This is a genomic window from Affinirhizobium straminoryzae (assembly GCF_007004135.1).
GTDB lineage: Bacteria > Pseudomonadota > Alphaproteobacteria > Rhizobiales > Rhizobiaceae > Neorhizobium > Neorhizobium straminoryzae.
The window spans coordinates 1-115343 of record NZ_VJMG01000010.1 but is presented as its reverse complement, the minus strand read 5'-3'; the positions used below and the strand labels follow the sequence as shown (position 1 = coordinate 115343).

The window sequence follows — 115343 nt, the reverse complement described above, 5'->3', positions numbered from 1 at the left end:
CCCGTCGCTGCGGTAAGAAACGGTGGCAGCCCGTAGGTCAGTTCCGGATCGCAAAGCGCAATCGACGGCAGCATGTGAGCGCTGAGGATGCCGAGCTTGCGCCCCTCCGCCGTGATGATGACGGCGGCGCGGCCGACTTCGGACCCCGTGCCCGAGGTGGTGGGCACGGCAATCATCGGGCATATCCTGCCATGGATCTTCGCGGCGCCGCCTTCCACGGCCGTATATTGCGCAAGCGGCGCAGCATGGCCGGTCAGCAGCCGTACGGCCTTGGCGAGGTCGAGAGACGATCCGCCGCCCAGACCGACGATGCCGTCGCACTTCTCCGCATCATAAAGGGCGTAAGCGGCCATGACGGCATCCTCAGTCGGATTGGCCGGTGTCGCGTCGAACACGACCGGTCTCCGGTCGAAGAGCGCAAGGACCTGGTCGACGAGGCCTGCCGAAACCAGCCCCTTGTCCGTCGCGATCAGAGGCTGACGCACACCAAGTTCGGCCAGCAGGCCCGGAAGCCTTGAGATGGAGCCCGCATCGAATTCGATGCGCGTGAGATAATTGATGGTCGCCATGTGCTGCCTGTCTTTCGGCCATCGGCTCTGCGCGCGAGCCGATATGGCTGCGCCTTGCCGGTGCGATGTCACTGTCTTTTATGCTGATGATGGCCCGGGCCGGCCTCCTCGCCAGCCCGGGCGTTCGCTCCCTTGAGGCCTGCAAATTTCCTCTTGCGCCCCAAACTAATATATGAGTTATATAAATGCAGATCGAAAAGCAGCTGTCAACATGGTTCTGAAACTTCCTGTGAACCTCCTAAAATGTTGATTTTCGTGAGATTGATATGGATACAGACAAAACAAGACCTGTCCCGAAGGCCGAACAAATATATTGGTTGTTGAGGCAGGCGATTGTCCATCTAGAGATGCAGCCAGGGGCGGTGATCTCCGAGAAGGAGCTTTGCGCCGAGTTCGGCGTATCCCGCACGCCGGTCCGTGAGGCCTTGCAGCGGCTTGCGGACGAGGGGCTCGTCGACATCTTTCCGCACTCCGGCACCTATGTCAGCCGCATCTCGTTCAAGGTGGCAGAGGAAGGTTTCGTCATTCGGCGCGCGCTCGAGATCGAAAGCGTGCGCAAGGCCGTGGCCAATGTCACCGACGCCGAGATCGACCGTCTGAAGACGCTGATCGCCCAGATGGAAGGCATTCTCGCGAGCAATGAGCTCGAGAAGTATCTCGACTGCGACGACATGTTCCACAGCGCGATTGCCGGCATCAGCGGCTATCCGCGGATCTGGAAATTCATCACCCTTGCGAAGGTGCATCTCGATCGCATGCGCCAACTGAGCGCACCGGTTCCCGGCCATCTGGCGATGGTGACAGAGCAGCACGACACCATCGTGCGGGCATTGGCAAGCCGCAGTGCCGATCAGGCGGAGCTGGCCATGCGCATCCATCTCGACACGTCCTTCGCGGTCATGGCGCGAATGTATGAAGAGCAGGGCGCCCTCTTTGACGGAAAGGAATGAGAATGACGATCTATTCGGCTTCGTCGCCTCTGTTGCGGCTGAATGCGCTCGATAACGTGGCGGTTGCCCGCATAACGCTTGAGCCGGCCGCACTTCCGGAGCTTGGTGGTGCAAGCCCGAGCAGCAGGATTACGCAGGGCCACAAGGTTGCAATCGTGTCCCTGGCACCTGGCGATGCCATCGTCAAATACGGACAGGTCATTGGTTTCGCGACTCGCGAAATCCGCGTTGGCGACCATGTTCATACCCACAACATGGCCATGCGGGACGTGGAGCTTGCCCATGAATTCTGTGTGGATGCCAGAGAGGTGGCGCTTGTCCCCGCCCCGGCGACATTTCTGGGGTTCGAACGGCCGAACGGCGAGGCGGGAACGCGCAACTACATTGCCATCGTTTCCTCGGTGAACTGTTCGGCCACGGTCGCCAAGGCCGTTGCGCAGCATTATGCCCTGCCGGGGCGGCTTGAGGCCTATCCCAATGTCGATGGCGTCATTGCGCTCACCCATGCGGGCGGCTGCGCCATCAACACGGCGGCGGAAGGCTATCGCTATCTCACCCGCACGCTGGCCGGCTATGCCACCCATGCCAATGTTGGCGGCGTGGTCATGATCGGTCTTGGCTGCGAAACCAACCAGATCCCCGCCCTGCTTGCCGCGCATGGCCTCAAGGAGGGAGAACGGTTCCATACACTCACCATCCAGGCAACCGGCGGCACGCGTAAATCGATCGAGGCGACCATCGCCGCAATCGACGCGATGCTGCCTGCGGTCAATGCGCTGGAGCGCACGCCGCAGCCGGTATCGAAGCTGAAGCTGGCGCTGGAATGTGGCGGATCGGACGGCTATTCCGGCATCTCGGCCAATCCTGCGCTCGGCCATGCGGCCGATCTTCTGGTGAGCCATGGCGGCACGGCCTGTCTGGCGGAGACGCCGGAAATCTACGGTGCCGAACATCTGCTGACACGCCGCGCCAGGAACCCGGAGGTGGCGCAGAAGCTTCTGCAGCGCATCGAGTGGTGGCGCGATTACGCCGAACGCGGGCAGGCAGAGCTCAACAACAATCCCTCGCATGGCAACAAGGCGGGCGGGCTGACCACCATTCTTGAAAAATCGCTGGGTGCTGTCGCCAAGGGCGGCACGACACGGCTCAACGCCGTCTACGAATATGCCGAGCGGATTACCGAAAGCGGGTTCGTGTTCATGGATACGCCCGGCTACGACCCGATCGCGGTGACCGGGCAGGTGGCGGGCGGCTGCACGGTCATCTGCTTCACCACCGGGCGTGGCTCGGTCTCGGGCTTCAAGCCCGCGCCATCGCTGAAGCTTGCCACGAACACCCCGATGTATGAGCGGATGCAGGAGGACATGGACCTGAATTGCGGCACCATCGTCACCGGTGACGAGACGGTGGAGGAGGTCGGCCGGCGCATCTTCGAGGCGGTGATCGCCACAGCGTCCGGCGCGCGAACGCTGAGTGAAACCTACAATTATGGCGATAACGAATTCGTGCCCTGGCAGGTGGGCGCAATCATGTGAGGAGCGCCCTTCGGAGGAAGGACACGCAGGCACGGGAGAGAGACATGAGTGAGTTGAAGACATTTTACGATGTGATCATCGTGGGAGCGGGCGTTGGTGGTGGTGCCCTTGCCAATCGCCTGGCCGATAGCGGTCGCAGCATCCTGATGATCGAACGCGGGCCGCGCCTGGTCCGCGAGGACGACAACTGGAGCGTCGACGCCGTTTTTCACAAGAAGAAATATGCCACAAAGGAGGAGTGGCGCGACAGGCATGGCCAGCTCTTCAATCCCAGCACCTATTACTATGTGGGGGGTAACAGCAAGTTCTTCGGCGCGGCGACACTGCGCTTTCGCCGGGAGGATTTCGAGGACCTGCAGCACGAGGCGGGCGTGGCGCCGGCCTGGCCGGTTTCCTATGACGAGTTCGAGCCCTATTACGCCATCGCCGAGCGTCTGATGGGAACCCATGGCACGGCGGGGCTTGATCCGACCGAGCCGCCGCGCTCCGGTCCGATGCCGCACCCGGCCATCGGCCATGAACCCGAAATCGCCTTCTTCGAGAAGAAGCTGAAGGCGCGTGGACTTAATCCGTTTCCGCTGCCGATCGCCATCGATTACCATCAGGGTGGCAGCTGTATCCGCTGTCGCACCTGCGACGGTTTCGCCTGCAAACTGGGCGCCAAGGGCGATGCGGAAGTGCGCCTGGTCAATCCGGCGCTGGCTAAGGCCAGGGGCAAGATCGAACTGATCACCGAAACCTTCGTGCATCGCCTGCTGACCGATCCGGGCGGCAAGCGCGTCACCGGCGTGGAACTGACCCACAGGGGGGAGCGGCAGGTGGTCGAGGCCGATCTTTTCGTCTCCAGTGCCGGCGCCATCAATTCGGCAGCACTTTTGCTGCGCTCGGCCAATGATGCCCACAAGCGCGGTCTCGGCAACAACATGTCCGATCAGCTTGGCCGCAATTACATGGCCCATAACAACACGGCGATGATGGCGATCTCGCCGTTCAAGAAAAATCGCGTGGTCTTCCAGAAGTCGATGGCCATCAATGATTTCTACCTCGCCAACAGCGAGAAGCCCTATCCGCTCGGCAATGTGCAGGGGCTTGGCAAGTTGCAGGGCGGCATGCTGACGGCGAGTGCCGCCTGGGCGCCGGAATGGCTGATGTCGGCCTTTGCCGATCGCAGCGTGGACTGGTGGCTGATGTCGGAGGACCTGCCCGACCCGGACAACCGCGTGACCGTAGATCCCGATGGTCGCATCCGCCTCAGCTATACCGCCAACAACCTGAAATCCCACAATGAGCTGGTGAAGGTCTGGTCGCGTATCATGCGGTCGCTCGGCTATCCGCTGATCATCACCAACAAGATGGATATCAAGGTCTCCATGCATCAGTGCGGCACCGCGCGCTTCGGAAAGGCGCCGGAAAGCTCGGTGCTGGACCCGCATTGCAAGGTCTGGGATATCGACAATCTCTATGTCGTCGATGCCTCCTTCCTGCCGTCCTCGACGGCGGTTAACCCGTCGCTCACCATCGTCGCACAGGCGCAGCGCACCGCCGAACATATTCTCGCCCGCTGGGGCGAAACCGTGACCGCCACGCCCGAAGCATCGCCGACGGCTGCCTGAAACGTCCAATTTTCTGGGAGGAAAGACAATGTCCAACACGGCAACAGACTATCGCCGCCTGTTCGATCTCACGGGCCGCAGGGCCGTCGTCACCGGCGGGTCGCGCGGTATCGGCAAGGCCCTGGCCGAGGCACTGGCCGCCCATGGCGCGGATGTCGCCATCGTTGTCCGCTCCTCGATGGAGCGTGCCGAGGACGTGGCTGCCGGTCTGAGGGCGCAGGGGCGCGACAGCTTTGCTGTTCAGGCCGACGTGTCTGATGAAGGCGATGTCGAACGCATGACGCAGGCCGTGGTCGATCGCTTCGGCCGAATCGACATCCTCATCAACAATGCCGGTATTGTGCTCCCGACGCCCGCCGAAGACTGCAGCCTCGACCAATGGCGGCAGACCATGGCCGTCAATCTCGATGGTGTCTTCCTGGTCTCCAAGCATGTCGGGCGGCAGATGATCGCGCAGAAGAGCGGTTCGATCATCAATATCGGCTCCATGTCGGGGCGGATCGTCAACTGGCCCTTCCGTCATGCCGCCTATAACGTGTCCAAGGCCGGCGTGCATATGCTCACAAAGGCGCTTGCAACCGAATGGGCCGAGCACAACATTCGCGTCAACGCGCTTGCGCCCGGTTATATCCGCACGGAACTGACCGACGAAGTTCTGCGCGAGCATCCGGATGTGGTTGCCAATCATTGGGCAAAGGGCGCGGTGCAGAACCGGATCGGCACCGTGGAGGAGCTTGCCGGATCCGTTGTCTACCTTGCCAGCGATGCAGGGTCGTTTACCACTGGCGAGGTGATCACCGTCGATGGTGGCCTGACGCTACGATAGAGGCCGCCTTCTGTCGGGAAGCGGGCCATCGCCGCAAACGCAGGGGGACAAGCCCGCGACGCAACATCCTGGGTCCGGCGTTCCCGTCGGACCCTCAACACCGGCCGCAATGCTCCGATCGCGTCCTATCCTTCATGCCACGAGAGCGTCAATCCGGCTGATGCGGCCGGGGCTGCCATCCAGGCCGCCGCGTCGCCTCAGAAGCTTGCGATGAAACGCATGTTGAAACGGTTTTCCGTGTCGAGGTCCGTTGCAGTTCCGTGCGCATATTCAAGGGTCAGCGTTGCCGCATGCGGACTTGCAATTTGCGACAGCCCGAAACGGGCGCCGATGCCGACGGACGTGGCGCGCGTGATGCCATCTTCGACGGACGTTGGCTGTTCGAGCTTCGCAATGCCGGCCGCGGCGAAAAGATAGGGGGCAAATGCGCCGCCAAACGGATCGGCAAGGGCGAGTTGCATGGGGAAGGAGATTTCCGCGCGCAATGCGGCACCTGCGTCCCCCTGCAGCTTGCCGCTGTCGAAGGCGGACAGCCAGTCGAAACCGCCCAATCCAAACTGCTCGGAGGATGCCAGGGCGTCGCCGAACGAAGTCTGTGCCTTGGTCGAGACGGACAGATGGACCTGTTCGTTCAGGAAGGACTGGCCATAGCCGAGCGAGAGTTCAAGCTTGCGGAAATCCGGCTCCGCGCCGTCGCGTGATAGAGGCAGCATAAAAGTCCCGGAACGGGCGCCAAGGGCATCGAGGCCAAACGACGCGGTGAGGCTGCCGGATATAGAGCCGCCCCATGGCAGGATGGCATCCGCCGTCTGGGTCAGGCGGAAGATCCGCAATTGATCCTCGGTAAAAGGCGTCGTGATGCCGCCGAGATCCAGTCGCTGCTGTTCCTGCGTCACATCCAGGGAAACGGCAGAACTCGCATTGATGTCCCGGCTGCGCAGCCAGCTGTAGCCAAGCTTGGTGGAAAGCCGCTGATAGTGATCCTCGAGTGTGTAGGCCAGCGCGGAGGTGGGGTGCGTGCGGCTATCCACGGCTTCCATGTTCAGCCATGCCCCATCGGTTCCCAGCGGAAGGGTGAAGCCGGCGATGATCTGGCGGTTGCGCGGATCGTCGCTGAAGATCCCCTGATTGAGGCCGGGATAGCCGTTGATGCGGAGATAGCCGACGTCGCCAAGCCCTAGCGGGTTGTTGAAGTCCAGACCGAGCCCAAGGCTATAGTGGCCCAGATTGGGGGCCAGGCTGTTATCCAGCGTCATGGTTGCGGTCACGGCGTCGTACCGGCCATCGATGACGAGGATGGTGCCCCCTGGGCTCGTCCCGGCCTTCAGCGTTGATCGCAGCATGACGCCGGGAATGTCTCCCGCGAGAAGCAGACGGCGCTCCAGTTCGGCCTTCGTCAGGCCCGACCTGCCGACAAGCGGAGCAAGCATGGCATCGACCCGCGCGCGTACTGCCTGCGGCAGCGCGGAGCTGTCGACGGATTCCACCTGTCCGTCCGTGACGACGAGGCGCAGCGGCCTGCCGTTTTTCACCGTCTGGGGCGGCAGGCTGACGCGCACCAGGATATAGCCAGCCTTCGCATAGGCCTCTTCCAGCTTGCGTGCGGCGGCAAACAGATCCGCGCCCGTCACCTGCCGGTCCTTGAGCCAGGCTTCCACGGCTGCGGTTTCTGCGGCAAGCTCGGGACGTCCGCCTTCGACGACCAGACCCGAGGGCGTTACCGTGAGCTTTTCGGCCCCTTGCGGTGCGTCCTGCCCGGTGGAGCCATCCAGCGACAAGCCGCCCTCGACGGGGCGCACCACCGGCGGCGCATAGCTCGGCGCAACCAGCTGGCCTGCCGTCTGGGCCTTTGCAATGTTTGCAGGTGTGGCCAGCGCGGCCGCAAGGACCACCGAACCCATACCCGCCGTCATAATCGACTTCATCATGTGCAGTGCTACTGTCATTGACCGGATGAGGGCGCCCGGCGGGGTGCCTGTCCTGTGGGTTGGAGGCGGGCTGTCGAAGGCGTTGGCCTGGAAACAGGGGCTTGACGTCTTGCGGAACGGTTCGGTGTCGGCCGCGGTTCGCCCGATCCCGCGAAGAGGGCATGCCAAAAGGTCATCAGTTCAAGCCGCATGTTCCCCCCTGCTGATCCTGCAATGCACAGACGAAGCCCCGAAGCTGGCGATGTTCCACGCTCATGAGGACATTCTCCTCAAGGCTCGCCGTTCCTGCGGACTCCCAGGTATAGAGAACACCCTGGAGAGTGTTGATTGACGCAGGCGCGACGATCGGCGGATCCGGAAGATGGCCCGCCGTTGCAAAGCCGGTGGGGGTCACGCGCCCATCCACCTGGAAGGTTCCGTCGACGTAGTTCAGCAGATAATTGCCGACAGCTGTTCCGCTGAGGATGCCACCCGCGGCGAAGGTCAGATACCCTCCGCCTGCAGGTGAGGTGGCGGTCGCGTCTGTCGATACCGTAACGCCGGACAGCATGGTGGCATTGTCGCTGTTCTTCCAGCCCGTGACGCCGTAGCTCAGCGAAGGCACCGGTCCGCCATAGGGCATGCGGCCGTTCTGCGCGGTAATCGTCAGGGTCGCTGGATTGATGGTCACATCCGCACCGACATAGGTGATGTCGTAGTTGGCATTGGACAGGGAGCCCTGCGCGATCCCGTAGGTTCCGACATCGGAGAGGGAGGTTGCGGTGGTGCTGAGGGTGCCCGAGAGACTGTCGCCGATCACAAGGCTGCCACTGGTCACCCGATATGTCAGGCCGGGCACCGCATCCCCATAGACCATGACGCCGGCATCTGCCGCAACGGTGATGGCGCGCCGGTCAATGGTGAGGGAGCCGGCCACGAAATCGATATCGTAGCCGAGTTGACCGGAATAGAGCCCGGAGAGCTTGAGGTTGCTGCCGGAATAAGTGCCGGCATCATCGCTCGATGCGGTGTAGATGGCTGTTCCCGAGACCAGGCCCGCGGTGTAGCCGGATGGGCTGTAGGTCACCGTGCCCAGGCTGGAGGACGTCGTGGTGCCGTCATAGGTCTTGCTGCCATTGCCGCCCGTCACCGTGAGGCCGGTCATGAAGCTGCGCAGCAAGGGGGCGGTATAGCCATCATAGATGCGCCAGATGGAGGATGTTCCGCCATCGTCATCAATGTTCCAGCCGGCGCCGGTGAAGGTGGAAAGAGCAGTCATCTGCGGGGTTGCAAGTCCGACCACGCCTGTGGAGGATCCCGCTCCGATGCCGAGCGCGCTTCCAGATGTTGACGTGTTCCAGAAACTTGCCGTGACGGGCCCCGAATTGAGATAGCCGATGAACCCACCGCCGTAGGTGGCGCCGCTGGCTGAGCCGGTTGAATAGCTGTTCGAAACCGCGCCGTCATTGTATCCGACGAAGCCCCCGGCATAGCTTCCGGCAGACACATTGCCGGTCCCGTAGGACTCTGAAATGTCTGCGTTATTGCGACCGACAAGGCCACCGGCATAGGTGGTGCCGTTCACCGCGCCCGTGGCGAAGGTGTTGGAGATGTCACCGGAGTTCACGGCAACAAGGCCGCCGGAATACAGGCCGCCCGATGCATTGCCTGTGGCGTAGGAGCCGGTGATGGTGCCCGAATTCACCGCCACGAGGCCCGCCGTTGTCGTGTTGGTCGCAGTGCTGCTTGTCACCGTGCCGGTGGCAAAGGAATTGCTGATCGAGGCGCTGGCATTTTGGCTCGCGCCGGCAAGACCACCCGCACTCACGTTGGCCTGGGAATTGGTCACGGTCGCCGAGGAGGACGAGTTGATGATCTCCCCGTTGCCCTGATTGTTGCCGACGAGGCCCCCGAGATAACCGGAGCCAGCGTTCGGATTTCCGGTGTTGAGGACGGTGCCTGAGGTTTTGACATTGTTAATGGTGCCCAGGTTGGAGGCCGCCAGCACGCCGGCGACGACGCCGTTCACGCTCGCGTCGACCGTGAGATTGCTGACGGTTGCGCCGGCACCGATCACGCCGAACAGACCGGCCCGACCGGAGTTATCCGCGAAAAGACCGCTGATCGTGTGGTTGGCGCCATCGAAATTGCCAAGGAAATTTGAAAGATTGGTGCCGATGGGGTTGAAGCCCATACCTGAATTCCAGTTCGCCGAGCCCGATGCGTCGATGTCGCCAGCAAGTGCGAAGTTCTGCGACAGCAGGCTGCTGGAGCCGATCCCCTGAAGGCCATAGAGGTCGGCAATCTGATAAGGCGTTGCCGCCGACCCGTCGCCGCTTGTTGCGCGCAGGAAGGTGGTTCCGCTGCCGAGCGTGAAATGGGTGGCGGCAAACGAAGGAAGTGTCGCCGCGGTCTGGCTCCAGGTGCCGCCGGAGAGGTTGAACGTGCCTACATCGACGGCGCTGGAGGTGGTGGCCGTGCCGCTGGCATTCACGATCAGCGTGCCGTTGCTGCCTGTGACTGCGCCGCCGAGGCTGATGTTTCCCCCGGAGGTGGTGGAAAGAGCCAGGCTCGAAGCCGTCGTCCACGATAGCGCATCCGCGATGGTGAGGGCCCCGGCCGCCGAGAGCGTGACCGCGCCGTTCACGCCCAGGGTGCCGCCACTGTCTATGTTCAGGAGACCGGAAGAGCCGATATTGGCATTGAGCGTGTAACTGCCCGTAGTGTTCAGATAGACTCCGTAGCCCGCCGAGGTGGTGAGGGGTGCGAAAGAGCTGGACGAGAGGAAGGACAGATCGGCATCTGAATAGCTGCCACGCGCTGCGAGATAATTGGTGCGCGTCGCGGACAGCGTCGACTGGCCTGTGATGACGTGAGCGGCGGTGCCATAGATCGCAACGTTCTGAACGCCGTTCGAGCCTGGCACATCCGAGAAGGCCGCACCCTGGGTGCTGCCGTTGTCGAGATAGGTGATGACGCCGGTGGCGGCCAGCGAAGAGGCGGGTGTCAGGATGTAATAATAGCCATTGTTCCCGGTGACTGCGCTGCCAATGCTGTTGCCGCCGGAAACCGCCGTCACGATCTGTCCGGGAAGCTGCGTTAAGCCTGCATCGCTGTAGGCGACTCCTGAAATGGCAACCGGGGTCGTGGGATAGCGCCAGCCGAAGTAGGGGTAAAGGCTTGTGCCCGTGCTCCAGATGGAAGAGGAAAACCCGGGGGGAAGGCTGCCTTGCAACTGCGCGGTGGTGCGTGCGGTGATCCCGCCGCTGCCGCCGAAGATACCGCTCGACTGGCCGCTGGTCTCGCTGTTCCAATAGGCCGAGGTGATGGCCGAACTGATGTTGTTGTTGTAACCGGCGAAGCCGCCGACTAGCGAACTGCCGGTCACATATCCCGTCGAATAGGCGTTGGTGATCGTGCCATGGACATAGTTCACGCCGACAAAGCCGCCGATATTGCTCGCGCCGGAAAGACCGATCACCCGGCCGGAAGCATAAGCATCGGTGATCGTGCCCTCGTTATGTCCGACAAGGCCGCCGACCGGCCCCATCGTGCCCGTGACTGTGCCGGTGGCATAGGACTGGGAAATGGTGCCGCCATCGTTCGAGATATAGCCGTTCGACCCCACAAGGCCGCCCACGTAGCCAACGGTGGCGCTGGTCCCGGTGCCGGTGACGTTTCCGGTGGCATAGGACTGCGTGATGGTGCCGCCGTTGATGAGATAGCCGACCAGCCCGCCAACATCCCAGCCCACGCCGGTCACGTCGCCGGACGCAGACGAGCCGCTGACACTGCCGCCGTCGACCGTGCCGATGAGCCCGCCCGTATTGACCTCGTTCGTGCTCAGGCCCGACACGGTCGTGCTGGCGGACCCGGAGGAGACGGAACCGCCGGACATGTAGCCGATCAGCGGTCCCACGTTGTCATTGCCGTCAATGCTGCCGCCAGAGAGCGTCACGTTGCTGATAGTCGCGCCGTTGGTATAGCCGAACAGACCGACATAATTGGTCGAAGCGCGGCTGATGGTCAGGCCCGTGATGGTATGGCCCTGGCCATCGAAGCTGCCGGTGAAGCCGGAGCTAGTGGTGCCGACTGGCGAAAAGCCGGAGGCACCCCACAGGCCACCATAATTGCCGTTGCCATCGACGGCCTGCGCGCTCGCCATGTCGATACTGGCACCCAGCTCATAGCTGGCGGACAAGTCCAGCGACATCAGTTGCAATGCCGTGGGGGTCGCGATCACTGTGGAATATTCGCTGCGCAGCATGGGCCGCGTCTCGCCCGCGATCATCACCCAAGTATTGGTGAAATCAAAACCGCTGTAAATTGATTGAGTGCGCGGAGCGCTGGAAATATCGGTCGCTGTTCCAGTGATGGTCGCGCCGGAGGCACTGCCAACGGCGGACGCCTGCCCCGTCGAATTGGCATCCCAATAGGCATTGTTGAGCGTAAAGGAACTGGGAGACGCAGGATCGTCGAAGCCGATCAGGCCGCCCGCGCTCGTTCCTGTCACTTTGCCGCTGGCATAGACATTGGTGAGCGTCAGGGGGGTGACGCTGAAGGTCTGCCCTATGAGCCCGCCGACATATGTCGCCCCCGTCACCGATCCGGTGGCGTAGGAATCGGAAATGTCGCTGCTGTAGAGTATGTAGCCTGCAAGTCCGCCGGCGCCGTTTGCCGAGACCGTCACCGATGCGGCGGAAGAGGCGTTGGATAAGGTTGAATCCACGAACCAGCCGGCAACGCCGCCGGCCTCCTGGAACGCTCCGATGGCGCCGGTCACATGAATGTTGGAGAAGATGGACGTGTCGGCCCAGCCCACCAGGCCACCCACGCGGGAGGAGCCGTTCATCGAGACATTGGACAGCGTGAGGTCCCGGACCGTGGCGGACGTCGTGTAGCCGAACAGTCCGATTTGGGATGTGCCGGGGCGGTTGACCGTCAGGCCGTCGACGAAGTGCCCGAGCCCTGTCAAGGTACCCGAGAAGCCCGCGCCGAAAACACCCACCGGAGCAAAGCCCGCACCACTGTTCCAGCTGGATGTGGCCGAGGCGTCGATGTCGTTGCCGAGGGCATAGTTTCCGGCGCCGCTCATGGCCTGAAGGCCGGTGACGTCATGGATCAGCGTATAGGAAGTGCCGTTGATGGAGAGCGAAGCTCCGCCATCCGGCAGGGAAACGCGGGCGCCATTGGTGAGTCTGTAGCTGCCGCCAGAGGAGAGACTGACAGATGCGTTGGAGCCGCTTTGGGTAATGTCCTTCGCGATGATCAGATTGCCCGCGGCGGAAAGGGTCAAGCTGGAGTTCGCGTGGGTGTCGATCAGCGCACCGTTTATGGTGAGATCGCCGGAGGTGGTGACCAGCGATAGCCCACCATTGCTCGTGACACTGCCGGAAACCGTCAGGGCCTGACCGTTTGTGAGGGCAAAGGATCCGGCCGCGCTCGATGTCCCCAGCGCGCCCACGAGATTGCCGGTGTTCGTGAGCGTGATGGCGCCACCATTGGCCGCCGCTGCTGTCAGCGTTCCGGCCCGGATCGCTGTGCCACCGGCCTGGCTGATGCCGCCTGAACCGGCGCTCAGCACCAGTCCGCTGCCGGCATTGCTTCCCGAGATATCGGCGTTGATGAAGACGCCACCGGTGCTGGCATCCGCAAGCAGGGACAAGGTGGTGGCGGCGCTCCACGACACGGCGGCAGCCACCGTGATGTTGCCCGCCTCGGCTCCACCGCCGTTCGTGGTGATTGCAACGTTGCTGGACGCAAGATAGGCATTCAGCGTGCTGCTGTTGATATTGGCGCCGCTGGCCGTTGGCGCAATGTTCCACGGGTTGCCCGATACCGCGATCGAGACATTGCCGCTGCCCGAAGATGAAACGGTGACGTTGTAGGGGTCAATCAGCCAGAGGCCGGCTTTTCCGCTCTGGGCAAGGGTTGAAACGGAGAGGTTGTCTCCAAGAAGCAGATTGTGCCCGGATGTCTCGATCGTGCCGCCGGCCGCGTCACCCGTCGCAGTCGCCGAGATGGCACCGGCAAAGATGGTCGTATCATCGGACCAGAGGACGACCTTGCCCCCCGCGCCCGCGGTCCCGTCGGCCCGGATCACGGCACCTTCGGCCATGAAGGTCTTGTCGGCATTGGGCAGGGCTTCCGGTGCGAATGTGGTGGCAGCGTTATGCCCGCCCTGATAATCGCCACCCAGAAGCACGATGCCCCCCGTCTGGCCGCTCGCATCGATCAGGGATCCGCTTTCCGCCGACACGCGATTGCCGGTGACGAGCACCGTGCCGCCCGATCCCGTTCCGGTGGAACTTGCATCGATTGTCGTATGTGAACCGATCACGGTGGCGCCATCCGCCGTGTCCGTCGCAGCCGCGATCCTGACTGTTCCGCCGCCTTTTGCGCCGGAGGCCGTCACGCGTGCCCCGTTGAGCGCCACCGACTTTCCGGTGACGGCAATCTTGCCGCTGCGGGCTGCCTGGGACTTCGCGGAGACCTTTCCGGAGATGGCGACATGCCCGCCGTCGCCGCCGCCGATCACGATCTCGCCGTTTCGACCTGACACGCTGTCTGCTTCGATCGAGCCGGAGATGTTGACCGCGTGGCGTGCCGCATTGCGGGCCGTAGCGGCCTTCATCACGACGGTCCCGCCTTCCGCCGCGATGGCGCCAGCATTTTCAACGAGGGCGCCATCGCGCTCCGCGCCGTTCTTGGTCGGCAGCGCAACCTGCAGGAAACCATCGCCGGACAGGTCAAGCGTTGCCTGCTCGCCGGAGCCAAGGCCGGCCTTGCCCAGCGGTACCGCAATCATGCCGTCATTCTTCACGGTGCCGCCGATCAGCGCTGCGTAACCACCGCGTCCGACAGTGATGATGCCCTCGTTCGACACACCTGCTGAGGCGCCATTGCCCTTGAAGCTGTACTGGCCGTTCAGGAAATCCTCGTTGGACACATCGAGCGTGGAGGCAACGAAGCCACCGCCGACATTGACGGCGCCTGTTGACGTGATGGCAATGCCGTTCGGGTTTATGAGGTACACCTGACCGTTGCCGGTCACTGTCCCGGCAATCGTCGATGTGGTGTTGCCGGTGACCCGGTTGAGGATGGCGGACGAAGAGCTTGGCTGGACAAAGGTAACCGAATGTCCCTGTCCGACGGAAAATCCATTCCAGTTGACAATTGCCTTGTCGGAACCCTGGGTGAGCGTCATTGCTGAGCCGGATGTCCCGATCGCAACGGAGCCGGACACCACCTGGCCGCCGTTTGGCAATGGCTCTCCCGCCTGCGCTGACCGGCCCGGCAGATAGGGTGCAACCAGCGCCGTCGAGGCAAGAAGTGCGATCGGGAGAGAAGGACGTGACCTTCGGGCGCTGACGGAGCCGCTCACAATCGAAACACAGTGTTCGCGTTGGCTCATCGTAGACAATCCCGATGTTGGGCCGGTTATCCCAGAACTGGGATATAATGGCGTAAAATCGATGCAGCCTTGGCTTATCAAGACAGCGTTGTTGTAGCCAAATCTTTTTCACTCATGGGTTTTATTAGGGTTGGAACGCCGAGTGGTCAATCGTGGGGCGGCGAAATATTTCGTCGACGACTTACATTGTGTCCCTGGTGCGTTACATTCCGTACCGAGCCCGCGACGAAGCGTTTTCCTGCCTGGTGTCTTTGGCCCGTCTTCAGCAGGTCACGTATTGCAACCTCTATCATGCCTGTTCGTCTCCGGCGCGCCGTACCTGTCCGTCGTCTCGGACAAGACGGATTGCAAGGTACTGCAATCGGCCCCGCTCCTGGAACTTCGCCGCCGCCTGCGGGTTGATTTGTCGATCCTCCTGCGGGACCTCTTCCAGCAAGCGGTAGCGGTCCGTGTTTGAAAGACAAACCCATGAACAGATCTTCCGCATGGTTGCTCGCGGCGACGACAATGTGCGTGTTCGCCTCGGGACAGACAGTCTATGCCGACGAGGCCGCATTTCTCAGATCCATGGCCGGTACCTGGAGTGGCAAGGGAATTGTGAAGGTTCGCACCACATCGCCAACAGTCAGTGTAACCTGCCGTTTCCAGGCAAACACGACGCCGCAATCCCTGTCGTTGAACGGAAAATGCACAAGTCTTGCCATCTTCTCGCGGTCCATCAGCGCAAGCCTGAAGGCGACCGGCTCGAAGTATGCCGGCTCCTATATCGGCGCGGGAACGGGGCCTGCCGGCCTCGGTGGGCAGCGTGCCGGCAATACCATCAATCTTGGCGTCACCTGGGCGAAGGAGGTCAATGGCGATCGCCGGGCCGTGATGACGATCGAGAGGATCGGTAATTCCGCCCTGCGTCTCACCACGATCGATACCGATCCCGGAACCGGCAGATCGGTTGTCACGAGCCGCATCGATCTGCGTCGCGGTTAAGGGCTGGCATTGCTGTGGCGCCGCAAGCGGTCACGGATCCCTCCGCGGATCAGAAGCGGGTGGAACTGCCCCGGATCAAGAGGCGCGGTGACGGAAGGCGAAGAGCAGACATCGGGCATTCGCTACGGGCAGCCAGAAACGCGCGATAGCTCGTCTCCTGCCTTTATCCGCCACAGGTCTGTCCTGGAGGTGATAAGTCACGAGTGCGACTGACACGTCGCATGCCCGCAGCGGTCGTCTTCGCCGGCCTTTCACGTTCAGAAAAATTGTAACGGAACATGTCTTGGCCGGTTTTGGAAACATGACGTTACAAAAATGCCGACGCGCGAGACGTTCGGACACGACCAGCCCAAACCCGGAAACGGGCGGCCTGTAAGCAAGGGAATATCACCGGCTGAGATGAAGGCTGCCGTCCTCTCTTCCCAGCTCCCTTCGCGTCGGGCGTGACGTGGACTGGAGACCGGTTGCTCCCGTTCCACACCGCCCTTGTTGGTTGGATCGGTTTATCGTGTCGATGTTTACCAGTCTCCCGCTCCGTTCCCGGTCCTTGGCGATGATGATGCGCCTGCCGGGCGCTCTTGCCGTTGTGTCGCTGATCGCCCTTGCCGGCTGCAGCGATGGCGGGCAGCAAAGCGGGCCGCCCACGGCGAATGTTCGCCCGCAGGTGAGCGTGGTGACCCTGCATCCGCAAGCGGTTGTCCTGACGGCGGATGTGCCGGGCCGGACAGCGGCTTCGCTGGTTGCAGAGGTCCGTCCACAGGTGACGGGCATCATCCGCGCACGAAACTTCCGGGAGGGCAGCGAGGTGAAGGCGGGGGATGTTCTCTACGAGATCGATCCCGCAGTCTATCAGGCGACCTATGACAGTGCTGTGGCGGCCCTGAAGAAGGCGGAGGCCGCAGTGCCGAGCGCGCAGGCCAAGGTTGATCGCTATCGCAGCCTCACCTCTCAGGACGCCGTCAGCAGGCAGGATCTCGACGATGCGGCCTCCACGCTGGCGCAGGCGCAGGCCGAGGTTGCTGCGGAAAAGGCCGCAGTCGATTCCGCTCGTATCAATCTGGACTACACGAAGATCCGCGCACCCATTTCCGGCCGCATCGACGCTTCCTCCGTCACGGTCGGCGCGCTGGTGACCGAGGCGCAGACGACGGCGCTGGCCACGATCAACCAGCTCGATCCGATCAACGTGGACGTCACACAGTCGAGCACCGATCTGCTGGAACTGCGACGTGCCATCGCGAGCGGCCAGATCAAGTCTTCCGGCACCAATGTATCGGTCGCCCTGCGGCTGGAGGATGGTTCGCGCTACGATGAGGCTGGCGCCTTCCAGTTTGCCGAAGCCTCGGTCGCAGCGACCGTCGGTACGGTAACCGCGCGTGCCACATTCCCCAATCCCGACCGGCTGCTGCTGCCCGGCATGTATGTCCGCGCCACGATTGAGGAGGGGGTGGCCCCCAACAGTTTCCTCGTGCCGCAGCGCGCCGTGACGCGTAACCTGAAGGGTGCCCCCGTCGCCTTCTTCGTTGATGCTGATGGGACGGTGCACCAGCGCGAGATCTCTGTCCGTCGCAGTGTCGGCAACAGCTGGCTGGTGGCCGGCGGTGTGACGGATGGCGACCGCGTCGTTGTCGAGGGGGGCCAGCGTATCCGCGACGGCCAGGCCGTGACAGCCGCCGAGGTGCAGATCGACGAGGCGACGGGCGATATCCGCCAGGTTGCCTCGGCCGCGCCGGCCAAGGATGCCGCCGCTCCGCATTCCATCGATTGAGGTGCAGCTTGTCCCGCTTCTTCATTGCAAGACCCATCTTCGCCTGGGTCATCGCCATCATCATCATGATGGCCGGCCTGCTGTCGATCCGCACGCTGTCGGTGTCGCAATATCCGCAGATCGCCCCCACCACCGTGCGCATTTCCGGAACCTATTCCGGCGCCGATGCCCAGACCGTTGAGAACTCGGTGACGAAAATCATCGAGCAGGGCATGACCGGAATCGACAATCTCGACTACATGACCTCGACCTCCCAGTCGAATGGGCAGGCCTCGATCTCGCTGACCTTCACCAATGCTGCCGATCCGGATGTGGCGCAGATGCAGGTGCAGAACAAGTTGCAGCTGGTGGAATCGCAGCTGCCGCAGAGTGTGCAGAGCACCGGTCTGACGGTCAGCAAGTCCAGTTCGAACTTCCTGATGGTCATCGGCTTCGTCTCGAGCGATGGCAAGCTGACCACGACCGACCTGGCCGACTACGTCAACAGCACGTTGAACGACACGATCAAGCGCGTCGCTGGCGTAGGTGACACCCAGCTGTTCGGCTCCGGCTATGCCATGCGCATCTGGGTCGATCCGGACAAGCTGCAGAAATATGATCTGATGATCAGCAATGTCACCTCGGCCATCGAGGCGCAGAACACGCAGGTTGCTGCGGGACAGCTCGGTGCGCTGCCGCAGCGCAAGGGCCAGCAGCTGAATGCGACGGTGACCGCCAAGAGTCGCCTCCAGACGCCGGAGCAGTTCGAAAACATCATCCTGAAGAGCAACAGCGACGGTTCGCTGGTCCGGCTGAACGATGTTGCGAGTGTTGAACTCGGGGCAGAGAGCTACAACACCGCCAGCATCTACAACGGCAAGCCGACGGCGGGTCTCGCCATCATGCTTGCCTCAGGGGCGAATGCGATCGACACAGCAGAAGCCGTGCGTGCCACCATTAACGGGCTCAAGGAAACGCTGCCCCCCAATGTCGAGGTCGTCTATCCCTACGACACGACGCCTTTCGTGCAGCTATCGATCGAGGAGGTCGTGAAGACTCTGTTCGAGGCGATTGTTCTCGTCTTTGTCGTCATGTTCGTCTTCCTGCAGAACCTGCGGGCCACGCTGATCCCGACGCTCGCCGTGCCCGTGGTGCTGCTCGGCACCTTTGCCGTGCTCTCTGCGCTTGGCTACTCGATCAACACGCTCACCATGTTCGGCATGGTGCTGGCCATCGGCCTGCTCGTGGATGATGCCATCGTCGTGGTGGAAAATGTCGAGCGCGTGATGGAGGAGGAGGGGCTGTCGCCACGTCTTGCAACGATCCGGTCGATGCAGGAAATCACCGGCGCGCTGATCGGGATCGCCACAGTGCTGTCGGCGGTCTTCATTCCGATGGCCTTCTTCTCCGGCTCCGTCGGCGTCATCTACCGGCAGTTCTCGGTCACCATTGTATCCGCCATGCTGCTGTCCGTGCTGGTCGCCCTGGTGCTGACGCCGGCCCTGTGCGCCACGATCCTGAAGGCGCCCCGCCACGATGCCAGGTCCAAAGGTGTCTTTGGCCTGTTCAACCGCTTGTTCGACCGCGGCACCCGTGCCTATCGGCAGGGTGTTGGCGGTATCCTGAAACGACGCTTCGTCTTTTTGATCGTGTTTGTGCTGATCGCCGCGGGCGTCGGCTACCTGTTCAATCGCCTTCCCAGTTCCTTCCTGCCGGAAGAGGACCAGGGAACGCTGATCACCAGTGTCCAGCTTCCCGTGGGGGCAACCGCCGATCGCACCATGAAGGTGCTGCAGCAGGTGACGGATCACTATCTGAAAGACGAAAAGGACTATGTGTCCGGTGTGCTGGGCGTTGTCGGCTTCGGCTTTAGCGGACAAGGGCAGAATGTCGGCATCGCCTTCATCCGGCTCAAGGACTTTGCCGAGCGAAAGGCGCCAGAGGCCAAGGCGCAGGCCATCGCGCAACGCGCCCGGATGGCCTTCGCGAGGATCACCGATGCCAATGTCTTTGCGCTCGCCCCGCCGGCCATTCCCGGTTTTGGCAACAATGCGGGCTTCGATTTTTACCTGAAGGACGTGACCGGTGCGGGCCACCAGAAACTCATCGAGGCACGCAACCAGCTGCTTGGTGCCGCCGGGCAGAGCAGCAAGCTTGTCGGCACCCGACCGAACGGGCAGGACGACACGCCGCAATACTCGATCAGGATTGACCAGGACAAGGCAAGCGCCCTCAATCTCGACCTTGCCGATATCGACAGCACCCTGTCGGCGGCCTGGGGCGGAGACTACGTCAACGACTTCATCGATCGTGGCCGCGTCAAGAAGGTCTATGTGCAGGGCAATGTCGATTCCCGCATGCAGCCGGAGGATCTGAAGCGCTGGTACGTAAAGAATTCCGATGGTGACATGGTGCCCTTCGCCGCCTTTGCGAGCGGCCAGTGGACCTTCGGTTCTCCGCGCCTGGAACGCTACAATGGCTCCTCTGCCGTTGAAATCCAGGGCTCGCCGGCGCCGGGCGTGTCCTCTGGCGATGCGATGAACGAGATCGATGCGCTGGTTGCCAAGCTGCCGCAGGGCTTCTCGCACGAATGGACGGGCCTGTCGGCGCAGGAACGCCTGTCCGGCAGTCAGGCGCTACAGCTCTATGCGATCTCCATCCTCGTGGTGTTCCTCGCGCTGGCGGCGCTTTACGAAAGCTGGTCCATCCCGTTCGCCGTGATGTTGTCGGTGCCGATCGGGGTGTTTGGTGCGCTGCTCGCGGCGAAAATCTTCGGTCAGTCGAACGACGTCTATTTCAAGGTCGGGCTTCTCACCACGATCGGCCTTGCGGCAAAGAACGCGATCCTGATCGTCGAGTTTGCCATCGAGCAGCAGCGTCGTGGCCTCGATATCATCGAGGCCACGCTGGAGGCGGCGCGCCAGCGCCTGCGCCCGATCCTGATGACCTCGCTTGCCTTTATTCTTGGCGTTCTGCCGCTTGCGACGGCCAATGGAGCGGGCTCCGGCAGCCAGAATTCCATCGGCATCGGCGTGATGGGCGGCATGCTGGCCGCAACCGTGCTCGGCATCTTCCTGATCCCGCTGCTGTTTGTCGCCGTGCGTCAGGTCTTCAGGGGACACGTCGGGCCGGTCGAGGATGAGGTGGATGCACCTCCTTTATCTGCCGAAGCTGCACAAACCCCTTCCGCATCCAGCCATTGAAGGTGCGCCATGACGTTGATTGATGCCGAGCTCCGCCCTTCCGATCGTCACCCTGTCCGCCGCAGCCTGCTTGTCGTGGTGCTGATGGCGACCTCGATGCTGGGCGGTTGCGTCGTGGGGCCCGATTACAAGATGCCGGACCTGCCGATCCTCAAGAACTGGCCGGCTGCAGCCGGCAAGCAGGCGCTCAAGCCGACGCAGCTTGCGGGCTGGTGGAAGGGGCTCGATGATCCGCTGCTGAACGAACTTGTCGAGGAGGCGGTCCGGGGCAATCTCGATGTGGCGACCGCCAAGGCGAACCTGCGGCTGGCGCGCGCCACCACCCGCAGTGCCGAAGGTGCCCTTCTGCCAAGCCTCAGCCAGTCGGACAGTGCAACGCGAACCCGCAACGCCAGCGGGGATGTGTCCTACAGCACCCAGTACAAGGCGGGCTTCGATGCCAGCTGGGAGATCGATCTCTTCGGCGGCAACCGCCGTTCGGTGGAAGCTGCACGCGCCAGCGAACAGGCAGAAGAGGAAACGCTGCGCCAGACGCTGGTGACACTCGTCGGCGACGTCGCTTCCTATTACGTGGAGGCGCGGGAGTATCAGGCGCTGATCGATCTTGCCGAACGATCCGCAAAATCACAGCTGCAGGTGCTGGCGCTGACCCGCCGCCAGTTCGAGGCGGGCGAGGCGACGGGCATGGATGTGGCCAAGGCCGCCGCAACCGCGGCCTCGACGCAGGCCGATATCCCGTCCTATCGCATTTCTTATGCGCAGGCGGTCCATCGTCTCGGCATCCTCCTTGGCCGGACGCCTGACGCGGTCGAGGCCCGGTTGACGAAACCGGCGCCGATCCCCGTGCCACGGCGCGCCATGCCCTCGACCATTCCGGCCGGGATCCTGCTCAACCGGCCGGATGTCAGGGCGGCGGAGCGTGATCTTGCGGCCTATACGGCAAAGATTGGCGTGGCGGAGGCCGCGCGCTATCCCTCGATCAGTCTGAGCGGTGCCGTGACCACATCCGCCGCCAGCGTTTCCGATCTTGCGCGCAAATCCACCATCGGCTGGACGCTGGGTCCGAGCGTGTCCATTCCGCTGTTCCAGGGCGGTCAGTTGAAGGCTGCCGTCGATGAGGCCAAGGCCACGCGCGACAAGTATTTCGTGGCCTATCAGTCGGCCGTGATGACGGCAATGGAGGATACTGAAAACGCCGTGATCGGCCTGACCCAGTCCCGTCTGAGGCAGGACAAACTGCGGCAGTCGGTGGCGGGCTACCGACAGGCGGCTGAGCTTTCGCGCACGCTTTTCCAGTCCGGTGCCTCGGGTTTCCTCGACGTGCTCGACGCGGAGACGTCTCTCTATTCTTCCCAGGAAAACTATATCCAGAGCACCGCCAATACGGCCACCTATTTCATTTCGCTCAACAAGGCGCTCGGTGGTGGCTGGTCCGGAACGATCGATGCCGACCAGCCGCTGGTCGTGGATCGCAACGAAGGGCCTCATCCGCAGCCGTGAGGACGGACGCCGTCATCGCAAGAGCCTCCGATCGCTCGACGCCCCCGATATGCCGGGCGATCACAGATGTCAGCCCAGCCATGCAGTCGCAGGTGGTGTAGGCGCCTTACCGGTATGGCGGCTCTTCGCGTGCCGTCTTCATCCTTCATCCGGGGCTGCGCTTCCGGACGGTGCGCCTGTTTTGTCCAGAGCGCGCTTCAACGCATCGAGACAGGCCGGATCGATCGCGGTCCCCCGCATGTCTTCCAGGATGGACATGGCCTTGTCGACGGACATGGCGGCACGATAGGGCCGGTCCGCCGTCAGCGCATCGAAGACATCGGCTGCGGTCACGATCCGCGTTGCAAGCGAGATCTCGTCTCCGGCGATGCCGCGCGGATAGCCCTTGCCGTCGAGCCGTTCATGGTGGTCGGCCCCGATGCGGGCAACCTCGCCGAAGGCGGATATCCGGGACAGGATTTCCGCGCTGTAGAGCGGGTGGCGGCGCATTTCGGTCCATTCGGCGTCGTCCAGCTTGCCGGGCTTGTCCAGCACGCTGTTGCTCACCCCAAGCTTGCCGATATCGTGCAGCAGGGCCGCACGGTTCAGCCATCGGCGATCGGCAAGCGGCAATGCAAGCTCCTCGGCAATCATGTCCGTGAACAGGGCGACGCGGCTGCAATGGCCTGCCGTGTAGGGGCTCTTGGAATCGACGACCTCGCCAAAGGCCGCCGCGATATCATCGAGATAATCGTCATCGAGCGGTGCCGCATGAAGGGCGGGTGGAAGCGTCAGGATGAAGCGGGGAAGGTCTTCGTTCTGCAGGAAGGTCCAGAAGTCGGGGCTTTCCGCAATCTGCCGGAATATCCTTACAAGGTCGGGGTCGAACCAGGTGCCGGAGCGTCGTTCGACTTCGGCAATCGCGGCCTTCGCGCCACCGGAACGCTGGAATACATCGACCACCTGCGCCATCAGCGCGATGCGCGAGTACAGCGGGATGTCGGTCTGCTTGAGGCCAAGCGGCTTTCCGCCGCCGTTCCAGTGCTCGTCCAGGCTCTGGATGCTGTCGGCAACAGCATCGGAGAAACGCAGGCGTCGCGCGATCGCAGCGCCGCGGTGACAGCGGGTCTCGATGAGTTCCCGCGCAATGGTGCCGCCGTTCTGGAGAATGTTGACGATTGCACGGAAACGCTGTGCCATGCCGGCCTTCATCCCGGTATGGCGCAGCACGAAGCGCAGCACCTGTGGCACGCTGTCCCCCAGCGTCTTGAAATCGCTTTTGAAGGAGAGGTCATCCGTCAGATAGAGTTCGCAGAGACGTGCGGCATTGCTGGAGCAGCCGAGATCCTTCAGCAGCAGGGTGAAATAGAGATCCCGCATCTCCGCGGCGGGCAATTCCAGCTGCTCGCCGATCCGGGTTCCGATGAAGCAGCAGCGCGAACAATGGCCTGCCGGCTGGCCTTCCGTGATGTCGAGCGCCTGGCTCAGGGCCGCAAGCAGTTCGGCAAGGCTGAGGGAGGAGATCTCCGGCCAGACGACAATTGGTGCATTCATCCATCATTCCCATGCTGGTATTGGCGTCTGACATGGCCGGTCCGACTGTTCCGCAACTGGTTCGCCTTCGTGCAAAGCCGATACGCCGGTGTCCGGTCGGTTCCTGAGCGGGCTTATAGGACATCTTCGTGTCCGCGAGTATAACGGTTTTCACAAGGATTTGCGGGGAGGGACACAACAGGACCTCCCTATCAACCCTCATTGCGCTCGCCGGGCATTTGAATACAATCATACATGATGCTAAGCGCTGCGGTAAAAGCCAACACATGCATCATTGGGGGAAACACCATGAATCAGGACGGACCGGATACCGGACCCGTGGAAACCCTGAGGCAGCCCAAACGGATCTCCTTGTCCGAGGGTGTCGCCGATTCCATTGCCGAAGCCATTTCCACGCGCGTCATCCAGCCGGGTGAGCGGGTGGTCGAAACGACGCTTGCGGAAAAGCTCGGCGTCAGCCGCGTTCCGATCCGCGAGGCCCTGAAGGTGCTGCATGCGCAGGGCATCCTGAGCGGTGGCGGCCACAAGGGCTATCGCATCGCGGCCTTCGATCCGCAAGTGACCCAGCAGGTTATGGAAGCGCGGCTTGCACTGGAATCCATCCTCCTGCGCGACGCGATCGAAAACTGGCGCAGCGGCGTTGAAGACGTCGGCGTGCTGCAGAAGGCTATCGACGAGATGCGCACCTCCGCCAGAGCCGGCAACGTGCGTGCCTCGCTGCTGGCGGATCTGGAGTTTCACAGAAGCATCCGCCTTGCCGCCCGCAACACGATTGTCGGCACGCTGTGGGATACGATTGCCCGGCACGTGATGATCGTCTTCAATCTCGACCGCTACCGCGATAACGATCTCGAGGCGATCCCGAAGCAGCACGAGGAATTTCGCCAGTTCATCCTGGCGGAGGTCGCCAAGCCGTCCTCGCGCTTCGGCGACATTGCCAAGGCGCTCGAGGATCACATGCTGCTGATCGAGCGGACCAAGCGCCGCAACGGTCAATATTCATGACCGGTAGCACGGGCGGCACCAGTCCCGCCCGTGCCGTCACGCTGTCGCGGGCGTCCCGACATAGACCGTGATCTCCACCTCGACCTTGACATGGGCGGAGCCGAGGCCGGCCACGATCATGCCGGTGTGCGGCGGGCGATGATCCCCGAAGAAGGCCAACCGCTCGCGCGTCACCGCCGGCGCATCCTCCCGGTTGACCAGCAGGGTGCTGATCCGGACAACCTCTTCGCGGCGGGCGCCGATATGGGCGAGGATCCGGTCGATGTTGCGATAGATCTGTGCCGCCTGGGCGCCCGCATCCTCGCCGCCGACCCAGTTGCCATCGACATCCCGTGCCACCTGTCCCGCCACGAAGGCAAACCCTCCGGCCAGCGCCACATGTTCGTATCCTGCCACGCGGTTCACATCCGCCGGACTGGTCAGGGTCACTCCCTCATGCATTCCATGCTCCTCCCCCGTCTCTATCGTGACAGAAAGCTTACGAAAAATAGATTGTAATACAAGTATACAAAAATTATGGTGGCTGCATCACAAAACACGAGGAGCAGACCGGTGAGACTGGAAGGAATGGTGGCCGTCATTACGGGTGGCGCCGGCGGCATGGGGCGCGATACGGCACTGCTGTTTGCCCGCGAAGGTGCCGCGGTGGTGGTGGGCGATGTCAATGACGCGGCGGGTCATGCGCTTGCCGGCGAGGTGGCGGCGGCGGGTGGACGGCTTGCCTATGTTCACTGCGATGTGTCGACGGAAAAGGATGTCGTCGATCTGATTGCCACAGCCGAAACCCGGTTCGGCAAGCTGGACACCATCTTCAACAATGCCGGTGTGGAGCAGCCGGTCACGCCCTCCACGGAGGTGTCGGAAGACCTCTTCGACCGGGTCACCTCGATCAACCTAAAGGGGACCTTCTTCGGCTGCAAGCATGCGCTGCCGGCGCTTTTGCGCAATGGCGGCGGCACCATCGTCAACAATTCCTCCGTCAGCGCCTTTGCCAATGTGGGCGGCAACCTCTCCTATGCCGCATCGAAGGGCGGCATCATGTCGATGACGCGGGTGATCGCCATCGAATATGCCGCGCGCAACATCCGCTGCAACGCAATCAATCCCGGCGTCATCGATACCGACATGAACCGTCGCAACAAGGCGCTTGCCAGTGACCCGGATGCCGTCGAGCAGACGTGGCGTAGCATCACGCCGATGGGCCGCATGGGCACGGGCAACGAGATCGGCGAGGCCGTGCTGTTTCTTGCCTCTCCCCAGTCCTCCTTCGTCACGGGGATCGGTCTCGTCATCGATGGCGGGAGGATTGCAACATGAGCGGGGTTCTTCAGGGAAAGGTGACGGTCGTCACCGGTGCTGCCCGCGGCCTCGGCCGCGCAATCGCCAGGGCCTATGCGGCGGAGGGGGCGGTCGTCTACGCCCTCGATGTGCTGGAGGACGAAGTGGCGACGCTGAGGGCCGAGCCGGGGGATCTGCGTCCCGGTCGTCTCGATCTGGCCGATCCTGCCGACATCGAGCAGGTGATGACGGCGATCGAGGCGGAGGCGGGGCGGGTCGACGTGCTCGTCAACAATGCCGGCATCATCTTCTTCAAGCCGGTGGAAGAGGTGTCGCTCGCCGATTGGGACCTGTTGATGAACATCAACCTGCGCGGGGCCTTTCTCTGCTGCCGGGCGGTGGCGCCGGGCATGAAGGCGCGGCGCAGCGGCGCCATCATCAACGTTTCCAGCAATGCCGGCATCAAGGGGGACACGGACGAAAGCACCTATTGTGCCTCGAAATTCGGGCTGGAAGGTCTCTCCCGGGCGCTGGCCGTGGAGTTTGCCCCTTACAATATCTCCGTCAATTCGATCACGCCCGGCCATCCCATGCACACGGCGATGAGCGAGATCACCTACAGCGCCGAGCTTCGCAAGATCTGGAAAGACCCGATCGAACTGACGCCGGCCTTCGTTCATCTGGCGCTGCAGGATGCTTCCGGCATCACCGACCAGCGCATCCGCGCCTGGGACATGGTGGTGGAGCTCGGCAAGGGCGGGTGATCCGCCCGCCTGTCTTTTGTCTTCGGCAATGGGCAGGGCGGTGGGTATCGACCCACCGCCCTCAAGCCTATCCGATGCTCGTTTCGACGCGGTGCGTGCCGCCTTTTTCCGATTGGGCGATCACGGTGACGCGGCCCTTGCCTTCGATGCGCACCAGCCATTCCACGGGCTTTGCCGTGGCAGACCACTGCTGCCCCCAGGGCGACCATGGATAAAGCCGCTCGTTGCGGCCGGCGAGGTGGCCGAGATCGGCGCGAAGCGGGTTCATCACCAGTTCGCCGCCCTCGATTTCAACGGTGGCGATGACAGGTTTTGCCACGTTGTTGGCAATGGCGACGCTGGAGAGGTTGGTCGGCAGATAGCCGTGATTGCTGATCTCGGCGCGGATCTTGTAGAGGCCTGCGCCCAGCGGCTCCACCGCAACGTGATCGATCTTCACGCGGGGGGCTGCGGCCGCATGCTTCAGGTTGAACAGCACGTTGGTGCGGCAGATCTCTTCCAAGAGGAAACCCGGCGGGTTGCGGTAGGTCCAGATATTGACCATGCCGCCGATTTCGATAAGGCCGAGCTGCGGATGGTCGAAGGGTTTCCAGTCCCGCCAGCCCTTGTCCGCCATGTGGGTCTTCACATAGTCATAGACCTTCTGCTGCACGGCCTCGTTGCGGGGATAGAGATTGTAATAGCCTTCCTTCGGCACCCCGGCCGTCCGTTCGAGATCCCAGAGTTCCGTACCGAAGCTGATGATCCCCATCTCCTCGTAGGTCCAATCCATCAGCCCGCCGCGCCTAACCTTGGTCTTGTCGGGGGTAAAATCCTCGTAGATCGAAACGGTCGGATAACCGGTGAGTTCGGTGCCCACCTTGCCGATTTCCTTGTAGAGGTTGATGTCTGCCGCGCTCATGGCGCTGTCCGGCTTGGTCATCGAGGGGCGCATGATGATGCCGCCATGGGTGTGATAGGCGCACATGCCGCAGATATTGGGATGGTCGAGGATCAGCTTCGCCATGGCCGCCGCCTCCGGTTCGGAGAGCGGATGCGTACCGGCGCCATATTCCTGCGGTGACCAGTTGGTGGGGAAGTTGCGGTTCATGTTGCCGTCGAAGGGTTTTTCGATCGGCACGTTCACGCCATCGAAATTGCGGATCGTGCCTTCCGGGTAGAGACGGTAATACTGGCCGCCTTCCTCGCCGGGGCGACGCTGCACCATGATGTCGGGATTGTTTTCGCTCTTCTTCCATTCACCCCGGCTGTCGGGGACGCGCATCCAGACCAGAAAGCCGTCGCCGTCGATATCGTCGGGGATCAGGCCCTCGATCCGGTCAAAGCCGGGCAGGAAGCGCCCGTTGCCGCACCAGTTGTAATAGGGCGGTTGCAGCGACAGTTCCGCCCCATCCGGATTGATGCGCGGCAGAATGTAGAAGGCCTGGCTATCGACCAGCCTTGTCACCTCCTCGTCGCGACCATACTGCGTCAGCAGGTGCCAGATGGCGTAAAGTGCTGTGGCGCTGGTTGCGTGTTCTTCCGCGTGGATCTGGGCATCGATGTAATAGCCCGGCTTTTCGAGCGCCGGTCCCGTCTTTGGATTGCCGATCTCCATCAGCCAGACATCGCGGCCCTGCAGGCTCTTTCCGATGGAGGAGAGGGTTGCAAGCTCGGGATAGGCAGCGGCGAGCGCCTTCAGGCGCTCCGTCATCTCGTCATAGGTATAGTAGCGGTCAAAGGCGATGTCAGGCAGGCTCATGATGTCGTGTCCATCCGGAAACTTGTGTTGCAGGGCGTCAGGGGGCGGTGCGGATGCAGGCGCTGAAATGGCCGGGGCCGATCTCGTTGAGGGCCGGCACGACGCTCGCGCAATCCGCAATCGCCATGGGGCAGCGAGTGCGGAAGACGCAGCCGCTCGGCGGGTTCAGCGGGCTCGGAATATCGCCCTTCAGGATGATGCGGTTCTTGGGCGCGTCCGGATCCGGCTTCGGAACGGCCGATAGCAGCGCCTGGGTATAGGGATTGTTCGGACGGCTGTAGAGCGCCCTGGTCGGTGCCACCTCCATGATCCGCCCGAGATACATCACGATCACCCGGTCGCAGATGTGCTCCACGACCGCCAGATCATGCGCAATGAACAGCATGGTCAGGTTGAACTGTTCCTTGAGGTCATCGAGAAGGTTGATCACCTGGGCCTGGATCGACACGTCGAGTGCCGAAACCGGTTCGTCCGCGACGATGAAATCGGGCTCGACGGCAAGCGCGCGTGCAATGCCGATGCGCTGCCTCTGGCCGCCGGAGAATTCGTGCGGGAAGCGGTCCTGATAGTCCGCCGAAAGGCCCACCTGTTCGAGAAGCGCCACGACGCGGTCCTGCCGCTCGCTGGGGTCACCGATCCCGTGCACGGAAAGGGCGTGCGAGAGGATGGTGCGGACCTTCTCGCGCGGATTGAGGCTGGCATAAGGGTCCTGGAAGACGATCTGCATCCTCTTGCGGAAGCGTCGCATCTCCGGCCGCGACAGGAGGTTGAGATTGGCGCCGTCGAAGTCCACCGTCCCGGAGGTCGGTTCGAGAAGCCGGAGGATGGTGCGGCCGACCGTGCTCTTGCCGGAACCGGATTCGCCGACAAGACCGACCACTTCTCCACGGTCCACGCGAAAGCTGACATCGTTGACGGCGTGCACCGAACGGACGACGCGGTTGAGGATGCCGCCCCGCAGCGGGAAGACCTTTCTCAGGTTTTGGACGATCAACAGGGCTTCGGATCGATCCGGCACGTTTGCAGCCTGCATCACGAAACCTTCCTTGTCATGAGTTGGAGTTCCCGCCAGCGCACGCAGCGCACGGCGCGGCCGGGTTCCGGCATGTCCAGTTCCGGTTCGGCGGCGGCGCAGAGGTCCGTGGCGAAGCTGCAGCGGGTGCGGAAGCGACAGCCGCTCGGCAGCCGCGTTAGCGGCGGCACGTAACCGGGAATGGTCTGCAGCTTTTCGCGACGGTCCGTCGAGCCAAGCCTCGGGATCGACTGCATCAGGCCCGCCGTATAGGGCATCAGGGGGCCGGCGAAGATGTCGCGCACGCTGCCGGTCTCGACCACCTGGCCGGCATACATCACCACCACCCGGTCCGCCATTTCGGCGACCACGCCGAGATCGTGGGTGATGAACACGATCGCCATGCCGAGTTTTTGCTGCAGGTTGCGCATGATGTCGAGGATCTGCGCCTGGATGGTCACGTCGAGCGCCGTCGTCGGCTCGTCGGCAATCAGCACGGAGGGCTCGCAGGAGAGCGCCATGGCAATCATCGCCCGCTGCCGCATGCCGCCCGACATTTCATGCGGATAGCTGTCGGCGCGGCGCTGCGGTTCTGGGATGCCGACGAGTTCCAGCATCTCGACGGCACGGGCGCGGGCCTGTGCCTTGCTGAGCTTCTGGTGCTGGATGACGACTTCGGCGATCTGCCGGCCGATGGTGTGGACAGGATTGAGGCTCGTCATTGGCTCCTGAAAAATCATGCCGATGTCGTTGCCGCGGACGTCCCGCATCTGCCGCTCCGAAAGGTCAAGCAGGCTCTTGCCGCGCAGACGGATGTCGCCGCCCGACACGAAGCCCGTCTTCTTCGGCAGGAGCCGCATGATGGAGAGGCTCGTGACCGACTTGCCCGAACCGCTTTCGCCGACGATGGCCAGCGTTTCGCCGCCGTTGACGCTGAAGCTCACGCCGTCGACCGCACGGATGATCTGCCCTTCGCCTGCCAGAAAGCTGGTCTGCAGGCCCGTCACCTCCAGAAGCGGTGGCGCGGATGCGAGAGGGGGGGCTGCGGTCTCGCTCATCGTCGCGTCTCCTGTCTGCCTGTCATGCCACGGCCCTCGCCGCCATCGCGCCCGTCGGGACCGTGTAGCGGCCCCAGCCGGGGTCTGTGCTGATCTTTCCGTCCTCGAACACGGTGCGTCCGCGCACCAGGGTGCGACGGATGGCGCCTTCGAATTCGGCGTTCTGGTAGAGGTGCGAAATGTCGCGTGCGTGGGTGAAGAGCGTCTGCGGCGTAATGCGCGTGCGGCCCTTCAGATCAACGAGCACCAGATCGGCATCGGCGCCGACCCGGATTGCACCCTTGTCCGGCAGCTTGAAGCGGCGGGCGGCATTGCCTGACAGCAGTGCCACCATGCGCGGCAGATCCAGCCTTTTCCTGCAGACCGCATCCAGCATGGCCGGCAGCATGGTTTCGAGCCCGGGCGAGCCGGGAGGGGCCTTCAGGAAATTGCCGAGATGGGCCTGCTTTTCCGCAAAGGCGAAGGCGGCATGGTCCGTCGTTACGTGATCGATGGTGCCATCGGCAAGCGCTTCCCACAGCGCATCCTGATCGATCTTGCTGCGCACCGGCGGATTGATTTTTGCAAACACGCCCGCCGCCTGCACGTCTTCCACGGTTCGCACGAGATAGTGCGGGCAGGTTTCCGCTGAAAAGTCGGAGGTTCCCTTGAAGCGGCGCAGCACGTCGACGGTGAGTGCGCTGGTGACGTGCGCGATATGCAGGCGGGCCCCGGCCTGCATGTTCATCAAAAGCAGCTTCGCAACGGCGACAGCCTCGCAGATCTCGGGCCGAAGCGCACAATGGGTGGTGGCAAGCGACGGATCGAGACCGGCCGCCTCCGCGGCGTAATGGGCCAGCAGCTGTTCGCTTTCGGCATGCACCACCACCGGCAGGCCGGTGCGTGCCAGCGCCTCAAGCGTTGCAAGCTGGCTTCCCTCGTCTGGAAAGGACAGGCCGGCGAACTCGTCATCGCGTCCGGGCGGGGCGGCGGTCGTGAAGATCTTGAAGGCGATGGCGCCGGCGCTCGCGCTCGCTTCCAGCGCCTTCGCCGAGAGATCTCCCGGCGCGGCATAGAGCGCAAAATCCACCAGCGCCCGGTCGGCGAAATGATCGCGCCGGATCATCACGCGCTCGGCGCTGTTGCAGCAGGGTTTCGAGATCGGCATCTCGAACAGCGTGGTGATGCCACCGGCGGCTGCTGCCCGGGTTTCGCTTTCCACGCTGCCGCGCTCGGGAAAGGCGGGTGCGCGCACATGGCAGTGAATGTCGATCACACCCGGCAGGAGATGCAGTCCGGTGGCATCGATCACGTGGTCGGCCGCAACCGGGGTACCGGGTGCCACCATGGCTGCGATCTTGCCATGCGCCAATGCGACGTCGGCGGCTGCGATGCCATCGGAAGACACGATTTGGGCATTGCGGATCAGGGTCTCGTATGCAGCCGTCATTTCAGACCCAGTTCAGTCAGTGCCTTGGCCACGCCATCCAGGTTGGTCAGCTTCATGCTGGCATAATTGGGAGCAAGAACGATGCCATCTCCGCCGGCCCGGTAGGTTGCCATCACGCTGCGATAGGCAATGTCGGGCGTGCATTGTGCCTGATCGGCGCGGGTGCGGGGGGCATCCACGCCGATCCCCATGAACACCTTCGCCTTGCCGTTCACCCCGCGCACCGCATCGGCGCACTGGCCCTCCACATAGGTATCGGGATCCATGCCCGTCTGGATGACGCTCGCATAGGGCGCCTCCTTGAGGCCGAGCAGCCGGTAGAGCACGGCGGTTGCCTCGTCTGGCGAAAAATCGCGCAGGATGGTCTTCTGGAAGAAGCCGAGTTCCTTGGCGAACACCTCGCCGGCCTGATGCTGGTAGGTGATGGGTTTCACCCAGTCCGCATAGAGCGTCTGTTCTTCCCAGGGCCACTGCGCCTTGCGGAAGATGTTGAAATGGTTGCGGTTCCAGACATTGAGGCCGAAGGGGAGGGAGGGCTTGCACCATTTGACGAGGCCATAAAGCTCGCGATCCAGATCCTTGTTGCGCTCCAGCCAGAAGCGCTCCCAGATCAGGGCCTCGGGATTGGCAAGCAGGGTGCGCAGGAAGGTGATGAAGGCGCCGTCCGCAAAACTCTTGCCGGCCTTCGCCTCCTGCATGAAATCGTAGAGGTTGAGGAGAGCCTTGCGGCAGGCCTCCACGTCGATGCCGCGTTCCATCGCCTCGCGTCGGGCATGGCTGGAAAAATCGCCGGGCGCGCCGCCCTGGATCAGCGTGTCGAGCGGCGAATTGCGCTCGTTGCACCACATCACGCCGTCGATGTCGTGGTTGCGGACCTGATCCTCGATCATCGAGAGGATCCAGTTGCGATAGCCGGGATGGCTGGTCGAGGGATCGGAGCCGATGCGACCGAAGATATCGATTTCCATCGCCTGCGCGAGGTTCGGAATATCGACGGTGTTGACGGAGCCGTGGCCGGTATATTTGAAGAAGGGCTCCATCAGTTCGATATAGACCGTCATGCCGCGCGCATGGGCCGCCGGCAGGACCATCTTCAGGATGTCCTTGCCGTCGAATTGCGGGTCGCGGGTGCGATAATCCTTCATGAAGGTGCCGCCGTAATAGGCCGGGTCCGGGTCGAAATAGGCACCGCCCGTCATCGCGAAGGGTTCGGGCACGCCATGGTCCGGCCAGCCGTCGAGCTGCCAGGAAATCGAGCGGCCGGTCTTCAGACCGAGCCACGAGACGGTGCCGAGCATCAGCACGTTGACGCCCACCCGGTTCTGCAGCGTGTCGAGAACGGCCTCGACGCCCTCGTCGAGAAAGCTGATCGGGCTGATCTGGATGCCGACGAATTTTTGGCTCGGATCGGGTTTTCCGGTCATGCCGCGGCCTTTCCATGGCTGGCGATGAAGGTCTTCATGCGGGAGACGGCTTCCTTGATGCGCGGCAGCGGCTGCAGGAAGGAAATGCGGATGTAGTCCGGGTTCGCATCGCCGAACATGGTGCCCGGAAACAGCATCACGCCCGTTTCGCGCAGCAGCCTCTCGCAGAATTCCGGGGTCGGCATGCCGGTGGAGGAGACGTTGGTATAGACATAGAAGGCGCCGCCCGGATCGCCATAGGTCAGGCCCATCTCATCGAGCGCCGGCAGCAGATAGGCGCGGCGCGCCGCATATTCGGCAATCATCGCCTCGATCGGTTCCTGTGGTCCGGTCAGCGCGGCAAGTGCTGCATGCTGGGAGATGGTGCAGGTGTTGATCGACAGCGTGTGGCGCACTTCCACGATCTTCGCGACATAATCGGATGGAGCCGCCAGATAGCCGACCCGCCAGCCGGTCATGGCATAGGTCTTGGAGAAGCCGTTCAGCGTGATCGTCCGCTCCTTCATGCCGGGCAGGCTGGCGATCGCCAGATGCTCGTGGCCCTCGTAGATGATGCGGGCATAGATCTCGTCGGAAACGATGAGGAGATTGTGCCGAACCGCGAGATCGGCGATCTGCCGGATCACGGCGGGCGGCGTCACCGCACCTGTCGGGTTGTTGGGGGAGACCAGCACGAACATTTTCGTGCGCGGCGTGATGCGCTTTTCGATCTCGGCAACGTCGAGCGCAAAATCATTGGCCTCGTAGGTCGGAACCGGAACTGGCACGCCACCCGCCAGCCGCACCGCCGTGTCATAGGTGGTGAAGCGCGGCGAGGTGATGAGAACCTCGTCGCCGGCGCCGATCAGCGTCAGCATGATCAGCGTGATCGATTCCTGCACGCCGGCGGTGACGACGATGTCATCGGCTCCGTAGGCGAGCCCGTATTGGCGGTTGAGATCGGCAGCGATTGCCTCGCGCAGCGCCGCAATTCCGGTCGGGCCGGTATAATGGTGCTGGTTGTCGTGGATCGCGCGGATCGCGGCCTCGGCAATATGGGCGGGGGTGTGAAAATCCGGGTCGCCGCGACCCATGGCAATCACATCCGGCAGGCCGGCGGCGATGGCGAGCATCTTGCTGCGAAAGGCACCATCTTCCTCGGTGATGCGGTCGGTGAGGCAGTCTGTAACGAAACTCATGGGCTCAGTGCATCCGTTTTCCGGCGATGAAGGTCATGGCGATCTTTTCAAGCGCGAACAGGTCCTCGTCCGGCTTGCCGTCGACGACGATCAGGTCCGCCTCCTTGCCCGTCTCCACGGTGCCGATCAGGTGGTCCATCTTCGACAGTTTTGCGCCGCGGATGGTGATGGCGCGCAAAGCATCCAGACGGTCGGGGCAGACGCCGACTTCGACCATGAAATCGAGTTCAGGCGCGATCGAGCTGTGTTCCACCGCAGGGCTTCCCGCATCGGTGCCGAAGACGATCGGCACGCCGGCCTTCGCCGCCCGCACCAGCCCGCCGAAGCGGGACTTGTCGGCAACCGCCTTCTGCCGCTCGAGGATCTTCCATTCCGGGATGCCGAATTTCCGGGCGATTTCCGGCTTCGACTGCATGACCAGGGCCGAGAAGGTGGTGACGATCGGGATTTGTCTGTCGAGGAGGATCTGGATCGTCTCGTCGCTCATCGAGCCGCCATGCTCGACGCAGTCCACGCCGAATTCGGCCACGCGGCGGATGCAGGCGTCATAGGTCGCATGCGCGGTGACCGGCAGACGGTGCTGGTGCGCCTCGTCGATCAGCGCTTCCAGCTCCGCATCGGTGAATTCCAGCGTGTCGTGGCAGGCCATGATCTTGATGAGGTCGGCGCCACCTTTCAGCTGGTCACGCACGGCACGGCGCATCTCGTCGGCGCCGCTCGCTTCCCGGCAGACCCAATAGGTGTGGCCGCCGGTCTGGATGATGGCTTCGCCGCACACTTTTAGGCGCGGTCCGGGGCAAATGCCCTGTTCCACCGCCTGCTTGGTGAAGAGATTGGCATTGTGGACGCCGAGATCGCGCACCAGCGTGATGCCGGATTGCAGGCAGCGCAGCATGTTGCCGGCCGCCTTGTAGGCGCGGATTTCCGGGCTGTCATACATGGACTGGAAGGACAGTTCGTGGATGCCGTCCCAGGAGAGATGCGCATGGGAATTGATCATGCCGGGCATGATCGTCTTCGCCCCGGTGTCGATCACCTCGGCGCCCTCGGGCATCGCCGCCAGATCGGCGCGACGTCCGACCGCCGTGATGCGGCCGCCCTGCACCTCGACGAAACCGTCCTCGATGATCTCGTCACCGACGGCGGTGATGATGCGCCCCAGGAGCAGGCGGTGCGGGGCAGGGATGTCGAACATCGGCTTGATGATCTTGGTGTAACGCCAGGCTGCGGGTTCGGGCATGATCAAAACCTCCGGAAGGATGGGAATGCGCGGTCGCGCGTGTTTCGTTGAAGCGCCGCTGGGGGCGCCGCAGGGGCGGGCGCGCTCACAGCACGTCCTCGCGATAGGGGCCGAGAACATCGATGGCGGCCGAGATGCCGAGTTCGCGGCCAAGCGCCAGTAGGTCGGCCAGAACCTCGTCGTCCAGCGGCACGCCTTGCTCGGATTTGCGGGCGACGCGGCGTGCCTCCTGCTCGCCGGGCAGCAGGATTTCGGAAAAACCGGGACGCGTCTTGCGGCTCTTCACCATGCCGGCGAACTCGTCCATGCGCGCCCGAAAAGTGCCGAGCGGCATGAACCATTCGATGTCGATGGCGGTGAGGGCATGGGAAACATCGAGCCGTGCCGGATCGGCATAGGGGGTGAGCCCGAAGCCGCCGCCGCCGATCACGCCTGTCAAAACGTCGGTCATAAAGGCAAGGCCGTAGCCCTTGTATTCGCCGATGGCGAGCAGCGCGCCCTTCATGGCGGCATCGGGATCGTCGGTCACCTCGCCGTCCGGGGTCAGCGCCCAGTCGAGCGGCATCTTGCGGCCTTCGCGCGAGCGCCACAGCATCATGCCCTTGCCGGCGGTCGTCAGGGCAAAGTCCATCACGACGGGAAAGCCAAGGCCGGTCGGTGCGGCAATCCCCCAGGGATTGGTGCCGACGGCGCCCTCGCGGGCACCCCAGGGGGCCATTTCCGGTCCGGCGTTCGTATAGGCGATCCCGATACAGCCGGCTTCCTCCGCCTGACAGGCGTGCACGGCAGACGATCCGTAATGCGTGGAATTGCGCACGATCACCTGGCCGATGCCGCAGGTCTTCGATTTCTCGATGGCAAGTTTCATGGCGCGCGCCGCCGCAACGGTGCCGATGCCGTTATGCGCATCCACCAAAGCAAGCGCCGGACTTTCCTTGACGACTTCGAAGGGCGCGCGCGGATCGACCAGCTTCTGGCTGATGCGTTCCTGATAGCGGCGCAACCGCCGCACGCCCTGGCCATGGCCGGGGTGAAAGCGCAGTTCGGAAAAGATCAGGGCATCGGCAAAGATCCGTGCGTCCTCAGCGCTCAGCCCGAGAGCCTCGAACCCCTCGGTCATGAAGGCGGACAGGCTTTGTCTGTCGACGCTGGTCATGGAAATCGGCATGGCTCAGGGCTCCAGCGCAAGAAGCGTTGCGATATTGGTGCCGGGCGCCGCAAATGACCCCAGCTCGCCCTTCGGGGCCGTCATGATGACGGTGAGCCCCGGGCCGTAGCCGGCGCGCGGACCGTCGGTCTGGCCAACGATGCCGATGCCGAGCGCGCCGCGCAGATAGCCGTGATTGTAGCGGCTGTCGGTGTTTTCGATCGCCACCACATCGCCGAGCCGCAGCGAAGAAAGCCCGGCCTTTTCCACTTCGGCGCGATCCGTGGTCTGGATGTGCAGGCTGCCGCCTTCACTGGTGAGACCGGCGCCAGCGCCAACGAGATGGGCCGGAACGGTCGCGACGACGCCGATCTTCAACACACCGTCTTCCACCTTCTTCGGCAGCGCCTTCAGAAGCGAGGGAGAGAGGCCCTTGCAGGCGACCGCTGCATGACCGCGGATCTCCATGCCGGTTCCGAGCGCGCGCACCACGATCTGGTCACCGACCGCCATCTTGCGGCGCACCTCGACCGGGAAATGCACGATCACCTGTTCGGAGAAGCGGCCCGACTTGCCGGTCACCACGCCCTTCGCACCCTGCGCCTGACCGGTCATCACCACGGCCGTGTTGCCCAGGCAGGAAAAGACGTTGAGGCCGCGGTTCTTCAGGTCATCGGCGCCCTTGATCGAGACGCCGGGATGGATGCAGTCGGCCGCCCAGCCGAAGGCGCGGTCGCCGACGGAGACATTGTAGACGATGCCGCCAAAGGTCGGCAGCAGGAACGGCGTACCGTCGGCTGCGAGCCGATAGGGTTCGGCCGGAAGCCCGGGAAAACCCGGATGCGCGATGGCGCCGCCAACCGAGACGGAAACCAGATCGGCCTCGTTCAACTCAATGCTCATGCGCGGGCTCCGATCGAGAAATAGTCGGCAATGTTGGCGGTGGGATCGATGTGGAAGCTGATGCCGCCGATGGCGGCTGTCATCAGGGTGAGAATGCCGGGGCCATGGCCGGTCATCACGGAATCGCCGTGGATGCAGAGCGCGATCGACACTGCGCCTTCGCGATAGGATCGGCCGAAATGGTGATCGGCATGGCGGATGGCGATGAGATCGCCGAGCCGCATCCGGTCGATGCCGAGATCGGCCATCAGCTGGCGGTCGCCGCTCATCAGGTCCTGGTCGACATATTCGGAATTCAGTTCGGCGCCCGATCCCATGATGTCGATTGGCAGTTCCATGGCAACCGGCACATGCAGGGTGCCGTCCTCGCCGCGCGTCAGGCGCAGCGCCTGCAGCAGGCGCGGACTGGTCTTCTTGAATTCGACATGGGGAAAATCGGCAAGCGCGATGCCACGCCCCTTGGCCATGATCTGGATCTGGTCGCCGATGTTGAGTTTCTCGTTCACCTCGTCCGGAAAATCGACCAGCAGCCGCGCATGTTCGCCGGTCACCACGCCGCGTGCCCCCTTGGCAAGGCCCGAGGTCACCATGGCTTCGTTGCCGATGCAGGTGAGATAGTGCAGGGCGAAATCGGACTTTTCGTCGGGGTGGGCAATGGAGACGCCGGGCTCGACATGGTCGCCCGCCCAGCCGAAGGCGCGGTCGCCGACGCGGGCATTGTAGATGACTCCGTACATGCCGGGCAGCATGACGCCGCGGCCGTCCGGGTGGTGGAGATAGCCGCCGGGCCGCAGCGCCGGCTGGCTGACATAGCCGCACACGGCCATCTCCACGAGGGTGTCCTCGTTGCTCTTCAGGTCACTCAATTTCCGTTCCCCTTCGGCTGTTTTCCGCCGTTCGAAAAAGTTCCGGAGCGCTCGCTTGACAGCGGGTGATTTTCCGGATCAGTATCTGCACATCGATTGTCGACTGTATACAAGCACACAGAATGCATATTGAAATTTGGACGTCAAGCGTCCAGTTGGCCACGATAAAGAAATGCAAATAACAGAGGGGTGCGAGGCGATCGTCTCGTAGAAACAATGAGTTATGCGGATTTTATGGACGCGATGGGCAAGGTCAACGACCTGCTGAACGCGGAATCGATCCTGAAGTGGGATGCCCGGACCATGATGCCGCCCGGCGGCGCCGTGACACGCGGCAAGCAGGTCTCGACGCTCGCGGTCCTCGCCCGCGACCTCCTGGTATCAGACGATACCCGACGCAAGCTCGACGCGGCCGCACGGGAGATGGCGGCCAAGCCGGAGGATGCCGTCGAGCAGGTGATGATCGCCCAGGCCCGCGCGGCGATCGACTACCATCTCGCCATTCCCGCAAGCCTTCTGCAGCGGCGCACCGAACTCGGCTCCATCGGCCAGGTGGTCTGGGCGAAGGCGCGGGCGGAGAATGATTTTGCCTCCTTCGCGCCGATCCTCGAGCAGACGGTGGCGCTGAATCGCGAGATGGCCGAGGTGATCGGCTATTCGGAGCATCCCTATGATGCGCTGATGTTTCGCTTTGAGCCGGGCGAGACGGTGGCGACGCTGAAGACGCTGTTTGGCCGCCTGCGCGAGGCGCTTCTGCCGCTGGTCCGCGCCATCGGCGAGAAGCCGGAGCCGCGCTTCGATTTCCTGAGGCGCCACTACCCCATCGACCGGCAGCACCAGTTTGCCCTGAAGATGGCGGAGACGGTGGGCTACGATCTGAACCGTGGGCGCCTCGACACCACCGTCCACCCGTTCGAGGTGTCCTTCACCCGCAACGACGTGCGCATCACCACGCGGTTCAATCCGACCTACATGCCGGCAAGCCTGTTCGGCGCGCTGCATGAGGCAGGCCACGGACTTTACGAGCAAGGCGTCGACGATGCCTATACGCGCACTCCGTTCGCCACGGATCTCGTCGGCCTCTATGCGGTGGGCGGCGTTTCCTTCGGAGCGCATGAAAGCCAGTCGCGCCTCTGGGAAAACCATGTCGGCCGTGCCCGCGCCTTCTGGAACATCCACTTTGCAACAGCGCAGGAATTCTATCCCGAGCAGCTCGGCGATGTCACGGCCGAGGAATTCTACCGGGCCATCAACCGCTGCAAGCCGGGCTTCATCCGGGTCGAGGCGGATGAGCTGACCTATGATTTCCACGTGATGCTGCGCACCGACATCGAGGCGGCGCTGATCGACGGTTCGCTGAAGGTGAAGGACCTGCCGGAGGCCTGGAACGCCAAGATCAAGGAATATCTCGGTCTTGACGTGCCGAATGACACGCTGGGCGTGCTGCAGGACGTGCACTGGTCGTCCGGGCAGATCGGCACCTTCTGCAACTATACGATCGGCAATGTGATGGCCGGCCAGTTGTTCGAGACCGCAAGCCGCGATCCCGTCATCGCCGAAGGGCTCTCCAGCGGCAATTACGATCCGCTGCGCGCCTTCATGGTGGAGCATGTGCACCAGCACGGCCGCCGCTATTCGCGCGACACGCTGCTCGTCAAGGCAACCGGCCGGCCGCTCGATCCGGAACCCTACATCGCCCACCTCACGCGCAAATATTCCGAGCTTTACGAACTGTAAGGGAGGGCAGCCATGTCCGAGAACCAGCCACTGTCCGGACGCCTTGCCGACCGCGTGAAGCTTCGGGAAGAGCATGTCATTACCCGCATGGCCGATATTGCGGAAAAGCTGACGGATGTGATCCGCCTTGGCCGCGGCGATCCCGATCTCGACACACCCGCCCATATCGTCAAGGCGGGGCAGGATGCGCTCGGGCGCGGCGAGACCCATTACGGCCATCCGCTCGGCTTGCCTGCGCTGCGCCAGGCAATTGCGGAAAACATCAGGGCGCATGGCGGCGCCGAATACGCGCCGGACGAGATCGTCGTCACCCCCGGCGGCCAGCATGCGATGTTCGTCATCGCGCTTGCCCTTCTCAACCCGGGCGACGAGATCATCGTGCCGTGCCCGGGCTACAATCCCTATAGCCAGGCCGCCGAACTCTCTTCGGCCGAGGTGGTGCCGGTGCGCATGAGCATGGACACCAATTTCACGCTGACGGCGGCGATGATCGAGGCGCATATCACGCCGCGCAGCAAGGTTCTGGTGCTGATCAATCCGAACAACCCGACCGGCACGGTGACGCCGCCGGACGAGGTGGAGCGGATCGCCCAGCTCGCCATCAAGCATGACCTGATCGTCATTTCCGACGAGATCTATGCCCGCCTCGTCTATGGCAACCAGCGCATCCAGCCGGTGGCCGCGCTGCCGGGCATGCGCGAGCGCACGATCACGCTCTCCGGCTTTTCCAAGGCCTATGCCATGACCGGCTGGCGCGTCGGCTATTTCGCCGGGCCGAAGGCGCTGATCACGGCGATGGCCGAGATCAACCATGCCTTTGCCATTTCGACGGCGTCCGTCAGCCAGCACGCGGCACTCGCAGCCCTCACTGGCCCGCAGGACTGCGTCGAGGAGATGCGCCTGATCTATGACGAGCGCCGCAAGGCGCTCTGCGAGGGCCTTGATCGCATCGGCATTCCCTATGCCGAGCCGCAGGGCGCCTTCTATGTCTATGCCAATGTCTCGGTGGTGGGCATCCCGGCCAGCCTCTTCTGCGAGCGCCTGCTCGCCGAAGGCCGGGTGATGATCTATCCCGGCCGCATTTACGGCGACTACACGGACGATTTCGTCCGCATGTCGCTGACCCAGCCCGTGGAACGCATCCGCGAGGCGATGTCCCGCATCCAGACCGTCGTCCATGCCATCCGGTCCGAGCGCTCCGCGCCGGCCGCCTGAAGAGAGGTTCTCATGTCCGTCAAGTCAGACAATCCCAACGTCAAGTCCATCAAGCACATGGCCTTTGCCGTGCGCGACGCCAAGGCCGCGCTGGAAAACTATGCCAAGTTCCTCGACGTGCCCGCCGAGACGGCGCTGATCGACTACCCGAAGTCGAAGAACCGCGTCGCGCTCTTCAATCTCGGCGGCATCGAATACCAGCTCTGCCAGTCGCTGGAGGAGGGCGGTCGCTTCGATGCGTGGATCAGGGAGCGCGGCGCCGAGGGCCTGCATCACATCTGCTACGAGGTCGAGAACATCGACCAGGCGCTCGACCACGCCAAGGAACAGGGCGCGGAACTGCGCATCTGCAAGGCTTGCGGCGTCTATGGCTCGCACCCGCATCCGGAAGGCTATGTCGCCTTCCTCGACAATGATGCCGGCGGCATCGAGATCGAGTTCATGCAGGTCTACACGCCCGAAGAGCTTGAAAAGTATAACCAGTACAAGGGTATCTGAGCATGTCGGAAGCCAAGACCGTTACCGTTGGTACTGCAACCGCAAGGCCGGGCGAAGTGGTGCGCGGGGTCATTCCCGTCACCGAACTTGCCGGCGGCTCGAAGGTTGAAATCCCGCTGGTCATCGTCAACGGCGTCAAGCCCGGCCCGGTATTCTGGGTGGATGGCGCGATCCATGGCGACGAGCCGGAAGGACCGCTTGCCTGCGCCATCGCGCTGAAGGAAGTCGATCCCCAGCAACTGTCCGGCACGCTCGTGATGGTGCCGGTCATGAACGTGATGGCGTTCGAGAACGCCAATCGCGGCAATCCGCTCGACACCTTCTCCTTCGACATGAACCGCATCTATCCCGGCCGTGCCAACGGCTATCTCTCCGAACGGGTGGCCTGGGCGCATTCGCAATGGATGAGCAAGGTCGCCGATTTCGAGATCTCCATTCATTCCGGCGGCGCCCATTCCTTCCTCGCCAAGGCGATCTTCGTGGACGAAAGCCCGGCCTCGGTCGAACTGGCCATGGCGATGGGCGAGGGCTGGGGCTGCATCATGTCCAACTTCCTGCCCAAGGGCTCGCCCATGGCGCAGATGAAGGAGATCGGCAAGACGGGCATCACCGTGGAGCTTGGCGGACGCTCCGCCACCTCGCCGGAACGCTTTGCCCATGTCGCCCGCGAACTGGCAAACTCGATCCTCAACATCCTCAGGCACTACAAGATGTATCCGGGAACCGCGACCTATCCGACGGATGCGACGAAGGGCCAGCAGGAGGCGCTGCTGGCGCCTGCCTCCGGCATCTTCATTCCGACGCCCGGCGTGGATTTCCTCAAGCCCATGACCAAGGGGCAGTCGATTGCCCGGATCGTCAACATCTTCGGGGATGAACTTGCCGAACTCGTGGCGCCTGCCGATGGCATGATCTTTGGTCTGAGAGCCCTGCCGAACGTCAACACCGGCGACTGGTGCTGCTTCTTCAACAAGGTCGAGGGAGCGCGCGTCTGGCCGGCGTGAGCCGGCAGGGCGTCAGGGGGCACCATGCGAGATTTCATCGGATATGCCAATCGACCTCCTCAGTTCCGCTGGCCGGGTGACAGCGGCCTCGCGGTCAACATCGTCCTGAACTACGAGGAGGGATCGGAATATTCGGTCGCGGACGGTGATGGCCGTTCGGAAACCGCGCTGCTGGAGATCAACCAGCCGCGCGTGCCCCCCGGCGATCGCGATCTCGCATCCGAAAGCATGTATGAATATGGCAGCCGTGTCGGCTTCTGGCGCCTGCACCGGCTGTTTACCGAGCGCAATCTGCCGCTGACGGTGTTTGCCAGCGCCCAGGCGCTGGAGCGCAATGCAGAGGTGGCAGCGGCCATTGCCCGCACCGACTGGGACATTGCCTGCCACGGATGGCGGTGGGTGGAGCATTACCGGCTGGACGAGGCGACCGAGCGCGACCACATCGCCCGCGCCTTCGACAGCATCGTTGCGACGGTGGGCCGTCCGCCCGCCGGCTGGTATTCCCGCTACAGCCGCAGTGCCGCGACCCGGCGGCTGGTGGTCGAGCATGGCGGCTATGACTATGACAGCGATGCCTATAATGACGAGGTGCCCTACTGGGTCCGCGTCGATGGACGCCCGCACCTTGTCGTTCCCTATTCTCTCGTCACCAATGACGCCAAGTTCGTACAGGGCGGCTGGGTGACGGGCCGCAGCTATGCGGAATTTCTGATCGAAACCTTCGACATGCTGCTGAAGGAAAGCCGGTCGCAGCCGCGCATGATGTCGGTCGGCCTGCATCCGCGGGTGATCGGGCATCCGGGCCGCGCCTCCGGTCTCGAACGCTTTCTCGATCACGTGGCGGGCTGTGAGGGCGTCTGGATGGCGCGGCGGCAGGATATCGCCCGTCACTGGAAGGCCGAAATGCCCTTCGACGCGCTGGCTGCAAAGGAGAGCACATGAATTTCGTGCCTCTGGAGCAGGGACTATCCGCGCAGGATTTTGCGCCGTTCGGCGGCTTCATCGACAGGCCGGGCGTGATCGGTGAGCGGCGGTTCTATTCGGACTGGCTGGGTGCGGCCCGCCCGGACTGCGCACCGGTGCTGCACACCAACCGCATTGCTCCCAGCGAATGCCCGGTTGCGGTCGACAGCCTGGAGCATCACCCGCACGCGGCCCAGGTTTTTCTGCCTCTCGATGTATCGCGCTATCTGGTGATGGTGGCGCCCTCCGATGCGGACGGTCGGCCCCTCATCGGCGCGTTGCGGGCTTTCGTGATGCCGGGCTCCCTCGGCGTCGTCTACCGGCCCGGCATCTGGCATGCGGGCGCCCGTGTTCTGGATCGCGAGGGCAGTTTTGCCGTGCTGATGTGGCGCGGTTCGCAAAACGACGACGTGCATCTGCCGATCGCGCCGCTGCTCGTCGGCCCGGACCCGGAGAAGGCGATGGTGGGAGGCGCGCATGGTTGAGCCACAGCCCGATATCGCCCGCATCGAAAGCCTGCCGCTCAGGCTGGTGGTGGCCGACATGCTGCGCACCGGCATCGTGGAGGGCCGGTTGCGGCCCGGCACGCCGATCGTCGAGGCAGCGTTGGCGGAACAGTTGAACGTGTCGCGCGCGCCGGTGCGCGAAGCGATCCAGATCCTCGAAGCCGATGGCCTGATCGACAACCTTCCCTATAAGGGCAAGCGGGTGAAGCCGCTGACGGCCAAATCCGTCGAGGAAATCTACAGCATCCGTGAGCAGTTCGAGGCCTTTGCCGTTCGCCGCATCATCGACAGCGGCGCGGATGTCAGCCCGCTCAACGCGCATGTGGCGGCGATGTTTGCCGCAGCCGATGCGGCCGATCTCGTGGCCCTGATCGCGGCGGATGCCGCCTTTCATCGCACCCTCATCCGGCTTGCCGATCACGGCCTGCTGCTGACGCTCTGGGATCACCTGGCGCTACGCATCCGGCAGATCATGGCCCTGCGCAATCGCGCCAATGCGGACCTGCGCCAGGTTGCGGCCAATCATCCGCCGATCGTGGACGCGCTTACCGTTCGTGATCTGGACCGTGTGCTCTCTCTGGTGTCGCAGCACAGCCGGTCTGCCTCGGAGATCGACCTGAAATGGCTGGAGGTCGCGCCATGAACCGGCCCGGCATTCTGATTACCGGCGGCGGCGGTTTCGTCGGCTCGCATCTGGCCGAGGGGCTTTCGGCGCTGGGCTATCCGGTCATGGCGCTCGATCGTCGTTTCGACGCCGCGACGCGAAGCCGGCTTGCCGGCATCCGGTTGATCGAGGCGGAGCTGACCGCCGAAGCACTGCGGGCCGCGATGGACGAGAGCATCGGCATCGTCATCCATGGTGCGGCGCTGACAACGCCGCCGGAATGCCTCGGGATCTCCGAGATTGCCCATGTGCGGGACAACGTCACCCTGCTGATCGATTGCCTCGATCAGGCCGTGGCGTGGGGGATCGGTTGCTTCATCTTTCTCTCCTCGTCCGGTGTCTTCGCCTTCGATGAAGCCGATCTGCTGGATGAAGCGGTCGCACCGCAGGGGACGTCCGCCTATGCGCTGGGCAAGCGCGCCGGCGAAGTGATCGCGCTGGCGCGGCCGGAAACGCTCGTGCTAAGGCTTGGGCCGCTCTACGGACCGCACGAGGAAAGCCGCCCGACGCGCCGTTTCGTCTCGCCGATCCGGCAATGGCTGGACGCTGCGCAGAAGGGAATGCCGCTCGTTGTCGCAAGTCCGCAATCGCGGCGCGACTGGACCTTCCTGCCGGATCTGGCCGCAGCGATCGACCGGCTGATCCGCTCGGAAGCACGTGGCCTCATGCATCTGACCTCCGGGGAGATCATCTCCGATCTTGCGCTTGCCGAAACGATTGCCGCGCGCACGCCCGGCCTAGTCGCGGAGCGTGCAGACGAAACCGGGCCAAAGCGGGTGCCGATGGTGTCGCGCCGCCCGGATCTTAAGGGCTTTGCCTGGACGCTGCTGGAGCGCGGCCTGCACCTGATGTCGGAGGTTCGCTCATGACGCCGCTGCGTTTCATCATCGTCGGCCTCGGCGCCCGCGCCCAGTACTGGATCAATGTCCTGCAGGCCAATGCCGATTGCCGGATCGTCGGCCTCATCGACCCGCTGGAGGCCAACCGCACCCGCGCCGCAGACCAGTGCCCGGATGCGGTGACCGGCGCGGATCTGACGCTGATCGACCATCTTCAGGCCGATGCGGTGCTGCTCTGCACGCCGCCTGCCGGGCGTGAAGTGCAGATCGAGGCCTGCTGCCGCGCAGGACTGCCGATCCTTGCCGAAAAGCCGCTGGCGGACAGCGTGCCGCGCGCGCGCGATTATGTCGCCATGGCGGAGTCCGCCGGCGTGCCGCTGATGGTGGTGCTGAACTTCCGCTATCTGCCGGTCACGCGCCAGACGCTGCGTCTGTTTTCCGACGAGGTCGGGCAACCCGCATTCTCGCGCTTCACCTACGAGCGCTGGCGGGATGGTTACCTGCCGCATCTCAACAAGTATCCGCTCACCATGCAGCATCCGATGCTCTGGGAGCAGTCGATCCATCATTTCGACCTGATGCGCTTCGTCTACGGCGCGGAGCCCGTGTCGATCTATGCCCGCACCTTCAATCCGCCGTGGTCGATGTATGCCGATGACGCTAATGTCAGCGCCATCATCACCTTCGCCAATGGTGTCATCACCGAATACCAGGGCACCTGGCAGGGCAACTGGAGCGTACCCGGCTTCGAATGGCGCCATGATTGCGCAGAAGGTGTCGTGATCCAGAAGGATCAGTTCGGATCGCTGGGTTTTGCCCGGCGTGCTGAGGATGCCCTGACCGAGGTGCCGCTGCCGGCCTACCGGCAGTGGATCGACGATGCCTCCGCACTTCTCATCCGTTTCGTCGCAGCCCTTCGGGGCGAAGGCCCGCTCGAGTGTTCGGGCCGCGACCATCTCCATTCGCTCCAGATGGTGGAAGCCTGCATTCAGTCCTCCCGGACAGGGCAAGCCATCCAGATTGCCGATCTCATGACGTGACGGGGCGATCGATCGGCCAAAGCAGACAAAGCCAAGAATAACCACAGAGGGCAAGGAACTTCAGAAATGGGAAAGAACGGTCTTTTCATTGCCGGCTTGGCGGCCCTTATGGCCTCCGCCAGCATCGCCTCCGCCGCGCCGCCGGATGACACGCTCGTCCTCGGCATTTCCGCGGACGCGACCACCTTCGATCCGGCCGCCATCAGCAGCCGCGACAATTCCAACATCGCCAAGCATATCTTCGGCACGCTCTACGAGGTGAGCGCCACCGGCGAAATCGTGCCGCAGATGGCCGAATCCTACAAGGAAGCGCCGGACGGTCTGTCCTATACCTACAAGCTGAAGCCAGGCCTCACCTGCGAGGACGGCGAGGCCTTCACCGCCGAAGATGCCGCCTATTCCTTCAACCGCGCGGCAGACCCCGCCAACAAGTTCACCGGCAACACGCCGGGCTTCGTCTATTCCTCCATCGCCTTCAAGGGCGCGGAAGCGGTGTCGGACCTCGAGGTCAAGGTCAAGCTTGGCCAGAAGAACCCGGTTTCCTTCGGCCTGATTGCCGAAGTCTTCATGCACTGCAAGGACAGCTACGAGAAGATGAGCCTGCAGGATGCCGCCACCAAGCCGGTGGCATCCGGTTCCTATCGCCTCGTCTCCTGGGATCGCGGTTCCAAGATCGTGCTGGAAAAGCGCCAGGAGCCGGCAACCTTCAAGACGATCGTCTGGCGGGTCATCCCGGAAGCATCCACCCGCACCGCCGAACTGATCGCCGGCAATGTCGACATCATCACCAATGTCGCACCCGACCAGATCGGTACCATCAACAAGTCCGGCGTCGCAGAGGTCAAGGGCGTTGCCGGTACGCGCCGCATGTATGTGGGCTTCAACCTGCGCGGCGATTTTGCCAAGACGCCGGGCGGCGCGGCCATTCAGAAGACGGATGTCCGCAAGGCGCTTCAATACGCGATCGACGTGCCGGCGATCTGCAAGCAGCTCCTCAACTTCGAGTGCACCCGCGCCACCGGCCTCGTCAATCCGCCGAATGCCAATCCGGCGCTAAAACCCTATCCCTATGATCCCGACCAGGCGGAAAAGCTGCTGGATGCCGCAGGCTATCCGCGGGGCGCCGATGGCACCCGTTTCACGATCAAGATGCAGGCCCCGCGCGGCCGCTATCTGAACGATGCCAATGTGGCGCTCGCCATCGGCCAGTATCTGAGCGATGTCGGCGTCAAGACGGATGTCGAACTGCTGGAGTGGTCCTCGGTCTATGTGCCGCTGATCTCCAAGCATGACGCAGGCCCGCTGTTCTTCCTCGGCAGCGGCGGCGCCACCTGGTCGGCGCTCTACGACATGACCGATCTTTCCACGCCGGATGCCGGCACGAACTACACGTCCTGGAGCAATCCGGCCTGGTTCGACGGCTGGGCGAAGATTGCGGCCGCCGGCTCGGCTGCCGACCAGCGCAAGATCATCGACCAGATGCTGGACGTTTTTTACAACGACCCGCCGTGGCTGATGCTCTACTTCCAGCCGGATTTCTACGGCGTTTCCAAGCGCGTCGCCTTTGCGCCGCGGCGTGACGAGAAGGTCTACCTCTTCGACGCCAAGCTGAACAAGTGATCGGATGACAGTCGCCGCCGCCCTTTTCGTCAGGGGCGGCGGCGATCGGGACTGCATGGGCATAATCAAAGACAAAAACGTCTTGAAGGGGAACCCACGATGACAAGCCTGATCCGCATCCTGGCAACGGGCTGCGCCTTGCTCTGCGGCATTGCCGCCGCGCAGGCTGCACCGCCGCCGGACACACTGGTGGTCGGCCTCAGCGCCGACGCCTCCACATTCGATCCCGCCCAGATTTCAAGCCGGGACAACGCCAATATCGCCAAGCACATTTTCGCAACGCTCTACACCGTCAACTTCGAGGGCGAGATCAAGCCGTATCTCGCGGACAAGACGGAGGTTAGCGCCGACGGTCTCTCCTATCTGATCAAGATCAAGCCGAACCTCACCTGCGACAATGGCGAGGCGCTGACGGCAGAGGATGTTGCCTATTCGTTCAACAGGCCGGCGGACAAGTCCAAGAAGTTCACCGGCAATTCGGCAGGCTTCGTGTTTCCGACGCTCGGCTTCAAGTCCGCCGAGGTGGTGGACGACCTGACGGTGCGTATCAACCTGTCGGCGAGGACGACGCTCGCGCTTGGCATGATGGCGCAGATCTACATCCACTGTAAGGATGCCTACGAGGCAATGACGCTGGAGCAGGCGTCCACGAACCCGGTCGGCTCCGGCTCGTACCGGCTGGTGTCCTGGCAACGCGGCTCGCAGATCGTTCTGGAAAAGGTCAAGGATCCCGGCCGTTTCAAGAGGATCGTGTGGCGGATCATTCCCGAGGCCTCGACCCGCACGGCCGAACTGATTGCCGGCAATGTCGACATCATCACCAACGTATCGCCCGACCAGATCGGCGCGATCGATGCGTCCGGCACGGCAGCGGTGGAAAAGGTGAGCGGCACACGCCGCATGCAGGTGGGCTACAACCTCAGTCCCAATGCCGCCGGCATGCCGGGTGCGGCCGAAATCCAGAACCCCAAGGTGCGCTTTGCCCTGCAATATGCGGTGGATGTGCCGGGCATCTGCAGCCAGTTGCTCGGTACCACCTGCGAGCGTGCCACCAGCCTCGTCAATCCGCCGAACGGCAATCCGGACCTGAAGGCGGTGCCTTATGATCCCGCCATGGCCGAAAAGCTTCTGGACGAGGCCGGCTATCCGCGCGGTGCCGATGGCGTGCGTTTCCATATCCGCCTGCAGGGTCCGCGCGGCCGCTATCTCAACGACGCCAATGTCGTGCAGGCCATCGGTCAATACCTGACGGATGTGGGTGTCCAGACGGATGTCGAGCTTCTCGAATGGGCCTCCGTCTACTCGCCGCTGCTGCGGGCGAAGAAAATGGCGCCGCTGTTCTTCCTGGGGCAGGGCGGCGTCACCTGGAACCCGCTCTACGACATGAGCCTGTTTTCCACGCCGGACGCCACCACCAACTACCAGAGCTGGACGGATCCGCGCTGGTTCGACGACTGGAAGCTGGCGCTGGCCGCACCTTCCGTGGCCGAAGCCCGGCCGGTCATCAATCGCATGCTGAAACTCTTCTATGAGGAAGGCCCCTGGCTGCAACTCTATTTCCAGCCGGATTTCTACGGCGTGTCGAAGCGCGTCGCCTGGAAGCCGCGGCGTGACGAGGAAATCGATCTCTTCGACGCCTCCCTGAAATAGCAGCCCCCGCGCTGCGCAGGATCAGCCTGCGCAGCGCAAGCCATCACAGACGAGACAGGACGTGGCATGTGGACTTTCATCATTCGCCGGTTGCTTCAGAGCATCATCGTGATCTTCGGCGTCACCGCGATCAGCTTCGTGGCGCTGCAGATCGGTGGTGACCCGACCTATCTTTACGTGTCGGAGCGGGCGACGGCGGAAGAAATCCAGCAGACGCGCGTGGCGCTCGGCTTCGACCGCCCGCTCTACGAGCAGTATTTCACCTTCATCGGCAATCTGCTGCATGGCGATTTCGGCACTTCGCTCTCCTACAAGCGGCCGGCGCTCGAGGCGGTTCTCGAAGCGCTGCCGGCGACCATCGAACTCACGCTGTTTGCCATGATCTTCGCGATTGTGCTCGCCATTCCGCTCGGCGTGTTTGCGGCGCTCTATCGTGGCTCGGCGCTCGATGGTTCGATCATGACCATGGGCATGCTGGGACAGTCTATCCCGAGCTTTTGGCTCGGCATCATGATGATCATGTTCTTCGGGCTCTATCTGCGCTGGCTGCCGATCTCGGGCCATGTGCCGTTCCTGGTGCCCCTGCTGCAGGGCCATGTGGTGGAAGCCTTCAGCCAGTTGCCGATGGCGCTCTATTATCTCGTGATGCCGGGTGTCGCGGTGGGCTTCTATTCGCTCTCGCGCAATGCGCGGCTGGTGCGCTCCTCCATGCTCGAAGTGCTGGGGCAGGATTTCGTCAGGACCGCCCGCTCCAAGGGCATTCCGGAAGCCGCCGTCATCATCCACCATGCGCTGCGCAATGCCTGGCTGCCGGTCGTCACCATGGTCGGGCTGGAATTCGGCTTCCTGCTTGGCGGTGTCGTGGTCGTCGAGATGATCTTTTCGTGGCCCGGCATCGGCCGGCTGGTGTTCAACGCGATCAACCAGCGCGACATTCCCGTCGTTCAGGCCTGTGTGATCATGCTCTCGGTCATCTTCATCAGCCTCAACCTCCTTGTCGATCTGATCTATGTGCGGATCGATCCGCGCGTGAAACTGTAAGGGTCCGAACCATGGCTTCAGCAACCCAAGCCCTCCCGCAACCGGCCATGAACTATCGGCGCCGGGAATTCAGGCGCGCCTGGCGCAGCATGGTCGCGGCGAAATGGCCGCTTCTGGCCTTGCTCATCCTCGTCTGCGTCATCTTCGCTGCCCTCTTCGGCCCGCAGATCGCGCCGCTTGATCCCAACCGCCAGAACATCATGCTGCGGCTCGCCGGCCCCCTGACCGAGGGCCGGGGCAAGACGCTCTTCCTGCTCGGCACCGATGGCCTCGGGCGCGATGTCTTCTCACGCCTTCTCTATGGTGCGCGCGTCTCGCTGCTGGTCGGCATCAGCGCCATCCTGGTCGGCGGTACGATCGGCGTGGTGGCAGGGCTGGTGTCCGGCTATTTCGGCGGCTGGATCGATGACGTGATCATGCGGCTCGGCGATATCCAGCTGGCCTTTCCCTTCATCCTCTTTGCCATCATGTTCCTCGTCATCCTGGGGCCGGGGCTTGCCAACATCATTCTGGTGCTGGGCGTCGGGCAGTGGGTGACCTATGCCCGCATCGTGAGAGCGCAGACTTTATCGCTGCGTGAAAAGGAATATGTCGAGGCGGCGCGCGCGTTGGGCGACAGCACGGTCTCCGTCATCTTCCGCACCATCCTCCCCAACATCATGGCACCGCTGACGGTGATTGCCTCCTTCAACGTGGCAAGCGTCATCCTGTCGGAAGCCTCGCTCTCCTTCCTTGGCCTCGGTGTGCCGCCATCAGTTCCCACCTGGGGATCAATGCTGGCGGAAAGCCGCGACCAGCTTCTGGCCAACAAGTGGTGGCTGGCCTTCTATCCCGGCATCGCCATCGTCATGACGGTGCTTTCCTTCAACATTCTGGGCGACTGGCTGCGCGATTTCCTCGATCCGCGCCTGAAGACGCTCGGCTGACCCCAAGGACATCCCTCATGAAAGTTGGAATCATCGGCGCGAGTTTCGCCCGCGCCGCCTATCTGCCGGCGCTTCGCCACGTGGAAGGGGCGGAGGTTGTCGCCATCGCTGCAAACCGGATCGAAAGCGCCCGCGATGCGGCAGAGGCTTTTGCGGTCCCGCATGCCTATGACGACTGGCGCGCAATGCTTGGCGCTCATCGCCTCGATCTCGTGCTGATCTCGACGCCAACCGATACGCATGCGCCGATGACGCTCGCCGCACTCGATGCCGGCGCGCATGTGGTTTGCGAAAAGCCGACGGCCATGAACACCAAGCAAGCGGCTGCCATGCTGGAAAAGGCGGAGGCGCTCGGACGCGTTCACATGATCGACCACGAACTGCGCTTCAACCCGAACCGCCAGCGGATGGCGGAACTGATCGGCGAAGGTGCGCTCGGCGAGATCCGTCACGTCAACATCGCCAATATCGGCTCGTCCTGGGCCGATCCGGCCTCGCGGCCAAAGGGCGACTGGTGGTCGCTGGCGGAAAAGGGCGGCGGGCGGCTCGGCGCCAATGGCAGCCATCAGGTGGATCTCGTGCGCTGGTGGCTGGGGCCCGTCGCCTCCGTGATCGGACAGGCCCTGACCATGGTTCCCGATCGGACCGACAAGCGGACCGGCGAAAGCTGGACGGCGACCGCCGACGATGTTTCCCACCTGACGCTGCAGATGCAAAGCGGGGCGCTGGCGCAGATCTTCATGAGCGGCGTTGCCGCCCACAACATGGGCAATGTGACACAGGTCTTTGGCTCCCGCGGCACGCTCCTTCTCGACAACGAGACCGAAAGGTTGCTTTATGCGCGCGCCGGTCAGTCGTTCGAGGATATTTCGGTGGAGGATCCGAACGCTGCGCTGCCGGGGCTGAACAAGGGCATCTGGAACGTGTCCGTCGTCGCGGCGCTGCGGGAGGTTGTGGCGGCTATCACCGGCGGGCGGCGGCTGGCAAAGGGGGCGACCTTCTTCGACGGACTGGCGAACCAGCGGGTGCTGGACGCGGTCCTGGACGCGACGGCATCGCGCCGGTGGATCGATCTGTCTCCGGAAGAGAGAATACCCGCCTGACACGACGTACAGACATCAGAAAACAAGGCCGCAAGAGCCGAGAGGAGACACGCCCATGACATTCGGACCGCAGGCAAAGGGCGTCTACGCCATCGCCACAACCCCCTTCCTTGATGACGGAAGCCTTGACCACGCCTCGATCGATCGATTGACGGATTTCTATGAGGACAGCGGCTGCACCGGCATCACCATCCTCGGCATCATGGGGGAAGCGCCGAAGCTCGAGCCTTCGGAATCGCGCGCCATCATCCGCCAGGTCGTTTCGCGCGCGAAAGTGCCGGTGATCGTCGGCGTGTCGGCGCCGGGATTTGCCGCGATGCGCTCGCTGGCGCGTGACGCGATGGACATGGGGGCCGCCGGCGTGATGATCGCGCCGACGCCGGCGCTTCGCACCGACGAACAGATTCTCGGCTATTTCGCCCAGGCCGTGGAAGCGGTCGGCACCGATGTTCCCTTCGTATTGCAGGACTATCCGCTGACACTGTCGGTCGTGATGTCGGCCGGCGTCGTGGCGCGGATCATCAACGACCATCCCTCCTGTCTGATGCTGAAGCACGAGGACTGGCCGGGGCTCGAAAAGATCTCCAAGCTGCGTGCCCTTCAGGCGCGGGGGGAACTGCGGCCGGTCTCGATCCTCTGCGGCAATGGCGGGCTCTTCCTCGATTTCGAACCGGAACGTGGGGCCGATGGCGCCATGACCGGCTACGGTTTCCCGGACATGCTGGTGGAGCTGATCGGCCTCCATGCGAGCGGACGCCGCGAGGAGGCGCATGATCTCTTCGATGCTCACCTCCCGCTCATCCGCTACGAGCAGCAGCTCGGGATCGGTCTTGCTGTGCGCAAGCATGTTCTGATGCGCCGCGGCGTGATGACCAGCGACGCCCAGCGCAAGCCCGCCGTCTCTCTGACGCCTGCCGCCCGCGCTGAAGTCGATTACCTCCTGGCGCGCCTTGCGAGAAAGGATGCGCGCGCCGCCGTCTGACGGCGTTTGACACCGGATGGGCCTCTCCTGCCTGTCGGCTGCCGGGTGAGGGAAGCGAGCGCAGACCCTCCCTCCTGCGGGGCGAGAAAGGCTGTCCGGATCGGCCGGATTGATCTAGGAAGGTGTTTCGCGTCCAGCATGAAACCGGCAGGCCCATGGAAACCTCCCTCTATCTTCCCGTCAAAAGCTTCCTCGAAGCGGCTGGCTACAGTGTCAAGGGCGAAGTCGGCGGCTGCGATCTCGTGGGGCTGAGCGACGAGGATCCGCCCGTCGTGGTGGTCTGCGAACTGAAGTTGACATTCAATCTGGAGCTCATCCTGCAGGCCGTCGATCGGGCGGCGGTCGCCGACGAGGTCTGGATCGCGGCGCGCATCTCGGCGAAGGGCAGGGGGCGCGAGGCCGACAAACGCTACCGCGATCTCTGTCGCAGGCTCGGGATCGGAATGCTCGGCGTGTCTGACGGCGGAGAGGTCTCCGTCATCGTCGGCTCCATCTCGCCAATGCCGCGCGCCGATCGCAAGCGGCGCTCGCGGCTCATGCGGGAACATCAGCGGCGGCGCGGCGACCCCGCCGTTGGCGGAAGCACCCGCGCACCGCTGATGACGGCATATCGTCAGCAGGCTCTTTCCTGCGCGGCGGCACTGGAGGCCGGCCCCTTGCGCGTGCGCGAGATCAGGTCCAGCGCCCCGGACGCCGGCAAGATCCTGCTTGCCAATGTCTATGGCTGGTTCGAGCGCCTCGACCGTGGCGTCTACGGCCTGACGACTTCCGGCCGGGAGGCCTTGCTGCTATGGCCGCAGCGGGAGATACAGGCGACGACACCTGCTTCTCCCGAAGACGCCGGATAGAGATCAGGCTCTGCCGTCTCAATCCTTCTCGCGCAGGAACGCTGAGACCGTCTTCAGGCACAGTTCCTTTTCCTCCACATGCGGCATGTGGCTGGATTGTTCGAACAGCACCCAGCGGATATCGGGAACACGCTCCCGATAGGGGCGCACCACCTCCGGCGTTGCCTCGTCATGGGCGCCTGAAATCAGAAGCGTGGGCGCTTTGATCTTGTGGAGCCGGTCCTCGATGGTCCAGTCCTTCATTGTGCCGATCACGTGGAATTCCGTCGGGCCGTTCATGTTGCGATAGACAGTGTTGTCCTCGTCCATGGCGGCGAAGGTGCGGGCCACATCCTCTGGCCAGGGTGTTACGCGGCAGACATGCCGGTCGTAGAACACGCGGGAGGCCGCGATATAATCGGGATGGGTCAGGGTGCCGGCCTCCTCATGGGCGAGCAGCGTCGCCTGCACATCTGCGGGAAGGTCACGCCGCAGGCGATTGGCTTCCGTCACCCAGGTGTGCATGTTCGCCGGCGAATTGGCGATGACAAGCGCCTTCAGGCCGGCGGGCTGGCGCACCGCATGTTCGGCCCCCAGCATGCCACCCCAGGATTGGCCGAGGAAGGCATAGCGGTCGGAAATGCCGAGATGGGCGAGCAGGGCGTCCAGCTCCTCAAGGAACAGCGAGACGGTCCAGAAGTCCGGTCCCTTGTCCGGCAGATGGGTGGATTTGCCGTTGCCGAGCTGGTCGTAGTGGATCACGGCGCGTCCATCGAGCCCGGCAATGCCCTTGAAGCTGTCGACATAGTCATGCGTGCAGCCAGGCCCGCCATGCGCGACGACGAGCGGCAGGCGGTCGCTCTCGAGGGTGCCGGTGATGCGATACCAGGTCTGGTACTCGCGAAATGGCAGGAAACCTTCACGCGTTTCGACGGACTGCACTCTGAGCTCCTTGGATTGGGACATCTTCGGAGCCCACCATAGGCTGGCCTCTGTCGGCGCGGCAGCTATCACAACTGATAGGGTGTGAAGGGTCAGCCGCGCGGCTGGTCGAACATCCGCAGATGCGCTGCGCGTGCCACCGCCTGGGTGCGGTTTCGTGCGCCAAGCTTGCGGGTCGCCGCATTCAGATGCATCACCACGGTTGGTACGGAGCGATCGATGAGACGGGAGATTTCCTTGGCGGAGTAGCCTTCGGCTGAATAACGCAGGCACTCGCGCTCGCGTGTCGTCAGGCGTGGCAGGCCGGAAAGCGTTTGTTCGCGGGCAATGCGACGTGCCGCCGCCCGCTGGAAGAGATGGGCAATCAGGCTGAAGTCGCCAAGACACTGGCGGGCGTCGCGCTCCAGCCGCGCGGGATCGCCGGCGCGAATGCCGGTCACGGTGGCATAGTCGCCGCCCGGCAGGTGAATCGGCACCGTCACGCCCGCCGTCAGCCCGCGCGCCCAGAGGAACTCGGCCACCGGCGCCGAGTCCTCGTTCATGAAGGCGTGAATCAGCGTCTGCGCCTTCGGGTCATAGTTCCAGAAAAACGGCGCGGTGGTGCCGAGCGCTGCATGCTGCACCGGGTCATGCCGGAAATATCCGCGGCTGCACCAGTAATCGCGCATCGTCTCATCGACATTGCGCAGCTCCAGCACGGTCGGGATCATCAGCTGACCGCTGAGATCATAGCGGCCCGGCGTATAGTCGTAGATCAGCGTATCGAACCCGTAATCCTGCATGGCCACGAAAAGCTCGTCGATCTGGCCGGACAGGCTCCCGGCCGCTGCAAACCGTTCTTCGATGCCGATCATGTCCATGCCAACCTCTCGCCGCCCTGCGCCGGGTCCGTCGCCCGGCATCGCGTCAGGGATCTTCACCCTATCACTTCTGATAGCTGGTGTAGAGCCTCATTTGCTTTAGAAATAAGCCTGCATAAATGTTGTGCAGGAGCGAAGATATATCATGTGGCGCGAAATCGAGCCGGACGAGAGGCTGGAGCTGACGATCCACGGTTTTCGCGTCGTGGCCTATGTCTTCGGCTCCGGACCGGAAACGCTGTTCTGCCTGAATGGCGGACCTGGGCTTCCCTGTGATTATCTGCGTGAGGCGCATTCCTGTCTGGCCGAGCGCGGCTTTCGCGTCGTGGCCTTCGACCAGCTGGGTACCGGCGCCTCGGAGCGGCCTGACGATGCACGTCTGTGGACCATCGAACGCTATGTGGCCGAGACGGAAGCGGTGCGCCAGGCGCTGGGGCTCGGGCCGGTTCACCTCCTCGGACATTCCTGGGGCGGATGGCTGGCCATCGACTATGCGCTGACCCACCCGGAGGCGGTCAAGAGCCTCATTCTCGCCGATACCGTCGCCGACATGCCCCATCTCGTCAGTGAACTCGAGCGCCTGCGCGCCGCACTCGGACCCGAGACGGTGGCCATGATGCAGGCGCACGAGGCGGCCGGCACCTACGACCATCCCGAATATCTGGCTGCGATCACGCTCTTGAATTACCGCCATGTCTGCCGCCTGCCGGAGTGGCCGGCCCCGGTCAGGCGCTCGCTCGCGGACTGGAACATGGGGCCGTACATGACCATGCAGGGGCCGAACGAGTTTCTCTACACCGGCAACCTGAAGACCTGGAACCGCATTCCGGACCTCCCGAATATTTCCGCGCCCGTGCTGATCGTCGTGGGCGAGCACGACGAACTGACACCGGCCTGCGCGCTGCGCATGAAGAACGCCCTGCCCGAAGGTGCGCGTGTCAATGTCGTGCGCAATGCCAGCCACATGCCCTTTTATGAAAACCCGGAGGGCTATTACCCGCCGCTGCTTTCCTTCCTTGAGAGCGTGACGGGCTGATGCTGCATCGCTACCGCTTCATCCTGACGAGACCCCTGCAGTTCCTGCCGGTGATCCTCGGCGTTTCCATCATCACCTTCGTGCTTGTCCGCCTGATTCCCGGTGATCCCGCCCGTGTGCTGCTGGGGACGAAAGTGACGCCGGAGGCGATCGCCAACATTCGCGCGCAATTCGGCCTCGACCAGCCAATCTGGCAGCAATATTTCTATTTCGTCAAAAACCTGCTGCAGGGCGAGATGGGGCGCTCGATCACCTTCCGGATCGATGTCCTGCAGCTGATTTCGACCCGCATCGAGCCGACGCTGGCGCTGGTCTTCTCGTCCGTTCTCCTGTCCGTGCTGATTGCCGTTCCGTTGGCCGCCGTTGCCGCGCGCAACGAAGGCCATGCCGTGGATCACGCGGTGCGCATCATCTCCACCTTCGGCATCGGCTTTCCCTCATTCTGGCTCGCTTTGATGCTGATCCTGCTGTTTTCGGTCAGCATCCCGCTTCTGCCCGTCTCCGGCTATGGCAACACGCTGAGCGAAAAGCTTGTCCATCTCGTGCTGCCGTCGCTCACCATCGCGCTGTCGCTCTCCACCGTGCTGATGCGCTCGCTGCGGGCCGCCATGATCGACTGGCTGACATCGGATGTGGCGACGGCCGCCCGCGCCCGCGGCATGCCGGAAGGCATCGTCTTCTGGCGCCATGTGGTGCCGAATGCCGTGGTTCCGACGATCAACCTGCTCGCCGTCAACATCGGCTGGCTGATTGGTGGAACAGTGGTGGTGGAGAGCGTGTTTGCATTGCCCGGCATGGGGCAACTGCTCGTCCGCGCCATCTTCTCGCGCGATTACATGGTCGTTCAGGGCGTTGCGATGGTTTTTGCCTGCGCCACCGTCTTCGTCAACTTCCTCGCCGACATCGCAACCGTCGCCGCAGATCCGCGGGTGAAGCTGTGAGCGGCGCCATGGTCAGGTCACGTAACGCAACGCTTTATGCCGGGCTCACCATCTTCGGCGTCTTCGTGCTGATGGCGCTGCTGGCTCCGCTTGTTGCGCCCTATGATCCGATCTTTCAGGATGCGGCGGCGCGGCTGAAAGCTCCAAGCCTCGCCCATCCGTTCGGCACCGACAATTTTGGCCGCGACATCCTTTCGCGCGTCATCCATGCGGTGCGCATCGATCTGCAGATGGCGCTGATCGGCGTCGCCTTTCCCTTTGCGATCGGAACGGTCGTCGGCGCCATTTCCGGCTTCCTGGGCGGTCTTGTCGACGCAGTCCTGATGCGGCTGATCGACGTCATCCTCGCCTTCCCCTTTCTTGTCCTGATGCTGTCGATCATTGCCATCCTCGGGCCGGGCCTTGGCAGTTTCTACATCGCGATGGCTCTGGTCGGCTGGGTGTCCTATGCGCGGCTGATCCGCGCGCAGATCCTTGTCCTGAAGAACAGCGATTATGCGATGGCCGCCGAAAGCCTCGGCTTTTCGAAGGCACGCATCCTCTTTCGCCATCTGCTGCCCAATGCGGTGGCCGGCTCGATCGTGTTTTCCATGTCGGATGTGGTGCTGGTGCTGCTGTCCGGTGCCGCGATCAGCTATCTCGGTCTCGGCGTCCAGCCGCCAACCGCCGAATGGGGTGTGATGGTGGCGGAGGGACAGGGTTTTGTCACGCAGGCCTGGTGGATCACGCTGTTTCCAGGCCTGTCGATCGTGGTCCTCGCCTTCGGCTTTTCCCTTCTCGGCGATGGTCTTGCGAAGTGGCTGGGAGTGAACGGATGACGACGACCTTGTCTCCCGCAACACCGCTTCTTGCCGTCCGTGATCTCTCGGTCGCCGTCGACGCCCCGGAGGGCCTGCGGACCCTGCTCGACAGCGTGTCGATCGAGATTGGTCGCGGCGAGGTGCTGGGCCTCGTCGGCGAAAGCGGTTCCGGCAAGAGCCTGCTCTGCCGCACGCTGGTCGGTCTGATGCCATCGACCGCCATACGTCGCACAGCCGGGTCGATCCTGCTTGGCGGGCAGGAGATTGCCGGCGCCAATGAGACGGCCCTGCAGGCGATCCGCGGCGCGCGCATCGGCATGATCTTCCAGAACCCGACCAGCCACCTCGATCCGGTGATGCGCATCGGCGACCAGATTGTGGAAGGCATCCGCTTTCATCAGGGGCTTTCGCGCGAGGCGGCAAAATCGCTCGCGCTCGACATCATGGGGCAGGTGGGCTTCACCGATCCGCCTCGTCAGTTTTCAAGCTATGCGCACGAGTTTTCGGGCGGCATGCGACAGAGGGCGATGATTGCCGTCGCACTGGCCTGCAATCCGGAAATCCTGATTGCCGACGAGCCGACGACGGCGCTCGATGTCACCATTCAGGCGCAGATCCTGCATCTGCTGCTGGATCTGAGGACCAGACGCGGTCTCTCGCTCATCCTTGTGACGCATGATCTCGGCGTCGTCGCCCAGACCTGCGACCGCATTGCCGTGATGCGCCATGGCCGGATCGTCGAAACGGGCGCGAAGCGGCAGATTCTGAAGGACCCGCAGGCGGACTATACGCGGACGCTGATTGCCAGCCATCCGTCCATGCCAGCGAAGCTGGATGCAGGCCTTGCAGTTGCTCATTCCGGTGAGGCACGACAGGGGGCCGGCAGGCCGTTGATCGAGATCGATGATCTCGCCGTGCGCTTCCCTGCGGGTGGCGGTCTCTTCTCGAAACGCCGCAATTTTAGCGCCGTGGAAGGCGTATCGCTTCAGATCTGGCCTGGCGAGACGGTCGGTATTGTCGGCGAAAGCGGCTCTGGCAAATCCACGCTGGCGCGGGCGATGCTCGGCCTGACGCCGGCCTCTTCCGGCCATGTCAGTTTCGATGGCGCGAGCCTTGGTCTGCAGCGGGCGGAGGCGCTGCGCGCGCTTCGGACGCAGGCGGCGATGGTGTTCCAGGACCCCTACAATTCGCTCAATCCGCGCATGACGATTGGCGAAACGCTGGCGGAAGTCCTCAGTGTGCAGAAGAAGATCCCGGCTGCCCAGATACAGGAGCGGGTGGGCGAGCTTCTCGATCTCGTCGAGTTGGACCGCAATTTCGCCTATCGCAAGCCGCGTACGATGAGCGGCGGCCAGTGCCAGCGCGCCGGCATCGCCCGCGCGCTTGCCATCGATCCCCGCGTCATCGTGGCCGATGAATGCACTGCCGCCCTCGACGTCACCATTCAGGCGCAGATCGTCGCCCTGTTCCGCAAGCTGGTTGCGACCATGGACCTGACGCTGGTGTTCATCGCCCACGACCTGCCGGTGATTCGCTCGCTCTGCCGGCGGGTCATCGTCATGCATCACGGCCGCATCGTCGAGGAAGGCCTGTCCGAAGACGTGTTTGCGCATCCGCGTGAGGCCTATACCGCGGGCCTGATCGACGCCATTCCCGATATCGACCCCGACAGGCCGCTTTCGGGCCGTTCCACCCCATAAAACAACCACCAGAGGATCGATCCATGCAGTTCACGATGAAGAAAGCCAAAATCGCTGCCCTTGCGGCCATCCTGTCCCTTTCGGCCTCCTATGCGGATGCTGCGGGTGTGCTGACCATCGGCCGCAACGAGGATTCCACCACCTTCGATCCCATCAAGTCGGCCCAGAACGTCGACAACTGGGTCTTCTCCAACGTCTTCGACGTTCTGGTCCGTGTCGATGCCTCCGGCACGAAGCTGGTGCCGGGCCTTGCCGAAAGCTGGACCGTCTCCGACGACGGCCTGACCTATACGTTCAAGCTGCGTGACGCGAAATTCTCCGATGGCAGTCCGGTGACGGCCGGCGATGCCGCCTTTTCGCTGACCCGTATCCGCGATGACAAGGGGTCGCTCTGGTCCGACAGCTTCAAGATCATCGACACGGCGACGGCCTCCGATGACAAGACGCTCGTCGTCAAGCTGAAGGGCAAGTCGGTTCCCTTCATCTCGATGATGGCGTTGCCGAATGCGTCGGTGCTGCCGAAGAAGGTGGTCGAGGCCAATGTGGACGCCTTTGCCGAAAAGCCGGTCGGCTCCGGCGCCTTCACCGTTGCCGAATGGCGCCGTGGCGACCGCATCATCCTCAAGAAGAACCCCAACTACTGGGATGCCGGCCATGTCAGCCTCGACGGCGTCGAATGGATCGTCATTCCGGACGACAATACGCGCATGCTGAACGTCCAGACCGGGCAGATCGACGTTGCGATCACGGTTCCCTTCTCGCGCGTTGCCGAAATGAAGAAGAACCCGGACCTGACGGTGCGCATGGACCCCTCGACGCGCGAGGACCACATGCTGATCAACCATGAGCATGGCGCGCTTGCCAGGAAGGACGTGCGTGAGGCGCTCGATCTCGCCATAGACAAGAAGGCGATCGTCGAGGCTGCCACCTTTGGCATTGGTGAAGTGGCCAACTCCTACATTCCCAAGGGCGCGCTCTATCATTATGCCGACAACCTCCAGCGCCCCTATGATCCGGAAAAGGCCAAGCAACTGCTGAAGGCGGCCGGTGCCGAGGGGCTCACGCTGAACTATGTCGTCAATGCCGGCAAGGAAACGGATGAACAGATTGCCGTTCTAATCCAGCAGCAACTCGCCAAGGCCGGCGTCACGGCCAATCTGCAGAAAGTCGATCCGAGCCAGAGTTGGGACATGCTGATCGCCGGCGATTACGACATCTCGGTGATGTACTGGACGAACGACATTCTCGACCCCGACCAGAAGACCACTTTCGTGCTGGGTCATGATACCAACCTGAACTACATGACGCGCTACAAGAACGACAAGGTGAAGGATCTTGTCGCCGCCGCCCGTCTGGAAACCGACCCGGCCAAGCGCGAGGCCATGTATGTCGACCTGCAGAAGATGGCCAAGGCCGATGTCAACTGGATCGACCTCTACTACAGCCCCTATATCAACGTGATGCGCAAGAACGTCACCAACTTCTACCAGAACCCGCTCGGCCGATTCTTCCTGGAAGATACCGTGAAGAACTGACGCCTGACGGCTGAACCGATGCGGGCCGGCGAACCGTCACGTTCGCCGGCCCGCGCGTTTATGAGGCAAGGACGGCGTTCCGTCCAATGCGCCGCGCGCCGCCGCCGGTCCGCGATGCCTCACGCAGGGTGGAAGGCGACTGCGAGAACGACGATGCGGGGCGACAGGCAGAACCTCAGGCCCGCCCGGAAGCCTGTGATGGTGATGGCTTCGCCCCGCGTGAGGTCGATACGGATATCGGGATAATCCAGAATGGTTTCGTGCAGCGGATAGCAGGCCTTGTAGACCGCTTCCTTCGCGCTGAAGAGAAGGCGGGTGGCGAGATTCCGAGCTGTGCCGGTCACGACATCGGCTGCCGTTTGGACGAGGGCGGCGACATCGTCCGGCAAGGGGGCGGCGGGTTCGACATCGATGCCGACCGACAGGATATCCGACCGTCGGGCAATGACGGCAACCGCCATCTCGTCATCGTGGGCGAGCGAACCGGTCACGCCCGCAGGCCAGACGGGGGATCCTGCAGCAGACCGGATGATCGCGCCGGCTTCGAGCCCTTCCTCTTCCATCAGATCGCGCGCAAGGGCCCGTGCCGCGCCACTGGCCTGCCGGGCAGACAGTTGGCGTGCGGCAATCGTTGCGGTCTCCTCCGGCAGGAGAAGACCGGCGTCGCCAGCGCGGATGCGGCGACAGCCCAGACGAAGGCGGGGCGAGGCGAGGCCTTGCATTGCCGCACGCAAGGCCGCCTCGTCCGCCTCCTCGATCACGGCGTCGAAACCGGTCGTACGAAGCCGTGCAGCTTGGCAGGGTTGCCGCGCCAGATCGAGTTGGGCTCCAGGATCTCCCCCTTCATGATGAAGCTGTCGACATCCGCTACCGAGCCATCGCCCATCACGACGCCGTAATGGACGAAGGCGGCAGGGCTTAAGGTGCAGCCATTGCCGATGCGGATATGGTCGGACTTGAACGCGCCTTCTTCCAGCGAGTGCGCCTGGATGACGCAGCCCTCGTTCAGTGTCACATCATCGCCGATTTCGACCAGAGAGCGTTCGGTGAGGTTCGAGCCGTCATCGAAGACACGCTTTCCGACCTTCACTCCGAGTGCGCGCAGGATCATCGGCTTGAACGGCGTCCCCGGGAACAGGCGCACGATCGGAGAATCCGCCACCTTCCAGTGGCGCTCGTGGCTCCAGAAGGTCTTGTCGTAGATGGTCGTCATCTGCGGCTGCAGCTTGCGGAAGCGAAGGCTCGCCCATTCCATCAGAATGTAGAAGGGAATGGCCACGCCGGCGGTAAGCAGCACCGCCACGAACAGCGCCGTGTGTCCCCATTCCGTATAGTAGTTCAGCGCGCGATCCCAGATGGCGAGCGTCACGAACAGCATGACCCATTGCACTGCGAGGAACATCAGGGCGGTGACGAAATTGTGCCGGTTCTTGAGCGGCAGGCGCGCGCGGCGCTCTTCCTCGCTGACGCCCTGGATCAGTTCCTTGTCACGCTTGACCATGCGGGGGATCTCGAACGGCGGCGAGCCGAGCAGGCCGACATTCTCGCGCACCGGACCGTCGACGGGCACCATCACCTTGGTCCCGAGAAGAACATTGTCGCCGGTGCGGCCATCCGGCGGATAGAAGATGTTGTTGCCGAAATAGTTCCGCTCGCCCACCTTCGTGTGCTCCAGCCGGAAGGCGGAGGCCGACTTGTGGACGTTGATCATGTACAGTCCGTCGGACACCATGGTGCCCGTGCCGATCTCGCAGCACAGCGGGTTGTCCTGCTGCTGGTTGCTGCCGAAATTCGATCCCGTCTGGACCACCGTGTTGAGGTTCCAGCCGAGCGCGCGGATGTAGTGCACGATGGCGGAACTGTCGCCGAACATCACGTTGAGCAGGCGGATGTTCGTGGCCACTTCGACGATCGACTGCAGCCAGAAATGGAAACCGTAGAGCCGGTAGGTGCGGCCTGGCTTCAGGACAAATCCGAAGAGGCGTGGCAGGACCAGCGCGGCAAACAGCAGGCCGACGATGAGACCGAACAGGCTGATCGTCGTGCCGATCGCGACGATGCCGATCGTCTCCTGATAGTCGTCGCTCACATTTTGCCAATAGCTGTGGAAGAGCAGCGGGAAAGGGGTGACCAGTGCAAACAGCGTGAAGATCTGCACCGCTTCGTACAGGATCCGGCGGGCCTTGGAGAGCGTGACGACGGGAACCTTGCAATAGTCCGCGGTGGTCGCAATGGCCGGCGAGCCGTGCCAGTGCGCATCATCGGGAATATGCTGGCCGCGCTGCAGGGAGGAGGCATGGCCGAGCTGGGCGCGATCGCCGATCGAGGTGTCGATATCGATGACGCAGCCGACGCCGACAAAGGCATCGCGGCCGATGGCAATCGGACCGGTATGGATGTAGCCTGCCTCGGCGCGGTAGCCGAGCACGATGGATTCCTTGCGCAGGATCGAATTCTCGCCAATCGTAATCAGGTCGGTGCAGACGGGGATCGCCCGACATTCGATGGTGGTGCTGCGGCCAAGCCGCGCGCCGAGCAGGCGCAGATAGAGGCTGTAGAGCGGGCTACCCCGGAACAGCACGACGGGTGCGGTGCGGATCAGCGTCTTGACCACCCAGAAGCGATAGTAACGCAGCCCCCAGATCGGAAAGCTTTCCGCCTTCCAGCGACCCACCAGCAGCCATTTCATCAGAATGGCAAAGGCGGACATCCCGAAGAAGGCGGCCGCAGACAGGATGGCGCAGCGCACGTAAAGCTGCAGTGGATGGTCAAGCTTCGCATAGACCCAGTTGAGGCCGTAGTTCAGCGCCCAGAGATCGAAATAGCTGTAGAGACCGTAGAAGGCGAGCTGCGCCGCGCCACAGGCCCAATAGGCAAAATTCGACGCACGGTGCGTGAGCAGCGGCTCCTCGACCGCTGGCTTGTCTTCTTCCGGTCCTCTCAGGTGGCGGGCAAGCCCTGCCACCGTCGGATGCAGGTAGATGTCGCGCATGGAGGTGGTGGCCCATTCGCTGCGCATGCGCAGCCGCGCACAGAAGCGGGCCATCAGAAGCGAGTTGGCACCGAGATCGTCAAAGAAATGGTCCTCGACGGAGATGTCATCGATCTTCAGCACGTCGCTCAGAACGTCCACGATGGCGCGCTCATCGCCGCTTGACGGCGCAACATGCTGCCGCTCGGAGGTCAGCCGAAGGCTCGTTGGCTTCGGCAGGCGACGCGTGTCGATCTTGTCCGACACCGTCATCGGCAGGGCCGGAAGCTCTTCCAGGAAGGAGGGCACCATGTAGTCCGGCAGCCGGCGGCGAAGCTCGCGGGCGAGATCGACGCGCGACAGCGATGCCTGTCCGGCCTTGAGTGCGTAATAGCCAACCAGCTCCACACGACCGGGTTCGATCTCCCAGGTCGTCACCGCCGCCTGGGCGATCTCGGGCTGGTCGAGCAGGATTGCCTCGATTTCCCCGAGCTCGACGCGATAGCCGCGGATCTTTACCTGCGTGTCGATGCGGCCGTGATACTCCACCTCGCCATCGGCATTGATACGCCCGAGGTCACCCGTGCGGTAGATGCGCCGCGACGGGTTATTGGGCAGGCCGATGAAATCGGGGATGAACTTCTGCTCGGTCAGATCCTGCCGGTTCAGGTAGCCGACCGCCACCCCGATACCGGCGATGCCGATTTCGCCGAGGTCGTCGCCGGTCATCAACTGCGGCGCATCCGGATCGAGGATGACAATGGAATAGGTGGGCAGGGGCGCCCCGATCGTCACCGGCCGGTCGGGACTCAGCCGCCCCATGGTGGCCGTTACCGTGGCCTCGGTCGGTCCGTATGTGTTCAGGATCTGACGGCCCGGACGCGACCAGCGCGTCACCAGATTGTACGGACAGGCCTCGCCACCGACAAGAATGGTGCGCAGGCTCGGCACTTCGCTGTCGATCGAGGACAAAAGCGTGGGGGAGCAGGCCATGCAGGTGATGGCGTTTTCACGCAGGAACTCCGCCAGTTCCTCGCCCACCAGCGTCATGCGGCCCGGCGACGGAACGACCGTCGCGCCCGCTGCAAAGGGCACCCAGATTTCCTCGGTGGAGAAATCAAAGGCAATCGTCATGCCCTGGTAGACCCGGTCGCCGGGGCGATAGCCGTAGGATTCGGCGGCAACGCGCACGAAGTTGCAGATGCTCTGATGCCGCACCGCCACGCCCTTCGGCCGCCCGGTGGTGCCGGACGTATAGAGAATATAACAGAGATCCTCGTCCGAAACGGTGATCTGGAGCGGCTCTGCGGGATGGGTTGAGACGTCCTCTCCGCCGGCTCCTATGACCAGATGCGGAACGGAAAGCGCAGCCGCGCGGGTCGCATAGTCCTCGATCGTGATCACCAGGCTGACGCCGGCATCCTCGATGATGAGAGACATCCGCTCCTCGGGAAAGGCCGGGGCGAGTGGCACGAAGGCGGCGCCTGCCTTCATCACCGCAAGGATTGCGATGTAGGTCTGTGCGGACCTGTCCAGCAGGAGGGCAACGCGGTCGCCGGGTTTCACGCCACGCTCGACCAGAAGACGCGCGAATCGGTTCGCTTCGTCATCCATGGCTCGATAGGTCCAGGTCCGGCCCGGTTCCATGACGGCAGTCAGGTCTGCATGGTTGAGGGCCCGATCCGCGAAAAGATCGGACAACCGCTCTCCGGGGTGTGCGGTGGCAGGAGCGCCGGCGCCGTAGAGGATCGGCAGCATGGTGCTGTCTGCGGCCACCGTCACGCCTCGCGCGACGCCGCGCCTGTGGGTCGCTGCTTCGTTCATCATCCCTATCCTGCTGTCATTTACGCTGCGAACTTCGGCCTTGCCATGATACGCACTTGCCGGAACGGCGAGGCCTCGCTTCTAGGGCGACGCGTTGGGACTGTATAGTCTCAAGATGTTGTCCTGACGAAAGCGATGCGGCGGGTTTGAGGCTAAAGTTTTGCACTGGCGCGAAGCTTATGCCACTTTTCTAAGAAATTTTGCAAAGGCCCCGCACTTTTTGGGGGCATTTCGCCAGAAATCTGTGCAAGTTGGTCACACTTGCCAAATCCACACGCGCTATTGCGCCGCGAGCGAGGGGGCAGGTGGGGCGGCGTCGTGACGGGCCGATCACGCCTGATGTCCGGCGGTCGGATCCGGGCGGTCGCCGCTTGCGGCCTCACTTCATCAGGCCGGCGGAGCGCAAGGCGGATTCGATGACGTGCTGAATGCTCTTTGGGCCATCGTTCTTGTGAACATTGTCCGGTTCTTTCGCGAGGGGTGCTGTGCGGCGCGGCCGCAGGCCATGTCTTTCGTTTGAAGGGATGAGGCCCCAGGCGCGCGCCATCTGCAGGGTTGAGGATAGCCTGGCATCGAGAATGTAGGGACCGCTTTTGCCATAGCCGTCTGCCGCATCGATCGGCGTGCCGTGGGCAAGGTCGGCCAAAGCAACATGTTCTACTGCCACACGCCCCTTGGCGTCCATCCAGGAGGTGACTGTGTAGCCGTCGCCCGCTTCATGGCGTGCCATTGCGCCGTCGATGCCATGGACACCCTGCCATTGGGTCACGATCGCATCGGCATTGGCCGGGACGACGGTTGTGTCGCGCGCGCCGTGCCAGACGCTGATCCTCGGCCACGGCCCCTGATGGGAGGACGCGGCGCGGAGAATGGCCTGAAGCCGTGCGGCATCCGGAAGACCATGGCCGCGCATGCGGTCGAAAGCCTCGGACGCGGTTCCGGCAATCCCGTAGGGCAGGCCGGCGATGATGGCGCCGGCAGCAAACACCTCGGGATAGGTTGCCAGCATCACGTTGGCCATGGCGCCCCCGGCCGACAGCCCCGTGATGAAGATGCGGGCCTCATCGATGGCATGTCGCTTCACCACGGCGTCGATCATCTGACGGATCGACAGGGCTTCACCCGATCCCCGGCGGATATTGCCCGGCACGAACCAGTTGAAGCAGGTATGGGGATTGTTCTGCCGGGTCTGCTGCGGGTAGAGCACGACAAAGCCATGGTCGTCGGCAAGACGGGACCAGCCTGTGCCGTCGTCATAGGTGGCAGCGGTCTGCGTGCATCCGTGCAGTACCACCACCAGGGCCGGATGCTTCGCCACAGCCTGCGGGACATGCAGGCGCGCCTGAAGGCGGCCCGGATTGGAGCCGAAACCGTCCAGTTCCACCAGCGGCGCATTGGACGGTGCCGGCTCGTGTTGCCGCGCCTGCAGCCTGGCCAGCCGCGCCAGCGTATCGGACATCGATCTCATGAAATCATCCTTTCAGCATCGGCCGGAGTGGCGATGACAAGGTATAACGCATCCGCCATGCAGATGTTGCTGCGGTGCACAATAAAGCGCTGATTGTGGCAGTGTGTGGATGATTGCGAGGATTTTCCCGTCTGATACGGAGCCAAAGTCTGCTTGGCACGCGAAGGGCTCCAATGTCGCGTGTCTGGATGGCCCGTCCAGGACAGCTGCAGAGGTCGAGATCCGCCTCGCATTCAGGATCAGGAAACGGCCGGGGCAGTCCGAACCTGCCCCGGCCTGGGGTCAGGGCATATAGCCGCCGCCGTTGACCCACAGCACCTGCCCGGTCATGAAGCCGCTGGCCTGCGACAGCAGAAAGGCGATGGGACCGACAATGTCGTCCGGCAGCGCCAGCCGTTTCATCGGCGTCATGGCGCGGTAGGCCTCCAGCGGGACGATGGAGGCCTGATCCTCGTCCGAGCGGCCGGTGCCGCCGCGCAGGAAGGCGGTATCCACAAGGCCGGGAGCCACCGCATTGAAACGCAGGCGCGGCGCATTTTCCACCGCAAAAGTCTTGGTCATGGCAATGACGCCGGCCTTCGAGGCGGAATAGGCGCCGTAGCCCGGGCGGATGTTGGCGGCAAGGCCGGATGCCACGTTCACCACCGAACCGCCCTCCGCCATCAGGGGAATGGCTGCCCTGCAGGCAAGGAATACGCCCCGCAGGTTGCCGGCGATGACATCGTCGAAATAGTCGCCCGGCGTTTCCGCAAGCGGCAGCAGCTGGCTGTTGTAGCCTGCAAGATTGACGAAGCCGTCCATGGTCTCCCATCGAGCGGCAAGATCGGCGAAGGCCCGGGTGACGGAGGCCGCGTCGCAGACGTCGATGGCAATCCCCGGTGCTGCCAGTGCGTGGCGCATGAGAGAGGCTTGCAGGTCCAGCACGATCACCTCGTCGCCCTGGTCCAGCAGCGAGGCGACGAGCGCGCGGCCGATGCCGCCGGCACCGCCAAGCACGGCGATGCGGCGTGGTCCGGCGTTGTCAGCCATGCGCCTGTTCCTTCTGCCCGACCGAGCGGAAGAAGGCGATGATCTCCTCTTCCGAGACCACGTCCGCATACTTGGCATTCATGTCGAACAGGTTCGCTTCATGGGGGGCGGGATGCCTGTCGCCGCAGGCTTCGCGGACCACGGTTGTGATGAAGCCATGCGACATGGAATCGACGCAGGAGGCGCGCACGCAGCCGCTGGTCGTCAGGCCCGTCAGCACCACGTTGTCGATGCCCATCGAGGTCAGTGTCGAGGCAAGCGAGGTGCCGAAGAATGCCGACGGGTACTGCTTGGAGACGATGATCTCGTCTTCGCGCGGCACAAGTCCGCTGGCAAATTCCGCCGTCTTGCGGCCCTTGACAAAGGAGGCAAGCGGCTTCGCCTTTTCGAAGAAGCGGCCGCCATTGATCCCGCCCGGCTGATAGGTGACCTCGGTCAGGATGACCGGGATGCCTTCCTCGTGCGCCACGGCCCGGATGCGCAGCGCAGAGGCCAGAGCATCATCGACCCCGGCATAGAGAACGCAGTCGGGGTCGAAATAGGCCTCGGCGAAATCGATCAGCACCAGCGCCGGCCGCTTGCCGAAGCCGGCCCTGTTGCCATAGGCAATCCTGTAATTGTCGTCGAGGTTCTCGGCCATGGCCGTTCCTTCCGTTGGCTGTTTCAGATTTCCGCGTAGCGTCGTTCGAAATTCCACACGTCCTCGAAACCCAGCAGCTTGTTGAACTCTGCAAAGGAATAGAGGTCGATCTCCGGCGAGGTGATGCCGTTTTCCTTGAGGTCGCGATAGGCCTTGTCGAGCGCGGCGCCGACGCTGAGGAAGCCGAGTGCCGGATGGATGGCAATGGAATAGCCGAGCGCCTGCAGACGCTCGGCCGAGAGGAGCGGTGTGCGTCCGCCATTCACCATGTTGGCAAACAGCGGCGCCTTGATCCGTTCCGCCACCGTCTGCATTTCCGCTTCGCTTTCGGGGGATTCGACGAAGACGATGTCGGCACCGGCTTCGCGATAGGCTTCGCCGCGCCGGATCGCCTCGTCCAGCCCAAGGCCGGTGCGGGCATCGGTGCGGGCAATGATCAGGAAATCGCGACTGGAGCGGGCGTCGCTCGCCACCTTCACCTTGCGCACCATGTCTTCCAGCGGAATCACGCGGCGGTTCGGCGTGTGCCCGCACTTCTTTGGAAACTCCTGGTCCTCGATCTGGATCGCGGTCACCCCGGCCTCCTCATAGCCGCGCACCGTGTGGCGCACGTTGAGGAGCCCGCCATAGCCGGTATCGGCATCGGCGATCACCGGCGTCTTCGTCATCTTCACAATCTGGCCAATGCGCTCGATCATGTCGCGATAGGTGGCGATGCCGGCATCAGGCAGGCCGAGATAGGAGGCGACCGTGCCATAGCCGGTCACATAAAGCGCCTTGAAGCCCAGCCGGTCGGCCATCAGTGCCGAGATGAGGTCGAAAACCCCCGGCGCCAGAATGAATTCCCTTGCCTCCAGGGCTTCTCTCAAGCGTGCATCTGCCATGGTGTATCCTCCTTGTGTTGTCGTTGTGGTGATCAGTGCTGTGCAGCCAGGCGCCCGCAGCCGGACAGCCTGTCGTCGATGCCAACCGCACGCAGCATGGCCCAGAGCGTTGCCTGGTTGGATGTGACGACGGGAACGCCGAATTCCTCCTCGAGTGTCGCAATCAGCGGCAGTGTGGGAAAGTCCGTACATGTGATCAGGATGGCATCACTGCCGGGCACGAAGGCGGCCCGCACATGTGCGGTGATGCGTTCCAGGGATGTTTCCGCGATCTGCACATATTCGGCGGGACCGCCGGCGCCGATGCCAAGGCCCACGAGACTGGCGACCTCGAAGCCATTTTCCCTCAGAAACACCGTCTCATGATGATTGAGCGCCTCGTGGTACGGGGTCGCGACCGACAGAACCGTCGCCCCGAGAGCCCTTAACCCCCGGACGATGGCGGCGGATGTCGTCACGGCGGTCACGCCGACGGCCGCGGTCAGCGCCGTGGGCAGGCTTTCGACCGGGTTGATCATCGAACCGGCAGTGCAGGCATAGGCAATCGCATCGACGCGCGCCTGTTTCAGCAGGCCGCACACCGACTGAAGATCGCGCATCAATCCGGCCTTGCCCTCTTCCGAACTGCTGTCGGGATGCAGTGGCATCCGGTGTGTGTGGAAGGTGACGCCCTCGGGCAGCATGCGGCTCCATTCCGCCTCGTTCACGGTGTTGGTGGGTGGCGTGATGAGGCCAAGCTTGGCGCGGAAGGAGTAGACGGATTGGTGACGTTCGCGCATCTTGTCCTCGTTATGTGCGTATTTGATAGCGAGAGAATGTTGTATTTGTCCAGACATATGCGCATCGCTTGTGCCCGTGTCCCCATCTTCCGCGGGGTCTGGCAGTGTCGCGCTGCCTGCTTTTCCTGTAGGGCAGGGCGGCGAGACGTCGTGATGCGTCTGAGGAATGAACAGGGAGAGGCCTATGACCGCCCGTGAGGAACGTCCCGCTGCGGATCGCGCCGGCGAAGGATTGCCGCGCTATGCGCAGATCCAGAAAATTCTCGAGGAGAGGCTGATCGAGGGCGTCTATCCGATCGGCAGCCTGATGCCGCCGGAACTGGAGCTGGCGGTCGAATTCAACAGCAGCCGAACGACCATCCGCGAGGCGCTGCGCTATCTGCGCGAGCGGGGCTATGTCGAACGTCGGCAAGGTGTCGGCACCCGGGTGATCTCCGCCACTTCCCGCTCCACCTTCTTCCAGTCCTTCGGTTCGCTGGAGGAACTGTTCCAGGTTGCCGTCGAGACCTATTACGTCGTGATGGACGTGAAGACGGTGGTGCTGGACCAGGAAACGGCCGAGCTTGTCGGCGGGCTGGCAGGCGAAGACTGGATTCTCGTCAACGGCGTGCGGTGGACGGAGCCGGGCGGCAAGCCGATCTGCTATATCCAGAGTTACATCCCGAAACGCTTCGAACATGTCGTGGATCAGTTGCCGGATCACGAAGGTCCGTTCTTCTCGCTTCTCGAACGCCATGCCGACGGGCCGATCGAGGAGGCCGTGCAGGAAATCCGCGCGCTTCCCATGCCGCCCGAATTTTCCCGCCAGCTCGGGTTGAAGCCGGGGGCGTGGTCGCTGCAATTGCTGCGGCGCTACGTCACCGAGGGCGGCGTTCTCATTGCCTCGTTCAACTGGCATCCCGCCGACCAGATGGCCTATGTCATGCACATTCACCGCACCAGGGAAGCGGCGGCGGACTGAAAAGGCCGCCGTCATGGCACGAATTCCGGGCGGTAGCCGCCGCCAGTGCGGCGGATCCGCATGGCCGAGACATGGCGCAGATGCGCGGGCAGCAGAAGGTCGTCGCGATCGGCGGCCGCCTCGAACAGCGACCGGCGGGTAGCGATCGCGCGATCCTGGTCGCTGCAGAAGCGGCTTGCCCAGTCCGGCCGGAAGACCTGAACCGGTGTGTGGACGGCATCCGCCGAGAAGACAGCACGCCGCTCGCCATGGCAGAGGCAGAGCCCCAGTTGTCCGCGGGTGTGACCGGGCAGCGCCATCAGCGTCACGCCGTCGGTCAGCGCAAAGCCGTCCTCCACCAGATCCGCCTGGCCCGCCTCGACGATCGGGGCGACGCTGTCGATGAAGGAGCCGTGATTGTGCCGGCCGGCCTCCTCGGTTTCTGCGGCCTGCCATTGCTCGAATTCTTCGCGCGAGATGAGATAGCGCGCCCGGGGAAAGGTCGGCACCCAGCGTCCATCCACCCACTGCGTGTTCCAGCCCACGTGATCTGCATGCAGGTGGGTGCACAGAACAATATCGACGTCGTCAGGCGTGAGACCGAGTGCGGACAGTCTTTCGAGGTAACCCGTTGCCTGCCGCTGGTGCCAGTCTCTCCGCTGCGCCCGCGGCTTGTGCTCTCCAATGCAGGTATCGATGAGGATCACCAGCCCGCCGATGCGCACCACATGGCTTTGCACGCCAAGCAGGATCGATCCGGCGTCGAAGTCGACATGATGGGGAGCAAGCAGGTCGGCATGCTCCCGCAAGTCCTCGACCGTGCGGCCGGGAAACAGCAGGTCGACGGGAAGGGCAAAAGGATCGAGATCGTGGACGGTCTGGATAAGGGCGGATCCGAAACGCAGCATCGGGCGGATCTCCTAGAGAATTGCCGGCTTGTCGACGGCGGGCGAGCGTGCCAGGTGCGCGGCGTCGGCGGGCGGCAGCGTCTCGTCCCATAGACGTGCGATGAAGCGGGCTCCCGTGATGCCGTTGGATTCATCGGCTGCCAGCCAACGGATTGCGCGCCGCATGATGGTGGCGGGCAGCAGATTGCCGTCTGCCCCCTTCTTGTCCGGGCTTGGCGGAAGAAGATCGGTATCGGCAGCGCCGCCCGGCAGATAGACATTCACATCGATGCCGGTTCCGGCCAGATCCTGGGCCCAGACTCTGGATGCCGCCTCCAGCGCGGCCTTGCTCGGCCCGTAGGGCGCGTAACCCCGCCGGACCATGGTCTGGTCACTGGTCGAGATGTTGATGATCTTGCCGAAGCCCTGCGCCAGCATATGCGGCACGACGGCCCGCGCCATCTGGAAAGGACCGTTGACATTGGTGTCGATGATGTCCCGCCAGGCGGCCGGATCGGTTTCCCAGAAGCGGGTGGGCGTCGTATTGAACCGTTCCGAAATCCGGCGCATGCCGAGGCCGGCATTGTTGACGAGTACATCGACGCGCCCGAAGGCAGCCAGCGTGCTGGCAACTGCGGCTTCGCACTGGTCATTGTCCGAGACATCGGCGACGAGCGCCATGGCGCGACCGGGACCTGAACGGTTGGCCTCCGCCACCGTGTCGTCGAGCGCCGGGCCTGCCTGCGAACCGATCACTGCGAGATGTGCGCCGGCAGAGACCAGTTCCAGCACCATTTCACGCCCGAGCCCGCGCGACCCGCCGGTGACGATAACCACACGATTGCGCAGCGAAGAATAGAGTTCACCCGTGCTGGTCATGATGCGGCAAGTCCCATGCGCGGCATGCGGCGCGGTTCGCGTGCAACGATCGTCGTCTTCATTTCCGTGAACATGGCCTGCGATCCTTTGGCGCCCTCTCGCCCGAGGCCGGATTGCTTGTAGCCCCCGAAGCCGGTTCTGAGGTCGCGGACGATCGGTGTGTTGACGAGAACGGTACCGGTGCGCAACGCAGCGGCGGCCCGCATGGAGCGGTCGAGATCCTGCGTCCAGACATAGCCGACCAGCCCGAAATCGCTTTCGTTGGCCTTGGCGATCACCTCTTCCTCGTCATCGAAAATCTGCAGGGCGGCAAACGGCCCGAAGATTTCCTCGCGGCAGATGGCGATGTCGTTGGATGGCGCCAGCATGGCGGTCGGCTCGAAGAAGTAGCCGGTATTGATATTGCTGTAGCGGTGTCCGCCGGCCAGCAGGCTTGCCCCTTCCGAGAGGCCGCTTTCGGCATAGCGCGTCATGCGCTCGCGCTGCGCATGGTTGATCATCGGCCCGACTTCGGTGCCGTCCGCCAAGGGGTCGCCGATCCTCAGCGCTGCCACGCGCCGGCTGAAGGTGTCGATGAAGCGATCGGCAATCCTGCGATCCACGAAGATTCGGCTGCCGGCCAGACACATCTGACCGTTGTTCATGAAGGAACTCATCATCGCCGCATCAAGCGCCCGATCGAAATCGGCATCGGCGAAGACGATGTTGGCCGACTTGCCACCGAGCTCCATGGCCGAGCCCTTGATGCCCTTCGCCAGTGCAGTCAGGATGGCGGCACCCGTGACCGTGCCGCCGGTGAAGGAGACCATGTCGATGCCGGGATGCGAAACCAGCGCATGGCCGGTCACCTGGCCACGTCCGTTGACGAGGTTGATGACGCCCTGCGGCAGCACCCCCTCGATGCGCTCCATGAGCCGCGTCACTGTCAGCGGTGTGAGTTCGGAGGGCTTGACCACGCAGGTATTGCCGAAGGCGAGCGCGCCGGCGATTTTCATGGCGGTCAGGCCAAGCGGCATGTTCCATGGTCCGATCAGCGCGCACACGCCGATCGGTTCGTAGGTGACCATGCTGAGGAGGCCTGGCTCCTGCGTGAACACCTCGCCGCCCGCCTGGTTGATGTATTCGGCAAAGAAGCGGAAATTATAGGCCGCGCGTGGAATGTGAACGTTGCGTGTCTGGCTGAGCGGAATGCCGGTGTTGATCGTTTCCAGCATGGCCAGTTCGTCGGCATGGGCAAGGATGACGTCATGGATTGCCATCAGCGCCGTCTGCCGCTCGGCAACCGTCAAGCGCCGCCATGGCCCTCGGTCGAAGGCCGCCCTTGCGGCCGTCACCGCCCGGTCCACCTCATCGACAGAGGATTCCAGCAGTGTTGCCACCCGTCGCTCCGTCGTGGGGTCGATGACCGGTATTTCGTCGGCCGGCGATGGCTTGAGAAAGGTGCCGCCGACATAGCCGGTGATCGTCAGGGGAGAGTGGATGAGTTGGTCGCGAAAGCTCGACACGCGCGTGTTCCTAGGCTGTGTTTATCGCTTCGTGCCGCGGGCAGGATCGCGCGGCTTGGGTTTGGTGGAGAGAATGTGGCCGGACATGGCAGCAGCCGCCCATTCGCTGTTGTGGGCGGCGAGTGCTGCGTGAATGTCGCGGTGCTGGCGGTTGGAACGTGCCACGTCGATCCGTTGCTCCATCACGAACTGCTTCAGGAGGACGAGGGGCAGAGACGTTGCCGGCGCCGTGAGCCGCTTCAACTGCGTGGAGCGGGTGGCATTGATGATGATGTCATGGAACTCGCCATTGAGAGCGAGAAACCGCTCGGCCACGTCGCTGCTCGTTTCGTGCTCGATCTCGGCCATGGCATCGATGAGGTGTTGCAGCTTCGCCAGTTCGGCTGGCGTGATCTTCTGCGCCGCCAGTGCTGCGCCATAGGCTTCGAGCTGCGCGCGAATGTCGAACATGATCGACACTTCCTCGTGCGAGAAATGCGTGACGAAGCGATGGCGGTTGCTGACGGTGGCAAGCCCCTCGGCCGCAAGCCGCTGAAGCGCCTCGCGGACCGGGGTGCGGCTGGTGCCGGTCATGGTCGCAAGCTGTTCTTCCGCCAGATGATCGCCCGGCTTCAGTTCGCCACGCAGGATTGCCTGCCGGATGCCGCGATAGGCCTTGTCCACCGGTCGCTGCTGCTCCGCATCCTCCGTCTCGCCGGTGATGCGGTCTGCCGTCTCATCGTCGGAAGTCCTGTTCATGCCCGTCCCGTCTCGATGTGGCTTTCGTGGTTCTGCATATACCAGGTCGCGATTTCCTCGCGCGTGGCAAACCACACGTCCTCGAACTGCTTGGCATAGCGGATGAAGTCACGCAGGGCGCGGATCCGGTACGGCTGGCCGATGACGTGCGGGTGAAGGCCAATGTTCATGAACTTGCCGGTATGGGCGCTTTCGGCATAGAGCCAGTCGAACTGTTCCTTGAACATCTGAAGCCCGCCTTCCGCACCAAGACCCTGGCGCAGGAAGCTGAAGTCGTTGACTTCGGACGTGTAGGAGACGGAGACCATCGGCTTGCCGCTGCGGGTCTGCACCATGTAGGGCTGGTCGTCGTTCAGGAGGTCGCAGATATAGATCAGCCCTTCCTCGGCCAGAATGTCGATGGTGTTCAGCGTCGAACGCAGCGAACTGGACAGCCAGCCCTTCGCCTTGAACCCGCAGAATTCCTCGTAGACCTTCAGCGTCGAGCGGATAACGTCGCGCTCTGCATCCTCGTCGAACATATTGTCGGTCAGAAGCTCGGTCTGCACGTAGTTGTGGGCTACGATTTCCCACTTGCGGTCCAGGGCTGCCTGTACGACCTGCGGCCGCTCCAGCGCCATTTTCGCATTGATGGTGCAGCTGGAGGGCACGCCTTCGGCATCGAAGATGTCGAACATGCGCCAGACACCGACGCGCTGGCCATATTCGCGCCAGGTATAGTTGGCGTTGTCATAGACATTGCCGGGCAGATCGCCGCCGACGATGCTGGGGCCGCCGGGATAATAGGGCTTCGGCGTGTCGCGCACCGCATCCCAGTATTCGAAATTGGTGGTGAGGATGATCGCGAGGCGCTTGCCGTTCGGCCATCTCAGCGGCTTGCGCTGGCTGATCGGGATGAAGTCATAGTTCATGGAAAAGGCGCTCCCGGATTTCAGTGGTGCGACAGGAGCGAGCCAAAGCCCTGCACCTTGTCCTCGATGCCGTTCTGGCGCAGCGCATACCAGTAGGTCGCGGTGTTGATGGCGATCACCGGCTTGTCCAGCCAGAACTCCGCAATGCCGGCAACCCGCGCCATCGCGAGGTTGGTGCCGACCTGGATGATGGCCTCGACGCTGGGATCGTTGACCTCGTTGATGCTGTCACGCAGTTCCTGTTCGCTGACATGGGCAATCAGCATCGGGCTCTGGCACTTCAGACCCTTCAGATGCACGACCTCGTAGCCGCAATCGGTGAAAAACTTGATCACCTGCTGGTCACCAACGGGCATGTAGGGGGTTACCACGCCGATCCGCTTGATATCGCCGTATTTCGAGAGGGCGGCCTGGCAGGCATCCGACCCCATCGTCACCTTCACGCCGGCGCGGGCTTCCACCCGCTTCTGCAACTGCACGGAGCCATCGAGGCCATCCCAGAAGGTTTCTGCCGACATCCCCATCACCAGATGGTCCGGGCTGCAGGTCATCAGCGAGTCGATCGATTGCATGATCGCCGCGCGGATATTGTCGATCAGCTTCAGAAAGTCCTCGTCGCTATGGACGGGATCATCCGGAATGGTGATGCGGGAGAAATGATTGGTCACGCCGACCGGGCGCATGGAATCGAATTCCGGTTGCACGGAGGTGTTGGTCGAAGGCGCAATCACGCCAAACTTCTTTCGGTAGCCGAGACTATCCACCATTTTGAAATTTTCCTTGATGCTGAAAGTTCTTGAGGTCAGGCAACGTTTTCCAGGTCACGCAGCGACTGGATCATCGAGGAGCGCATGAGATAGGCCTTGTGCCGGGCGTGATCCGCGACGATGCGGCGAAGCTCGTCGTGATAGGCCGCGCGCGCCGCAGGGTCGTTTTCCGCCATCATCTTGCGATTGCGGAGCGATTGCTCCTGCACCGTTTCGATCGCGACCTTGCGCCGCTGCCGATCGTACCGTTCGGTGATCTCCAGCGATGCTCTGCCGTTCCAGACCTCCACTAGCTTGTCGCACAGGTTCACGGCATCATGAATGCCGCCATTCATGCCCATGCCGCCGAGCGGATTGTTGAGGTGCGCCGCATCACCCGCCAGAAAGATACGGTTGGCGACATAGGTTGCGGCCACGCGCTGGTGAACCCGATAGGCGGTGGCATGCACCACGTCGTAGCGCCCGTCCTTCGGGCAGAGCGCCTGCAGGCGACGCTCCATGACGTCGGGATCCTTGATCTCTTCGTCGGTCTGGCTGGGATCGGTGGGCAGGAGCACGCGCCAGAGGCTGGGCGTCCGCAAAAGCACGGCCCATTCCGTCGGGTCCGTCAGGTAGGCGATGGGCGCGAGGTCCCCGATCGCCTCGTCGAACCGGAAGGTGGTCGACATGGACAGGAAGATCTCCGGAATGGTGAGGCCGTCGAATGAGATGCCAAGCGCCTTGCGCACCACGCTGTGGGCGCCGTCGCAGGCGATGAGATATTGTCCGGACAAATCCTCGCGTGATCCGTCCTCCATATTCTCGATCGTCAGCGTGACCCGTGCCTCGTCCTGGGTGACGGTCACGGCCTTTGCGCCATAGCGGATTTCGATCTGGTCGTCCGCATCGATCAGCTTGCGCAGTTCCTCCGAAAGCTTCCACTGCTCGCATTGCAGGCGATACGGATGGCGTGTTTCGCCGGCGAGAACGCCGAGATCGAAGGTGGCGATCACGCCTTCCTGGCGATCGCGGAACTGCCATGTCGGGCAGACAAGCCCCCGTTCCACAAGGGTTCCGGTCACACCGAAGCGATCGAGCATGTCGAGTGTCGGGGGATGAAAGGTCGATGCACGCAGGTCGCGCGGCAGGTCGCGACTTGTCTCGACAATGGTTACGGGAATCCCGGCCTGCGACAGGCAGCAGGCCGCAACCAGGCCCACCGGCCCGGCTCCGACGATGAGAACGCGATGCTCGTACGCCTTCATTACCAATGTGTCTCCGCCAATGTTTTCCTTGACAAGGGTCAAGTGCTAACTCATTGTGTACAACATGTCACGACATTTAAAGAGACAAACTTGAAAATGTCGCGATTTTCAATGACTCCCATGGGTTGGCTCTATGAGGGCTGCGCATGGAGAGTGAACAAACGAAGCGCCAGAAGGTGCTCAAAGTGGGAACGAAAGCGTTGAAATCTTATATTCTGGAGGGTTTTCCCGCGATCGTCCGTTGCTGATGTTGTCGCCGACTTTCCCGCCTCCGTGTCGAGGCGCGGCGATTCCGGTGATCGACCTTTTGCTTTCGGACGATATTTGTATACAAAATTGCGGGAAATCCAATGTTGTTGCTGCAGCAGTTGCTGAACGGCGTCATGCTGGGGAGCGTTTATGTCACGGTTGCCGTGGCCTTTACGCTGACCATCGGCGTCCTGAATTTTCTGAACTTCACCATTCCCACGCTGTTCATGCTGTCGGGCATGGGCGCATGGGCGCTGACGAAGTGGGGGCTTCCGCTGGTCCATACGCCCCCGTTTCCCTGGCCCATGGCTCTGTTGTTTGCGATTGTCGTAACAATCTGTGCCTCGCTGGTCGTGGAGCGCTTCACCTTTCGCTACATGAAGACGAAATATGGCGATGCGACCGAGCATGCGATCCCGCTCGTGAGTTCTCTCGGCTTTCTGCTGATCATCGAGAACCTGATGCGGATCGGCTACGGCACGGAAGCGCAGCGGATCGCTGCCTTCGACTGGGACAATACGATCACCGTCGGTGGCCTGTTTCTCAGGGTGCCGCAGCTGGTCAGCCTGCTGCTCGCGCTGCTTCTTGTTGCCGGGCTGAACTGGGTCCTCAAGCATAGCCGCATCGGCCGCGGGCTGCGTGCCATCGCCGAAAATCCCGATGCCGCCAACATTCTCGGTGTGGATTCGCGCCGCCTCGTGCCCGTCATCTTCACGCTGACCGGCGTTCTCTGCGGTCTCGCCGGCATTCTCTTTGCGATCAACTATGGCGAGGTTTCGCCGACCATGGGCGAGGATATCGGTTCCAAGGCGATTGCCGGCATGGTGATCGGCGGACTCGGCTCGATCTGGGGTGCGGTTCTGGGCGGCCTGATCATCGGGATCGCCGAAATGCTGACGATCCATTTCTTCGGCGCCGACACCGTGCAGGTCGCCGTCTGGGGCCTGTTGCTGATTGCGCTTTTCGTGCGTCCGCAGGGCCTGCTCGGCCACCATTCCATCGGCAAGGGAAAGCTTTGACCATGAGCGGTTACTGGACAGGGATCCTGACGATCCTCTCGATCAACGTCATCATGGCCTATGCGATCTTTCTGCCGGTCGCGACGGGTCAGCTCAATCTGGGAGGCGCAGGCTTTCAGGCGCTCGGCGCCTACACGGCTGCCTTTCTGTCGGCTGTTGCGGGGCAGTCCGCCTGGGCCACCATTCCGGCCGCCATGGCGGTCGGCGGTGTCGTCAGCATGGCAATTGCCTTTCCGCTGCTGCGCACCAGGGGCGTCTATCTCGTTCTCGCCACCTTCGCCTTCGCTGAGGTGGTAGCAGGGGCGATCCTCAACACGTCCGAACTGGGCGGTGCCATGGGGCTCTCCGTTCCAGAATATCTCGACTATCCCGTGCCCATCATCGCCGCGATCCTTGTGACACTCTTTGTCTTCTATCTGATGGCGACGCGGTTCGGGCTGACGATGCGGGCCTGTCATGACGACGATGTGGTGACGGATCTGCTCGGCGTGTCGATCCGCGGGGTTCGCGTGGCAGCCTTTGCCATCGGCGGCGCGCTTGCCGGGCTCGCCGGAGCGCTCTATGCCCACACCTTCAGCTTTGTCGAGATCCAGAGCTTCAACGCCTCCCTCTCCATCTATGTTCTGCTCTATGTCCTGCTCGGCGGCACGCAGTCGGCGCTCGGGCCCCTGTTCGGTGCGGCCTTCTTCACGCTGCTGCCGGAAGTGCTGCGGGCCGTGCTGCCGCAGGTGAAGGGTGCCTTGGCCGGCTTGTTCGGCATTCAGGGAGCCCTTTCTCCACCCGATGAAAGCTGGCGCTTCGTCATCCTGGGCGTGCTGACCGTGCTGATGATGATGTACCGTTCCGAAGGCCTTATCACGCGCACGCTGATCGAAAGACTGAAGCCCGGCCGTCATCCTGCCAGCGCGACCGTAGAGGAGGCCTCGGCATGACGCAGACCACGGACCGCAACATTCTGAGCCTGCGCAATGTCTCCAAGCGCTTCGGCGGGCTTTCGGTGATCACCGATGTCAGTTTTGATGTGCCGGCCGGTGCCCGCATGGCGCTGATCGGCCCGAACGGGGCCGGCAAGACAACGATCTTCAACCTGATTTCCGGTTTCTACCAGCCGAACGAGGGCGAGATCCTGCTCGAATCCCGGGCGATCCAGGGCATCCCGTCGCGCAAGCGCATTGGTCTCGGCGTCGCCCGCAGTTTCCAGAATATCCGGCTGATGCCGCATCTCTCCGTGGTGGAGAACGTGATGCTCGGCCAGCAGGCGCGTGCCGGTGGCATTCTGGACATGCTGAAGCCGCTGTCGCTGTTCGGTCGCTCCGCCTGGCATCGGGAGGCGGAACAATTGCTGGCCGACATGGACCTTCCCACCTATCCGGGCGAGGTCGTCGCCACCCTGCCATACGGCGTGCGCAAGAAGATCGAGGTCGTCAGGGCGCTTGCGGCACGTCCGAAGCTGCTGTTGCTGGACGAACCGGCGGCCGGTCTCAATGCGGCCGAGACCGACAACCTGACGGCCTTCCTCAAGCGCATCAGCGAGACCGGTGTCACGCTGCTTGTCGTCGAGCACGACATGGGCCTTGTCCGGCGGCTCTGCGACGATGCCGTCGTGCTGAACTTCGGCCGCAAGATCTATGACGGGCCGACAGCCACGGTTCAGGACAATCCGCTGGTGCTGGAGGCCTATCTCGGGCCGCGCCATGCGTCAAAGGACAGGCAAGGAGCTGCCCATGTTGCTTGAAGTTCGCGGTCTTGATGTACGCTACGGACGCACCCATGCCGTGCGGTCGGTCGATCTCGATCTGGCCGAAGGTGAGATCGTCACCGTGCTTGGCGCCAACGGGGCGGGCAAGACCTCCCTGCTGCGCGCACTGCAGGGCGCGGTGCGCGCAGCCGACGGTTCGATCCGCTTCGCAGGCGAGGACCTCACCCATGCCTCGCCCGCCGACCGGGTGCGTCGCGGCATGATGCTGGTGCCGGAAGGACGGCAGATCTTCGTCTCGATGACCGTCCATGAGAACCTCATGATGGGCGCCTATCTGCGCAGCGATGGCGACTGGATGCGTGACCTGAAGGAGGTCTATGACCGTTTTCCCAATCTCGCCGAACGGCGCGACATGAAGGCAAGCGTGCTTTCGGGCGGTGAGCAGCAGATGCTGGCGATCGGTCGCGCCCTGGTCAGCCGCCCGCGTCTGATCATGCTGGACGAGCCCTCGCTCGGTCTCTCGCCTCTGTTCGTCAACAACCTGTTCGAGCTGATCCGCGAGCTCAATCGCGGCGGCATCAGCATTCTTCTGGTCGAGCAGAACACGGCCATGGCGCTGGAAACCGCCAGCCGTGGCTATGTGCTCGAACTCGGACGCGTGGTGCTGGCCGATACAGCCGAGGCGCTTGCGGGCGATCCCGCGCTTGCTGCCGCCTATCTCGGAGGCCACGCGGCAGCCCCGGCCGCCATCCAGACGCTTTGACCGATCCAGCCAACAAAGATCACCCCATCATCATCAGGAGAGTGCCATGAAAGTCGGGTTTCGTTTCCTTGCCACTGTTGCGCTGCCGGCCCTGCTGGCCGGTTCTGCGCTGGCGGATAATACGATCAAGATCGGCAATATCGTCGCCACGTCGGGAACGCTGAAGGGCGTTGCCGAACCGGCCGTCGTATCGGCCGATATCGCGGTCGCCGAGATCAATGCCGCTGGCGGCATCAATGGCAAGAAGGTGGAACTGGTGCGCTTCGATACCGGCTCCGATCCGAAACAGGCCTCTGTCGGTGCCCGCAAGCTGATCCAGGATGATGGCGTGCTCGCCATTCTCGGTCCCTTTTCCTCGGGCGAGGCTTCCGTGGCCTTCAATGATGGCGAACGCCTGAAGGTTCTGATGATGCCGAACTCGGCATCCACGCCGGGGCTCACCGATAACCGCAATTATGCCTGGCGTCTGACGGAAGACGAATCCAAGCAGTTCACGCGCATGCTGAATTCGCTGAAGGCGCATGGCGTGAAGATGGACAAGGCCGCCATCGTCTACATCTCCGAAGAAGTCGTCTCCAATGCGTCCGGCACCAAGCTCTACCCGATGATCTTCGACAAGCTCGGCATCAAGTATGATCCGCCGATTCCGGTCCAGTACAAGAGCTTCGACATGTCGGCCCAGGCAGCGCAGATCCTGCAGGCCAATCCCGATATCGTCGCCATTGCCGCGCTGCCGGAATCGGCCTCCAAGGTCATCAAGGAGCTGCGCCGCCAGGGCTACAAGGGTCGTATCATCGGCTCGCAGATCTTCGCCGATCCGAACGTCGTCGAACTGTTCGGGCCGGAAGGCGAGGGCGTCATCATGGCAGCAAGCTTCTGGAAGGGCTTCAGCCCGCGCGCGCAGGCCTTCAACGACACCTTCGTGGCCGCGGCCGAAAAGCGCGGCATCCACAAGCTCGGCGCCCACCATTCGGATGCCCAGACCTATGACACCCTGTTCCTGATGAAGCAGATCATGGAAAAGGCCGGCGTCACCGGAGATCCGTCGAAGCTTTCCGCCGAACGTCAGGCGGTTGCCGACCAGATGAAAGGCGTGACCTTCTCGGGCATTCTCGGCAACAATATCTGCTTTGCCGGCCATGACGCCGAACTGCCCGGCTATGTCATCGAGATCAAGGATGGCAAGTGGACAAAATATGACGAGGCGCCTGCCGATCCCTGCAAGTAACGGGCGCCGCCCGGTCGCGTCCGGTTCGGCCGGGCCGGTCATCCCGGACGCCGATCATCTCGTCGTCGGAATGCCCCGCGCGCGCGGCGTGGGGCATTTGCCGTTTATGCGTAGGGATCTTGCCCCGAACCTATTCGGCTGCGCTCAGCTGCTTCGTCGCAGCCTTCAACGCGACACCGCTGACCCGGGTCTGGATCATGTCGCGGATGAGGCCTGTGATCAGGTCTGCGGCCTCGCCGATGGCCATGCCGCCCTCGCGGATGTTGGAGATGCAGTTGCGAGCGGAATCGGGGGTGCCGGATTTCGGGTCATAGGTGAGGTAGACGCCGAGGCTGTCTGCGGCCGAAAGCCCGGGGCGCTCGCCGACCATGAGGATCGTCAGCCGCACGCCCAGCGCCTCGCCGACGGGGTCGCCGAGTGCAACGCGGGCCTGGTTCGCCAGGACGACCGGTGCAATTGCGAGGCCGAGAGAGGCAAGCTTCGGCACGAGCGCCTCGATCAGCGGAACCGCGTTGAGATCGACCGCGCTTGATGACAGCCCGTCCGCCACGACGATTGCGATATCGTACGTGCTGTCTGCGGCTGCCTTATGGAGGCAATCCGCTGATTGCTGAGTCAGCAGCCGGCCGAGATCGGGCCGACGCACATAGATGCTGCGATCGGCGGCCCGGCTTTCCACCTTGATGACGGAGAGGCCAGCACGGTTCAGCCGCTCGCCAAGCGCCTGCGTATCGACGCTGCGCCAGACGGCTTCGCGGGCTCTGGCGTGGTCGAGCTGGAAGGACAGTTGCGCCCGTGTCGGCTGCCCTGAGCCGTGGCGTCCCAGCGCCACGCGCGCATTGGTCATCGCCCGAAGGTCGAGCACGGGTTCGTGTTCCGAGGGGGCGGTTTGCGTGGCTTTCCGCGCGTCAATCATCCGTCCCATGTCAGGCTCCGATCTGCAGGCTGTCTTGAACATAGTGGGACAGGGCGGCCGGCGCGCCGCGCAGCCTGCCGTCCTGGTCCGTCAGTCCGATCTCGGCAAGCCACGTCTCGAATTCCGGCGCCGGCGGCCGCTTCAGTGTCTCGCGGCAATAGATCGCGTCGTGGTGCGACAGCGACTGATAGTTCAGCATGATGTCATCGGCGCCGGGCACCGTGATGACGAAATTGACATTGGCGGCGCAGAGCAATGTCAGCAGCGTATCCATGTCTTCCTGATCGGCATCGGCGTGATTGGTGTAGCAGACATCCACCCCCATCGGCAGGCCGAGCAGCTTGCCGCAGAAGTGATCCTCGATGCCGGCCCGGATGATCTGCTTGCCGTTGAAGAGATATTCCGGACCGATGAAACCGACGACCGTATTGACCAGCAGCGGATCGAATTCGCGCGCCACCGCATAGGCGCGGGCTTCCATGGTCTGCTGGTCCACGCCGAAATGCGCATCCGAAGAGAGTGCCGCGCCCTGGCCGGTCTCGAAATACATGATGCTGGCGCCCGGCAGACCGCGCTTCAGCGACCGGCCGGCCTCGTGCGCCTCCCGCAACAGGGCAAGATCGACGCCGAAGCCGCGATTGGCCTTCTCTGACCCCGCAACCGACTGGAAGACGAGATCGACGGGCGCGCGTCTTTCCATCGCCTCGATGGCCGTCGTCACGTGGCCGAGGCAGCAGGTCTGGGTCGGGATCGCAAGCTTCTCGCGCAATTCGTCGAGCAGCGAGACAATGCGGATGTAGTCTTGCGTACTGTCTGTGGCGGGGTTGACGCCGATCACCGCATCGCCCGAGCCCATCAGCAGGCCGTCGATGGCGGAGGCGAGAATGCCGCGGCTGTCATCGGTCGGGTGGTTTGGCTGATTGCGCGTCGAAAGCCGCCCGGCAAGGCCGATCGTGTTGCGGAAGCGGGTGACTACCTGGCGCTTGGCCGAGACCGTGATCATGTCCTGCAGCCGCATGATCTTCGAGACGGCCGCGACCATTTCCGGTGTCAGCCCCCAGGTGACGGCTTCCAGCTGCCTCTGCGTCGTCTCCGGCCGCAGCAGCCATTCCCGCAATTCACCGACAGTCAGCGTCGAGATGAGCGCAAAGGCTGCCGGATCATGTTGCTTAAGGATCAGGCGGGAGACTTCGTCGTCCTCGGCCGGGATCAGTTCCTCGCCGAGAAAGGCCTTGAGCGGCAGGTCGGCCAGCGTCATCTGTGCGGCCAGCCGCTCGACCGGTCCCTCGGCGGCAAGGCCCGCCAGCTGATCACCGGATCGCTCCGGACTTGCCTTGGCAAGCAGCGTCTTCAGGTCATCGAAGCGAAAAACCGTCTGCTCGATCGTTGTCTGGTAACTCATTGTCGTCGCATGGTCCCGGATGGTGGTGCGGGCGATGTCTTGCGGAAAAGATATCGCAGCGCACCAGATAGATGATGTCATAACGCCTTTTTTTGTGCGTTGCACACCGGAAAACGACGTGTCGGATTGTCGTGTGTTCCCGGGCGGCGGAAACCGCGGGGAGGGATCGGAGCATACGAAGACGTAGGAAACGCGCGGACAATGGTGTGGCTGCGATGGAAGGTCGCCTGAGCCGTATCGTGCCGTGTCGGCACCGATCCCGGATCCGAGCGACAGGAGGGGTGCTCCGGTTGGGGCGCTGATACCTGTTTCAGGGACGCGCACTCTTGATGGACTGTCACCATGCAATTGGTGAACTGGAAAATTATTATTTTGAAATCACTTGTTTTTTGCCATAATAAAACATGACAACAATTGCGGGGTGCGGTCTTGTTGCTGGTCATTGCCGACGACCTTACGGGCGCGCTGGATTCAGCGGCGCCTTTTGCCGGGCGGGGCTTGCATGCTGAGGTCGCCCTGACCCTCGAGGGCATCGCGCCTGCACTGGCAGAGCGGCCGGACGTTCTTTCCATAGATCTTGCCTGCCGCGAAAAGACGGCGCAGCAGGCACGAGCGCTCGCCGCGTCGGCACTCCGCCTGTTGCCTGGCGTGTCAACGATCTTCGTGAAGATCGATTCCCGAATGAAGGGGCATGTCGAGGCTGTTCTTGATGCGATTCCGTTCTCGCGCGCCCTCGTTGCCCCCGCCATTCCCGAGTTTGGCCGGATCGTGACGGACGGCGCGGTCAGGGGCTTCGGCGTCGAGACGCCGATTGATATTGCAGCAGCGCTTGGTCGCCACGTCAGAGCCTGCGATGTTCCTGATACGGTGTCGCAGGTGGATATGATCGAGGCGCTTGCCCATGGCCAACGGGAGGGGTGTGATCTCTGGGTGGGCGCGCGAGGCCTTGCCGACGCCCTTGCGCAATCGATGCGCAATGTGCTGCCGCAGCAGGCGGGCATTCCGGCGGGGGCAGCCCTCCTTGTGATCGGATCGCGCGATCCGATTACGCTTCGGCAAATCGAGCGGTTGCGACAGTCCGTCGAGATCGATGATCGACCGGCGGAAAACGGGCGGCTCGTCAACCGCTCTGCCATCGCAAAAGGCATCACCCTGATCCAGGCCGTCGACGGCGCCGAGGTTTGCAGCGCCGAAGAGGTATCTGACCATCTTGCGGAGGGTGTCGTTCCCGGGCTGGTCGATCAGGTGAAGACCCTGCTTCTGTGCGGTGGTGCAACGGCGGAAGCCGTTCTGCACCGCATGGGCATTCACCGGTTCCGCCTGTTGGGAGAATGTCTGCCGGGGCTGGGGCTTGCGCAGACCGGCCAGCACTGCATCATTGCAAAATCGGGCGGTTTCGGGCAACCCGATACGCTGAGGGAAATCGCAACCACAATTCTCGGGAAGACGGGCTGAGATGGGGCTGACAGACGGCGCGGCGCGCAAGGCATTGCCGGATATCGTATTCGAGCGCATGCATCGGGCGATCAAGTCCGGTTCCTATGCGCCGGATGAGCGCCTGCCGACGGAACATGATCTGGCGGCCGAATTCGAGGTGTCGCGGCCTGTCATTCGCGAAGCCCTGCGGCGTCTGCGCGATCAGGGGCTGATCTATTCACGGCGCGGCGCCGGCAGCTTCGTGCGGGCGCTCGGTCTCAAGGAGCCCCTGGGTTTCGGCCAGCTGGAAAATGTTGCCGATCTGCTCAACTGCTACGAGTTCCGGCTGACGCTGGAGCCTGCCGCCGCAGCCTCTGCAGCACTTCGCCACGATGCGGCTGACCTTGCCAGCATCCGCCAGGCTCTGGAACTGCTCCGGGACGCCACGAACCGCCAGTCGCATCGCGAAGATGCCGACTATCAGTTCCATCTGGCCATCGCGCGTGCGGCACAGAACAGCTACTTCTTCACGGCAATGGAAGCCCTCAAGGATCACATCGCCGTCGGCATGAAGTTTCACGGCGCCTCGGTGAAGCGGGAAGCCTCCGGTCTATCACGTGTCTTCAGCGAGCATGAAGCGATTGCCGGGGCGATCGCGGCGCGCAATCCGGAGGCTGCCAGGCAACTGATGCATGACCACCTCACCGGTTCGCGCGAGCGCCTTTTCCAGTCTCCCAGACGGGACTGATCCGCCCGACTTCTCGCTTGGGATCGTCGCCTGTCAGAGGGCTGCCTCGTAGATTGCCGTCACGTCCTCAATCGACATGTCGATCGGGTTGTTGTCCATCAGGCGGCGAATGGAATGGGCATCCGCAGCAAAGCGGGGCAGATCCTCCGCGCGGGCGCCATGGGCGGCAAGCGACATTTCGATCCCGAGTTCGGCGCAGTAGGCATGGGCCGCCACGCAAAGCGCGTTCTGGCCGAGGCTCTCGCCCAGGCCGAGAGCGGCCGCGATTTCCGCCGTCTTGCCCTCCGCAGCCGGCTGGTTGAAGGCCAGCACATGCGGAAAGACAATCGCGTTCGCGAGGCCATGCGGCAGATGCAGCAACGTGCCGAGAGGGTAGGCGATGGCATGGCCTGCCGCCGTGTTGACGGGCCCGAGGCAGATGCCGCCGTAATAGGAGGCCAGCATCATCCCCTCGCGGGCTTCCGTGTCGCTGCCGTCCCGTACCGCGCGCTTGAGATACCGTCCGACCAGCGCGATGCCCATGCGGGCAAAGCCGTCGATCATCGGATGGGCACGACGGTTGGTAAAGGCCTCCACGCAATGCGCCATGGCATCCACGCCGGTTGCCGCCGTCACGGCCGGCGGAACCGAGAAGGTGAGTTCGGGATCGAGGACCGCCAGATCCGCAATCAGATGCGGGCTTTCGACTGCAATCTTGCTGCCCTTTTCCAGGTCGGTGATCAGTGAGCGGATGCCGGCCTCCGAGCCGGTGCCAGCGGTTGTGGCAACCTGGGCCAGCCGTGTCCTTCGTCCGGCCACGCGGTTTGGGCCTGCCACATCCGCGAGCGTCTGTTCGCTGTCCCAGAGGGCGGCCACCAACTTGGCGACATCCAGCACGGAGCCGCCGCCCAGACCAACGACGAGGTCCGGTTTTGCCTCCCGTGCGGCTGCCAGTGCGGCGTCCAGGGTCGCCATGTCAGGTTCGCCGGGAATGGCATCGAAGATGCGCATGCGGCCACGGATCTGCAGCTTATCGGCAAAGCCTGCCGTGACGGGGGTCGCAATGACAAGCGTCGAGCCGGCATCGCCGGCCCACCCGCCAACAGTTGCCACAGTGCCGGCACCGATGGCGAGGCGCCGCGGCTGGTGAAGGGTAATCGGGGCAATCGCCATCGGGTTTACTCCTTGCCCGCGCGACCGGCGACGAGCTTGCGCGCATACGCAATCGCCGAGAGCATGTTGCCGTGGTTGGCAATGCCCTTGCCCGCGATATCGAAGGCGGTGCCGTGATCCACGGAGGTGCGGTCGATCGGCAGGTCGACGGAGACATTGACCGCCGTATCGAAGGCCACGAGCTTGATCGGGATATGGCCCTGGTCGTGATACTGGGCAACCACCAGATCGAAGGCGCCGGAATAGGCGCGATGGAACACGGTGTCAGCGGAGATCGGCCCGTAGGCATCGATGCCTTCCGTGCGTGCGGCGGCGACGGCCGGGGCGATCTGGTCGTCATCTTCCGTGCCGAACAGGCCGTTTTCGCCGCAATGCGGGTTGATGCCGGCAATGGCGATGCGGGGGCGCTCGTAGCCGATACGCTTCAGGTGGCGGTCGCCCGCGCGAATGGTCGCCAGCACTCGCTCTGTCGTCGCCCGCCGGATGGCCTCCTGCAAGGAGACGTGGGTGGAGACATGGATGACCTTCAGACGGTCGGAGGCGAGCAGCATGTAGGCGGCGGAGGAGCCGGTGAGGCTGCGCAGCATGCCGGTATGTCCGTCGTAGTGATGGCCGGCAAGATTCAGCGCCTCCTTGTTGATGGGAGCGGTGACGATGCAGTCGATCACGCCGGCTTCGGCATCGCGAACTGCCTTCTCGATGAAGCGGAAGGCGGCGTCGCCCGCCACCGGAGACAGCGTTCCCCAGGCAAGCGGGGCGCCCTCGACCGGCAGGTCGATAACGAATGGTGCAAGATCGACCGGGAGGCCAAGCGCCGCGCGGGCGGCTTGCAGCGTCGCCAGGTTGCCGTAGATGCGGGTTGCTGCGCGATCAACGTCCGACATGTCGGCAAGCGCCCGGACGGTGATTTCCGGGCCGACGCCGCACGGGTCGCCCATGGTGATGCCGATGATCCTGCTCATGCTTGTCTCCCGTCTGCGGCACCTGCCCAGCCGGGGGCAAGATGGACATATTTGATCGCGCGTCGATGGTAGGTGTAGCTGATGTGAAGGCTGCCGTCGGCGTCCTCCAGCAGCCAGGGATAGGACATTTCCAGATTGCGGCCGTCTGTCGAATCGTTGGAAAGGCAGGTGCCGGGGCCCTCCTCGATCAGGATACGGATCGGGAAGGTTCTGCCTCCATCCTCGGACAGGCAGACTGCGACCGGTGCACGCGGCACGCCCCAGACCGGGATGCAGCCGCCGGCGGGATCGGCGTCCGGACGGTCATCCTCCAGGCCGAGTTCATCGTAGAGCGATGCGCGCCTTTCGGTGGAGGTGGTCGCATTGACCGGATTGCAGATGACCGCGATCCGGCCATCCCGGAGCGCCACGGCTGCAATCGAGGAATTGTTGTTCGGGACGTCGCTCGCATGCGGCGCCGACCAGGTGCGGCCGCCATCGCTGCTTTCGGTGCGATAGACGAAATCTGCCTGGCGGCGACGGAAAAAGGCCGCCTGACGGTTGCCGGAAAGCGCGACCGGGCTCATGTGCACGCAGCCTGTGGACTGCGGCACCGCGCTCAGGTGCCAGCTTTTTCCTGAATCCGTCGAGATGCCGATGGCTGCCACGTCATGGCTCCCGTTCCATTTCTGGCCGGGGCGTTGCACGCAGCGGAAGATCGGCAAAAGCCAGGCGCCATCATCCCGCACGCCGAGCGGCGCGCGAATGAAGCAGCCGGGCGGAAGATCCAGATAGCGCCCTTCGTCTGCCGTCAACCGTGTCGGGGCTGCCGGATCGCGACGCACCTCGGCCATGCGGATGCGGCATTCGTCCTGATTTCCGGCAGGCTGCGAGGTGTGAAACAGAAGAAGGCGGCCGTCCGGCGCAGCAAACAGCACCGGGTTCTGCTCCGAATGGAGAGGATCGAAACTCAGCCTCTGGGCTTCTCCCCAGTTGCCCGCGCCCGGCGCAAGCACACTTGCAAAGATCGAGATGTCGGACTTGCCCTCCAGCGAGCCACCGAACCAGGTGCAGATCAAGGCGCCCTCGGTCGTCGCGTGAAGGAAGCTCGCATGGTTCTGGACCATGGGCGAAGGCAGCAGCGCTTCACGGCGTCCCGTCGCTGTCGCATGGATGGCCCCGGTCATGCCGAAGGCTATTTCCTCAGGTGTCATAAGCCTCTCCTCTCTGGCGCAAGGATTGCCATTTTGCCAAAGTTGTCAAGTTTTATAATCGTCGCATCGTCTTCTGTCGCTTCGGAGGATTTGAAATAAAATATTGAAAATAAACGATTTTTTTAGAAGTCGGAAAATTGTATGCGTCTGCTTGTCTGAAATAATTTGACAAACTTGCCTGGAAGTCCGATGTTTGGGGCAGCAACCGTCGAGCTTGGCGTGTGGGCTCGTGCGACCGGTCGGTCGCTGCATCTTTTCCTGATGTGGCCTTGGGGAGGGCGGGGTGCAGCCTGCGTGAGGAAGACCTGTCCGCCGGGTTGGCTGGCTGATGGCGGGACATGATGATACGTCGCAACCTGGGAGGAGTATGACGTGAAGAAGACCTTGATTTCCGGTGCCCTGATTGCGGGTGCCACGCTGTTTTCGGCCTTGTCGCCCGCGCTTGCGGCGTCCGGCGCGATCAAGATCGTGCTGCCGGAAGAAGCGGACCTGCTCGAACCCTGCATGGCGACCCGTTCCAATATCGGCCGCATCATCATGGAGAATGTCAGCGAGACGCTGACCGAACTGGACGTGCGTGGCAAGAAGGGTGTCATGCCGCGCCTGGCGGAAAAGTGGGAGCAGAATGCCGATGGCAGCTGGCGCTTTCATCTGCGTCAGGGGGTGAAATTTTCCGACGGCACCGTCTTCGATGCCAAGGATGTCAAGCACAGCTTCGACCGCGTGATGAGCGACAAGATCACCTGCGAAGCCAAGCGCTACTTCGGCGGCATGACGATCACCACGAATGTGGTGGACGACAATACGATCGACATCAAGACGCAGCCTGTCCAGCCGATCCTGCCGCTCCTGATGTCGCTCGTCACGATCGTGCCGGAAAGCACACCGATGCAGTTTGTTCGCGAGCCGGTCGGGACCGGGCCCTACAAGCTGACGAACTGGACGCCGGGCCAGCAGATCGTTCTCGAAACCCGCGAGGATTACTGGGGCAAGAAGCCTTCCGTGACCAAGGCCACCTATCTGTTCCGCGCCGACCCCTCGGTGCGTGCCGCCATGGTGCAGACCGGCGAAGCGGATCTGTCACCCTCGATCTCACAGCTTGATGCCACCAACCCGAAGACCGATTTCTCCTATCTCGACAGCGAGACGGTCTATCTGCGTATCGATCACAACATTGCACCGCTGAACGATGTGCGGGTACGGAAGGCGCTGAACCTTGCCATCGACCGTCAGGCCTTCCTCGGTACGCTGGTGCCAGAGGGGGCGGTTCTGGCAACCGCGATCGTTCCGCCGACGACGCTCGGCTGGAACCCGGATGTGAAGCAGTTCCCGCATGACGTGGCGGCTGCCAAGAAGCTGCTTGCAGAGGCCAAGGCGGCCGGCGTGCCGGTGGAGACGCCGATCACGATCATCGCGCGCACGGCGAACTTTCCGAACGTGACCGAGATCATGGAAGCCATCCAGGCGCAGCTTCAGGAAGCGGGCTTCAAGGTCGAGCTGAAGTTCGTCGAGGTGGCGGAACACGAGACCTATTATTCCAAGCCGTTCAAGGAAGGGCGCGGGCCGCAGCTGGTTGCCGCAATGCACGACAATTCCAAGGGCGACCCGTCCTTCTCGATGTTCTTCAAATATGCTTCGAAGGGAACGCAGTCCGGCTTCTCCGATCCGAAGGTGGACGATCTGATCCAGCGCGCCTCCGCAGCCGTGGGCGATGAACGGGCCAGGCTGTGGTCGCAGCTGATCGCCTACCTGCATGACGATGTCGTGGCGGATGTCCTGCTCTTCCACATGGTGGGCTTTGCCCGTGTCTCGGAAAAGCTCGACTTCAAACCGACGATCGCCACCAACAGCATGCTGCAGCTCTCCGAGATCGGCATCAGGTAAGGCGGTGGCCCGCCGGATGCCGCTTCGCGGCGTCCGGCATCTTCGTGGCGGCGGGCCATACCCGCTGCCCGCTTTCAGCCGTCGCCATCCGTGGGAAGGGGAGGACGATCATGCTCAGTTTCATCCGCAAACGCTCTGTCGCCAGCCTGATCTCGCTGGTCGGACTGATCGTGATGGTGTTCTTCCTGTCGCGCATGACCGGGGATCCGGCCTCGCTCTTCCTGCCTGTCGAGGCGTCTGCGGAAATGAAACAGCAGTTCCGGGAGTTGCACGGGCTGAATGATCCGCTGCTCGTCCAGTTCGGTCGCTACGTCGGCGATGTCGTGACCGGTGACCTCGGCGAATCCTACCGCAAGGCGCGGCCGGCGCTTGATGTCGTGACGGAAGCCTTCACCTGGACACTGTGGCTGGCCCTCATTACCATGAGCCTTGTCACCAGCGCCGCCATTGTCGTCGGTTCGCTGGCTGCCTTCCGCTCCGGCGGCTTTTTCGATCGCATTGCCTCGATGCTGTCGCTGATCGGCGCATCGGTGCCGGATTTCTGGCTGGCGATCGTTGCCATCGTTCTCTTCTCCGTCAATCTGGCCTGGCTGCCGACGTCAGGCACGGGATCGGTGCTCCACTGGATCCTGCCGATTGGCGTTCTCTTCGTGCGCCCCTTCGGCATCATCGTGCAGGTGGTGCGCGGCTCGATGATCAGCGCGCTCTCTTCGGCCTATGTGAAGACGGCGCGGGCAAAGGGGGTCCGTTCCGGACCGATCATCTTCATCCATGCGCTGCGCAATGCGATGCTGCCTGTTATCACCGTGATCGGCGATCAGGCGGCGAGCCTGCTGAACGGTGCCGTCGTGGTCGAGACGATTTTCGGCTTCCCCGGCGTCGGCAAACTGATGATCGATTCCATCCTGCAGCGTGATTTCAACGTGGTGCTGGCGGCCATTCTCGTCACGGCACTTGCCATCTTTCTGATGAACCTGCTGATCGACCTTTGCTACGCACTGCTCGATCCGCGTATCCGCCACTGAGGAGGCTACCCGTTGAGCCTGTCATCCACCGAAACCGATCCGGCGCTGCGCGAGGAGCCGTCTCTTGGCGTGCGCATGGGGCGTATGCTGCTGGCGGACAAGTTTGCGCTGGTGGCAGCCCTCTTCCTTGTCGTGATGGTCATTCTCGCCCTGGTCGGCCCGGCATGGCTTGGCGAGGAGGCGGTCAGGCAGAACCTGCGCGGACGCAATCTCGCGCCCTTCGACTGGTCGCGTGGCTGGATCTGGTGTATGGGGGCCGATGCGCTGGGAAGGCCGCTGTTTGCCCGCATTATCGTCGCAACCCAGAACACCCTGATGGTGGCCGCAGGTGCCGTTGTTCTATCGGCCGCGATCGGCACCTTTCTCGGCCTGATGGCCGGCTTTTCCTCGCCGCGCATCAGCCAGATCATCATGCGGCTCGCTGACGTCATCATGTCCTTCCCGTCGCTGCTGATCGCAGTCATCGTGCTCTATCTGCTGGGTTCCTCCATCGTGAACCTGATGGTGGTGCTGTCGATCACCCGCATCCCCGTCTATCTGCGCACCACCCGGGCGGAGGTTCTGGAAATCCGCGAGCGCATGTTCGTTCAGGCGGCCCGCGTGATGGGGGCCTCCAGCAACCGCATCCTCTTCCGCCACATCCTGCCGATCGTCTTTCCAACCCTGACAACGCTTGCCACGCTGGACTTCGCCTATGTGATGCTGGCAGAAAGCGCGCTCTCCTTCCTCGGCATCGGCATCCAGCCCCCTGACATTACCTGGGGCCTGATGATTTCGCAGGGACGTCAGTACCTGACCAATGCCTGGTGGCTGTCCTTCTGGCCGGGCCTGGCCATCATTCTCACCACTCTCTCGCTCAACCTGCTGTCGAACTGGCTGCGCATCGCGCTCGATCCCGTGCAGCGCTGGCGGCTGGAAATGAAGGAGCCTGCAAATGGCTGAGCATCTGCTGGACGTGCGCAATCTCTCCGTCGAGTTCTACACCGCATCCGGGGTGGTGAAGGCGGTGCGCAATATCTCCTACCACCTCGATCGCGGCGAAACGCTCGCCATCCTCGGCGAAAGCGGCTCCGGCAAGTCCGTCTCTTCGGCCGCGATCATGAACCTCATCGATATGCCGCCTGGCCGCATCACCTCCGGCGAGATCTTTCTCGATGGCGAGGATCTGCTGACGATGAGGCCGGACGAGCGGCGTGAGGTGAACGGCAAGCGGATCGCGATGATCTTTCAGGATCCGCTCAGCCATCTCAATCCCGTCTACACCGTCGGCTGGCAGATCCGCGAGGCAATGACCACGCACGGGCTCCCGAAGGATGCAGCGGATGCGCAAGCCATCCGCCTGCTCGGGCGGGTCGGCATTCCCGATCCGCAGGCGGCGATGGACAAGTATCCGCACCAGTTTTCCGGCGGCCAGCGCCAGCGCGTGATGATCGCCATGGCGCTGGCGCTGCGCCCCGATCTCCTGATCGCCGACGAACCCACCACCGCGCTCGACGTGACGGTCCAGGCCGATGTGCTGGCGCTTCTGAAAGAGTTGCAGCGGGAAATCGGCATGGGCGTGCTGATCATCACCCATGACCTTGGCGTGGTGGCTGAAATCGCTGACCGCGTGGTGGTGATGGAAAAGGGTGCGCTGGTTGAAAGCGGCACCGTGCGCGAGGTCTACAAGAACCCGAAGCATCCCTATACGCGCCGGCTGATCGCGGCCGCTCCCGGCAAGGGCGTCATGCACGAGGGGGAGACACAGGGTGAGGTCCTGCTCTCGGTGCGCGATGTCTGCAAGAATTACGGAGCATTCCAGGCCCTCAAGGGCGTGTCCTTCGACCTGATGGCCGGCCAGACGCTTGCAATCGTCGGCGAGAGCGGCTCCGGGAAATCGACGCTGGCGCGTGTTCTCCTGCGCCTCGACGAGCCGGATTCCGGTCAGGCGATCTGGAAGGGCAGGGACCTTTTCCAGCTGTCGCCAAGAGAGATTTACAGGCTCAGGCGCGATCTGCAGATGGTGTTCCAGGATCCGACCCAGTCGCTCAATCCGCGCATGACCGTCTTCCAGCTGGTGTCCGAAGCCTGGGTGATCCATCCAGACATTCTGCCAAGAGCGAAGTGGCGTGAGCGGGTTGCCGAACTGCTGCAGCAGGTGGGTCTTTCGCCCGACCATATGCGGCGTTATCCGCACCAGTTTTCCGGCGGCCAGCGGCAGCGTATCGCCATTGCCCGGGCGCTTGCGCTGGAACCGCGCCTGATCATCTGCGACGAAGCGGTGTCGGCGCTCGACGTCTCGGTTCAGGCGCAGGTGATCGAACTGCTGGACAAGCTCAGGCGCCAGACCGGCATTTCCTTCATCTTCATCGCCCATGACCTGCCGGTGGTGCGGGACTTTGCCGATCAGGTGATGGTGATGCAGAAGGGCAGGATCGTCGAGCTTGGCGGCGTGCGGCAGATTTTCGAGGCGCCGCGCGAGCCCTATACACAGGCACTTCTGGCGGCGAGCCTCGATCCCGATCCGGATGTTCAGGCCGCCCATCGCGCCAGACGGGCCTGACGGCCGCTATTTCCATCAACGGAGATTTTCTTTCATGTCCGCCCAGGCTTTTGTCGCCCTCGTCACCTGTTTCAACGAGGACGAAACAATCAATTTCGAAGCCACCCGTGCGCAGGTGCGCCGGCAGGTGGCAGCAGGCAACAACATCATGTGCGCCGGCACCAATGGCGATTTCACGGCGCTGACCTTCGAGGAAAAGGTGCGGCTGACCGAAGAAGTGGTGGACGAAGTGGCCGGCAAGGTGAAGGTCATCGTCAACGCCGGGATGCCCGCCACCTTCGAAACGCTGAAGCTTGCCCGCGCATTCGACCGGATCGGCGTCGATGGCATTGCCGTCATCACCCCCTTTTTCATCGCCTGCACGCAGGATGGCCTCATCCGTCATTTCTCGACGGTTGCCGATGCGGTCCGGACACCGGTCTATCTCTACGACATTCCGGCGCGCACCCAGAACCATATCGAGCCGGAAACGGCCCGCACGCTGGCGCGCCATGGCAACATTGCCGGCATCAAGGATTCCGGCGGCGCGCAGCAGACGCTTGAAGCCTATCTGCAGGTGGCGCATGACGTGCCCGGCTTCAATGTCTATTCCGGGCCGGATCATCTTGTTCTCTGGTCGCTGCAGAACGGTGCCGCCGGCTGCATTTCCGGTCTCGGCAATGCCCTGCCACATGTTCTGGCCGGCATTCTCGATGCCTTCAACCGGGGCGACATCGCCGAAGCCGAACGGCAGCAGGCAATTTATACGGCTTTCCGCACCGATCTCTATGCGCTGGGATTTGCGCCGGCCATGGTCAAACGGGCGCTTTACCTGCAAGACGCCTCGGTTGGTGCCAGCCGCCAGCCGGCACTGTTGCCGGACCCGCTACAGGACGAGAAGATCCGAGAGATCCTCGCCCGTTACGGTATTGATGCCGGTATGGGGCGAGCCGCCGGGTAATAGAGCGATACCAGCGAAAGCGGAGACCGGCTTTTGCGTCCGGAAGCGCCTGGAAACAGAGAGATAGATGGTTTCTGGCGGTTCCCTGTTGCCTGAAAAGCACCCGGCGAACGGTCAGAGACCATCACTCCGCACTGCCGATGATGGCCGTCATTTCTTTTTCAGCGCGTCAATGACCGAGGGCAGCAGGCGCTCTGCAAGTTTCTGGTATCCGCCGGCGGTCAGATGCTGCCCGTCCGACTGTCGCGGAAAGTCCTTGAACCAGGAGTTCGGGATCTTGATGAAGGCGATATGCCGTGCGGCAAGCTTCTGCTTGATCTCTTTCACATTGTCCGATCGATCCGTATCGGAATCCCGCACGCGGCCTGGCTGGAAGATCACGACCTTCGTGTCGCTCCCGAGGGTGCTGTCTAGCCTTGAGAGCATGGCGGCGGTCGTTTCACCGCCGTAAACGCCAGCATTCTCAACGGAAACCGCATAGCCCTTTTCCGCGAGCATCTTCTTTAGCTGAGATGGGTAATCTTCCCCGCGCGACACACCGTGCCCGTAGGTCTGGCTGGCGCCGATGGCGACAATCGTGGCAGCTTTGGCGGGCAGGGCTGATGCTGCAAGAAGCGATGCGATGGTGATGCGGATGAAGATGCTGGAAAGCGGCATTGCTTTACTCCGAGCCGTGCTGAATAATTCTTATGAAATATTGCGTTTCGGGTAAAGCGATGCGGTGTTGAGCTGTATGTATCCTGTCTCGCCAAGGTTGTTTCGAATACAACGACTTGGGTCTGGTGTTTCCGCGAACGTCAGAGGCCAGTTTGTACGGGCGAAAGACGTCGTAGCGCGGCTTGCGCATCGGCACGCAGCGGCATACCGCGGCGGCCTCCGAAAACGGTGCATTTCAGCGCAGCCGTCACCGAGCCAAGGCGGATGGCATCGGCAACCGACATCTCCTCGGCAAGACCAAGGGCGAAGGCGCCGTGAAACGCATCCCCGGCGGCGAGCGTGTCTATAGCCTCGATGGCAAGCGCCGGCTGACGGCACAGCGTTCTACCCTCCGGCTCCAGCCAGTAGCTGCCTCGTTCGCCGAAGGTGACGGACACCAGTGCAGTGCGGAATTGTTCTGCAAGGTCGCGTACGAGTGCTGCCTCGTTCCGTTCGGTGCTCAGCGAGCGGGCGGCAGGCTCGGAGAAGATGATGTGGGTCGCGAAGGCGGCGAGATCGCGCAGTGTGTCAACCGGCGCCACATCCCCGTCGAGAATGGCCGGAATGCCTCGGCCAGTTGCGGCCCGCAGCACCTGACGTGCCAGCGCCGGCCAGCGCACATCCACCAGCACGGCATCGAAGCGGGCAAGGTCGTCTTCCGTCACGCGCGGCGGTTCGGCGTGCAATCGGTGATCATAGAAGGGTATGATCAGCCGATCGCCGTGGTCATCGACCAGAATTGTCGACAGCGCCGAGGGCGCTCCCGGTGCAATGCGCATGCCGTCTGTGTCTATCCCGTCTGCCGCAAGACCCTGCCGGATGCGGTCGCCTGTCTCATCATCGCCGACCGCGCCCCAGAGCGTCGCCGCGCCGCCGAGCCGCACCACGGCATAAGCGGCGCTCGACGCCATGCCCTCGGGGATCTGCACCATGTCATAGGGCAGAACCTTGCCTTCCCCCGTCGGCAAGGTGCGGACGCGGAAGATCGTGTCAAGGACGGCCGCGCCGACGCAAAGAACCTGCTTGGTCATGGTCGTCAGAGGCGAAGGCCGGTCTGCTTGTCGAACAGATGGATCCGGGCCGGATCGATGTCGATAGAGACCGTGTCGCCGAACCGCACGTCCAGGCGCTCGCGGAACAGGCAGGCGATTTCCTCGCCGCGGGCATCAAGCTTGGCGTAGATTTCCGAGCCGGTTCCCTCGACCAGCGTCGCACGGCCCTCGATCCCGTGGGTTGCCGCCCGGATATGTTCCGGACGCACACCATAGACCAGATCACGGCCGCCGGCGGCGGCCACGCCCTGCGGCAGCGGCAGGATCAGGCCCTTCTTGGTGCGGAAGGCGCCTTCCTCGATGCGGCCATCGATGAAGTTCATCGCGGGAGAGCCGATGAAGCCGGCAACGAAAAGATTGGACGGGCGGTCGTAGAGTTCGAGCGGCGCGCCGATCTGCTCGATGTGGCCATCATGCAGCACCACGATCTTGTCGGCCATGGTCATGGCTTCCACCTGGTCGTGGGTCACGTAGATCGTCGTCGTGCCGATGCGTTGATGCATGGTCTTGATCTCGCCGCGCATCTGCACGCGCAGCTTGGCATCGAGGTTGGACAGCGGCTCGTCGAACAGGAAGACCTGCGGATCGCGCACGATCGCGCGGCCCATGGCAACGCGCTGGCGCTGGCCGCCGGACAGCTGGCGCGGATAGCGGTCCAGAAGCTTTTCGAGTCCGAGGATGCCCGCTGCACGCTGAACCTTGGTCCTGATCTCGGCGGGATCGGCCTTCTTCAGCTTGAGCGCAAAGCCCATATTGTCAGCGACCGTCATGTGCGGATAGAGCGCATAGTTCTGGAACACCATGGCGATGTCGCGGTCACGCGCCGGAAGATGCGACACCTCGCGCGGCCCGATGCGGATTGCGCCGCCGGTGACTTCCTCCAGCCCCGCGATCATGCGCAGCAGGGTGGACTTGCCGCAGCCGGAGGGACCGACCAGCGCCACGAATTCGCCGTCGGCGATGTCGATATCGATGCCGTGAATGACCTTCACCGCGCCGTAGTTCTTCTGGATGTTCTGGATATTGACGGTTGCCATGATGTGTCCTGACAAGAAGCGGGGGGATTGAGGAGGGAGGGCTTTCGCCCTCAACCTCCCTTGACGGCGCCGGCGGTAAGACCCGCGACAATCTGTTTCTGGGCAAACATGGTCAGCAGCAGCACCGGCAGCGTGACGATCAGTGCGGCGGCGGCCAGCGGACCCCAGCTGACCTGTTCGAAGGACAGCATGTTGTAGACGGCGACCGGCAGCGTGCGCGTTTCGCGGTTGGCCAGCACGATGCCGAACACGAAGTTGTTCCAGGAGAAGATCAACGCCAGGATGAAGGAAACGACGATGCCGGGCTTGGCGATCGGCAGCGCGACCAGGCGGAAGACCTGCCAGGTGGTGGCGCCGTCAATGCTGGCGGCCTCTTCCAGTTCCTTCGGCGTCGTCTCGAAATAGCCGATCATGATCCACACCACGATCGGAACCGTGACCACGAGATGGATGATGATCTGCGGCCAGAGCGTGCCGATCAGGTTGGTCCACTGGAACAGCAGGAACAGTGGTATCAGGAAGGAAAGGCCGGGCGTCATGCGGGCGATCATGATGACGACCGCCGATTTTTCCGCCTTCAGCCGCGCGATGCCGAAGCCTGCGGGAACGCCGATCACAAGCGCGAGCAGCGTCGCCGTGCCGGTAACCAGAACCGAATTCCAGAAATAGAGGAGGAAATTGTTCTCCTCGAACACCTTCACATAGTTCGACCAGGCGATGTTTTCCGGAATGATAATCGGCGGATAGGCGCCGTTGTCGATCTCGTACTTCAGGGACAGCGAGATCATCCACAGGAAGAACAGGATGACCGGCGAGATCATGACAAGCGCGACGAACAGCAGGCCGATCCGGTCCAGCGTCCGGTGGGTGATGAGCGGACGGGTCATCAGCGTTCCTCCATGTCGGACCAGTTGGCGCGTGCCCGGACCATCAGCAGCACGAAGGAGAGTGCGATGATGATCAGGAAGAACACGACGGCCATCGCCGATCCGTACCCGATGTCGTAATAGGCGAAGGCGGTGTTGTAGAGGTAGATGTTGATGGTTTCGGAGGCCGTGCCCGGTCCGCCTTGCGTCATCGCATAGATGATGTCGAAGCTCTTGATCGCATCGATGGAGCGGATGATCACCGCAATCATCAGGAAGGGGGCGATCATCGGCACCGTCAGGTAGCGGAATTTCTGCCAGGCGGTGGCGCCATCGATCTCGGCGCTTTCATAGGGTTCGCGCGGGACGGCGGCAAGACCGCCCAGCACGATCAGCATGACGAGCGGCGTCCACTGCCAGGTCTCGACCAGAACCAGCGAGGGAATGACGGCCGTCTGGTTGTAGATCCATTCCTGCGGACCGATTCCGACGAGGGACAGCAGGTAATTGAGCACGCCGAGCTGCGGATGGAACATCATGGTCCATACGAGCGCGACCGCCACCGGCGTTGCCATCATCGGCATCACGAAGATGCCTCGCAGGAAACCGCGCAGTGGAAACTTCGCATCGAAAACCAGCGCCGCCAGCGTGCCGAAGAACAGCGGCAGCACCACCGAAAGAACCGTGTAGGTGGTGGTATGCCACAGCGATTCCCAGAACCGCATGTCCTGTGCCAGACGCAGGTAGTTCGCAAAACCGATGAAGGTTCGCGGCTGGCCGAGCGTCCAGCTGTTGACGCTCATCCACAGGGTGAAGAGCCAGGGGAAGACGATGACGGCCGAAACCACGAGAAGGGCCGGCATGACGAAGGGCCAGTAATTGGGAGCAAGCCGCGCGGGCTTGCTCCTCCGTTCCGTCGTCTCGTCGATCGGGTTGTCGATGCTCACGGATGCCATTATCCCTCGCTTCGCGCCAGAACCGGTTCGAACTGCGCCGTTGCGTTCTTGAGTTCGGTTTCCGCGTCCGCGCCGCCGATCATGTTGGTGAGGGCAACGCCGTAGATGTCGCGGAATTCGGTGACCGGGATGACGACCGGCAGGGCAAGCTTGGAGACCTTGCCGGAGCCTGCGACCGCATCCAGCCAGGCGCCCGGCATCTTCACGCCTTCGCGCACCTTCGCATCGGTCAGGATCGACTGGCGGAAGGGTACGCCGGCACCGGCCTGCAGCAGACGGGCGCCCATGTCATGCGAGATGGCCCATTGGCAGAACAGGTAGGCGGCTTCCTTCTTGGTGGAGGCTTCCACCACGCCGAGGCCGTCGCCAAACGTGCCGGCCGCCTGCTGGGCCGGGCCCTTCGGCATCACGCCGTAACCGGCCTTGCCGACGACGCGCGACTTCTGCGGATCCTCGATTGGCGGTGCAAAGCCCACGCCATCGAACCACATGCCGATCTTGCCCTGCAGGAAGGCAGACTGGGCTTCGGCCCAGTTGAAGCCGGAGACACCGGGCGGTGCGGATTTGGTCATCAGTCGCTGGTAGAGCTTGGCGGCCTCGACGGCTTCCTTCGACAGCGTGTCGACCTTGCCGGCGGCGTTGATGGGGGCCGCCCCGTAACCGAGCATCAGCGAGGTCCAGACGGGGGTGTTGGCGTTCTTCAGGCCGCGGGCCACGAAGCCATAGGTGTTGGTCGAGGGGTCGGTGATCTTTTCGGCGGCGGCAACCAGTTCCTCGAAGGTCTTCGGATAGGTCAGTCCCTTCTTTTCGAAGAGCTCCTTGTTCCAGTAGACGATCCAGTAGTCCACGGAGAACGGCAGGGAGCGCAGCGTGCCCTTGGCATCCTTGGCAAACAGCAGGCCGGCTTCGGCGAAGTCGCCTTCATTGAGCGACGGGTCGGTGAGCGACGGATCCTTCAGGAAGCCGCCGATGTCGGCCAGCCAGCCGCCCTTCTCGAACTGACGCTTCTGGACGTGGTAGCTCAGGTGCACGACGTCGAAGCTCGGCTTGCCGGTGCTGAGCTCGATCACCGTCTTCTGGCGCTGCTGCTGCTCGGGCGTCGCCTCGGCATTCACCTTGATGCCGGTCAGGCTTTCGAATTCCGACAGGTACTTGATCAGCGTCTCGCTGCGCGGGCTCTTGACGAGATTGACGCTGAGCGTGGTGCCGCTGAAGCGCTTCCAGTCAACGGCTGCCGAGGCGGGGCGTCCGCCCATGAGGGCTGAACCGCCGATGGCGGCACTTGCCGCGAGAAACGTGCGGCGGGTCGGCTTCAGGATAGAAGTCGTCATAAAATGGTCCTCCCTTTCGCGGCCGCACCTCCCTGCGCGACCGGTTGACGATATCAGACTGCCAGTGCGCGGTCCCTTGCATGGCCGATATGAGCCACGAGGCGCTGGACCGCGTCTTCAACCGATCGGCGCTCGATGGCTTCGAGAACCGTCAGATGTTCCTTCATGACCGGCGCCACCCGGCCGTCGATGCGAATTCTCTCCTGGTTGATCAGCCGCATCTTGATGGCGTTGACGCGGTAGGCGTTCGACAGGATCGAATTGCCCATGGCGTCGACAAAGGCGTTGTGCATGCCCCAGTCGGTTGCCTGGGCATGCTGCTCCAGTTCCGGCGAGGCGTCGCCGGCTTCGGCCCGTTCGAGAATGTCCCGATGCTGGCGCAGCAGACGCTCCACCTCCGCATCGCGGGCATTGCGGGTGAAGAAGGCGACCGCCTCCTTTTCCATGATGATGCGGAACTGGAAGGCCTCGCGGATCAGGCTGAGGTCGATATGGGCGATCTGCAGACCGCGCTGCGGCACCGTCTTGATCAGCCCTTCCGTTTCCAGTCGTGGGATCAGCTCGCGGATCGCGCCGAGCGTCAGCCCGGTCAGTTCCACCAGCTGCCGCTGGGAGATGAACTGGCCCGGGCGCACATCCCGCGCGAGAAGATGGCGTGTGAAGCTCTCATACGCCTTTTCCCGCAACGTGACCTGTTCGCCGGTCTCGTCCATGCTCCCTGCCATCCGGATCCTCCGTCCCGGCCCTCAGGCCGCCTGCGATGAAAACTGCCGGTCGAACGCCTGGCCGAGACGTTCGCGGTCTTCCGCGCCAATCGTCACCAGCGGCGGGCGTACCGGCAGCCATACTGCGTCACCGGTGGTGCGCGCCACAAGAACCTTGACCGCGGGAGTAACAGGATAGTTCAGAAGCACCTCGACCAGACCCGTCACGCGCGTGTCGTCGCGACCATCCACGGCCATCGCGCGCACCTCGGCGCCCAGAAGGTTGGCCATGCCGGAAATGGCACCCTGCCCACCGAGGCGCGTTCCCTGCGCCAGATGCCGCTCGTCGCCGATCAGGATCGAGAGATCGCCGTGGCGCTTCAGAAGCTGCTCCGTATGCGACCAGTCGCCTCCGGAATCCTTGACGCCGGTGACGACGCCCGGGAAGGCGCGGCGCAGGCGCTCCACCAGATCCACCGAGATCTTCACCATCGTCACCGAGGGAATGTTGTAGACGATGATGTCACGCGCCTTCGGCCCAAGCTGCGTGAAAACGGCCGAGAACCAGTGAAACAGGCCATCGTCCGAGACGTTCTTGAAGTAGGATGGCGGGGCGAGAAGAATGTTGCGGGCGCCGGCATCCAGCGCCTGCGCCGACTGGTCTACGGCATCTGCCACGCTGTCGACGAGGACGCCGGCGACAATGTTGGTGCCGGCAATGCCGGCGGAAGCAAAGGCCGAGAGAACCTCGCCGCGCTCGCGGTGGCCGATCGAGCTGCCTTCGCCCGTGGTGCCGAACAGGGTGACGCTGTCGCAATGGCCGGCAAGGCAGCGCTTTGCGTGGTCTGTCATCACGGACAGAAGGATGTCACCGTTTTCCTGAAACGGCGTGGTCAATGCGGCCGAAAGGCCAAACTTGCGCGTCAACGTCATTACTCCTCCGACTGAGTTATGGTGAATATACATCTGACATGTTAGTTGTAAAGCCATGACCTGTCGAATTTAGCATGCTGTGCACACCCCTGACTTCCCGGAGTGCCAAAGGGGTGGCTTCGTGGGGGGGGGCGGTCGCTGCCGGGAATGCGGGAATGGCACAGGCTTGCTCTGCCGCCGGCCCGGTCGTGGGGCCTACCGAAAACAGGGCTTGTCAGCTGCTGCGCGTGGTGTTCATCCTGTCACCGAAGAGCGACGCGCTATCCGCAGCGCGGATGAAACCGGGAGCAGAGCAGGATGGACCATCATCATGAGGGTGAAGCCGAGCGCTGGAAGCATGATGGCGTCAGGGTGATCAAGGGTGACCAGCTTGATCCCAATACCGCCCAGACGCCCGGTATGTTCCGGCAGGCGGCGATCAATCATGCCCGGGTCGGCGCCCAGAAGATCTGGGCCGGCACCGTCGCCATCGAGCCGAACGCCAGGACCGGTGTCCACCATCATGGCGCGCTGGAAAGCGTGATCTATGTGATCCGTGGGCGGGCGCGCATGCGCTGGGGCGAGAGGCTTGAATATGTGGCCGAGGCCGGCCCCGGCGATTTCATCTTCGTGCCGCCCTACGTTCCCCACCAGGAGATCAACGCCGATCCGGATGCGGTGCTGGAATGCGTGCTGGTCCGTTCAGACAACGAGGCGGTGGTGGTTAATATCACGGATGTCGATCCGGTTGAGGCGCCGGAGGACGTGTATTGGGTCGACCCGATCCATCGCCATCCTGGCTGAATTCTGCGAAGTCGTGTTGATCGACCAGTGCGCGCCAAAGGGTGTCTTGGACGCGTTTGGCCTGTGCCGCCGTTTCAGCGGCGGCGCACGCGCATCGGCTGGTGATGGAAGGTCTGTGCAATCAGGTCGTCGAGGCGTTCCGGGCTCCAGGGCTTGGCGATGAGCGGAAGGCCGTCGAGCCTGGCCTTGACCTGGGGCAGTTCCGCATAACCGCTGCAGACGATGACCGGCACACCGTGCTGCCGCAGGCAGTCGATGACCGGAAAGGACAGCTCCCCCGCAAGGTTGAGGTCGGCAATGGCGCCTGCCAGCGAAAGCTGCGGGATGGCCTCAAGGGCCTGGCCTACGCGACCGTAGGGCCCGCACACCTCGTAGCCGCGGCTGACAAGGTGGTCTTCCATGTCCATCGCCAAAAGCATGTCATCTTCCAGCACCAGAATGCGGGGGCGGGGAGCGTGGAAAGGCATGTCCAACCGAAGGCCTCGTCTCACTGTCGGTCTGCAAATTATGCGGGTATGTGCAGCAGCCCCTCCCGATTTCAAGGGGTTTTCTCGTCTTCAGTTTCCTCCGACGGTACGGGTGTGCCGTTCTTAAGCCTTGAGTAAAGTCTCGGCGCGATAGTCGAGGCACGAGCGGGCAAGGGTCTTTGGGCATTCGCTCCGGGCCTTGTGCAGGTTCCGTTCTCTCGCATGGAAGCCGAGGTCGCGCGCAGGCGCGGACCGAAGGGCCGAACCTCGCAGGTGTCGCCCGTCAATGACATGGCCGGCCGATCATGGGCCGCTTTCGGGCAGGATGCCCTCCGCGCATGAAAAGACCGCACGGGTTTAGGTCCGTGCAAAACCACCGGTTTCAGGGCTGGGTCAGGATGTGGTGCATGAGGGAGGTGAGCCGGGCCCTGAAGGCCTCGTCATCTTCCGCAAGGGGGGCAAGGCGGGAGAGAAAATGGCGCGTGGACACCAGAACGCCGATCATGGACATGGATGCCATCAGCGACAGCGCAAGCTTTGCCAGGGCGTCTTCGCTCGTCAGATTGCGCAGTTTCGCCGTGTAGTCCACGAGACGATGATGAATGGGATGCACCATCCGCGCCTCGATCAGCGACTGCCGTTCCTCGTCGGCCCCCGTCATGATCTCGCTGATCAGCAACTGGGCAAACAGCGGACGTTCCGTAACCATGGTCACCATGTTGGAACAGAGCCTCTGCAGCTGCATCTCCGTCGTCAGCCCCTCTTTCGTGGAGGTCCAGTCATCGAGGCGCTGCAGTGTATCCTCGGCCATCGCATCCAGAACAGCCGTCCAGAGTCCGAGCTTGGAGCCGAAGCGGTAGGAGAGAAGCGCGACATCGACGCGCGCGCGGGCTGCGATGGTGCGCAGCGTCGTCTTGTCGAAGCCATTTTCGGCAAAGCAGGCAAGGGCCGCTCCGATAAGAGCTTCGCCATCATGTTCCTCGCCTTTGCGTGGCCGGCCGCGTCCTCGTTCTGTGCTGATTTTGCAAATCGTCAAGGCATTCTCCTTCTCACGTCTTGACACCATACCGCCGTGAAGGCATCTATTCAACACCTGATGAATAAATAGCAGCTCCCTAGAAACCGATCCTGGAACACGGTCATGCCCCAAAGTGCCGCCACGCCGGAAGAAAGCGTGCAGACGACCAAAAGATCCCGACTGCTGTCAGCCACAGCGGTCCTTGCCGCGCTGGCCCTGTCTGCCTGCGACGGGCAAAAGAAGGATGCCGAGCCCTATCGTGCCCATGTCGGCGTGGAAAAGGCCGAGATGCAGCCCGATCTCATCCGCGCTTCCGGCACGGGCGAGATCAAGGCGCGCGTGGAGAGCGATCTCTCCTTCAAGATCAGCGGGCGCGTCATTTCGCGCAGTGTGAGCGTGGGCGATCATGTCGAGGCCGGCCAGATCCTGGCGATGCTCGATCCCGTCGAACAGAAGGCGGATCTTGAATCGGCGCAGGCTGCCGTGGCCTCGCAGGAGGCCACGCTGCGCATGACGAGTTCGCTTCTCGCCCGTCGCAAGGCGCTGACCCAGACCGGCGCCATGTCGCAGCAGGATCTCGACAGCGCCCAGCAGCAATACCAGTCGGCCGAAAAGGATCTGGATGCCGCGCGCGCCAAGCTGGAGACCGCCGTCGAGGCGTTGCAGCAGACCGAGCTGCGTGCCGATGCGGACGGTACGATTACCGCGCGCAGCGTCGAGGTCGGTCAGGTCGTTCAGGCCTCGACCACCGTCTTTACGCTGGCCCATGACGGCGAGCGTGACGCCGTGTTCAACGTGCAGGAATCGGCTCTCAGCGGCAAGATGACGCCGCTCTCGCTTGAAGTTGCGATGATTTCCAATCCGAAGATCCGTGCCGCTGCCACGCTTCGCGAGGTGAGCCCCGCGCTCGATACGTCGCTTGGTACGGTGCGCGTGAAGCTTGCGATCACAAATCCCCCGCCGGAAATGACGCTTGGCGCATCCATCAGCGCCAATGTGGTGCTGGAACGGCAGGAGCGGATCTCTATCCCGTGGCAGTCCATGTTCTCCAAGGCCGGCACGCCGGCGGTGTGGGTGGTTGACCCCGACAAGAAGGTCACGCGCCTGAAGACCATCGCCGTCGAACGCTATGATGCGTCGCGGGTCGTTCTGGCGAACGGGTTGACGTCGGGTGAACTGATCGTCGTCGATGGCGGCCAGTTCCTGCGCGAAAACCAGCCGGTATCCTACAGCCTGGAGGCTGCCCGATGAAATTGCTGACTGTCATTCCCCTTGTCCTGCTGGCGGCGGGACTTGCCGCGTGCTCGGAGGAGAAAAAAGCCGAGGCGCCGGTGCGCCCGGTTCTGTCGATGCTCGCCAAACCGCGTGAGGCGACGGCCTTCGGCTTCACCGGAACGGTACAGCCCAAGTTCAGCACCGATCTTGGCTTCCAGGTTCTGGGGCGCATCGTCCAGCGAAGCGTCAACGTCGGCGATCTCGTCAAGAAGGGCGATGTCCTGGCCCGTCTCGATGCCACGAGTCTGGAACTGGCGGTGCGGCAGGCAGAGGCAGATCTGGCTTCTGCCCGTGCCAAGGCCGATCTGGCGCGTGTCAATGAGCAGCGCCAGCAGACTCTTCTCGCCTCCAACGCCACCACCAAGCAGCAGCTGGAAGAGGCCGTCCAGTCCCGCGAGGCGGCCGACGCGACCGTGCAGCAGCAGCAGGCGGATCTGACCAAGGCGAAGGAACAGCTTGGCTATGCCACGCTGGAGGCCGAATCCGATGGCGTCGTCTCTACCGTTTCGGCAGAAGTGGGACAGGTCGTGACCGCCGGCCAGACCGTGCTGACGATCGCTCGCCTCGAAGCGCGTGACGCGCAGGTCGACATTCCCGACAGCTATGTCCAGCTGACGGCTATCGGTACGCCCTTCCTCGTCACCCTGCAGGCCAATCCTGAGGTGAAGGTAACGGGTACGGTCCGCGAGGCCGCACCGCAGGCCGATGCCGCAACCCGTTCCCGCCGCACGAAAATTGCGCTCGACAACCCACCGCAGAGCTATCGGTTCGGCAGTACGGTGACGGCAACGCCGGTCGCCCCCAGCGAAGGCCATCTGTGGCTGCCGGAAACGGCGATCGGTGGAGAGGATGGCGCCCGATTCGTCTGGATCGTCGATCCCGCGGCCAAAACGGTGCAGCGCCGAAGCGTCACCATTCAGCCGTCCGCCGCCGGTGGTGTCGACGTGCTCACCGGCCTCAAGGATGGCGAGCGCGTTGTGACGGCGGGTGTTAACTCGCTCACTGAAAATCAACCAGTCCGACTCTCGGGTGAGATTGCCCCATGAACACGAAATTCAACCTGTCCGAATGGGCGCTCCAGCACAAGTCGCTTGTCTGGTATTTCATGATCCTCGCCAGTGTCGCGGGCATTCTGTCCTACATGAACCTCGGCCGCGAGGAAGACCCGGATTTCACCATCAAGACCATGCTGATCCAGGCCTCCTGGCCGGGCGCATCGGTCGACGAGATGACAAGCCAGGTCACTGACCGCATCGAGAAGAAGCTGCAGGAGCTTGAATCGCTCGACTATACGAAGAGCATCAACACGCCAGGCCAGACCACGATCTATGTGAACCTTCTGGAAAACACCAAGGCCAAGGACGTCAAGCCGACCTGGATCAAGGTTCGCAACATGGTGAGCGATATTGCGTCCACCCTGCCGTCCGGCGTGCAGGGGCCGACCTTCATCGACAGCTTCGGCGACGTCTATGGCAACATCTATGCCTTTACCGCCGATGGCCTGACGCAGCGCCAGCTGAGGGACTATCTGGAGACGGCCCGCCAGCAGATCCTGTCCGTTCCGAATGTCGGCAAGGTGGATCTGGTGGGCGCGCAGGACGAGGTGGTCTATCTGGAATTCTCCACCAAGCAGATGGCGGCGCTTGGCATCACCCAGAACCAGATCATCGAGACGCTGCAGAACCAGAATGCCGTCGTGGCATCCGGTACGCTGCGTACCGGCGCGGAAAGTATCAATCTGCGTGTCTCCGGCCAGTTCGCGTCGGAAGAGGCGCTGCGCAACATCAACCTGCGCGTCAACGATCGCTTCTTCCGCCTGAGCGATGTCGCCAAGATCACCCGCACCTATTCAGACCCGCAGCAGCCACTGTTTCGCGTCAACGGCCAGCCGGCCATCGGCCTTGCGATCGGCATGAAGCCGGGTGCCAACCTCCTGCATTTCGGCGAGGCCCTGTCGGTCAAGATGGACAAGGTCATCGCAGATCTGCCCGTCGGCATCGGCGTGCATCATGTGGCGGACCAGGCCGTTGTGGTGGAAGAGGCCGTCGGCGGCTTCACCAAGGCCCTGTTCGAAGCCATCGTCATCGTTCTCGTGGTCAGCTTCGTCAGCCTTGGCATGCGCGCCGGCCTCGTGGTGGCCGTTTCCATTCCGCTGGTTCTGGCGATCACCTTCGTTTTCATGGAATATCTCGGCATCTCGCTGCAGCGCATCTCGCTCGGTGCACTCATCATCGCACTCGGCCTTCTCGTGGACGACGCGATGATCGCCATCGAGATGATGGTGTCGAAGCTGGAACACGGTCAGCCGCTGGAGAAGGCGGCGACCGCCGTGTGGACCTCGACCGCCTTCCCGATGCTGACGGGCACGCTCGTCACTGTCGCAAGCTTCATGCCGGTTGGCCTCAATGACAGCGCGGCCGGCGAGTTCACCTTCACGCTCTTCGTCGTGATCGCGGTGTCGCTGATCGTGTCCTGGATTGTCGCGGTGCTGTTCTCGCCACTGCTGGGTGTGCTGATGTTGCCGAAGACGATGAAGGCGCATCACGAGCAGAGGGGCATCGTGGCCCGCGGTTTTGCCGGCATCCTCAGCGCCTGCATGCACTGGCCCAAGATGACGATCCTTGTGACTGCCCTGACCTTCGGCGCCTCGATCTATGGTATGGGCTTCGTGCAGCAGCAGTTCTTTCCGGCCTCCGATCGTCCGGAACTGATCGTCGACTGGACGGCGCGGCAGAATTACACGATCGCGCAGACCAAGGCTGACATGGATGCCTTCGAGGCCAAGTATGTGGCCGGCAACCCGGACGTCGATCACTGGACATCCTATGTCGGTCAGGGTGCCAAGCGCTTCGTTCTCTCCTTCGACGTCCAGGCTTCCACCAACAATTTTGGTCAGATCGTGATCGTGACCAAGAGCATCGAGGCGCGTAACCGCCTGATGGCCAAGCTGGAGGAGGCGTCCGCCAAGGAATATCCCGGCACCGACGTCTTCGTGAAGCAGATGGAACTCGGGCCCCCGGTCGGCCGTCCCGTCCAGTACCGTGTCAGCGGCCCTGATCCGCAGATGGTGCGTACCTACGCGCAGGAACTGGCCGCAATCATGGGCTCTGACTCGCGCCTCACCCGCATCGTGTTCGACTGGAACGAGCCGGCTCGTGTGGTGAAGGTGGATGTGCTGCAGGACAAGGCGCGCCAGCTCGGCGTCTCCTCGTCCGATATCGCGACCGCGCTCAACAACATCACCGGTGGTTCTACCATCACCCAGATCCGCGACAGCATCTACCTGGTCAACGTGGTGGCGCGGGCGACGAAGGACGAGCGCCAGTCGATCGAGACGCTGCGTGACCTGCAGCTTCCGAGCAGCAACGGCCAGTCCGTGCCGCTTGCCGCGATTGCCACCTTCCATTACGAGCTGGAGCAGCCGATCATCTGGCGGCGCGACCGCATTCCGACCATCACCGTCAAGGCTGGCATCGGCGACAGCACGCAGCCGGCCACCATCGACCAGAGCCTGAAGCCGGCCATCGATGCCTTTGCCGCAAGGCTTTCGCCCGGCTACAGCGTGGCACCGGCCGGCACCGTGGAAAGCAGTGCCAAGAGCCAGGCCCCGATTGCCGCGGTGGTTCCGCTGATGCTGCTGACCATGATGACGATCCTGATGTTCCAGCTGCAGAGCTTCCAGCGCCTCTTCATGGTGGTGATCGTCGCGCCGCTTGGTCTGATCGGCGTCGTGGCGGCCCTGCTTCCCTCGGGTGCGCCGCTCGGCTTCGTCGCCATCCTCGGCGTGCTGGCCCTGATCGGCATCCTGATCCGCAACTCTGTCATTCTGGTCGTGGAGATCGATACGTTGCGCAAGTCCGGCAAGGAGGCATGGCATGCCGTGCAGGAGGCGGCCGAGCACCGCATGCGACCGATCATGCTGACGGCGGCGGCCGCCTCGCTGGCGCTGATCCCGATCTCCCGCGAGATCTTCTGGGGTCCGATGGCCTACGCGATGATGGGTGGCATCATCGTCGGCACGGTGCTGACGCTGCTCTTCCTGCCTGCGCTCTACATCGTCTGGTTCCGGGTCAAGAAGCCGGAAGAGAGCCAAGCCGCAACGCCGGACCACGCCTGAGGGAGGTTTCTCCCGGCCCGGCTCAGTTCCCGCCCCGCCCAGACCGGTCCCGGTGGATCCACCCACCGGGACCGGCACTTTCGCAAAGGCCTTGTCTGGCGGCTTGAGCGGAAGGGAGGCGCGGTTTCCTTGCGGGTCCTTGCATCCTGCCGGCAGCGTCCCGCCAACGCCGCCGATGCAAGCGACCCGCAGCCAGCCCGTATGACGAAGACAGGCCCCGCCGGATGAACCGGCGGGGCCTGTCTTCGT

General features: G+C 63.0%; 95 protein-coding genes (1 of these 95 running past the window's edge). 49 read left to right on the top strand and 46 right to left on the bottom strand.

Annotation, left to right across the window (positions count from 1 at the left end; all coding sequences use genetic code 11):
* Positions 1–569, bottom strand: partial view of an iron-containing alcohol dehydrogenase gene (locus FNA46_RS04660; protein ID WP_142881170.1) — the 5' portion only. The gene continues 544 nt to the left of window position 1, outside the view; 569 of the gene's 1113 nt are visible here — the first part of the coding sequence; its start codon is at positions 567–569; the stop codon falls past the left edge of the window.
* 266 nt (positions 570–835) lie between these two features.
* Between FNA46_RS04660 and FNA46_RS04655 the strand changes: the two genes are divergently transcribed.
* Genes FNA46_RS04655 through FNA46_RS04640 form a run of 4 tightly spaced genes read left to right on the top strand, consistent with a single transcriptional unit; the run spans position 836 to position 5493 of the window.
* Entirely contained in the window at positions 836–1519 is a 684-nt protein-coding gene (locus tag FNA46_RS04655; protein ID WP_142881169.1) for a GntR family transcriptional regulator, read from the top strand.
* Between the two features lie 2 nt (positions 1520–1521).
* Positions 1522–3054 (top strand): UxaA family hydrolase, encoded by a 1533-nt coding sequence (locus tag FNA46_RS04650; RefSeq protein ID WP_142881168.1) that lies wholly within the window; start codon positions 1522–1524, stop codon positions 3052–3054.
* A gap of 44 nt (positions 3055–3098) precedes the next feature.
* Positions 3099–4667: a GMC family oxidoreductase gene (locus tag FNA46_RS04645; protein WP_142881167.1), complete on the top strand. Its 1569-nt coding sequence runs from the start codon at positions 3099–3101 to the stop codon at positions 4665–4667.
* Between the two features lie 28 nt (positions 4668–4695).
* Entirely contained in the window at positions 4696–5493 is a 798-nt protein-coding gene (locus tag FNA46_RS04640; protein ID WP_142881166.1) for an SDR family NAD(P)-dependent oxidoreductase, read from the top strand.
* A gap of 197 nt (positions 5494–5690) precedes the next feature.
* Here the strand turns inward: FNA46_RS04640 and FNA46_RS04635 are convergent, their stop codons facing one another.
* A complete protein-coding gene (locus tag FNA46_RS04635) occupies positions 5691–7421 on the bottom strand; it encodes a ShlB/FhaC/HecB family hemolysin secretion/activation protein (protein ID WP_185969730.1) in 1731 nt (576 codons plus the stop codon).
* 175 nt (positions 7422–7596) lie between these two features.
* The gene (locus FNA46_RS04630; protein WP_142881165.1) at positions 7597–14814 is read right to left on the bottom strand and encodes a two-partner secretion domain-containing protein; all 7218 of its coding nucleotides are present in this window, start codon (positions 14812–14814) and stop codon (positions 7597–7599) included.
* Positions 14815–15321: 507 nt separating this feature from the next.
* On the opposite strand from FNA46_RS04630, the gene FNA46_RS04625 reads away from it, so the two are divergent.
* The 4 genes from FNA46_RS04625 (at position 15322) to FNA46_RS04610 (ending at position 22248) form a co-directional block, all read left to right on the top strand.
* Positions 15322–15798 carry a hypothetical protein gene (locus FNA46_RS04625; RefSeq protein ID WP_246102856.1) on the top strand — a complete coding sequence of 159 codons (477 nt, stop codon included), beginning with the start codon at positions 15322–15324 and terminating at the stop codon, positions 15796–15798.
* 553 nt (positions 15799–16351) lie between these two features.
* Positions 16352–17566 carry an efflux RND transporter periplasmic adaptor subunit gene (locus tag FNA46_RS04620; protein ID WP_142881163.1) on the top strand — a complete coding sequence of 405 codons (1215 nt, stop codon included), beginning with the start codon at positions 16352–16354 and terminating at the stop codon, positions 17564–17566.
* An 8-nt stretch (positions 17567–17574) separates the two neighbouring features.
* Positions 17575–20748, top strand: a complete 3174-nt coding sequence (locus FNA46_RS04615; protein WP_142881162.1) for an efflux RND transporter permease subunit — start codon at positions 17575–17577, stop codon at positions 20746–20748.
* Between the two features lie 9 nt (positions 20749–20757).
* The gene (locus FNA46_RS04610) at positions 20758–22248 is read left to right on the top strand and encodes an efflux transporter outer membrane subunit (RefSeq protein WP_142881161.1); all 1491 of its coding nucleotides are present in this window, start codon (positions 20758–20760) and stop codon (positions 22246–22248) included.
* Between the two features lie 138 nt (positions 22249–22386).
* On the opposite strand, the gene FNA46_RS04605 is transcribed toward FNA46_RS04610, so the two are convergent.
* Entirely contained in the window at positions 22387–23781 is a 1395-nt protein-coding gene (locus FNA46_RS04605; protein ID WP_142881160.1) for an HD-GYP domain-containing protein, read from the bottom strand.
* Between the two features lie 288 nt (positions 23782–24069).
* On the opposite strand from FNA46_RS04605, the gene FNA46_RS04600 reads away from it, so the two are divergent.
* Entirely contained in the window at positions 24070–24786 is a 717-nt protein-coding gene (locus tag FNA46_RS04600; RefSeq protein WP_185969729.1) for a GntR family transcriptional regulator, read from the top strand.
* A 36-nt stretch (positions 24787–24822) separates the two neighbouring features.
* Here the strand turns inward: FNA46_RS04600 and FNA46_RS04595 are convergent, their stop codons facing one another.
* Complete coding sequence (locus FNA46_RS04595) at positions 24823–25227, bottom strand: RidA family protein (RefSeq protein ID WP_142881158.1); 405 nt, start codon at positions 25225–25227, stop codon at positions 24823–24825.
* Positions 25228–25338: 111 nt separating this feature from the next.
* Here FNA46_RS04595 and FNA46_RS04590 point away from each other — a divergent pair, with 111 nt between their 5' ends.
* Entirely contained in the window at positions 25339–26103 is a 765-nt protein-coding gene (locus FNA46_RS04590) for an SDR family NAD(P)-dependent oxidoreductase (RefSeq protein ID WP_185969728.1), read from the top strand.
* Positions 26100–26828, top strand: a complete 729-nt coding sequence (locus tag FNA46_RS04585) for an SDR family NAD(P)-dependent oxidoreductase (protein WP_142881156.1) — start codon at positions 26100–26102, stop codon at positions 26826–26828. The genes FNA46_RS04590 and FNA46_RS04585 overlap by 4 nt, the downstream gene beginning before the upstream one ends.
* A gap of 67 nt (positions 26829–26895) precedes the next feature.
* On the opposite strand, the gene FNA46_RS04580 is transcribed toward FNA46_RS04585, so the two are convergent.
* From FNA46_RS04580 to FNA46_RS04535, 10 genes are all read right to left on the bottom strand, one after another.
* Complete coding sequence (locus tag FNA46_RS04580) at positions 26896–28569, bottom strand: M14 family metallopeptidase (RefSeq protein ID WP_142881155.1); 1674 nt, start codon at positions 28567–28569, stop codon at positions 26896–26898.
* 37 nt (positions 28570–28606) lie between these two features.
* Positions 28607–29602 (bottom strand): ABC transporter ATP-binding protein, encoded by a 996-nt coding sequence (locus FNA46_RS04575; protein ID WP_143124056.1) that lies wholly within the window; start codon positions 29600–29602, stop codon positions 28607–28609.
* The gene (locus tag FNA46_RS04570; RefSeq protein WP_142881154.1) at positions 29602–30639 is read right to left on the bottom strand and encodes an ABC transporter ATP-binding protein; all 1038 of its coding nucleotides are present in this window, start codon (positions 30637–30639) and stop codon (positions 29602–29604) included. Before FNA46_RS04570 ends, FNA46_RS04575 begins: the two co-directional genes overlap by 1 nt.
* A gap of 22 nt (positions 30640–30661) precedes the next feature.
* Positions 30662–32068, bottom strand: a complete 1407-nt coding sequence (locus FNA46_RS04565) for a dihydroorotase (protein ID WP_142881153.1) — start codon at positions 32066–32068, stop codon at positions 30662–30664.
* Complete coding sequence (locus FNA46_RS04560; protein ID WP_142881152.1) at positions 32065–33492, bottom strand: alpha-amylase family protein; 1428 nt, start codon at positions 33490–33492, stop codon at positions 32065–32067. The genes FNA46_RS04565 and FNA46_RS04560 overlap by 4 nt, the downstream gene beginning before the upstream one ends.
* Positions 33489–34670, bottom strand: coding sequence for a pyridoxal phosphate-dependent aminotransferase (locus FNA46_RS04555; protein WP_142881151.1), 1182 nt, complete (start codon positions 34668–34670; stop codon positions 33489–33491). The genes FNA46_RS04560 and FNA46_RS04555 overlap by 4 nt, the downstream gene beginning before the upstream one ends.
* A gap of 4 nt (positions 34671–34674) precedes the next feature.
* Complete coding sequence (locus tag FNA46_RS04550; RefSeq protein ID WP_142881150.1) at positions 34675–35910, bottom strand: amidohydrolase family protein; 1236 nt, start codon at positions 35908–35910, stop codon at positions 34675–34677.
* 85 nt (positions 35911–35995) lie between these two features.
* Positions 35996–37078, bottom strand: a complete 1083-nt coding sequence (locus FNA46_RS04545) for an Ldh family oxidoreductase (RefSeq protein ID WP_142881149.1) — start codon at positions 37076–37078, stop codon at positions 35996–35998.
* Between the two features lie 3 nt (positions 37079–37081).
* On the bottom strand, positions 37082–37960 hold the full coding sequence (locus FNA46_RS04540; protein WP_142881148.1) for a DUF4438 domain-containing protein: 879 nt from the start codon (positions 37958–37960) through the stop codon (positions 37082–37084).
* Positions 37957–38826, bottom strand: coding sequence for a DUF4438 domain-containing protein (locus tag FNA46_RS04535; RefSeq protein WP_246102840.1), 870 nt, complete (start codon positions 38824–38826; stop codon positions 37957–37959). Before FNA46_RS04535 ends, FNA46_RS04540 begins: the two co-directional genes overlap by 4 nt.
* A 216-nt stretch (positions 38827–39042) precedes the next feature.
* Between FNA46_RS04535 and FNA46_RS04530 the strand changes: the two genes are divergently transcribed.
* From FNA46_RS04530 to FNA46_RS04455, 16 genes are all read left to right on the top strand, one after another.
* On the top strand, positions 39043–40563 hold the full coding sequence (locus tag FNA46_RS04530) for a carboxypeptidase M32 (RefSeq protein ID WP_246102838.1): 1521 nt from the start codon (positions 39043–39045) through the stop codon (positions 40561–40563).
* Positions 40564–40575: 12 nt separating this feature from the next.
* Complete coding sequence (locus FNA46_RS04525) at positions 40576–41778, top strand: pyridoxal phosphate-dependent aminotransferase (RefSeq protein WP_142881147.1); 1203 nt, start codon at positions 40576–40578, stop codon at positions 41776–41778.
* A 12-nt stretch (positions 41779–41790) separates the two neighbouring features.
* Positions 41791–42276 (top strand): VOC family protein, encoded by a 486-nt coding sequence (locus FNA46_RS04520; protein WP_142881146.1) that lies wholly within the window; start codon positions 41791–41793, stop codon positions 42274–42276.
* 2 nt (positions 42277–42278) lie between these two features.
* Complete coding sequence (locus tag FNA46_RS04515) at positions 42279–43280, top strand: succinylglutamate desuccinylase/aspartoacylase family protein (RefSeq protein WP_142881145.1); 1002 nt, start codon at positions 42279–42281, stop codon at positions 43278–43280.
* A gap of 24 nt (positions 43281–43304) precedes the next feature.
* Positions 43305–44222 carry a polysaccharide deacetylase family protein gene (locus FNA46_RS04510; RefSeq protein WP_142881144.1) on the top strand — a complete coding sequence of 306 codons (918 nt, stop codon included), beginning with the start codon at positions 43305–43307 and terminating at the stop codon, positions 44220–44222.
* On the top strand, positions 44219–44728 hold the full coding sequence (locus FNA46_RS04505) for an ureidoglycolate lyase (protein ID WP_142881143.1): 510 nt from the start codon (positions 44219–44221) through the stop codon (positions 44726–44728). The genes FNA46_RS04510 and FNA46_RS04505 overlap by 4 nt, the downstream gene beginning before the upstream one ends.
* On the top strand, positions 44721–45392 hold the full coding sequence (locus tag FNA46_RS04500) for a GntR family transcriptional regulator (RefSeq protein WP_142881142.1): 672 nt from the start codon (positions 44721–44723) through the stop codon (positions 45390–45392). Before FNA46_RS04505 ends, FNA46_RS04500 begins: the two co-directional genes overlap by 8 nt.
* Positions 45389–46282 carry an NAD-dependent epimerase/dehydratase family protein gene (locus FNA46_RS04495; protein WP_185969727.1) on the top strand — a complete coding sequence of 298 codons (894 nt, stop codon included), beginning with the start codon at positions 45389–45391 and terminating at the stop codon, positions 46280–46282. The genes FNA46_RS04500 and FNA46_RS04495 overlap by 4 nt, the downstream gene beginning before the upstream one ends.
* Positions 46279–47292 carry a Gfo/Idh/MocA family protein gene (locus FNA46_RS04490; protein WP_142881140.1) on the top strand — a complete coding sequence of 338 codons (1014 nt, stop codon included), beginning with the start codon at positions 46279–46281 and terminating at the stop codon, positions 47290–47292. The genes FNA46_RS04495 and FNA46_RS04490 overlap by 4 nt, the downstream gene beginning before the upstream one ends.
* 66 nt (positions 47293–47358) lie before the next feature.
* Positions 47359–48912: an ABC transporter substrate-binding protein gene (locus tag FNA46_RS04485; protein ID WP_185969726.1), complete on the top strand. Its 1554-nt coding sequence runs from the start codon at positions 47359–47361 to the stop codon at positions 48910–48912.
* Between the two features lie 99 nt (positions 48913–49011).
* Positions 49012–50562: an ABC transporter substrate-binding protein gene (locus FNA46_RS04480; RefSeq protein WP_142881139.1), complete on the top strand. Its 1551-nt coding sequence runs from the start codon at positions 49012–49014 to the stop codon at positions 50560–50562.
* A gap of 66 nt (positions 50563–50628) precedes the next feature.
* The gene (locus FNA46_RS04475; protein WP_142881138.1) at positions 50629–51603 is read left to right on the top strand and encodes an ABC transporter permease; all 975 of its coding nucleotides are present in this window, start codon (positions 50629–50631) and stop codon (positions 51601–51603) included.
* A gap of 11 nt (positions 51604–51614) precedes the next feature.
* Entirely contained in the window at positions 51615–52529 is a 915-nt protein-coding gene (locus tag FNA46_RS04470; protein WP_185969725.1) for an ABC transporter permease, read from the top strand.
* Positions 52530–52546: 17 nt separating this feature from the next.
* Positions 52547–53632: a Gfo/Idh/MocA family protein gene (locus tag FNA46_RS04465; protein WP_142881137.1), complete on the top strand. Its 1086-nt coding sequence runs from the start codon at positions 52547–52549 to the stop codon at positions 53630–53632.
* 55 nt (positions 53633–53687) lie between these two features.
* On the top strand, positions 53688–54614 hold the full coding sequence (locus FNA46_RS04460; protein ID WP_142881136.1) for a dihydrodipicolinate synthase family protein: 927 nt from the start codon (positions 53688–53690) through the stop codon (positions 54612–54614).
* Between the two features lie 155 nt (positions 54615–54769).
* Positions 54770–55462, top strand: coding sequence for a DUF2161 domain-containing phosphodiesterase (locus FNA46_RS04455; RefSeq protein WP_142881135.1), 693 nt, complete (start codon positions 54770–54772; stop codon positions 55460–55462).
* An 18-nt stretch (positions 55463–55480) separates the two neighbouring features.
* Here the strand turns inward: FNA46_RS04455 and FNA46_RS04450 are convergent, their stop codons facing one another.
* The gene (locus FNA46_RS04450) at positions 55481–56383 is read right to left on the bottom strand and encodes a proline iminopeptidase-family hydrolase (RefSeq protein WP_142881134.1); all 903 of its coding nucleotides are present in this window, start codon (positions 56381–56383) and stop codon (positions 55481–55483) included.
* 92 nt (positions 56384–56475) lie between these two features.
* The gene (locus tag FNA46_RS04445) at positions 56476–57243 is read right to left on the bottom strand and encodes a LuxR family transcriptional regulator (protein WP_185969723.1); all 768 of its coding nucleotides are present in this window, start codon (positions 57241–57243) and stop codon (positions 56476–56478) included.
* 145 nt (positions 57244–57388) lie between these two features.
* Between FNA46_RS04445 and FNA46_RS04440 the strand changes: the two genes are divergently transcribed.
* From FNA46_RS04440 to FNA46_RS04420, 5 genes are read left to right on the top strand one after another with little or no spacing between them, the layout of a single operon-like run.
* On the top strand, positions 57389–58279 hold the full coding sequence (locus FNA46_RS04440) for a proline iminopeptidase-family hydrolase (protein ID WP_142881133.1): 891 nt from the start codon (positions 57389–57391) through the stop codon (positions 58277–58279).
* Positions 58280–58281: 2 nt separating this feature from the next.
* Positions 58282–59220: an ABC transporter permease gene (locus FNA46_RS04435; RefSeq protein ID WP_143124050.1), complete on the top strand. Its 939-nt coding sequence runs from the start codon at positions 58282–58284 to the stop codon at positions 59218–59220.
* Positions 59221–59228: 8 nt separating this feature from the next.
* Entirely contained in the window at positions 59229–60038 is an 810-nt protein-coding gene (locus tag FNA46_RS04430; protein WP_142881132.1) for an ABC transporter permease, read from the top strand.
* On the top strand, positions 60035–61720 hold the full coding sequence (locus tag FNA46_RS04425; protein ID WP_142881131.1) for a dipeptide ABC transporter ATP-binding protein: 1686 nt from the start codon (positions 60035–60037) through the stop codon (positions 61718–61720). Before FNA46_RS04430 ends, FNA46_RS04425 begins: the two co-directional genes overlap by 4 nt.
* A 23-nt stretch (positions 61721–61743) precedes the next feature.
* The gene (locus tag FNA46_RS04420) at positions 61744–63255 is read left to right on the top strand and encodes an ABC transporter substrate-binding protein (RefSeq protein WP_142881130.1); all 1512 of its coding nucleotides are present in this window, start codon (positions 61744–61746) and stop codon (positions 63253–63255) included.
* Positions 63256–63374: 119 nt separating this feature from the next.
* On the opposite strand, the gene FNA46_RS04415 is transcribed toward FNA46_RS04420, so the two are convergent.
* The 7 genes from FNA46_RS04415 to FNA46_RS04385 all read right to left on the bottom strand — a co-directional run bounded on the left by FNA46_RS04415 (position 63375) and on the right by FNA46_RS04385 (position 72850).
* The gene (locus tag FNA46_RS04415; RefSeq protein ID WP_246102836.1) at positions 63375–64016 is read right to left on the bottom strand and encodes a 4'-phosphopantetheinyl transferase family protein; all 642 of its coding nucleotides are present in this window, start codon (positions 64014–64016) and stop codon (positions 63375–63377) included.
* Positions 64013–67984 (bottom strand): Pls/PosA family non-ribosomal peptide synthetase, encoded by a 3972-nt coding sequence (locus FNA46_RS04410; protein ID WP_185969737.1) that lies wholly within the window; start codon positions 67982–67984, stop codon positions 64013–64015. The genes FNA46_RS04415 and FNA46_RS04410 overlap by 4 nt, the downstream gene beginning before the upstream one ends.
* Positions 67985–68429: 445 nt before the next feature.
* Positions 68430–69518: an extracellular catalytic domain type 1 short-chain-length polyhydroxyalkanoate depolymerase gene (locus FNA46_RS04405; protein ID WP_142881128.1), complete on the bottom strand. Its 1089-nt coding sequence runs from the start codon at positions 69516–69518 to the stop codon at positions 68430–68432.
* A gap of 282 nt (positions 69519–69800) precedes the next feature.
* Positions 69801–70547, bottom strand: coding sequence for an SDR family NAD(P)-dependent oxidoreductase (locus tag FNA46_RS04400; RefSeq protein WP_185969722.1), 747 nt, complete (start codon positions 70545–70547; stop codon positions 69801–69803).
* Entirely contained in the window at positions 70540–71187 is a 648-nt protein-coding gene (locus tag FNA46_RS04395; RefSeq protein ID WP_142881126.1) for an isochorismatase family protein, read from the bottom strand. Before FNA46_RS04395 ends, FNA46_RS04400 begins: the two co-directional genes overlap by 8 nt.
* 23 nt (positions 71188–71210) lie before the next feature.
* Complete coding sequence (locus FNA46_RS04390; RefSeq protein WP_142881125.1) at positions 71211–72071, bottom strand: isocitrate lyase/PEP mutase family protein; 861 nt, start codon at positions 72069–72071, stop codon at positions 71211–71213.
* Positions 72072–72103: 32 nt separating this feature from the next.
* Complete coding sequence (locus FNA46_RS04385) at positions 72104–72850, bottom strand: maleate cis-trans isomerase family protein (protein WP_185969721.1); 747 nt, start codon at positions 72848–72850, stop codon at positions 72104–72106.
* Between the two features lie 184 nt (positions 72851–73034).
* Here FNA46_RS04385 and FNA46_RS04380 point away from each other — a divergent pair, with 184 nt between their 5' ends.
* On the top strand, positions 73035–73811 hold the full coding sequence (locus FNA46_RS04380) for a GntR family transcriptional regulator (protein WP_142881123.1): 777 nt from the start codon (positions 73035–73037) through the stop codon (positions 73809–73811).
* An 11-nt stretch (positions 73812–73822) separates the two neighbouring features.
* On the opposite strand, the gene FNA46_RS04375 is transcribed toward FNA46_RS04380, so the two are convergent.
* From FNA46_RS04375 to FNA46_RS04345, 7 genes are read right to left on the bottom strand one after another with little or no spacing between them, the layout of a single operon-like run.
* Positions 73823–74698 (bottom strand): MBL fold metallo-hydrolase, encoded by an 876-nt coding sequence (locus tag FNA46_RS04375; protein ID WP_210245854.1) that lies wholly within the window; start codon positions 74696–74698, stop codon positions 73823–73825.
* Positions 74699–74710: 12 nt separating this feature from the next.
* On the bottom strand, positions 74711–75556 hold the full coding sequence (locus FNA46_RS04370) for an SDR family NAD(P)-dependent oxidoreductase (RefSeq protein ID WP_142881121.1): 846 nt from the start codon (positions 75554–75556) through the stop codon (positions 74711–74713).
* Positions 75553–77061, bottom strand: a complete 1509-nt coding sequence (locus FNA46_RS04365; RefSeq protein ID WP_142881120.1) for an aldehyde dehydrogenase — start codon at positions 77059–77061, stop codon at positions 75553–75555. Before FNA46_RS04365 ends, FNA46_RS04370 begins: the two co-directional genes overlap by 4 nt.
* Positions 77062–77082: 21 nt before the next feature.
* Positions 77083–77799 carry a GntR family transcriptional regulator gene (locus FNA46_RS04360; protein WP_142881119.1) on the bottom strand — a complete coding sequence of 239 codons (717 nt, stop codon included), beginning with the start codon at positions 77797–77799 and terminating at the stop codon, positions 77083–77085.
* Entirely contained in the window at positions 77796–78710 is a 915-nt protein-coding gene (locus FNA46_RS04355; protein ID WP_142881118.1) for a polysaccharide deacetylase family protein, read from the bottom strand. Before FNA46_RS04355 ends, FNA46_RS04360 begins: the two co-directional genes overlap by 4 nt.
* Before the next feature lie 20 nt (positions 78711–78730).
* Positions 78731–79477 (bottom strand): maleate cis-trans isomerase family protein, encoded by a 747-nt coding sequence (locus FNA46_RS04350; RefSeq protein ID WP_142881117.1) that lies wholly within the window; start codon positions 79475–79477, stop codon positions 78731–78733.
* Between the two features lie 35 nt (positions 79478–79512).
* Entirely contained in the window at positions 79513–80721 is a 1209-nt protein-coding gene (locus tag FNA46_RS04345; RefSeq protein ID WP_143124048.1) for an FAD-dependent oxidoreductase, read from the bottom strand.
* A 350-nt stretch (positions 80722–81071) separates the two neighbouring features.
* On the opposite strand from FNA46_RS04345, the gene FNA46_RS04340 reads away from it, so the two are divergent.
* The 5 genes from FNA46_RS04340 to FNA46_RS04320 are packed head-to-tail and all read left to right on the top strand — an operon-like array spanning position 81072 to position 85679.
* Entirely contained in the window at positions 81072–81989 is a 918-nt protein-coding gene (locus FNA46_RS04340; protein WP_142881116.1) for a branched-chain amino acid ABC transporter permease, read from the top strand.
* 2 nt (positions 81990–81991) lie between these two features.
* Positions 81992–82921: a branched-chain amino acid ABC transporter permease gene (locus FNA46_RS04335; RefSeq protein WP_142881115.1), complete on the top strand. Its 930-nt coding sequence runs from the start codon at positions 81992–81994 to the stop codon at positions 82919–82921.
* Entirely contained in the window at positions 82918–83724 is an 807-nt protein-coding gene (locus tag FNA46_RS04330; protein WP_142881114.1) for an ABC transporter ATP-binding protein, read from the top strand. Before FNA46_RS04335 ends, FNA46_RS04330 begins: the two co-directional genes overlap by 4 nt.
* Positions 83714–84451: an ABC transporter ATP-binding protein gene (locus FNA46_RS04325; protein WP_185969720.1), complete on the top strand. Its 738-nt coding sequence runs from the start codon at positions 83714–83716 to the stop codon at positions 84449–84451. Before FNA46_RS04330 ends, FNA46_RS04325 begins: the two co-directional genes overlap by 11 nt.
* Positions 84452–84497: 46 nt before the next feature.
* Entirely contained in the window at positions 84498–85679 is a 1182-nt protein-coding gene (locus tag FNA46_RS04320; RefSeq protein ID WP_185969719.1) for an ABC transporter substrate-binding protein, read from the top strand.
* A 130-nt stretch (positions 85680–85809) separates the two neighbouring features.
* Here FNA46_RS04320 and eutC read toward each other — a convergent pair whose 3' ends face one another.
* The gene (gene eutC / locus FNA46_RS04315) at positions 85810–86595 is read right to left on the bottom strand and encodes an ethanolamine ammonia-lyase subunit EutC (protein ID WP_143124046.1); all 786 of its coding nucleotides are present in this window, start codon (positions 86593–86595) and stop codon (positions 85810–85812) included.
* A gap of 10 nt (positions 86596–86605) precedes the next feature.
* Entirely contained in the window at positions 86606–87997 is a 1392-nt protein-coding gene (locus FNA46_RS04310) for an ethanolamine ammonia-lyase subunit EutB (RefSeq protein WP_142881112.1), read from the bottom strand.
* Between the two features lie 429 nt (positions 87998–88426).
* Between FNA46_RS04310 and FNA46_RS04305 the strand changes: the two genes are divergently transcribed.
* Both FNA46_RS04305 and FNA46_RS04300 read left to right on the top strand, forming a co-directional pair.
* Positions 88427–89452: a four-carbon acid sugar kinase family protein gene (locus FNA46_RS04305; RefSeq protein WP_142881111.1), complete on the top strand. Its 1026-nt coding sequence runs from the start codon at positions 88427–88429 to the stop codon at positions 89450–89452.
* A 1-nt stretch (position 89453) separates the two neighbouring features.
* Positions 89454–90161 (top strand): FadR/GntR family transcriptional regulator, encoded by a 708-nt coding sequence (locus FNA46_RS04300; protein WP_142881110.1) that lies wholly within the window; start codon positions 89454–89456, stop codon positions 90159–90161.
* A 33-nt stretch (positions 90162–90194) separates the two neighbouring features.
* On the opposite strand, the gene FNA46_RS04295 is transcribed toward FNA46_RS04300, so the two are convergent.
* Genes FNA46_RS04295 through FNA46_RS04285 form a run of 3 tightly spaced genes read right to left on the bottom strand, consistent with a single transcriptional unit; the run spans position 90195 to position 93468 of the window.
* The gene (locus tag FNA46_RS04295; protein WP_142881109.1) at positions 90195–91313 is read right to left on the bottom strand and encodes an iron-containing alcohol dehydrogenase; all 1119 of its coding nucleotides are present in this window, start codon (positions 91311–91313) and stop codon (positions 90195–90197) included.
* 5 nt (positions 91314–91318) lie between these two features.
* Positions 91319–92275: a 4-hydroxythreonine-4-phosphate dehydrogenase PdxA gene (gene pdxA / locus FNA46_RS04290; RefSeq protein WP_142881108.1), complete on the bottom strand. Its 957-nt coding sequence runs from the start codon at positions 92273–92275 to the stop codon at positions 91319–91321.
* A complete protein-coding gene (locus FNA46_RS04285) occupies positions 92272–93468 on the bottom strand; it encodes a sialidase family protein (RefSeq protein ID WP_142881107.1) in 1197 nt (398 codons plus the stop codon). Before FNA46_RS04285 ends, pdxA begins: the two co-directional genes overlap by 4 nt.
* Positions 93469–93840: 372 nt before the next feature.
* Between FNA46_RS04285 and FNA46_RS04280 the strand changes: the two genes are divergently transcribed.
* The 5 genes from FNA46_RS04280 (at position 93841) to FNA46_RS04260 (ending at position 99859) form a co-directional block, all read left to right on the top strand.
* A complete protein-coding gene (locus FNA46_RS04280) occupies positions 93841–95352 on the top strand; it encodes an ABC transporter substrate-binding protein (protein WP_142881106.1) in 1512 nt (503 codons plus the stop codon).
* A gap of 110 nt (positions 95353–95462) precedes the next feature.
* Positions 95463–96377 carry an ABC transporter permease gene (locus FNA46_RS04275; protein WP_142881105.1) on the top strand — a complete coding sequence of 305 codons (915 nt, stop codon included), beginning with the start codon at positions 95463–95465 and terminating at the stop codon, positions 96375–96377.
* Between the two features lie 75 nt (positions 96378–96452).
* Positions 96453–97319, top strand: a complete 867-nt coding sequence (locus tag FNA46_RS04270) for an ABC transporter permease (protein WP_143124045.1) — start codon at positions 96453–96455, stop codon at positions 97317–97319.
* Positions 97312–98919 carry an ABC transporter ATP-binding protein gene (locus tag FNA46_RS04265; RefSeq protein WP_142881104.1) on the top strand — a complete coding sequence of 536 codons (1608 nt, stop codon included), beginning with the start codon at positions 97312–97314 and terminating at the stop codon, positions 98917–98919. The genes FNA46_RS04270 and FNA46_RS04265 overlap by 8 nt, the downstream gene beginning before the upstream one ends.
* A 34-nt stretch (positions 98920–98953) precedes the next feature.
* Entirely contained in the window at positions 98954–99859 is a 906-nt protein-coding gene (locus FNA46_RS04260; protein WP_142881103.1) for a dihydrodipicolinate synthase family protein, read from the top strand.
* Positions 99860–100009: 150 nt separating this feature from the next.
* Here FNA46_RS04260 and FNA46_RS04255 read toward each other — a convergent pair whose 3' ends face one another.
* The 8 genes from FNA46_RS04255 to FNA46_RS04220 all read right to left on the bottom strand — a co-directional run bounded on the left by FNA46_RS04255 (position 100010) and on the right by FNA46_RS04220 (position 107428).
* Complete coding sequence (locus tag FNA46_RS04255) at positions 100010–100516, bottom strand: SGNH/GDSL hydrolase family protein (RefSeq protein ID WP_142881102.1); 507 nt, start codon at positions 100514–100516, stop codon at positions 100010–100012.
* A 140-nt stretch (positions 100517–100656) separates the two neighbouring features.
* A complete protein-coding gene (locus FNA46_RS04250) occupies positions 100657–101586 on the bottom strand; it encodes a sugar kinase (RefSeq protein WP_142881101.1) in 930 nt (309 codons plus the stop codon).
* Positions 101587–101591: 5 nt separating this feature from the next.
* Positions 101592–102644 carry an ABC transporter ATP-binding protein gene (locus FNA46_RS04245; RefSeq protein ID WP_142881100.1) on the bottom strand — a complete coding sequence of 351 codons (1053 nt, stop codon included), beginning with the start codon at positions 102642–102644 and terminating at the stop codon, positions 101592–101594.
* Between the two features lie 50 nt (positions 102645–102694).
* The gene (locus FNA46_RS04240; protein WP_185969736.1) at positions 102695–103516 is read right to left on the bottom strand and encodes a carbohydrate ABC transporter permease; all 822 of its coding nucleotides are present in this window, start codon (positions 103514–103516) and stop codon (positions 102695–102697) included.
* Between the two features lie 14 nt (positions 103517–103530).
* On the bottom strand, positions 103531–104466 hold the full coding sequence (locus tag FNA46_RS04235) for a carbohydrate ABC transporter permease (protein ID WP_142881098.1): 936 nt from the start codon (positions 104464–104466) through the stop codon (positions 103531–103533).
* Positions 104466–105797 carry an ABC transporter substrate-binding protein gene (locus FNA46_RS04230; RefSeq protein WP_142881097.1) on the bottom strand — a complete coding sequence of 444 codons (1332 nt, stop codon included), beginning with the start codon at positions 105795–105797 and terminating at the stop codon, positions 104466–104468. The genes FNA46_RS04235 and FNA46_RS04230 overlap by 1 nt, the downstream gene beginning before the upstream one ends.
* A gap of 53 nt (positions 105798–105850) precedes the next feature.
* Positions 105851–106510, bottom strand: a complete 660-nt coding sequence (locus FNA46_RS04225; RefSeq protein ID WP_143124044.1) for a GntR family transcriptional regulator — start codon at positions 106508–106510, stop codon at positions 105851–105853.
* Between the two features lie 33 nt (positions 106511–106543).
* Entirely contained in the window at positions 106544–107428 is an 885-nt protein-coding gene (locus FNA46_RS04220) for a dihydrodipicolinate synthase family protein (protein ID WP_143124043.1), read from the bottom strand.
* Positions 107429–107731: 303 nt separating this feature from the next.
* On the opposite strand from FNA46_RS04220, the gene FNA46_RS04215 reads away from it, so the two are divergent.
* Entirely contained in the window at positions 107732–108217 is a 486-nt protein-coding gene (locus FNA46_RS04215; protein WP_142881096.1) for a cupin domain-containing protein, read from the top strand.
* Positions 108218–108291: 74 nt separating this feature from the next.
* On the opposite strand, the gene FNA46_RS04210 is transcribed toward FNA46_RS04215, so the two are convergent.
* A complete protein-coding gene (locus tag FNA46_RS04210) occupies positions 108292–108636 on the bottom strand; it encodes a response regulator (protein WP_246102834.1) in 345 nt (114 codons plus the stop codon).
* Positions 108637–109066: 430 nt separating this feature from the next.
* The gene (locus tag FNA46_RS04205) at positions 109067–109720 is read right to left on the bottom strand and encodes a TetR/AcrR family transcriptional regulator (protein ID WP_185969717.1); all 654 of its coding nucleotides are present in this window, start codon (positions 109718–109720) and stop codon (positions 109067–109069) included.
* 105 nt (positions 109721–109825) lie between these two features.
* On the opposite strand from FNA46_RS04205, the gene FNA46_RS04200 reads away from it, so the two are divergent.
* The 3 genes from FNA46_RS04200 to FNA46_RS04190 are packed head-to-tail and all read left to right on the top strand — an operon-like array spanning position 109826 to position 115094.
* Complete coding sequence (locus FNA46_RS04200; RefSeq protein ID WP_142881094.1) at positions 109826–110953, top strand: efflux RND transporter periplasmic adaptor subunit; 1128 nt, start codon at positions 109826–109828, stop codon at positions 110951–110953.
* A complete protein-coding gene (locus FNA46_RS04195) occupies positions 110950–112023 on the top strand; it encodes an efflux RND transporter periplasmic adaptor subunit (protein WP_142881093.1) in 1074 nt (357 codons plus the stop codon). Before FNA46_RS04200 ends, FNA46_RS04195 begins: the two co-directional genes overlap by 4 nt.
* Entirely contained in the window at positions 112020–115094 is a 3075-nt protein-coding gene (locus tag FNA46_RS04190; RefSeq protein ID WP_142881092.1) for an efflux RND transporter permease subunit, read from the top strand. Before FNA46_RS04195 ends, FNA46_RS04190 begins: the two co-directional genes overlap by 4 nt.
* Positions 115095–115343 lie beyond the last annotated feature (249 nt).

Coding starts and splice junctions, on each gene's coding strand:
- FNA46_RS04655 (WP_142881169.1), top strand. CDS start 836: ATGGATACAGACAAAACAAGACCTGTCCCGAAGGCCGAACAAATATAT.
- FNA46_RS04650 (WP_142881168.1), top strand. CDS start 1,522: ATGACGATCTATTCGGCTTCGTCGCCTCTGTTGCGGCTGAATGCGCTC.
- FNA46_RS04645 (WP_142881167.1), top strand. CDS start 3,099: ATGAGTGAGTTGAAGACATTTTACGATGTGATCATCGTGGGAGCGGGC.
- FNA46_RS04640 (WP_142881166.1), top strand. CDS start 4,696: ATGTCCAACACGGCAACAGACTATCGCCGCCTGTTCGATCTCACGGGC.
- FNA46_RS04635 (WP_185969730.1), bottom strand. CDS start 7,421: ATGATGAAGTCGATTATGACGGCGGGTATGGGTTCGGTGGTCCTTGCG.
- FNA46_RS04630 (WP_142881165.1), bottom strand. CDS start 14,814: ATGAGCCAACGCGAACACTGTGTTTCGATTGTGAGCGGCTCCGTCAGC.
- FNA46_RS04625 (WP_246102856.1), top strand. CDS start 15,322: ATGTGCGTGTTCGCCTCGGGACAGACAGTCTATGCCGACGAGGCCGCA.
- FNA46_RS04620 (WP_142881163.1), top strand. CDS start 16,352: ATGATGATGCGCCTGCCGGGCGCTCTTGCCGTTGTGTCGCTGATCGCC.
- FNA46_RS04610 (WP_142881161.1), top strand. CDS start 20,758: ATGACGTTGATTGATGCCGAGCTCCGCCCTTCCGATCGTCACCCTGTC.
- FNA46_RS04605 (WP_142881160.1), bottom strand. CDS start 23,781: ATGAATGCACCAATTGTCGTCTGGCCGGAGATCTCCTCCCTCAGCCTT.
- FNA46_RS04600 (WP_185969729.1), top strand. CDS start 24,070: ATGAATCAGGACGGACCGGATACCGGACCCGTGGAAACCCTGAGGCAG.
- FNA46_RS04595 (WP_142881158.1), bottom strand. CDS start 25,227: ATGCATGAGGGAGTGACCCTGACCAGTCCGGCGGATGTGAACCGCGTG.
- FNA46_RS04585 (WP_142881156.1), top strand. CDS start 26,100: ATGAGCGGGGTTCTTCAGGGAAAGGTGACGGTCGTCACCGGTGCTGCC.
- FNA46_RS04580 (WP_142881155.1), bottom strand. CDS start 28,569: ATGAGCCTGCCTGACATCGCCTTTGACCGCTACTATACCTATGACGAG.
- FNA46_RS04575 (WP_143124056.1), bottom strand. CDS start 29,602: ATGCAGGCTGCAAACGTGCCGGATCGATCCGAAGCCCTGTTGATCGTC.
- FNA46_RS04570 (WP_142881154.1), bottom strand. CDS start 30,639: ATGAGCGAGACCGCAGCCCCCCCTCTCGCATCCGCGCCACCGCTTCTG.
- FNA46_RS04565 (WP_142881153.1), bottom strand. CDS start 32,068: ATGACGGCTGCATACGAGACCCTGATCCGCAATGCCCAAATCGTGTCT.
- FNA46_RS04560 (WP_142881152.1), bottom strand. CDS start 33,492: ATGACCGGAAAACCCGATCCGAGCCAAAAATTCGTCGGCATCCAGATC.
- FNA46_RS04555 (WP_142881151.1), bottom strand. CDS start 34,670: ATGAGTTTCGTTACAGACTGCCTCACCGACCGCATCACCGAGGAAGAT.
- FNA46_RS04550 (WP_142881150.1), bottom strand. CDS start 35,910: ATGCCCGAACCCGCAGCCTGGCGTTACACCAAGATCATCAAGCCGATG.
- FNA46_RS04545 (WP_142881149.1), bottom strand. CDS start 37,078: ATGCCGATTTCCATGACCAGCGTCGACAGACAAAGCCTGTCCGCCTTC.
- FNA46_RS04540 (WP_142881148.1), bottom strand. CDS start 37,960: ATGAGCATTGAGTTGAACGAGGCCGATCTGGTTTCCGTCTCGGTTGGC.
- FNA46_RS04530 (WP_246102838.1), top strand. CDS start 39,043: ATGAGTTATGCGGATTTTATGGACGCGATGGGCAAGGTCAACGACCTG.
- FNA46_RS04525 (WP_142881147.1), top strand. CDS start 40,576: ATGTCCGAGAACCAGCCACTGTCCGGACGCCTTGCCGACCGCGTGAAG.
- FNA46_RS04520 (WP_142881146.1), top strand. CDS start 41,791: ATGTCCGTCAAGTCAGACAATCCCAACGTCAAGTCCATCAAGCACATG.
- FNA46_RS04515 (WP_142881145.1), top strand. CDS start 42,279: ATGTCGGAAGCCAAGACCGTTACCGTTGGTACTGCAACCGCAAGGCCG.
- FNA46_RS04510 (WP_142881144.1), top strand. CDS start 43,305: ATGCGAGATTTCATCGGATATGCCAATCGACCTCCTCAGTTCCGCTGG.
- FNA46_RS04505 (WP_142881143.1), top strand. CDS start 44,219: ATGAATTTCGTGCCTCTGGAGCAGGGACTATCCGCGCAGGATTTTGCG.
- FNA46_RS04500 (WP_142881142.1), top strand. CDS start 44,721: ATGGTTGAGCCACAGCCCGATATCGCCCGCATCGAAAGCCTGCCGCTC.
- FNA46_RS04495 (WP_185969727.1), top strand. CDS start 45,389: ATGAACCGGCCCGGCATTCTGATTACCGGCGGCGGCGGTTTCGTCGGC.
- FNA46_RS04490 (WP_142881140.1), top strand. CDS start 46,279: ATGACGCCGCTGCGTTTCATCATCGTCGGCCTCGGCGCCCGCGCCCAG.
- FNA46_RS04485 (WP_185969726.1), top strand. CDS start 47,359: ATGGGAAAGAACGGTCTTTTCATTGCCGGCTTGGCGGCCCTTATGGCC.
- FNA46_RS04480 (WP_142881139.1), top strand. CDS start 49,012: ATGACAAGCCTGATCCGCATCCTGGCAACGGGCTGCGCCTTGCTCTGC.
- FNA46_RS04475 (WP_142881138.1), top strand. CDS start 50,629: ATGTGGACTTTCATCATTCGCCGGTTGCTTCAGAGCATCATCGTGATC.
- FNA46_RS04470 (WP_185969725.1), top strand. CDS start 51,615: ATGGCTTCAGCAACCCAAGCCCTCCCGCAACCGGCCATGAACTATCGG.
- FNA46_RS04465 (WP_142881137.1), top strand. CDS start 52,547: ATGAAAGTTGGAATCATCGGCGCGAGTTTCGCCCGCGCCGCCTATCTG.
- FNA46_RS04460 (WP_142881136.1), top strand. CDS start 53,688: ATGACATTCGGACCGCAGGCAAAGGGCGTCTACGCCATCGCCACAACC.
- FNA46_RS04455 (WP_142881135.1), top strand. CDS start 54,770: ATGGAAACCTCCCTCTATCTTCCCGTCAAAAGCTTCCTCGAAGCGGCT.
- FNA46_RS04445 (WP_185969723.1), bottom strand. CDS start 57,243: ATGGACATGATCGGCATCGAAGAACGGTTTGCAGCGGCCGGGAGCCTG.
- FNA46_RS04440 (WP_142881133.1), top strand. CDS start 57,389: ATGTGGCGCGAAATCGAGCCGGACGAGAGGCTGGAGCTGACGATCCAC.
- FNA46_RS04430 (WP_142881132.1), top strand. CDS start 59,229: ATGGTCAGGTCACGTAACGCAACGCTTTATGCCGGGCTCACCATCTTC.
- FNA46_RS04425 (WP_142881131.1), top strand. CDS start 60,035: ATGACGACGACCTTGTCTCCCGCAACACCGCTTCTTGCCGTCCGTGAT.
- FNA46_RS04420 (WP_142881130.1), top strand. CDS start 61,744: ATGCAGTTCACGATGAAGAAAGCCAAAATCGCTGCCCTTGCGGCCATC.
- FNA46_RS04410 (WP_185969737.1), bottom strand. CDS start 67,984: ATGCTGCCGATCCTCTACGGCGCCGGCGCTCCTGCCACCGCACACCCC.
- FNA46_RS04405 (WP_142881128.1), bottom strand. CDS start 69,518: ATGAGATCGATGTCCGATACGCTGGCGCGGCTGGCCAGGCTGCAGGCG.
- FNA46_RS04400 (WP_185969722.1), bottom strand. CDS start 70,547: ATGGCTGACAACGCCGGACCACGCCGCATCGCCGTGCTTGGCGGTGCC.
- FNA46_RS04395 (WP_142881126.1), bottom strand. CDS start 71,187: ATGGCCGAGAACCTCGACGACAATTACAGGATTGCCTATGGCAACAGG.
- FNA46_RS04390 (WP_142881125.1), bottom strand. CDS start 72,071: ATGGCAGATGCACGCTTGAGAGAAGCCCTGGAGGCAAGGGAATTCATT.
- FNA46_RS04385 (WP_185969721.1), bottom strand. CDS start 72,850: ATGCGCGAACGTCACCAATCCGTCTACTCCTTCCGCGCCAAGCTTGGC.
- FNA46_RS04380 (WP_142881123.1), top strand. CDS start 73,035: ATGACCGCCCGTGAGGAACGTCCCGCTGCGGATCGCGCCGGCGAAGGA.
- FNA46_RS04375 (WP_210245854.1), bottom strand. CDS start 74,698: ATGCTGCGTTTCGGATCCGCCCTTATCCAGACCGTCCACGATCTCGAT.
- FNA46_RS04370 (WP_142881121.1), bottom strand. CDS start 75,556: ATGACCAGCACGGGTGAACTCTATTCTTCGCTGCGCAATCGTGTGGTT.
- FNA46_RS04360 (WP_142881119.1), bottom strand. CDS start 77,799: ATGAACAGGACTTCCGACGATGAGACGGCAGACCGCATCACCGGCGAG.
- FNA46_RS04355 (WP_142881118.1), bottom strand. CDS start 78,710: ATGAACTATGACTTCATCCCGATCAGCCAGCGCAAGCCGCTGAGATGG.
- FNA46_RS04350 (WP_142881117.1), bottom strand. CDS start 79,477: ATGGTGGATAGTCTCGGCTACCGAAAGAAGTTTGGCGTGATTGCGCCT.
- FNA46_RS04345 (WP_143124048.1), bottom strand. CDS start 80,721: ATGAAGGCGTACGAGCATCGCGTTCTCATCGTCGGAGCCGGGCCGGTG.
- FNA46_RS04340 (WP_142881116.1), top strand. CDS start 81,072: ATGTTGTTGCTGCAGCAGTTGCTGAACGGCGTCATGCTGGGGAGCGTT.
- FNA46_RS04335 (WP_142881115.1), top strand. CDS start 81,992: ATGAGCGGTTACTGGACAGGGATCCTGACGATCCTCTCGATCAACGTC.
- FNA46_RS04330 (WP_142881114.1), top strand. CDS start 82,918: ATGACGCAGACCACGGACCGCAACATTCTGAGCCTGCGCAATGTCTCC.
- FNA46_RS04325 (WP_185969720.1), top strand. CDS start 83,714: ATGTTGCTTGAAGTTCGCGGTCTTGATGTACGCTACGGACGCACCCAT.
- FNA46_RS04320 (WP_185969719.1), top strand. CDS start 84,498: ATGAAAGTCGGGTTTCGTTTCCTTGCCACTGTTGCGCTGCCGGCCCTG.
- eutC (WP_143124046.1), bottom strand. CDS start 86,595: ATGATTGACGCGCGGAAAGCCACGCAAACCGCCCCCTCGGAACACGAA.
- FNA46_RS04310 (WP_142881112.1), bottom strand. CDS start 87,997: ATGAGTTACCAGACAACGATCGAGCAGACGGTTTTTCGCTTCGATGAC.
- FNA46_RS04300 (WP_142881110.1), top strand. CDS start 89,454: ATGGGGCTGACAGACGGCGCGGCGCGCAAGGCATTGCCGGATATCGTA.
- FNA46_RS04295 (WP_142881109.1), bottom strand. CDS start 91,313: ATGGCGATTGCCCCGATTACCCTTCACCAGCCGCGGCGCCTCGCCATC.
- pdxA (WP_142881108.1), bottom strand. CDS start 92,275: ATGAGCAGGATCATCGGCATCACCATGGGCGACCCGTGCGGCGTCGGC.
- FNA46_RS04285 (WP_142881107.1), bottom strand. CDS start 93,468: ATGACACCTGAGGAAATAGCCTTCGGCATGACCGGGGCCATCCATGCG.
- FNA46_RS04275 (WP_142881105.1), top strand. CDS start 95,463: ATGCTCAGTTTCATCCGCAAACGCTCTGTCGCCAGCCTGATCTCGCTG.
- FNA46_RS04270 (WP_143124045.1), top strand. CDS start 96,453: ATGGGGCGTATGCTGCTGGCGGACAAGTTTGCGCTGGTGGCAGCCCTC.
- FNA46_RS04265 (WP_142881104.1), top strand. CDS start 97,312: ATGGCTGAGCATCTGCTGGACGTGCGCAATCTCTCCGTCGAGTTCTAC.
- FNA46_RS04260 (WP_142881103.1), top strand. CDS start 98,954: ATGTCCGCCCAGGCTTTTGTCGCCCTCGTCACCTGTTTCAACGAGGAC.
- FNA46_RS04255 (WP_142881102.1), bottom strand. CDS start 100,516: ATGCCGCTTTCCAGCATCTTCATCCGCATCACCATCGCATCGCTTCTT.
- FNA46_RS04250 (WP_142881101.1), bottom strand. CDS start 101,586: ATGACCAAGCAGGTTCTTTGCGTCGGCGCGGCCGTCCTTGACACGATC.
- FNA46_RS04245 (WP_142881100.1), bottom strand. CDS start 102,644: ATGGCAACCGTCAATATCCAGAACATCCAGAAGAACTACGGCGCGGTG.
- FNA46_RS04235 (WP_142881098.1), bottom strand. CDS start 104,466: ATGGCATCCGTGAGCATCGACAACCCGATCGACGAGACGACGGAACGG.
- FNA46_RS04230 (WP_142881097.1), bottom strand. CDS start 105,797: ATGACGACTTCTATCCTGAAGCCGACCCGCCGCACGTTTCTCGCGGCA.
- FNA46_RS04225 (WP_143124044.1), bottom strand. CDS start 106,510: ATGGACGAGACCGGCGAACAGGTCACGTTGCGGGAAAAGGCGTATGAG.
- FNA46_RS04215 (WP_142881096.1), top strand. CDS start 107,732: ATGGACCATCATCATGAGGGTGAAGCCGAGCGCTGGAAGCATGATGGC.
- FNA46_RS04210 (WP_246102834.1), bottom strand. CDS start 108,636: ATGCTTTTGGCGATGGACATGGAAGACCACCTTGTCAGCCGCGGCTAC.
- FNA46_RS04200 (WP_142881094.1), top strand. CDS start 109,826: ATGCCCCAAAGTGCCGCCACGCCGGAAGAAAGCGTGCAGACGACCAAA.
- FNA46_RS04195 (WP_142881093.1), top strand. CDS start 110,950: ATGAAATTGCTGACTGTCATTCCCCTTGTCCTGCTGGCGGCGGGACTT.
- FNA46_RS04190 (WP_142881092.1), top strand. CDS start 112,020: ATGAACACGAAATTCAACCTGTCCGAATGGGCGCTCCAGCACAAGTCG.